103 protein-coding genes and 2 tRNA genes (1 of these 105 running past the window's edge) are annotated in these 114,227 nt (G+C 69.0%); 61 read left to right on the top strand and 44 right to left on the bottom strand.

What is annotated here, in order from left to right:
• Positions 1–292: 292 nt before the first annotated feature.
• Together ABFX81_RS10465 and ABFX81_RS10460 are read left to right on the top strand one after the other, a co-directional pair.
• A complete protein-coding gene (locus ABFX81_RS10465; RefSeq protein ID WP_346137943.1) occupies positions 293–1,828 on the top strand; it encodes a metallophosphoesterase family protein in 1,536 nt (511 codons plus the stop codon).
• Positions 1,829–2,004: 176 nt separating this feature from the next.
• Positions 2,005–2,538, top strand: coding sequence for an NUDIX domain-containing protein (locus tag ABFX81_RS10460; protein WP_086851081.1), 534 nt, complete (start codon positions 2,005–2,007; stop codon positions 2,536–2,538).
• On the opposite strand, the gene ABFX81_RS10455 is transcribed toward ABFX81_RS10460, so the two are convergent.
• On the bottom strand, positions 2,516–3,856 hold the full coding sequence (locus tag ABFX81_RS10455) for an NsdA family TPR-like regulatory protein (protein WP_086851079.1): 1,341 nt from the start codon (positions 3,854–3,856) through the stop codon (positions 2,516–2,518). The genes ABFX81_RS10460 and ABFX81_RS10455 overlap by 23 nt on opposite strands.
• A gap of 113 nt (positions 3,857–3,969) precedes the next feature.
• Here ABFX81_RS10455 and ABFX81_RS10450 point away from each other — a divergent pair, with 113 nt between their 5' ends.
• The 3 genes from ABFX81_RS10450 to ABFX81_RS10440 all read left to right on the top strand — a co-directional run bounded on the left by ABFX81_RS10450 (position 3,970) and on the right by ABFX81_RS10440 (position 5,775).
• Positions 3,970–4,212 carry a hypothetical protein gene (locus tag ABFX81_RS10450; RefSeq protein ID WP_086851077.1) on the top strand — a complete coding sequence of 81 codons (243 nt, stop codon included), beginning with the start codon at positions 3,970–3,972 and terminating at the stop codon, positions 4,210–4,212.
• A gap of 205 nt (positions 4,213–4,417) precedes the next feature.
• Positions 4,418–4,861, top strand: a complete 444-nt coding sequence (locus ABFX81_RS10445) for a glycine-rich domain-containing protein (RefSeq protein WP_086851075.1) — start codon at positions 4,418–4,420, stop codon at positions 4,859–4,861.
• Positions 4,862–4,932: 71 nt separating this feature from the next.
• Positions 4,933–5,775, top strand: a complete 843-nt coding sequence (locus ABFX81_RS10440; protein WP_086851073.1) for a protein kinase domain-containing protein — start codon at positions 4,933–4,935, stop codon at positions 5,773–5,775.
• Positions 5,776–6,668: 893 nt separating this feature from the next.
• On the opposite strand, the gene ABFX81_RS10435 is transcribed toward ABFX81_RS10440, so the two are convergent.
• Entirely contained in the window at positions 6,669–7,154 is a 486-nt protein-coding gene (locus ABFX81_RS10435; RefSeq protein WP_086851071.1) for a GntR family transcriptional regulator, read from the bottom strand.
• A gap of 169 nt (positions 7,155–7,323) precedes the next feature.
• Between ABFX81_RS10435 and ABFX81_RS10430 the strand changes: the two genes are divergently transcribed.
• The 10 genes from ABFX81_RS10430 (at position 7,324) to ABFX81_RS10385 (ending at position 15,924) form a co-directional block, all read left to right on the top strand.
• Positions 7,324–7,674 carry an SCO3933 family regulatory protein gene (locus tag ABFX81_RS10430; protein ID WP_086851069.1) on the top strand — a complete coding sequence of 117 codons (351 nt, stop codon included), beginning with the start codon at positions 7,324–7,326 and terminating at the stop codon, positions 7,672–7,674.
• Positions 7,671–7,883: a hypothetical protein gene (locus tag ABFX81_RS10425; RefSeq protein ID WP_086851067.1), complete on the top strand. Its 213-nt coding sequence runs from the start codon at positions 7,671–7,673 to the stop codon at positions 7,881–7,883. The genes ABFX81_RS10430 and ABFX81_RS10425 overlap by 4 nt, the downstream gene beginning before the upstream one ends.
• A complete protein-coding gene (locus ABFX81_RS10420; protein WP_346137942.1) occupies positions 7,880–9,301 on the top strand; it encodes a cell division protein FtsK in 1,422 nt (473 codons plus the stop codon). The genes ABFX81_RS10425 and ABFX81_RS10420 overlap by 4 nt, the downstream gene beginning before the upstream one ends.
• A gap of 47 nt (positions 9,302–9,348) precedes the next feature.
• Positions 9,349–10,065 (top strand): DUF2637 domain-containing protein, encoded by a 717-nt coding sequence (locus ABFX81_RS10415; RefSeq protein ID WP_086851093.1) that lies wholly within the window; start codon positions 9,349–9,351, stop codon positions 10,063–10,065.
• Between the two features lie 148 nt (positions 10,066–10,213).
• Positions 10,214–11,674 carry a replication initiator gene (locus tag ABFX81_RS10410; RefSeq protein WP_346137941.1) on the top strand — a complete coding sequence of 487 codons (1,461 nt, stop codon included), beginning with the start codon at positions 10,214–10,216 and terminating at the stop codon, positions 11,672–11,674.
• Positions 11,671–11,877, top strand: a complete 207-nt coding sequence (locus tag ABFX81_RS10405; RefSeq protein ID WP_086841554.1) for a helix-turn-helix domain-containing protein — start codon at positions 11,671–11,673, stop codon at positions 11,875–11,877. Before ABFX81_RS10410 ends, ABFX81_RS10405 begins: the two co-directional genes overlap by 4 nt.
• Positions 11,871–13,265: a site-specific integrase gene (locus tag ABFX81_RS10400; RefSeq protein WP_086841556.1), complete on the top strand. Its 1,395-nt coding sequence runs from the start codon at positions 11,871–11,873 to the stop codon at positions 13,263–13,265. Before ABFX81_RS10405 ends, ABFX81_RS10400 begins: the two co-directional genes overlap by 7 nt.
• A 1,497-nt stretch (positions 13,266–14,762) precedes the next feature.
• Positions 14,763–15,101: a hypothetical protein gene (locus ABFX81_RS10395; protein ID WP_086855662.1), complete on the top strand. Its 339-nt coding sequence runs from the start codon at positions 14,763–14,765 to the stop codon at positions 15,099–15,101.
• Positions 15,102–15,266: 165 nt separating this feature from the next.
• Positions 15,267–15,542 carry a hypothetical protein gene (locus tag ABFX81_RS10390; RefSeq protein WP_086855663.1) on the top strand — a complete coding sequence of 92 codons (276 nt, stop codon included), beginning with the start codon at positions 15,267–15,269 and terminating at the stop codon, positions 15,540–15,542.
• 55 nt (positions 15,543–15,597) lie between these two features.
• Entirely contained in the window at positions 15,598–15,924 is a 327-nt protein-coding gene (locus ABFX81_RS10385) for a hypothetical protein (RefSeq protein ID WP_346137940.1), read from the top strand.
• Positions 15,925–16,266: 342 nt separating this feature from the next.
• On the opposite strand, the gene ABFX81_RS10380 is transcribed toward ABFX81_RS10385, so the two are convergent.
• Together ABFX81_RS10380 and ABFX81_RS10375 are read right to left on the bottom strand one after the other, a co-directional pair.
• A tRNA-Ser gene (locus ABFX81_RS10380) sits at positions 16,267–16,353 on the bottom strand.
• A gap of 63 nt (positions 16,354–16,416) precedes the next feature.
• Positions 16,417–17,868, bottom strand: a complete 1,452-nt coding sequence (locus tag ABFX81_RS10375) for a S1C family serine protease (protein ID WP_346137939.1) — start codon at positions 17,866–17,868, stop codon at positions 16,417–16,419.
• Positions 17,869–18,154: 286 nt separating this feature from the next.
• Here ABFX81_RS10375 and ABFX81_RS10370 point away from each other — a divergent pair, with 286 nt between their 5' ends.
• From ABFX81_RS10370 to ABFX81_RS10360, 3 genes are all read left to right on the top strand, one after another.
• Entirely contained in the window at positions 18,155–18,982 is an 828-nt protein-coding gene (locus ABFX81_RS10370) for a glycerophosphodiester phosphodiesterase (protein ID WP_346137938.1), read from the top strand.
• A 167-nt stretch (positions 18,983–19,149) separates the two neighbouring features.
• Entirely contained in the window at positions 19,150–19,788 is a 639-nt protein-coding gene (locus ABFX81_RS10365) for an ATP-binding protein (protein ID WP_346137937.1), read from the top strand.
• A 187-nt stretch (positions 19,789–19,975) separates the two neighbouring features.
• Entirely contained in the window at positions 19,976–20,941 is a 966-nt protein-coding gene (locus ABFX81_RS10360) for a DUF5926 family protein (protein WP_086849332.1), read from the top strand.
• A 246-nt stretch (positions 20,942–21,187) separates the two neighbouring features.
• On the opposite strand, the gene ABFX81_RS10355 is transcribed toward ABFX81_RS10360, so the two are convergent.
• Together ABFX81_RS10355 and ABFX81_RS10350 are read right to left on the bottom strand one after the other, a co-directional pair.
• On the bottom strand, positions 21,188–21,823 hold the full coding sequence (locus tag ABFX81_RS10355) for a hypothetical protein (protein WP_346137936.1): 636 nt from the start codon (positions 21,821–21,823) through the stop codon (positions 21,188–21,190).
• Between the two features lie 55 nt (positions 21,824–21,878).
• Entirely contained in the window at positions 21,879–22,544 is a 666-nt protein-coding gene (locus ABFX81_RS10350) for a bifunctional DNA primase/polymerase (RefSeq protein ID WP_346137935.1), read from the bottom strand.
• Between the two features lie 502 nt (positions 22,545–23,046).
• Here ABFX81_RS10350 and ABFX81_RS10345 point away from each other — a divergent pair.
• From ABFX81_RS10345 to ABFX81_RS10335, 3 genes are all read left to right on the top strand, one after another.
• The gene (locus tag ABFX81_RS10345; RefSeq protein ID WP_346137934.1) at positions 23,047–24,561 is read left to right on the top strand and encodes a PP2C family protein-serine/threonine phosphatase; all 1,515 of its coding nucleotides are present in this window, start codon (positions 23,047–23,049) and stop codon (positions 24,559–24,561) included.
• Positions 24,562–24,637: 76 nt separating this feature from the next.
• Positions 24,638–26,104, top strand: coding sequence for an aminopeptidase P family protein (locus ABFX81_RS10340; protein WP_428837156.1), 1,467 nt, complete (start codon positions 24,638–24,640; stop codon positions 26,102–26,104).
• 142 nt (positions 26,105–26,246) lie between these two features.
• Complete coding sequence (locus ABFX81_RS10335) at positions 26,247–29,240, top strand: glycine--tRNA ligase (protein WP_346137932.1); 2,994 nt, start codon at positions 26,247–26,249, stop codon at positions 29,238–29,240.
• A gap of 54 nt (positions 29,241–29,294) precedes the next feature.
• Here ABFX81_RS10335 and ABFX81_RS10330 read toward each other — a convergent pair whose 3' ends face one another.
• Entirely contained in the window at positions 29,295–29,765 is a 471-nt protein-coding gene (locus ABFX81_RS10330; RefSeq protein WP_346137931.1) for an ATP-binding protein, read from the bottom strand.
• Positions 29,766–29,990: 225 nt separating this feature from the next.
• Between ABFX81_RS10330 and ABFX81_RS10325 the strand changes: the two genes are divergently transcribed.
• The 9 genes from ABFX81_RS10325 (at position 29,991) to ABFX81_RS10285 (ending at position 39,846) form a co-directional block, all read left to right on the top strand.
• Positions 29,991–30,806 carry a hypothetical protein gene (locus ABFX81_RS10325; RefSeq protein ID WP_346137929.1) on the top strand — a complete coding sequence of 272 codons (816 nt, stop codon included), beginning with the start codon at positions 29,991–29,993 and terminating at the stop codon, positions 30,804–30,806.
• Between the two features lie 135 nt (positions 30,807–30,941).
• Positions 30,942–31,679 (top strand): YcnI family copper-binding membrane protein, encoded by a 738-nt coding sequence (locus ABFX81_RS10320; RefSeq protein WP_346137928.1) that lies wholly within the window; start codon positions 30,942–30,944, stop codon positions 31,677–31,679.
• A gap of 95 nt (positions 31,680–31,774) precedes the next feature.
• On the top strand, positions 31,775–32,428 hold the full coding sequence (locus tag ABFX81_RS10315; RefSeq protein ID WP_346137927.1) for an SCO family protein: 654 nt from the start codon (positions 31,775–31,777) through the stop codon (positions 32,426–32,428).
• Positions 32,425–32,907 (top strand): copper chaperone PCu(A)C, encoded by a 483-nt coding sequence (locus ABFX81_RS10310; RefSeq protein WP_346137926.1) that lies wholly within the window; start codon positions 32,425–32,427, stop codon positions 32,905–32,907. Before ABFX81_RS10315 ends, ABFX81_RS10310 begins: the two co-directional genes overlap by 4 nt.
• A 13-nt stretch (positions 32,908–32,920) precedes the next feature.
• A complete protein-coding gene (locus ABFX81_RS10305) occupies positions 32,921–34,936 on the top strand; it encodes a copper resistance CopC/CopD family protein (protein ID WP_346137925.1) in 2,016 nt (671 codons plus the stop codon).
• A gap of 6 nt (positions 34,937–34,942) precedes the next feature.
• Complete coding sequence (gene efeB, locus ABFX81_RS10300) at positions 34,943–36,232, top strand: iron uptake transporter deferrochelatase/peroxidase subunit (protein ID WP_086849099.1); 1,290 nt, start codon at positions 34,943–34,945, stop codon at positions 36,230–36,232.
• Positions 36,233–36,293: 61 nt separating this feature from the next.
• Entirely contained in the window at positions 36,294–37,226 is a 933-nt protein-coding gene (gene pheA / locus ABFX81_RS10295; RefSeq protein WP_086849101.1) for a prephenate dehydratase, read from the top strand.
• A gap of 542 nt (positions 37,227–37,768) precedes the next feature.
• On the top strand, positions 37,769–39,046 hold the full coding sequence (gene serS / locus ABFX81_RS10290; RefSeq protein WP_086849103.1) for a serine--tRNA ligase: 1,278 nt from the start codon (positions 37,769–37,771) through the stop codon (positions 39,044–39,046).
• Positions 39,043–39,846, top strand: a complete 804-nt coding sequence (locus ABFX81_RS10285) for a Cof-type HAD-IIB family hydrolase (protein WP_086849104.1) — start codon at positions 39,043–39,045, stop codon at positions 39,844–39,846. Before serS ends, ABFX81_RS10285 begins: the two co-directional genes overlap by 4 nt.
• 21 nt (positions 39,847–39,867) lie before the next feature.
• Here ABFX81_RS10285 and ABFX81_RS10280 read toward each other — a convergent pair.
• The 6 genes from ABFX81_RS10280 to ABFX81_RS10255 form a co-directional block, all read right to left on the bottom strand.
• Positions 39,868–39,972, bottom strand: a tRNA-OTHER gene (locus ABFX81_RS10280).
• Positions 39,973–40,247: 275 nt separating this feature from the next.
• The gene (locus ABFX81_RS10275; RefSeq protein ID WP_086849105.1) at positions 40,248–40,502 is read right to left on the bottom strand and encodes an SGM_3592 family protein; all 255 of its coding nucleotides are present in this window, start codon (positions 40,500–40,502) and stop codon (positions 40,248–40,250) included.
• A gap of 101 nt (positions 40,503–40,603) precedes the next feature.
• Entirely contained in the window at positions 40,604–41,323 is a 720-nt protein-coding gene (locus ABFX81_RS10270) for an ABC transporter permease subunit (RefSeq protein ID WP_086849106.1), read from the bottom strand.
• Between the two features lie 9 nt (positions 41,324–41,332).
• The gene (locus ABFX81_RS10265; protein ID WP_086849107.1) at positions 41,333–42,244 is read right to left on the bottom strand and encodes an ATP-binding cassette domain-containing protein; all 912 of its coding nucleotides are present in this window, start codon (positions 42,242–42,244) and stop codon (positions 41,333–41,335) included.
• Positions 42,241–43,158, bottom strand: coding sequence for a hypothetical protein (locus ABFX81_RS10260; RefSeq protein WP_086849108.1), 918 nt, complete (start codon positions 43,156–43,158; stop codon positions 42,241–42,243). The genes ABFX81_RS10265 and ABFX81_RS10260 overlap by 4 nt, the downstream gene beginning before the upstream one ends.
• The gene (locus tag ABFX81_RS10255) at positions 43,148–44,116 is read right to left on the bottom strand and encodes an ATP-binding cassette domain-containing protein (protein ID WP_086849109.1); all 969 of its coding nucleotides are present in this window, start codon (positions 44,114–44,116) and stop codon (positions 43,148–43,150) included. The genes ABFX81_RS10260 and ABFX81_RS10255 overlap by 11 nt, the downstream gene beginning before the upstream one ends.
• Positions 44,117–44,319: 203 nt before the next feature.
• Here ABFX81_RS10255 and ABFX81_RS10250 point away from each other — a divergent pair, with 203 nt between their 5' ends.
• From ABFX81_RS10250 to ABFX81_RS10235, 4 genes are all read left to right on the top strand, one after another.
• Positions 44,320–46,077, top strand: a complete 1,758-nt coding sequence (locus ABFX81_RS10250) for an SDR family oxidoreductase (RefSeq protein WP_086849110.1) — start codon at positions 44,320–44,322, stop codon at positions 46,075–46,077.
• Between the two features lie 137 nt (positions 46,078–46,214).
• Positions 46,215–46,763, top strand: a complete 549-nt coding sequence (locus ABFX81_RS10245; RefSeq protein ID WP_086849111.1) for an RNA 2'-phosphotransferase — start codon at positions 46,215–46,217, stop codon at positions 46,761–46,763.
• An 83-nt stretch (positions 46,764–46,846) separates the two neighbouring features.
• A complete protein-coding gene (locus ABFX81_RS10240) occupies positions 46,847–47,749 on the top strand; it encodes an LLM class flavin-dependent oxidoreductase (protein WP_086849112.1) in 903 nt (300 codons plus the stop codon).
• A gap of 72 nt (positions 47,750–47,821) precedes the next feature.
• Positions 47,822–48,709, top strand: coding sequence for a Cof-type HAD-IIB family hydrolase (locus tag ABFX81_RS10235; RefSeq protein WP_346137924.1), 888 nt, complete (start codon positions 47,822–47,824; stop codon positions 48,707–48,709).
• A gap of 52 nt (positions 48,710–48,761) precedes the next feature.
• On the opposite strand, the gene ABFX81_RS10230 is transcribed toward ABFX81_RS10235, so the two are convergent.
• The 5 genes from ABFX81_RS10230 to hisC form a co-directional block, all read right to left on the bottom strand.
• A complete protein-coding gene (locus ABFX81_RS10230; RefSeq protein WP_086849115.1) occupies positions 48,762–49,820 on the bottom strand; it encodes a peptidoglycan DD-metalloendopeptidase family protein in 1,059 nt (352 codons plus the stop codon).
• Between the two features lie 104 nt (positions 49,821–49,924).
• Positions 49,925–53,461, bottom strand: coding sequence for a thiol reductant ABC exporter subunit CydD (gene cydD / locus ABFX81_RS10225; RefSeq protein ID WP_086849117.1), 3,537 nt, complete (start codon positions 53,459–53,461; stop codon positions 49,925–49,927).
• Between the two features lie 12 nt (positions 53,462–53,473).
• Entirely contained in the window at positions 53,474–54,478 is a 1,005-nt protein-coding gene (gene cydB, locus ABFX81_RS10220) for a cytochrome d ubiquinol oxidase subunit II (protein ID WP_086849119.1), read from the bottom strand.
• Between the two features lie 20 nt (positions 54,479–54,498).
• Positions 54,499–56,004, bottom strand: a complete 1,506-nt coding sequence (locus ABFX81_RS10215) for a cytochrome ubiquinol oxidase subunit I (protein WP_086849121.1) — start codon at positions 56,002–56,004, stop codon at positions 54,499–54,501.
• A gap of 290 nt (positions 56,005–56,294) precedes the next feature.
• A complete protein-coding gene (hisC, locus tag ABFX81_RS10210; protein ID WP_086849123.1) occupies positions 56,295–57,374 on the bottom strand; it encodes a histidinol-phosphate transaminase in 1,080 nt (359 codons plus the stop codon).
• A gap of 431 nt (positions 57,375–57,805) precedes the next feature.
• Between hisC and ABFX81_RS10205 the strand changes: the two genes are divergently transcribed.
• The 3 genes from ABFX81_RS10205 (at position 57,806) to ABFX81_RS10195 (ending at position 61,340) form a co-directional block, all read left to right on the top strand.
• Positions 57,806–58,918 carry a substrate-binding domain-containing protein gene (locus ABFX81_RS10205; protein ID WP_086849124.1) on the top strand — a complete coding sequence of 371 codons (1,113 nt, stop codon included), beginning with the start codon at positions 57,806–57,808 and terminating at the stop codon, positions 58,916–58,918.
• A gap of 280 nt (positions 58,919–59,198) precedes the next feature.
• Complete coding sequence (locus tag ABFX81_RS10200) at positions 59,199–60,290, top strand: metallophosphoesterase (protein ID WP_086849126.1); 1,092 nt, start codon at positions 59,199–59,201, stop codon at positions 60,288–60,290.
• Between the two features lie 183 nt (positions 60,291–60,473).
• Positions 60,474–61,340, top strand: a complete 867-nt coding sequence (locus tag ABFX81_RS10195; protein WP_086849128.1) for a hypothetical protein — start codon at positions 60,474–60,476, stop codon at positions 61,338–61,340.
• A gap of 91 nt (positions 61,341–61,431) precedes the next feature.
• Here ABFX81_RS10195 and thiC read toward each other — a convergent pair whose 3' ends face one another.
• Positions 61,432–63,216 (bottom strand): phosphomethylpyrimidine synthase ThiC, encoded by a 1,785-nt coding sequence (gene thiC, locus ABFX81_RS10190; protein WP_346137923.1) that lies wholly within the window; start codon positions 63,214–63,216, stop codon positions 61,432–61,434.
• 254 nt (positions 63,217–63,470) lie between these two features.
• Here thiC and ABFX81_RS10185 point away from each other — a divergent pair, with 254 nt between their 5' ends.
• Positions 63,471–65,228 carry a YibE/F family protein gene (locus ABFX81_RS10185; protein WP_086847950.1) on the top strand — a complete coding sequence of 586 codons (1,758 nt, stop codon included), beginning with the start codon at positions 63,471–63,473 and terminating at the stop codon, positions 65,226–65,228.
• A 107-nt stretch (positions 65,229–65,335) separates the two neighbouring features.
• Here the strand turns inward: ABFX81_RS10185 and ABFX81_RS10180 are convergent, their stop codons facing one another.
• From ABFX81_RS10180 to ABFX81_RS10165, 4 genes are all read right to left on the bottom strand, one after another.
• Entirely contained in the window at positions 65,336–65,770 is a 435-nt protein-coding gene (locus tag ABFX81_RS10180; RefSeq protein WP_031115219.1) for an SsgA family sporulation/cell division regulator, read from the bottom strand.
• A 98-nt stretch (positions 65,771–65,868) separates the two neighbouring features.
• Positions 65,869–66,717: an IclR family transcriptional regulator gene (locus ABFX81_RS10175; RefSeq protein WP_381041688.1), complete on the bottom strand. Its 849-nt coding sequence runs from the start codon at positions 66,715–66,717 to the stop codon at positions 65,869–65,871.
• 206 nt (positions 66,718–66,923) lie between these two features.
• Positions 66,924–67,136 (bottom strand): DUF5326 family protein, encoded by a 213-nt coding sequence (locus ABFX81_RS10170; protein ID WP_020271174.1) that lies wholly within the window; start codon positions 67,134–67,136, stop codon positions 66,924–66,926.
• Positions 67,137–67,300: 164 nt separating this feature from the next.
• A complete protein-coding gene (locus ABFX81_RS10165) occupies positions 67,301–67,618 on the bottom strand; it encodes a cupin domain-containing protein (RefSeq protein ID WP_010032823.1) in 318 nt (105 codons plus the stop codon).
• Positions 67,619–67,678: 60 nt separating this feature from the next.
• Here ABFX81_RS10165 and ABFX81_RS10160 point away from each other — a divergent pair, with 60 nt between their 5' ends.
• The 5 genes from ABFX81_RS10160 (at position 67,679) to ABFX81_RS10140 (ending at position 71,496) form a co-directional block, all read left to right on the top strand.
• Entirely contained in the window at positions 67,679–68,056 is a 378-nt protein-coding gene (locus tag ABFX81_RS10160) for a phage holin family protein (protein ID WP_086847953.1), read from the top strand.
• A gap of 6 nt (positions 68,057–68,062) precedes the next feature.
• Positions 68,063–68,554, top strand: coding sequence for an arsenate reductase/protein-tyrosine-phosphatase family protein (locus tag ABFX81_RS10155; RefSeq protein ID WP_086847955.1), 492 nt, complete (start codon positions 68,063–68,065; stop codon positions 68,552–68,554).
• Positions 68,551–69,777 (top strand): cystathionine gamma-lyase, encoded by a 1,227-nt coding sequence (locus ABFX81_RS10150; protein ID WP_428837155.1) that lies wholly within the window; start codon positions 68,551–68,553, stop codon positions 69,775–69,777. The genes ABFX81_RS10155 and ABFX81_RS10150 overlap by 4 nt, the downstream gene beginning before the upstream one ends.
• A gap of 197 nt (positions 69,778–69,974) precedes the next feature.
• A complete protein-coding gene (locus ABFX81_RS10145; RefSeq protein WP_086847956.1) occupies positions 69,975–70,880 on the top strand; it encodes a LysR substrate-binding domain-containing protein in 906 nt (301 codons plus the stop codon).
• Positions 70,881–71,013: 133 nt separating this feature from the next.
• Positions 71,014–71,496 (top strand): NUDIX domain-containing protein, encoded by a 483-nt coding sequence (locus tag ABFX81_RS10140; RefSeq protein WP_086847958.1) that lies wholly within the window; start codon positions 71,014–71,016, stop codon positions 71,494–71,496.
• Positions 71,497–71,509: 13 nt separating this feature from the next.
• Here the strand turns inward: ABFX81_RS10140 and ABFX81_RS10135 are convergent, their stop codons facing one another.
• Complete coding sequence (locus ABFX81_RS10135; RefSeq protein WP_428837154.1) at positions 71,510–73,078, bottom strand: globin domain-containing protein; 1,569 nt, start codon at positions 73,076–73,078, stop codon at positions 71,510–71,512.
• A gap of 551 nt (positions 73,079–73,629) precedes the next feature.
• On the opposite strand from ABFX81_RS10135, the gene ABFX81_RS10130 reads away from it, so the two are divergent.
• The gene (locus tag ABFX81_RS10130; RefSeq protein WP_086847963.1) at positions 73,630–74,496 is read left to right on the top strand and encodes a GNAT family N-acetyltransferase; all 867 of its coding nucleotides are present in this window, start codon (positions 73,630–73,632) and stop codon (positions 74,494–74,496) included.
• 71 nt (positions 74,497–74,567) lie between these two features.
• Here the strand turns inward: ABFX81_RS10130 and ABFX81_RS10125 are convergent, their stop codons facing one another.
• Positions 74,568–74,990 carry a heme-binding protein gene (locus tag ABFX81_RS10125; RefSeq protein ID WP_086847965.1) on the bottom strand — a complete coding sequence of 141 codons (423 nt, stop codon included), beginning with the start codon at positions 74,988–74,990 and terminating at the stop codon, positions 74,568–74,570.
• Between the two features lie 78 nt (positions 74,991–75,068).
• On the bottom strand, positions 75,069–76,277 hold the full coding sequence (locus tag ABFX81_RS10120; RefSeq protein ID WP_086847968.1) for an MFS transporter: 1,209 nt from the start codon (positions 76,275–76,277) through the stop codon (positions 75,069–75,071).
• Between the two features lie 143 nt (positions 76,278–76,420).
• On the opposite strand from ABFX81_RS10120, the gene ABFX81_RS10115 reads away from it, so the two are divergent.
• Positions 76,421–76,885 carry a MarR family winged helix-turn-helix transcriptional regulator gene (locus ABFX81_RS10115; protein WP_086847970.1) on the top strand — a complete coding sequence of 155 codons (465 nt, stop codon included), beginning with the start codon at positions 76,421–76,423 and terminating at the stop codon, positions 76,883–76,885.
• Positions 76,886–76,966: 81 nt separating this feature from the next.
• Positions 76,967–77,419, top strand: coding sequence for a GNAT family N-acetyltransferase (locus tag ABFX81_RS10110; protein WP_086847972.1), 453 nt, complete (start codon positions 76,967–76,969; stop codon positions 77,417–77,419).
• A gap of 59 nt (positions 77,420–77,478) precedes the next feature.
• On the opposite strand, the gene ABFX81_RS10105 is transcribed toward ABFX81_RS10110, so the two are convergent.
• Together ABFX81_RS10105 and dnaB are read right to left on the bottom strand one after the other, a co-directional pair.
• Positions 77,479–78,864, bottom strand: a complete 1,386-nt coding sequence (locus ABFX81_RS10105; RefSeq protein WP_086847974.1) for a serine hydrolase — start codon at positions 78,862–78,864, stop codon at positions 77,479–77,481.
• 98 nt (positions 78,865–78,962) lie between these two features.
• On the bottom strand, positions 78,963–80,444 hold the full coding sequence (gene dnaB / locus ABFX81_RS10100; RefSeq protein WP_086847976.1) for a replicative DNA helicase: 1,482 nt from the start codon (positions 80,442–80,444) through the stop codon (positions 78,963–78,965).
• Positions 80,445–80,895: 451 nt separating this feature from the next.
• Here dnaB and ABFX81_RS10095 point away from each other — a divergent pair, with 451 nt between their 5' ends.
• Complete coding sequence (locus tag ABFX81_RS10095; protein WP_086847978.1) at positions 80,896–82,242, top strand: MATE family efflux transporter; 1,347 nt, start codon at positions 80,896–80,898, stop codon at positions 82,240–82,242.
• Positions 82,243–82,375: 133 nt separating this feature from the next.
• On the opposite strand, the gene rplI is transcribed toward ABFX81_RS10095, so the two are convergent.
• The 4 genes from rplI to rpsF all read right to left on the bottom strand — a co-directional run bounded on the left by rplI (position 82,376) and on the right by rpsF (position 84,073).
• Entirely contained in the window at positions 82,376–82,822 is a 447-nt protein-coding gene (gene rplI / locus ABFX81_RS10090) for a 50S ribosomal protein L9 (RefSeq protein ID WP_086599149.1), read from the bottom strand.
• Positions 82,823–82,840: 18 nt separating this feature from the next.
• Positions 82,841–83,077, bottom strand: coding sequence for a 30S ribosomal protein S18 (rpsR, locus tag ABFX81_RS10085; RefSeq protein WP_003949403.1), 237 nt, complete (start codon positions 83,075–83,077; stop codon positions 82,841–82,843).
• Positions 83,078–83,121: 44 nt separating this feature from the next.
• Entirely contained in the window at positions 83,122–83,712 is a 591-nt protein-coding gene (locus ABFX81_RS10080; RefSeq protein WP_346137922.1) for a single-stranded DNA-binding protein, read from the bottom strand.
• Positions 83,713–83,782: 70 nt separating this feature from the next.
• A complete protein-coding gene (gene rpsF, locus ABFX81_RS10075; protein ID WP_086846508.1) occupies positions 83,783–84,073 on the bottom strand; it encodes a 30S ribosomal protein S6 in 291 nt (96 codons plus the stop codon).
• Positions 84,074–84,337: 264 nt separating this feature from the next.
• On the opposite strand from rpsF, the gene ABFX81_RS10070 reads away from it, so the two are divergent.
• The 3 genes from ABFX81_RS10070 to ABFX81_RS10060 all read left to right on the top strand — a co-directional run bounded on the left by ABFX81_RS10070 (position 84,338) and on the right by ABFX81_RS10060 (position 87,040).
• The gene (locus ABFX81_RS10070; protein ID WP_086846506.1) at positions 84,338–84,655 is read left to right on the top strand and encodes a hypothetical protein; all 318 of its coding nucleotides are present in this window, start codon (positions 84,338–84,340) and stop codon (positions 84,653–84,655) included.
• A gap of 166 nt (positions 84,656–84,821) precedes the next feature.
• Positions 84,822–85,943, top strand: a complete 1,122-nt coding sequence (gene femX / locus ABFX81_RS10065; RefSeq protein ID WP_086846504.1) for a peptidoglycan bridge formation glycyltransferase FemX — start codon at positions 84,822–84,824, stop codon at positions 85,941–85,943.
• Between the two features lie 65 nt (positions 85,944–86,008).
• On the top strand, positions 86,009–87,040 hold the full coding sequence (locus ABFX81_RS10060) for an alanine racemase (protein WP_086846502.1): 1,032 nt from the start codon (positions 86,009–86,011) through the stop codon (positions 87,038–87,040).
• A gap of 96 nt (positions 87,041–87,136) precedes the next feature.
• On the opposite strand, the gene ABFX81_RS10055 is transcribed toward ABFX81_RS10060, so the two are convergent.
• On the bottom strand, positions 87,137–88,648 hold the full coding sequence (locus tag ABFX81_RS10055; protein WP_086846500.1) for a glycosyltransferase 87 family protein: 1,512 nt from the start codon (positions 88,646–88,648) through the stop codon (positions 87,137–87,139).
• Between the two features lie 121 nt (positions 88,649–88,769).
• Entirely contained in the window at positions 88,770–91,415 is a 2,646-nt protein-coding gene (locus ABFX81_RS10050) for a transglycosylase domain-containing protein (protein ID WP_346137921.1), read from the bottom strand.
• A 443-nt stretch (positions 91,416–91,858) separates the two neighbouring features.
• Here ABFX81_RS10050 and ABFX81_RS10045 point away from each other — a divergent pair, with 443 nt between their 5' ends.
• The 4 genes from ABFX81_RS10045 to ABFX81_RS10030 all read left to right on the top strand — a co-directional run bounded on the left by ABFX81_RS10045 (position 91,859) and on the right by ABFX81_RS10030 (position 95,647).
• A complete protein-coding gene (locus ABFX81_RS10045; protein WP_086846496.1) occupies positions 91,859–92,533 on the top strand; it encodes a helix-turn-helix transcriptional regulator in 675 nt (224 codons plus the stop codon).
• 45 nt (positions 92,534–92,578) lie between these two features.
• Positions 92,579–93,661: an inositol-3-phosphate synthase gene (locus ABFX81_RS10040; protein WP_086846495.1), complete on the top strand. Its 1,083-nt coding sequence runs from the start codon at positions 92,579–92,581 to the stop codon at positions 93,659–93,661.
• An 89-nt stretch (positions 93,662–93,750) separates the two neighbouring features.
• Positions 93,751–95,013 carry an MFS transporter gene (locus ABFX81_RS10035; protein WP_086846493.1) on the top strand — a complete coding sequence of 421 codons (1,263 nt, stop codon included), beginning with the start codon at positions 93,751–93,753 and terminating at the stop codon, positions 95,011–95,013.
• A 124-nt stretch (positions 95,014–95,137) separates the two neighbouring features.
• Positions 95,138–95,647, top strand: a complete 510-nt coding sequence (locus ABFX81_RS10030; protein WP_086846491.1) for a DUF1720 domain-containing protein — start codon at positions 95,138–95,140, stop codon at positions 95,645–95,647.
• Positions 95,648–95,746: 99 nt separating this feature from the next.
• On the opposite strand, the gene ABFX81_RS10025 is transcribed toward ABFX81_RS10030, so the two are convergent.
• Entirely contained in the window at positions 95,747–97,216 is a 1,470-nt protein-coding gene (locus ABFX81_RS10025; protein ID WP_086846489.1) for a CCA tRNA nucleotidyltransferase, read from the bottom strand.
• Positions 97,217–97,472: 256 nt separating this feature from the next.
• Between ABFX81_RS10025 and ABFX81_RS10020 the strand changes: the two genes are divergently transcribed.
• The 7 genes from ABFX81_RS10020 (at position 97,473) to trxA (ending at position 107,270) form a co-directional block, all read left to right on the top strand.
• Positions 97,473–99,869, top strand: a complete 2,397-nt coding sequence (locus ABFX81_RS10020; protein ID WP_086846486.1) for a DUF6049 family protein — start codon at positions 97,473–97,475, stop codon at positions 99,867–99,869.
• Positions 99,870–99,912: 43 nt separating this feature from the next.
• Entirely contained in the window at positions 99,913–102,225 is a 2,313-nt protein-coding gene (murJ, locus tag ABFX81_RS10015) for a murein biosynthesis integral membrane protein MurJ (protein ID WP_086846484.1), read from the top strand.
• Between the two features lie 141 nt (positions 102,226–102,366).
• Positions 102,367–104,085 carry a protein kinase family protein gene (locus tag ABFX81_RS10010; RefSeq protein WP_086846482.1) on the top strand — a complete coding sequence of 573 codons (1,719 nt, stop codon included), beginning with the start codon at positions 102,367–102,369 and terminating at the stop codon, positions 104,083–104,085.
• 25 nt (positions 104,086–104,110) lie between these two features.
• Positions 104,111–104,836, top strand: a complete 726-nt coding sequence (gene sigM / locus ABFX81_RS10005) for an RNA polymerase sigma factor SigM (RefSeq protein WP_086846480.1) — start codon at positions 104,111–104,113, stop codon at positions 104,834–104,836.
• Positions 104,833–105,756, top strand: a complete 924-nt coding sequence (locus ABFX81_RS10000; protein ID WP_086846478.1) for an anti-sigma factor — start codon at positions 104,833–104,835, stop codon at positions 105,754–105,756. Before sigM ends, ABFX81_RS10000 begins: the two co-directional genes overlap by 4 nt.
• A gap of 167 nt (positions 105,757–105,923) precedes the next feature.
• A complete protein-coding gene (gene trxB, locus ABFX81_RS09995) occupies positions 105,924–106,892 on the top strand; it encodes a thioredoxin-disulfide reductase (RefSeq protein WP_086846476.1) in 969 nt (322 codons plus the stop codon).
• 45 nt (positions 106,893–106,937) lie between these two features.
• Positions 106,938–107,270 (top strand): thioredoxin, encoded by a 333-nt coding sequence (trxA, locus tag ABFX81_RS09990; RefSeq protein ID WP_030847066.1) that lies wholly within the window; start codon positions 106,938–106,940, stop codon positions 107,268–107,270.
• A 93-nt stretch (positions 107,271–107,363) separates the two neighbouring features.
• Here trxA and ABFX81_RS09985 read toward each other — a convergent pair whose 3' ends face one another.
• The 9 genes from ABFX81_RS09985 to rpmH all read right to left on the bottom strand — a co-directional run.
• A complete protein-coding gene (locus tag ABFX81_RS09985) occupies positions 107,364–107,981 on the bottom strand; it encodes a GNAT family N-acetyltransferase (protein ID WP_086850629.1) in 618 nt (205 codons plus the stop codon).
• Between the two features lie 318 nt (positions 107,982–108,299).
• Positions 108,300–109,400: a ParB/RepB/Spo0J family partition protein gene (locus ABFX81_RS09980; RefSeq protein WP_086850631.1), complete on the bottom strand. Its 1,101-nt coding sequence runs from the start codon at positions 109,398–109,400 to the stop codon at positions 108,300–108,302.
• Positions 109,397–110,473 (bottom strand): AAA family ATPase, encoded by a 1,077-nt coding sequence (locus tag ABFX81_RS09975; protein WP_086850633.1) that lies wholly within the window; start codon positions 110,471–110,473, stop codon positions 109,397–109,399. Before ABFX81_RS09975 ends, ABFX81_RS09980 begins: the two co-directional genes overlap by 4 nt.
• A 302-nt stretch (positions 110,474–110,775) precedes the next feature.
• The gene (rsmG, locus tag ABFX81_RS09970) at positions 110,776–111,492 is read right to left on the bottom strand and encodes a 16S rRNA (guanine(527)-N(7))-methyltransferase RsmG (protein ID WP_059414784.1); all 717 of its coding nucleotides are present in this window, start codon (positions 111,490–111,492) and stop codon (positions 110,776–110,778) included.
• 124 nt (positions 111,493–111,616) lie between these two features.
• A complete protein-coding gene (locus ABFX81_RS09965; RefSeq protein ID WP_086850635.1) occupies positions 111,617–112,129 on the bottom strand; it encodes a R3H domain-containing nucleic acid-binding protein in 513 nt (170 codons plus the stop codon).
• 15 nt (positions 112,130–112,144) lie between these two features.
• Entirely contained in the window at positions 112,145–113,419 is a 1,275-nt protein-coding gene (yidC, locus tag ABFX81_RS09960; protein ID WP_086850637.1) for a membrane protein insertase YidC, read from the bottom strand.
• Positions 113,420–113,422: 3 nt separating this feature from the next.
• Entirely contained in the window at positions 113,423–113,797 is a 375-nt protein-coding gene (yidD, locus tag ABFX81_RS09955) for a membrane protein insertion efficiency factor YidD (RefSeq protein ID WP_086850639.1), read from the bottom strand.
• Positions 113,794–114,165 (bottom strand): ribonuclease P protein component, encoded by a 372-nt coding sequence (rnpA, locus tag ABFX81_RS09950; protein ID WP_082319883.1) that lies wholly within the window; start codon positions 114,163–114,165, stop codon positions 113,794–113,796. The genes yidD and rnpA overlap by 4 nt, the downstream gene beginning before the upstream one ends.
• 21 nt (positions 114,166–114,186) lie before the next feature.
• Positions 114,187–114,227: the 3' end of a 50S ribosomal protein L34 gene (gene rpmH / locus ABFX81_RS09945; RefSeq protein WP_005482975.1), read on the bottom strand. 97 nt of this gene lie beyond the right edge of the window; the window shows 41 of its 138 coding nt (coding positions 98–138); its start codon lies beyond the right edge, outside the window; the stop codon is at positions 114,187–114,189.

The following is a 114,227-nucleotide window of genomic DNA, read 5'->3' as shown; positions in this document are numbered from 1 at the left end:
CGGCAAGTAGGTTTCCTGGCGGTGCAGACACGGGTTCAAACCACAGGCGCAAGTGACAGCGTTGCTCAACTCACAGCGGATTCCCCGACGTGCCACCCTTCGCTATGTAGGCGTTCCTTCCAGCCGACGCGCCACTACGCCCATTAAACGCCGCTGCTTGCGAGTAAGAATTTTCCATTTCAACGGAGCTGAATGGCGGTTTGTGGCGTCCAGCCGTACCGTTGAAGTACGGCACACACACGCAAGGTTGGGCGCCTGCGTTGGAGGCAACGCGATGAGTACACGGTTCAACTTGGAGCAAGCCAACATAATTTCCTATCTCATGTCACGCGCTGCACCGCCTCCTCATCTCACATATAAGGCGTTGGACGAGTTCCTATCCGCCTTGGGTCAGATGGAAGAGGGATATTGGATACTTCCGTCGACAGAATTGGGTGACACAATAAGCAACTGGGCTAACAAAATTCGACGGAAAACCTCCGGCCCACAGGACAAGGCGGTAAAAGAAGCCGACCTTCAATGCATCTTCACCCCCACATTTCCCATGCTCGGCGAGCTAGACATTTGCGCATCTCTAGTAGGTACATCAAAAAATAGTGATGCAGCCAAAGATGCGATCAATAAGGCCGTGAGTGGCCACCCTTACCGGATTTTGACCCTCCTTCCTGGACCACCAGAGCCTAACGAAGTAATTCATATGGCAGACCCGGATAACGGGTTTCAATCAGCACTTGACAGGCGAGACTTGTGGCCAGGCGTGGTTATATCAACCCCGACGGGTCGATCAACTTTCCTTCCCCTAGAGGAAGCTAGTACAAGAATCCAACACCTCTGGACAACCCGCGGTTACGGGGACTTCGAAGACCCCGACCGTTGGGAGGAGCGAACAAGCGCCCTTACCGCTCTTACTCAACCGAGCAGTACTGTTGAGCGCAGAGTTAACCGACGATTGCTGCACCTGAGCGACCTACATTTTGGCACAAAAGAAGCAGCCGCAAAGCAAGGATACTTGGCGGCTTGTGTGGCGCGTGAACTAAGAGGTGAAGTCGATCAAATAGTCATCACGGGCGATCTTTTCAACCACCCAATCGAGAGGTATGCGCGACGCTACAAAGCCTTCTCACACAGCCTGCACCTTCTTTCCGGGCGACAACCGATAGAGGTGCCAGGGAACCATGATCAACGCTTTTTCGGCAACGCTCTGTCCATTTTTGGAAGAAGGATGGACATGTTGGCCGACTTTGATCTGCGGCCACGTGTCCAGGTTGATCACGAAGCGCGGATCATCTTCTTCTGTTTCGACTCTAATAGAATTGGCAGCTGGGCCAAAGGCCGCGTAAGCGACGAGCAGCTACTGAGCATGGCCAGGGATTTTCAAGCCATGAACAGGAACGGCAGACTCAAGGGGTACCGTCGCGTTGCTCTCGTCCACCACCACCCATACCCGTACCCATCTCAGGCCGACGAAAGAATCGTTAATCCCTTGGTTTGGAGGGGGCATGAGAAATTTGTCGCCCTTGAGGGAGCAGCGCAATTCCTAGAATGGTGTGCAAGTCGACACATCTCACTCATTCTGCACGGACATAAACATATTCCCAGACTGATAGTGGATGCAGTCGAAATTGATGGGGGCAACGGCGGACGTCAGAGGATTATCACCGCAGGATGCGGAAGCTCGATGGCTATTCATAGTAGACAGATGTCATTCAATGTGATCGACTGGAACCCGGAGCTGAATACCTGGAGCGTCAAGTTCAGGATTGACATGGATGGCCGCGGGTTTCAAACGGCTCGAATGTCGACGCTGCCTCCCGAGCGCATTCCATAGAACGACCTGTCGCGTGCCGTAGAGGCATCCGTCATCACACGCACGCGAGTCCCTGGCAGGCAGAGTGCAGGCCAACCGTCAGGCCATCTCGTCAGGATGACGCGAAAAGGACCGAACCTGCGTCCGGCTCCGCTTCGGTCTGAGATCCTGGAGATCGAGCGAGAGGGGCCGCAGGTATGGAGTGGAAGACCCACGGTGAACGCCAGATCTACACCAACAAGTGGGTGAATCTGTGTCTGGTCGACGTGCAGCAGCCTGACGGGCGCAGATGGGAGTACCACGTCGTTCGTCTCCGGCACTTGGCCGTGGCCGCCGTGGTCAACAGCCGTCAAGAGGTCCTGATGATGTGGCGACACCGCTTCATCACGGACTCGTGGGCCTGGGAGCTGCCCATGGGCCTGGTCGAGGAGGGTGAGACTCCTGAGGAGGCGGCGGCCCGCGAAGTCCTAGAGGAGACGGGTTGGCGCCCTGGCCCCATCAAGCCTCTGGTCTACGGCGAGCCGGCCAACGGCATCACCGACTCACAGCACCATGTCTTCCGCGTAGACGGCGCGACCTATGCCGGGCCGCCCACGGAGAAGAACGAATCCGACCGCATCGAGTGGATTCCCCTCTCGGAGGTGCGGGGCATGATCGACCGCCGCGAGATCGTGAGCAGCGGATCACTGGTGGGACTCCTGTACCTGCTCATGGACGAAACGATCCGCTGACCGGAGGTAGGAGTTCCCGTAGCCGTGCCTCGAAGGCCAGTGCTACGGGCTCCTGCCTGTGCGGAGCCAACTGCCCGTAGAACTCTCTAAGATGGCCAGACACCCGCTCAGAGGCCACGGCCGACGCGGGTTCCAGCGCCTGCGTGGCCGTGTGGCATGCATGGTCAAGCTTGCCTTGGTCCAGCTGCGTTCGTGCCAGCCAAAACGAGTGAAAGGCGCGGCCTCGCTGGTTGGTGTGGCTCTCTCGCCGCAGGGCATCCGCGATCAAGGGCTCGGCGGTCGCTGCTTCCCCGAGTTGGCCGTGGGCAATGCCCGTGTCCACGATGAGCTTCGGCTCATCGAAGTAGGCCACCCATGAAGGGTCGGGATCGCTCGATCCGATCTGCTCGAAATGCCGGTAAGCTTCCCCGATCGCCCGGTGTGTGTCGGTCTGGTTCCTGAGCGTGGCATGGGCGAACGCTTCCCGCATGGACAGCATCGACAGGACACGTGGGGTGGTGCCCAGTGCTGAGCGGGCTTGGTCCTGAGCGGCGGTCACGAGTGCCAGGGAGTCCGCGGGCTTGTCCTGGTAGGTCGCCTGCAGGCTCATACAGGCAAGGACGTTGGCCATGAACTGGCGGTCATCGATCTCCTTCGCCAGTTGCAGAGCTTCGGTGAAGTACGCGCGGGCCTGGTTGTACTGGCGGGCGTCGAAATAGGTCCAGCCGGTGAGGCGTGCCAACTCGGCCGCGATGCCGTACAAGCCGTTCTGAATGGACGGCGGCCGGTTCTCCTTCAAGAGTCCGACGACGTACCGGAGCTGGCCCACGATGGCCGGCCTCAACGCCTCGCCCCCGTGCTGGTCGTCCTGTCGCCAGTAGTCCTCGATGGAGGAGCGGAAGGCTTCAAGCGTCGCCGCGTTCAGGCTCGTTCGAGTGGTCAGTGCCAAGATGCTGTCCACATCGGGACCTGGCAAAGATGCGGGGGCAAGCTGCTCGGCTTCCGATATCTGAGGCGCCTCGCGCTCGTCGACCACCAGGGCCTGGGGCGTCTCCCAGGCTCGGCGGGCAAGCCCGAGCATGTCTCCTGGGATGCGCAAGCCGTCTGAGATTCGCTCGATGACGTCCATGTGCTGCAAGTGGCGTCGGCCTGCGATGACTTCGCCCACGCGGCTCGGCGTCAGGTCACAACGCCGGGCGATCATCGACGGGTAGATCCCCGCCCTGACCTTCACCAGCCGGAAGACTCTGGCGAAGTCCCGGACCCGACACGCATCGATCATCTCGGGATCGGTGAGCAGCCTGGCCGGCAGTTCCTGCGGCCGGTCCGGGTCGGGCATCGGCAAGCTCCCACACTGCGAGGGCTACGCAACGTCGCTGGTTATCTACTTCCCGCGATATTACCCAAGTTGGGTAATCAGCCTGACCTTTTAGCGACGGCCCTCCGATCGCGATGCTCCCTTGCATGGCGAGCAACCAGCAGACCAGACCAGGCATCGGTGAACTGGCGAAGGACACCGCCAAGGGACGTATCGGCATCGTTATGGGTGAGCTCGGCGGTCGAGTGCAGATACGGCCCATCGGCGGCGGCCGGGAGTGGGATGCCATGCCGGACAAGGTGGTGCAGCCGAGTGCTCGGGAGGAACTGAGCGCACGCCTGGCCATCAAGAACGGCAACAGCAGGGACGGCCTGTGATGCGCGCCATCGGCCGATACGCCGGAGTCCTCTTCATCATCATGATCAGCGGGTCGTGCGGCCTGGTGATCGGCATGGCTCTCGCTGTCGGCCAGTAGACCGGCCGCCCCGGGCGGGTGCTCATTCCCTGGTTCCCCCACGCCCGTTCGAGGCGGCTCCCAACCCTGAAAGTGCCACGCTCCACTACCCAAAAGGGAGTACTCGCATGACGGCAACGGCGAACGCCCAGAGGACCGGCCGCGCGGTGGCTGGCGAGGAGCTGTTCCAGAGCCTCGCCCACTTCGTGGTCGTCCACAACGGGCAGTCACCCGAGCGTGCCGAGCAGATCGCGGACCAGGCGCTGGCCTTCGTGGTCACCGCAGCCACCGCGATCGTCCCCATGGTCCCGTCGGACGACGTGGACCTGGGCCTGCACGCGCTCATCCTGCACACGAAGGAGTACGCCGAGGTGTGCGAGCGGTACGCGGGCCGCTTCCTGCACCACAACCCGAAGCCCGGTGGTGGCGCCCGTGATCCGAAGCAGGTCGCCGCTTCGGCACGGGCCATGAAGACTGCGGGCTTCATGGTCTTCGACGACCTGTGGACCGTGGACGGCACGAACCTTGCCCAGTGCGACTCCGACTGCGGCCGCCCGTACGGCCAGGCGTAGCAACACGACAGCAGCGGCGCGGCCGGCCTCGACTCGTGGTCGGCCGCGTTCGCTCGGAAGGAGAACAGACGTTGTCCGGCTCACTCTCTGAACTGCCGATCGTGGTGCTCGACGCCCTCATGCCCACGTCTCAGCGCCTCGTCCTGAACCGCCGGGGCTCCATGGTCTGGGAGGTGCAGGGCCATCGAGGTCACTACGCCGTCAAGGTCGGCTATCCGATCGAGGCTACGGCCGACTGGCCCGCCCAGCCCTGGACCGCCCTCGCGCCCGCACGCGAGGGTGCCGTGCTGCATCGCCTCGGATTCGACGACTTCGCGTACGGAGAATGGGAGCACGGGACGTGGAACTTCCAGCCGTGGCATGAAGGGCCGGACCTGTACCGACTGTGGGAGCCCTGCCGTAGCGAAGACTCGTCCGTCGCACCGCACTCCAGCGTGGCGCTGGGCTGTGTCGAAGCTCTGGCCGAACTGCACGCCAAGGGCTGGGCCCACGGCGACGTACAGCCCGCCCACTTCATCGTCGGGCCGGAGCGGACGCATCTCATCGATCTGGCTCTAGCCCGAGGTGGGCACGTCCCCGAGGGGTACGACTTCCCGTTCCGCGGCTGCCTCGTCCACTACGAAGCACCGGAGATTGCGCGCAGCGTGCTCGCCACAGGGGAAGCCGAGCCTACGCCGGAAGCCGACATCTACGCCCTCGGCGCCTCCCTGCTCATCTCGGCCACCGGTTGGCGGGCCATCGAGTACTCGGACGACGCTCCACGCCCCGTCCAGAGAGAAGCCGTGGCCAACGGCAGACGCCGCCCCGTCAAGGCGCCTGGCGAACTGGGCGAGTTGATCGAGGCGATGCTCAGCCATGCTCCCGAAGACCGGCCGACCATCTACGAGGTGGGTAAGGCCCTGAGCTGCCTTTAGAGCCCGGTTCGCCCGGCGGCGCTCGCATAACCAAGACCAACAACAAGAGACCGGACCACCCCTCAGCCTGGACAGCATTCCGGGTGGTCCGGTCGCGGAAGCCCTGATCAGGACCCCGGTGCCGATGGTAGCCGGGGCAGTTGGCGTGCTCGGATGCGGGTGCGGCCCCTCGGCTTCATGTTGTCCAACGAGGAAGGGCCTTGACCTGAGCCACCGAAAGTCAGCCATGACGGCGGGCGAGCCGAACGAACACCCGCCACGTGTGCTTCGAGCAACCACTCGCCGGCCTCAACCACGCTTCTTCCAAACGTCATGGCCTGGCCCCCGATCTTGCATGAGCGTTGCCGACATGCCATGCGACTCCATCGGCCGTGCGGATGTGAACTGTGTGCGGTCTGGTGGCTCGGTCGAGGTTGACGCGTCCCGGCCTGGTCCTGGTGCTCGGAGTGGGCGCGTTGCTTCCTGGTCTGGTTGTCCGCCCTGGCGGTTGTGCGCGCTGAGCGGCGGGGGGCCGCCGGAGCGGTGGCGGAGACAAGGAGCGGCGGCGGCCCCGGGCCGCCAGCGCGCGCGGCCCGCCGTAGGCGGGCCGCCTTGATCCAGTAAAGAAACTCTGAACAGCTCCGCAGGGCAGGGCGATGGCAGATCAGCAAAAGAGCCGCTCAACGCCGTGGGGACGGTCAGCGGCTGTGAGGAAGCGCGGAAGCGCGATACGCATCGACGGCACGGGCGGCAAGCGGGAGACATGGCCGAGCACATAGCGGACTACGAGATGGGGTTGACCAGCATTCACGTCGAAGACGCGGATCAAGTGGCCGCGCTGATCCAAGAGATGCGGGCAATGGTCGGTCGTCTCAGCATGGAGACCAGAGCACTGCGTGAGGAAGTGGCTCAGCTCAGGGCTGCGACTTCGATTGCTGAGACTTCAGCTCCTCGACCTCACGCCGCAGTTCCTGATGATCAGCGCTGAGGGCACGGAGCTCGTCACGTAGCGCAGTGAGCATTTCAGTGAGGGTGGCCCCGGTGGCTTCGGAGCCGTCGGGGCTTCCCTCCGTCTGTTCTGCCTGAGGGGGCGTCTTGTCCCTGTTGGCGAGATACCAGGCTGGCGGGGTGTAGCCCACCGAGAACTCGCCGGCGGCGCCATGGTCAGCTACGAAGCTGCCTCGCCCGTGGATCGTGTAGATCAAGCCTTCGTCGCGCAGCACGTTGAGTGCGCCCCTCGCGGTCATGTTGGCCACGCCGAAGCGTTCCTGTAGCTCGCGAATGGACGGCATCTGCTCGCCCGGCTTGATCCGTCCCTGCAAGATGTCGCGCCGAAGCTCGTCGGCAGCGTGCTGATACGGCGGCCGACGGTCCTGCTTGCTCTCTGGCGCGGGGCTCATGGCCCAAGAGTAGCGATCTTAGCACCCCTAGCACACCCCACTGACATAGGTGGGCTACGTCAGCTGACACCTAGCTCACCACACACACTTGACAGTGCTAGGTCAGCTATGTTCAATGGTGATCACGCCCCGCCGCCTGGCGGAGCGCAACCGAAAGGAAGCAACTCCCATGGCACGCATCCGTGTTGGCCTGCTCCCCACCTCGTCGTTCATGGTCGGAACCCTGCCGGTGCCGAAGTACGCGGACCAGGAGAAGACGCAGTTCGCCACCGACCGTGAGACAGGCGCGAAGCTCTACACGATCACCCTCTTCTTCATGGAGGAGGGCCGCGCCGAGGCACTGAAGATCACTGTCCCGGAGACCGGTCTTCCTGACGGCCTCAAGCCCGGTCTCCCGGTCATGCCGGTGGAGCTGTTCGCCACCCCGTGGGCGCGAATCTTCAATGGCTCGCTCTCGGACGGCATCGCCTACCGCGCGGACCGGCTGGACCTGGTGGCCCCGGCCGCTGAAGCGGCGTGAGCGGCACGGCTCTCCGGTTCGGCGCTGAGCGCAGCTACCCGTTGCCTCACGCCGGGCCGGATGCCCGGTTCACCGAATCCCTCGTGACCTCGGTGGCGGGCGTGCTCGTCGGCTACGGCTATCCCCGCCTCGACGCCTCGGCCGACCGGGCGGCCCTCGAAGAGGCCCTCGCGGCCTTCCTCTACAACCCTCTGGAGCTCGACATATGAACGGTCCGAACGACCCGACAGAAGGGGTCATCCCTTACGGCTCCCTGGTGGTCGACATGGCACTGGTGGTGCTCGTCGGCTGGGCGGTGTGGTGGGTGGTCCGCTATCTGCGCGCCGACGCCATGACCCGGCAGTCCATCCGGCAAGCGGTTCGGGTGCGTTGGGGCTGGAAGCGGCTCGCGCCGATGCTCAAGCTGGCGGCCACGGACAAGACTCCGACCGCGCTCGCGGCGCTGGCGAACACCGACGGTAAGCCGATCAAGCCTCGCGTCCTCATCCCAACCCTCAAAGTCACGTATGACGCGTACGGCGTGATCGCGCGGGCGAGCTGCCTGCCCGGCGTGGGACTGGAGCAGTTCCAGAAGGCGGCCCCGCATCTGGCCGACGCCTGGAAATGCACGCGGGTCGCGATCACGCAGGACAAGCCCGGGCAGGTCGTCATCCGGGGCGTGCGGCTCGACCCGCTGAAGCTCCCCACTGAACACCAGCCCACGGGTGACGTGCCGGACGAGACGGCCCGGTGGGACTTGGGCTTGGACGAGTACGCACAGCCGGTCTCGGTAGACCTCACGCAGGTGCCCGGAGTGACCGTGGCCGGCCTTCCCGGCTTCGGCAAGACGAGCCTGATCAACCGGCTTCTCTCGGACTGGGCGCCTTCTCCCTGCGTGCAGTTCGCCTGCGCGGACGGCAAGGTGTCCGCCGCACATGAAGGTGACTATGCCGACTGGGTACAGCGCATGTTCGCCTTCGTCGGGGATGACTTGGAAGAGGCCAACAAGCTGTTCAGGGACCTGGTGGAGCTGCGGCGCCTCCGGTCGGCCTGGGCTCGTAAGGCGCTCGGCGTGAAGTCCATGTGGGATGTGGGTCCATCAGAGAACTGGCCGCTGGTCGTGCTGGTCATCGACGAAGCACACACGTACTTCCGCGACCACAAGGGCAGCGACCCGAAGACCAAGAAGCTCGCCGCTCTCGCTGCCGAGAACGCCCGGCTCGTCGAGGACCTGGTCAAGAAGGGCCGCTCGGTGGGGATGCTCGTCATCCTCGCCACCCAGAAGTCCACCGGCGATGCGATCCCGACCTTCATCCGTGACGTGTGCCCCGTGGGCTTGAGCTTCGCGCAGAAGACCGCTGAGGCCGCCGTCGCCGCTCTGGGCGAGGAGATCCGGGAGTGGCCCGACGCCAACCCGATCAACCTCCAGGACCCGACCTATGTCGGCGTCGCCTCGATGAACCACCAGTCGCAGCCCGGCTTCACCCGCATCCGCACTCCGTACGTCTCCGACGCCGACGCCGCCCACATCGCCGACAGCACCGCCCACCTGACCGCCGACCCCTCCGCGCTCCTGGAAGCCTTCCTGGGCCCGCGCATGTGGGACAGGGACGTCGACCTGAAGAAAGCCGACGCCGACGCCGCCTGACCCTCGATCCCCGCCCCGTGACACAGCAGTGAAGGGAGGTGAACTCCTTGACAGAGGACCGGATCACTCAGCGCACCATCACCGCCGTGATGATCGTCATTGCCGTGCTGGCATTCGTCTTCTCCTTCGGCAACGTCTGGTCTCTCGCCCTTCGCTTGGGCGTCCCCTCACCGATCGCACCGCTCATCGCTCCGATGGTGGACCTTTCCGTGGTCGGCCTGCTGGTCGCCCTGCGCTACCTCTCCGTGCGCGGTCTGCCCGCCGAACAGATGACGGCCGCCACCCGGCTGATGCACTTCTCCGGGCTGCTGACGCTGGCCCTCAACGTCGCCGAACCCATCGCCGCCGGACACTACGGCCGGGCAGCCGTGGACGCCGTGGCTCCCCTGCTACTGCTCGGCTGGGGCATGGTCGGGCCGCAACTCCTGCGCGCCTTCCACACCGTCACCCGCCCCACCGACCCTGCCCCCGAAGCGGAAGAGACCGAACCAGAGCCCGAGAAGGCCCTCACCTCGGCCCCCGGTGGCGCACCGCTCGCAGCTCCGGCCCCGCCCGTCGCGCCGGGCCTAGTCCCGCACCCGGCCCAGGTGACTCCGAGTACCGCCCCGCCTGCGCCCAAGGTGCCTGAGCCGCTGCTGACCGAAGCGCGCTCCATCGCCGCGTCCCACCACGCCGAGCACGGAGAAGCGATCACTCCGGCCCAGCTGAAGACGCGACTCGGCATCGGCCTGCCCATGGCCACTGCCCTCCACGCCGCCCTGTAGGGCCGCACTCTCCGCCGGCCTCTCCGGCTCCCCCGCCCCGCCCGCCCCTGGGCTCGCCCCGTCATGCCTGCGGGCAGCAGCCCGAGCGCACTGAATCGCTGCTGCCCGCGGGCCCCACCTTGATGCCAGAAAGGACACCCCGCCACTCATGCGCCGCCCCCTCGACCTGCGGCACGTCGTCAGCCCCGGCCTGCGGGACCTGATCGAGCTGGCCAACACCCACGACTTCAACCGCGTCACCGAACAGGTCCGCGACCTGCGCGGCTGCACAAGCCCCGTCAACCTCCACGGCTGGACGATCACCACCGACTCGGCGACCAAGGAAGTAGTCCGCTCCTACCGCTCCGAAGACGAGCCCTCCGGACGCCTCCTGACCACCTGCGGCAACCGCCGTGCCTCCCGCTGCCCCGCCTGCTCCCGCGTCTACGCCGCCGACACCTACCACCTGATCAAGGCCGGGCTGTCCGGCGGCAAGAACGTCGCCGAAACCGTCCGCGACCACCCCCGCGCCTTCGTCACCCTCACTGCCCCGTCCTTCGGTCCCGTCCACAACCGCAAGACCGACAGCACGGGCAAGACTCGCCCCTGCGGCTGCGGCAGCCACCACACCGAGGACGACCCCGCCTTGGGCACTCCGCTGGATCCGGCCACCTACGACTACACCGGCGCCGTGCTCTGGAACGCCCATGCCGGGCAGCTGTGGGGGCGCTTCACCATCTACCTGCGCCGCGCCCTGGCTGGACACCTCGGCATGACGCAGAAGGCACTGAACTCCGCTCTCCGCGTCTCCTTCGCCAAGGTCGCCGAGTACCAGAAGCGCGGCCTGGTCCACTTCCACGCTGTGATCCGTTTCGACGGACCCGACGGCCACACCACACCACCCCCGTCCTGGGCCACCTTCGACGCCCTCCAGGTCGCGGTGGGCCTGGCGGTCGAGCGGGCCCGGCTCACCGTCGAGTCCGACGCCATCGGCGAGCGCGTGATCAAGTGGGGCGACCGGTTCAAGGTCGACCAGATCTCCGCCTTGGGCGACGGCGAGCTCACCGACGCCAAGGTCGCCGGATACGTCGCCAAGTACGCCACCAAGAACGCCGAAGGCGCTGGCACCGTAGACCGCACCCTCATGTGCCGTCCCTGCCAGGGACGCGGTTACGTACGAGGTCCCGACGGTTTCCGCGACCTGTGCGACGACTGCGAAGGTACCGGGCAGGCCGAACCCATTAAGGCCCTACCGGTGCAACGGCACGTGCGGCAGATGATCCGCACCGCCTGGGACCTCGGGAACCTACCGGAGTTCGCCGAACTCAAGCTCTGGAAGTGGGCCCACATGCTCGGCTTCCGAGGCCACTTCTCCAGCAAGTCCCGCGCCTACTCCACCACCCTCGGCGCACTCCGCGACGTACGCCGTGCTTGGCGCCTCACCCAGGCAGAAGCCGCACGTGCCCGCGCCGGCCTTCCCACCACTGACGAGACCACCCTCGTCACCGCCTCCTCATGGACCTACCTCAGCAGCGGCTACCGCCCTGGCGAGGAACTCCTCGCCGCCCAGGCCCGCCATGACATCGCAGACACAGAACGACGCAAGAGCGAAGGAGACCCCTGGCTGTGACCACCCCGACCAAGGCCGACAAGCAGACGCTGAAGCTTGTGGAAGCGCTGGCTGAGATCGGGGTCTCCCGCGCCGCCTTCTACCGCATGCGCGCTCGGGGCCAGGCGCCCCCGCACTTGAAGCTCCCTAACGGCCAGATCCGCATACGCCGGACCGACCTCGACGCTTGGTTCGACGCCTGCGAGGTGCAGGAGGCGTGTTGACCTACGACGTGCAGATTTGGGGCATCCGCAAGCGGCCCTCCCGTGCGGCGGCCTATCAGCTCCGGTGGCGGGTCGGCCCCCGTCCCTTCTCCAAGAGCTACAAGATCAAGGCTCAGGCCGATGGTCGTCGCTCGGAGCTGTTGACCGCCCTGCGCAACCGCGAGCAGTTCGACACGGAGACCGGTCTGCCAGCCTCGGAGGTGCAGGCGCTCAACTCCACCACCTGGTACGCCCACGCGCGCGCGTACGCCGAGATGAAGTGGCCTGGCGCCTCGGCCAAGCACCGGGCAAGCATCGCTGACACGCTGGCCACCATCACGCCGAAACTGGTCAAGGACAACCGTGGGGCTCCGCCTCCCAAGGTTCTCCGGATCGCGCTCTACTCGTGGGTCTACCGGTTCGTTCTCGGCGAGGACGGGATACTGAGGCCCCGCCTCGACATCGAGGAGCCGCCGACCGACATCGTGGCCGCGCTGGACTGGGTCAGCCGCAAGTCCGTGGACATCGCTGATCTCAATACGCCTTCGGTGGTGCGTACGGCGCTCGACGCCCTGAAACTGAAGCAGGACGGCACAGCCGCTGCCGAGAACACCGTGAACCGCAAGCGGACGGTCTTCAGCAACTGTCTCCGGTACGCGGTCGAGCGGGAGTTGCTGACGACCCTGCCACTCGACAAGGTCGACTGGACCCCGCCCGAGACCGACGACGAGATCGATTTCCGGTTCGTCCCTGGGCCCAAGCTGGCGAAGGCGCTGATCAGCGCTGTCGGTGACCAGGGCCTACGCGGACGACACCTGATGGCCTTCTTCGGCTGCCTCTACTATGCGGCCAACCGCCCTGGTGAGGCGGCCAGTCTGCGTAAGGACGACTTCACGCTTCCCGAGACAGGTTGGGGTGAAGTCCTGCTCTCCACGAGCATGCCGCGAGTCGGCTCCGGATGGACCGACACGGGCGAGTCGTTCGACACGCGCGGTCTGAAGAAGCGGGCCCGTAAGGCTACCCGGCCGGTCCCGATTCCGCCGGTTCTCGTGCGCCTGGTCCGCGAGCACATCAAAGATTTCGGCACCGCCGAGGACGGCCGACTCTTTCGAGCGGCCCAAGGTGGCCACCTCCTATCCAAGGAGTACGGGAAGGTGTGGAAAGCGGCCCGGCTCACAGTGCTGACGGAGTCCGAGGCGGCCTCGCCGCTGGCTGATGTGCCGTACTCCCTGCGGCATGCGGGTGTCTCGCTCTGGCTTGAGTCCGGCGTCTCCGCAGCCGAAGTGGCGAGGCGAGCTGGTCACAGCATTGCAGTGCTGTTCCGCTTCTACGCCAAGGCAATTCACGGAAACCAGCAACGTTCGAACGAGCAAATCGAGCGGGTGCTCGACGCTGCCGACGAGAGGTAGGCCAAGACCTCTCCGACTACAAGGGCTGCCACCTCTGACTTTCTGGCGAGGTGGCGCTCTCATGGTCTGCGACGGCTTTCGGCGACCCCAGGTGCGGCTCAGCCAGGCGCATCGGCGGTCCTGTGCTCACACGTGAACTACCTTCGCTGACCCTCGTGCGGAAGGGTCACCACCGCGACAGCCGCCGCATGGGCTGCCCCGCCGACCGGGTGCTCCATGACCAAGGAGACGGTCAAGATTCCGACGAGCATCAGCGGTAATCAGCCTTGATTGACGGCTTCTGAAACCCTTCGTGGCATCTCGCAGTTGCGTGCGTGGGCAGCATGGCAGCCGTCGGCTACTGCACCCCTGGGTCCCTTGGCCTCGAAGTTCTCGTCGGGGCGATGGGGCTCCGTAACTACCGTTCGGTTGGCAACGCCCTCACCAGAGTGCTGCACAGGATCGAAGGCGACACGAAGCTGTCGCGGCTTTCGTCGTCGAGCAGGCGGCGCACTTCAAGAGCTCAGGGGATCCCTGCCGGAAGCAGACCAGGCCGGCGTCGCCGACTCCGGCAGCTAGTACGAAAACTCGCTGGCGGCGCGAAAAGGGGGCTGGCGAACAAGGGCGTCAAATTCGCCAATCGGACCTGTGTCGCGTGCACCGAGCCTCCTTCCCCTGACCCCGCACCTATCCGTGAGCCGTTGCGTGCGCTCTATCCATACGTAACAGGCGCCATGCCTCTTTGCGGATTACCGAGCCCCCATTGGCGGCTCTCACCACGCACCTGAAGTCGCAATCTTGGGTCGACTGACGACACTCCCGCCCCCACAGGCTGGGGACGGGAATACCCGCTGGTCAAGCCCGCTATCTCGTGCGGGGTGGCCAGGTACCCACATGGCCGTCTCGCGGGCCACCCACCGCGGGAAGCCAAACTATCCCCAGGCGTATGGAGGTTGCATGCACCCTGTGGACAACCAGATTCGGCTCGGGTCGAGAGCGTGCCACTATCAGCAAGTCGAGCGACTGAAATGACCTTCTTGGCAGTGCGGTGACGATGAGCATGTTTCACGTGAAACAAGCGCGCGGACGCAACTTGCCTCTATGAAAACGGAGCTGTGCCTCTCATTTGTCAGGTGCGTGCCGTAGAAACGACCTGCCAGACAAGACGTACGGCCCCAGCTGACCCGCTTCGTGTCAGTGCCGTGCCACAGAATGTTTCTCGGTGGCCTTTGGTGCCGCCGCCAACACGGCGGCGGCCCCCTGTTGCGAGCAGGAGGCCACCGACTTCGACAGCAAGAACCGACGACCTGAGGAGGTCACGATTCCCACCGTGAACGAGCCTACGGGCTCCCACCGACAAGACAAGCCTGACGATCACCTTGAGGGGCCCCCTCTCGGCGAGAAGCCGCAGCCCAGGCGTATGAGCCTCGCCCGGATCCGGGCGCGTCGGCTGCTGGACACCGCGAGCGACGAACTCGTGCGCCTCGTCATGCAAGCGTCCGCGACCGGCGTGTATCTGTGGTTTGTCCACTGGCTCGAGCGACGCTGAACCGGGCCGCCTGGGAGTGCCCCCAGGTACTCCCAGGCGGCCCGCCGTGTACCGGCATCGCCTGGTCAGACCGCGTCCTGCCGGAGATCGACGTCATCGCACAAGACGTCGAGTCCCTCGTCGAGATCCTCAACGTCAAGGGCGACTACGAGGAGGACGACTTCATGAACAGGAAGCCGGCAGACATGGGCGTCGCCGAGTTCGGCAAGCGAATCAAGTACGTCGACCGCCAGGACGAGAACGGACACCTCACCCAAGCACACAGGTGCGAGATAGGAGTCGCGTGCGTCCTCGTCACCTCCGACTAGGCGCGCGACAACCTCACGTTCCAGAAGGAGACGGGAGGACCACCGCTGGCTTCGAGGGCCAGACCATGAAGGTGGCTCACCCCCACGTCAGCTACCACCAGGACAACGAATATCCGCCGTGCCGAGGAGATCCCGGCGGCGAGTCCATCTGGCGACCGGGCCTCCATGGACGTGCCGAAGTTCTACGCCCTGAAGTACTTGCAGGAGAACAACGAGGAGCGCGTCGGTACATGGCCGCGAATACGCAGGTCACCAGACCTGTCCGAGATCAGCGGCGAAGCAACGGAGTGGTTCATGGGCAACATGTTCTGCACCGTCCCTGTAGCCGACGTAAACGGGCAGACCACCGCCCTGGCTCGTATTTACGCAGGTCAGTGCACCAATGCCAATAGACGCGCCATGTACGAGCGACTCCAGCCGGTCAGCGCCACCACCACGTAGGTCGGGGCGCTGAGCTCTCCGCCGTTGTCAGCACGACCCCACACAATGGTCCCCGGTGGCCTTTGGTGCCGCCGCCAACACGGCGGCGGCCCCCTGTTGCGAGCAGGAGGCCACCGACTTCGACAGCAAGAACCGACGACCTGAGGAGGTCACGATTCCCACCGTGAACGAGCCTACGGGCTCCCACCGACAAGACAAGCCTGACGATCACCTTGAGGGGCCCCCTCTCGGCGAGAAGCCGCAGCCCAGGCGTATGAGCCTCGCCCGGATCCGGGCGCGTCGGCTGCTGGACACCGCGAGCGACGAACTCGTGCGCCTCGTCATGCAAGCGTCCGCGACCGGCGTGTATCTGTGGTTTGTCCACTGGCTCGAGCGACGCTGAACCGGGCCGCCTGGGAGTGCCCCCAGGTACTCCCAGGCGGCCCGCCCTGCCAAGGAAGCTAAAGATGGGGTACATCGCCGACGACGACGCCGACAATGTTCTTGCGAAGTTCAGGTCGGATGACTCGCGTCGCGTTGTCGGGGAGGGCGGGCCACCAGACGATGCCCAAGCCGCCTGGCCTGCCATTTCTTCCCGCGGTGGTTCCCTCAGTGGTCCACGCCTGGTCCACACGCACTGATCGATTCTGGGACAGAGGCGAATCAAGGTGAGACAGACCCCATGCAGAAGGGGTGCTCCTCAGCGAGAGGCACCCCTTCTGACCTGCAACATCTATGACCTGCGCGGAGGCGGTGGGATTTGAACCCACGGTGACATCGCTGCCACGACGGTTTTCAAGACCGTTCCCTTCGGCCGCTCGGGCACGCCTCCCCGCGCCGGCCGTGATCGGCGGCGCGGGGACAAGGGTAACGGGTCCGTGCGGGCAGGTGCGGGTCAGTTGTCGCCGACGCGGGAGCCCAGGGTGAGGTCGACGGTGTGCTCCTTGCCGCCGCGCTCGTAGGTGATCGTGACCTTGTCGCCGGGCTTGTGGGTCCAGATCTCGCCGATCAGGGTGGGGCCGGAGTCGATCACCCGGTCGTCGAGCTTGGTGATGACGTCGCCGGGCTTGAGGCCGGCCTTGGCGGCCGGGCCGCCCGGCTCGACCGGTGTCGTGCCCTGGTCGGTGATCTGCGCGCCGGAGGAGCTGTCGTCCAGGGAGACGGACGCGCCGATCTTCGCGTACACCGGCTTGCCGGTCTTGATCAGCTCCTGGGCGACGTACTCGGCCTGGTTGATCGGGATGGCGAAGCCCAGGCCGATGGAGCCGGACTGGCCGGTGCCGAAGCCGCCGTTGCCGGTGGACTGGATGGCGGAGTTGATGCCGATGACGTTGCCCTGCGCGTCCAGCAGCGGTCCGCCGGAGTTGCCCGGGTTGATCGAGGCGTCGGTCTGGAGGGCGCTCATGTACGACGCCTGGCTGCCGGTGCCGTCGCTGGAGGCGACCGGGCGGTTCTTGGCGCTGATGATGCCCGTGGTCACCGTGTCGGACAGGCCGAAGGGGGCACCGATCGCGATGGTCGCGTCACCGACGGCCACCTTGTCCGAGTCGCCGAGGGTGAGCGGCTTCAGGTCGTCCGGGGCGTTCTTGAGCTTGATGACCGCCACGTCGTAGCCCTGCGCGTGCCCGACCACCTCGGCGTCGTACTTCTTGCCGCTCGGGAACGTCGCGGTGAGCTTGCCGCCGTCCACCGCGCCGGCCACGACGTGGTTGTTGGTGACGATGTGGCCCTGCTTGTCGAAGACGAAGCCCGTGCCGGTGCCGCCCTCGCCGCTGTTGCTCTCGGCCTCGATCGTGACCGTGCTCGGCAGCGCCTTGGCGGCCGTGCCCGCGACCGTGCCCGGGTCGCGCTTGACATCGCCGCCGCTGGTGGAGGCGGAGACCGTCGTCGAGCCGGTGTTCTCGTCGTTGTTCTTCGCCAGCGTGTAGCCGAGACCGCCGCCCAGGCCGCCCGCCGCCAGCGCGGCCACCAGGATCGCGGCGACCAGACCACCGCGGCCACGGCCGGACTTCGGCGCCGGCTGCTGGTACGAGGACCCCCAGCCGCCGGAACCCGAACCACCGTCACCGTACGACGGGGAGGCCGGCGGCGGGGGCGGCGGCCAGGAGGGGTCGGGGGCTGAGGAGGAGACGCCGTGCTGCGCGGCGTCGCCGGAAGCGCCCTGGCCGTGGGCGGACTGCCCCGGGGCGTCCTGTCCGTACGGTCCCGGTCCCTGAGGTGCGTGCCCCTGGGGCGCCTGTCCCTGCGGCGGCTGTCCCTGGGGGGCCGGAGCAGCGGGAGCGTCCACCGGCACGGGGGGTGCGGACGGGGCGGGGGGTACCGCGGTGCCCTCGTTCTCGGTGCTCACAGCTTCTCTCCTCGATCCACGGCTGTCTTCTGGGTCGCACTCGGTCACGCTCTTTCACGCCGGCGACGGTCCTGCGCGATACAGCTGTGCTTGTCCCTTTGTATGCCGTCAGCTTTTCCCACTGGCCGTCAGAGCACCATAAGCGGTGGCTGTGGGTCCGGGGCCATTCTTTATATAGGTCATTACTGACGAAAAGGATGCAATTCCAGTGCCTCCGTCCGGACCTGCCCATCCGTCGAGTCCGTCCGACCGGACGCGTACCCGCGCACGGTGGCACCATGACGCGGTGACCCACGCACGGCAGCATGTGATTCAAGTCGTCGCCCACCGCGGTGCCTCCGAGGACGCCCCGGAACACACCCTGGCCGCGTACACCAAGGCGATCGAGGACGGCGCGGACGCCCTCGAGTGCGATGTGCGCCTCACGGCCGACGGCCACCTGGTGTGCGTCCACGACCGCCGGATCAACCGTACGTCCAACGGCCGCGGCGCGGTCTCCGCCCTGGAGCTCGCCGACCTCGCCGCCCTGGACTTCGGCTCCTGGAAGACGGGCGAGGCCTACAAGGGGCGTGACGAGGACCCCGACTGGGAGCACCGCCCGGAGGACCGCGAGGCGACGTCCGTCCTCACCCTGGAGCGGCTGCTCGGACTCGTCTCCGACGCCGGACGCCGGGTGGAACTGGCCATCGAGACCAAACACCCCACGCGCTGGGCGGGGCAGGTCGAGGAGCGGCTGCTGGTCCTGCTGAAGCGGTTCGGTCTCGACGCCCCGGCCACCGCCGAGGAGTCCCAGGTGCGCGTCATGAGCTTCTCGGCCCGCTCGCTGCACCGCGTGCGTGCCGCCTCGCCGACACTGCCGACGGTCCACCTGGCGCAGTTCGTCTCGCCCCGGCTGCGCGACGGACGCCTGCCCCCGGGCGTGCGGATCGCGGGCCCGTCCATCCGGATCGCGCGCAACCACCCCCTCTACGTGGAGCGCCTGAAGCAAGCCGGCCACCAGGTGCACGTGTGGACCGTCAACGAGCCCGAGGACGTGGATCTCTGCGTCGGCCTCGGTGTCGACGCCATCATCACCAACCGCCCGCGCGCGGTGCTCGACCAGCTCGGCCGCTGAAGGTACCGAGCCGGCGCCAACCACATGAATCACACCAGACTCATGCACCCCTCTTGACCTCGCCGGTCGACGGGCGGGATCCTCGCGTCTCGGCCACACCGACGAAATCCAGCCACATGATTACAGGGAGTGCTCCGGCGCGTTCGATCCGTATTCGATCGTGGTGAATGCGTCACAGGACGTGGATTGGCCGGTTTCCGGTACAGGCCAATGGGGCATCCACACCGTGGCGTGGGGCGAAGGAGGTCTCGGGGGTGGCGTTGGTGGTGGCACAGGACGTGCCCACGTCGTCGAGCATGGCCGTACCCCATGGCCCTGCGGGCGTGGGGGAAGCGAGACACCGGATGCGCGCGCAGTTGCGCAGAGGTGGCGTAGCGGAATCGGTCATCGACGACGCCGTACTTGTCCTTTCCGAACTTCTGAGCAACGCGTGCAAACACGGCAGGCCCCTGGGCGACGCGCTCTCCGGCGACGGTGATGTCCGTGCCGCGTGGCGCGTGGACCCGTCCGGCCGGCTCATCGTCGAGGTCACGGACGGCGGCGGCCCGACCCGCCCCGCCCCGGCGACCCCGTCGGTCACGGCGCACGGCGGCCGCGGGCTGAACATCATCACCGCGCTGGCCGACGACTGGGGTGTCCGGGACGACATCCGCGGCGAGGTCACCGTGTGGGTCGTCGTCCACGCCGACGTGTACGACCCGGACGCCGGCCACCGCCGCGACGACTTCGCGACACGCGTCACCGCTCCGGCGGTGTCCCAGATACCCGGGCTGGACTTCGCGGACGCCTTCGAGGACATGGACTGACCCGGCGCCGGGCCACCCCGCTCTCCACGGGCCGTGTTGTTAACGGAGAACGACGTCGTCCATTGATGTTGTCCACGGGAACGTCGTTGTCCACAGGACCCGTGTTGTCCACAGGTTCCCGTCGCCCGGGGCGCGAACGGCTAGGCTCGCGACCGTACGAGACGAGCCGTAACCGGGAGACCCATCGATGGCCAAGAAGCGACCCCAGACGAAGGCCAAGCGCCCGCAGATCACGGACGGAGAGATCCCGGTCGTCGGCGCTCGTGAGCCGTGCCCCTGCGGCAGCGGCCGACGCTACAAGGCCTGTCACGGCCGGGCCGCGGCCCACGCCGCGACCGAGCTGGTGCACCGCCCCTTCGAGGGCCTGCCCGGCGAGTGCGACTGGGTGGCCCTGCGCGAGCTGGTCCCGGCGGCCACGGTCGGGCTGACGCTCAAGGACGGCCTCCCCGAAGGCGTCCCGGCGGTCACGCTGGCCACGGTCCTGCCCATGGCCTGGCCCGCCCTGCGCCGCGACGACGGCTCGGTCATGCTCGGCCTCCAGAACGACACCTCGTCGGGCGACATCAGCCGCGACCTCGCCGACATCCTCCAGCGCGCCCTGGAAGCCGAGCCCGGCACACCGGTACAGGGCCGCCGCGCCCCGGCCGACGGTCCGCGGCTCCAGGATCTGCTCGACCCGAAGGGTGCCTTCGAGCCAGAGGTGCACAGCGGATTCGAGTTCTGGGTGCCGGACCCGGAGAACGCCACGCCCGAGGTCACCGCCTCCCTGGAGCGGGCCAACGCCGCGGCCATCCCGACCGTCAAGCTCCAGGGCGTGGACGCCGCCTACTGGTGCGAGACACCCGAGAAGAACCATTTGCGGTGGGTCATGCCCCACCCCGAGGAGCAGCTTCTGGACGCTCTCGCGCGGCTGCACGCCGCGGGCCGGTCGAGCCTGGGCGAGGGCACCCGCCTGGTCGGCTCCTTCCGCGCTCACGGACTCACCGTGCCGGTCTGGGACCTGCCGAGCGGTGTCACGGCCGAGGACGTGGAGAAGCCGGCGGCGGAGTTCGCCGAGCGCCTCGCCGCCGCCTTGACCACGGACGCGCCGCTCACGGCGGACGAGCGCCGCGCGCGGGGCGGCCTCACCAACCGGCAGGTCACGCTCAGCTGACGGCCCCGTCGCAGGGACCGGCGGGCTGCTCGATCGGCCGGCCGGTCCCTCCCTTCTCCGGACAGGTGAACTCCCTTCACAACTCCCGGCCGGGACAAGCCAGTCGGTGACTGGAAAGGGCGAGATCGAATTTGCGAACCGCCGATCTCTTGTTACCGTTCCTGTAGCCCGGTTGCTGGTGCATCCCCCGTCGCCAGCAACCGGGTCTTTCTCTGCTCGCGACCGTTCACTGAACGCAGTGGTGCGTCAACTGCCCGCTTGCGTAGGCGAGTTGCTCCCGGAGCGCAGCAGCAGCGGCCCCTGGCCGGCCCGCCGGCCGAACTCCGCGACCGCCGTGTACGCCGCCAGGTCCCCGCGCGCGGGTTCGCGGGGCGTCTCACATGTCCCCGGCTCGTCCTCGGCCCCCACCGCACAGGTGATGCGCACGGTCCGTTCCCCGGGCCCCATGAGGCTCAGTACGGCGTCCAGCGCCTTGCCGGTCGCATTCCGGTAGTAGGTCCGCGCCCAGACGTCCGCCGCCTGCGTCACGACACAGGTCTGGGCCTCGATGCCGTCGGGGGAGGAGAGTTCGGGACCGCAGCGCGCGGCGGTCGACAGGCCCGGGCCGAGCGCGGGGAGACCGGTCGCGGCGGAAGACGCCTGACCGTCCGCGGACGGCCGGGAGGGACGTGCGCCGCCCTGTCCGGAACCGGACACGGAACCGCCGCGTACGCCGGCACGGTCCGCCGAGCCCCCGGAGTGTGTCGTGTCCCCCGCATCCGGGGAACCCGCGGACGGCACCGCCAGCGGCAGTGCGACCGCGCACGCCGCCACGACGCCTGCGAGGGCGAGCAGCCGGACCTTTCGGGGGTCCCGGGGGCGGCCCCGGGAATGACGAGGCATGGCCCCGGAACATAACGCGCCGGGGCGGAACCCGGGCTCGGCGCGCCCTACGGCCCTACAACTCGGGCGCGCTCACACCCGTACGAGTGAGGGCCTCGACCACGGCGTCCACCACGGCCTCCACATCGGGCACCCACGGCGACGCCGAGCCGGGCAGCGGCGCCCGCTCCCAGCGGATCTCGCCCTGGCCCGTCTCGGACGGCGGCAGCGCCAGGTAGCCGCCCTCGCCGTGGAAGCGGAGGGAGCCGGGTACGAAGTCCTTGGCGTAGAGCAATTCGCCGAGCTGCTCCATGGAGTAGGGCTTCACGAGGATCGCCCAGCGGGCGGGGGAGGCGACGACCGGGCCGAGCCGCATGCCCATGCTGTCGAGCGCGCCGAGGGCGCGGGCCGCCGGCAGGGCGGGCAGGGAGACGGCGCAGGGCGCCTTGCCGCCGGTGGCCAGGACGATCGGAGCCGTGGGCCGGTTGCCCCACCACCAGCGCACCATGCGCCCGTCCGTGGTGGCCGCGAGCAGGCCGGGGTCGAAGGGGTGCGCGCCGGGAACCGTGCACTCGGGGTCCGGGCAGCCGCAGCGGTTCCGCCCCTCGGGGTCCGCCGCCACGCCCGGGAGTACGGGCCACTGCCATTCCGTCGCGTAGGTCAGGGCCGCGCCGATCAGCTCAGGCCTCCCGTCGCTGCGCTTGGACAGGAGCCTGCGTCGCCTTCCGAGGATCTCGCGCATGAGCGCTCGTTCCTTTCCGTTGCACGCCGGCAACACCGTGGTCCACATCACATCATGTGTCGATCACTTCACTGTGCGTACCTGTTGGCGCATCACACCCCTGCCGTGCGCAAGGGGAACCCCTATGGGTCGAGCATTGACTGCCTCCGCGGCCGTCCCGCCCATACTGCGTCTATCAAAAGCACGGGCGTGGCGTAGGGGTGGCGAAGTATGGCGTTTGCCGTCGCGCGTATTTCTCTCCGCCTCCGCCACGGGAGGATGGGGCACGGTCGTCGGTGACTAAGACGCCCGGGTCCGTCACCAGGTTCCGGGTAGTTCGCAACCACCCCTGGCCTTCACCGAGTACGTACCCATCGCGACCGTTGTGACGCTCCGTCGAGCAAGCCCAGTCGACCGCAATAAGCCGTCCCTTGCGGCAGTTTTAAGCCAACTTCGCATTTACGCAAGAGGAAGGAGACTTGTTCCCTCAGACCTCACAGACACCAGTAATCCCGGCAGGACAATGCTGGACATCTCCTCACGAGTGCGTGTACATGTGGAGACACTGCTAGCGGCGCAGAATGACATGGGGGTTTGCGATGCTTTTGAGCAGTACGCGCTGGTCGGAAAGCCGGACGCCATGAACGCCCCGCACCCTCCGAAAGTGGCTGGAATCGATTCAACGGTTCCGGCACCCGCACACACTGTCACGCCCGTCGCGTCGGGTACCTCCCCGTCTGCCCCGGCAAACCCACCGGCCCCACCGGGCGCGGTACTCCAGGACCGTCTCGCCGGCTGGGTCTCCGACCTCACCACCCTCCACGAACTGACCGAACGCCTGAACCGCACCTCCGCGCTCGACGACGCGCTCCAGGAACTGCTGCGGGCCGGCGCCGCCCTGGTGGGCGCCCGCCGCGGACTCGTGGTTCTGGAACCCGGCGACGGCCTGGGCCCGGACACCACCGTCGGCCTGGGCCTGGCCCGCGCCGACCTCGGCCACATCGAGACCGTGCCCCGCAGCGCCCTGTCCTACGGACGGTTCCTCGACGGACCGCCCGGTGGCGAGGACGGCATCGCCGAGCCCGACCTGTTCGCCGAGGAAGGGCTCGATCCCCGCCACCGCGAGGTCGCGGCCCGCCTCGGCTACGCCGCCAGCTACGCCCTCCCCCTGACCACCGAGTCCGCCGGCCGTCTCGGGGCCGTCGTGTGGCTCTACGACGAACCCGCCGAACCGAACGAACGGCAGCGCCACCTCGTCGGCCTGTACGCCCGGTACGCCGCCGAACACCTCGCCCGGCTGCTCGAACTGGAGCGCACGCGCGCGTCCATGGCGACCATGTCGGACGAGCTGCTGCCCGCGCGGCTGCCGCGGGTGGCCGGTGTCCAGCTCGCCGCCCGGCACCGCACCGGCCCGCGCGGCGGCGGCGACTGGTACGACGCGCTGCCGCTGCCCGACGCCGCCCTCGGCCTCGCGGTCGGGTCCGTCACGGGTGCGGGGCCCAGCGCGGTCGCCGCGATGGGGCGGCTGCGGGCGTCCCTGCGCGCGTACGCCGTGATGGAGGGGGAGGACCCGGTCGCCGTCCTGTCCGACCTGGAGCTGCTGCTGCGGCTGACCGAACCGGCCCGCTCGGCCACCGCGCTGTTCGGCTACTGCGAACCGGCCGCCCGCAAGATCACGCTGGCCGGGGCCGGGCACAGCCCGCCGCTGCTGATCGGACAGCACCGCACCGAGTTCGTGGAGACGTCGGTCTCCGCCCCGCTGGGCATGCTCGCCTGCTGGGAGGCGCCGAGCGTGGAGATCCTCGCCGAGCCGGGGGAGACGGTTCTGCTGTACACCGACGGGCTGCTGCACCGCACCGGTGAGACCACCGACCGCGCCTTCGCCCGGCTGCACGCGGCGGCGGCCGGAGCGCCCCGGGCGCTGCGGCGGGACCCCGGCGCCATCGCCGACCACGTCCTGCGGAGCCTGCTGCCAAACGGCCTGGACGCGACCGACGGTGCGGAGGACATCGTCCTGCTGGCGGCGCGGTTCGAGTAACGCTCCTCGTCATAGCCCTGAGGCCGCTTCCGCGCCGCCGTACAGTGGAGGGCGGTCCAGCGCCGTATCGAGGAGGATGACCGCCGTGGCAGAAGAGCCTTCGGACACCCCGGAGACTGCCGAAGAAGAGCCGATCAAGCAGCGGAAGAACGGACTGTACCCGGGCGTGTCCGACGAGCTTGCCGAGAACATGAAGAGCGGCTGGGCGGACACCGAGCTGCGTGACCTCCGGCCCGTCCCCCAGGCCGCCGAGACCGCCGCCCGCCGGGCCGCGCTGTCCGCGCGCTTCCCGGGCGAGCGGCTGGTGATCCCCGCGGGCAACCTGAAGACCCGCTCGAACGACACCGAGTACGCCTTCCGCGCCTCCGTCGAGTACGCCTACCTCACCGGCAATCAGACCGAGGACGGCGTCCTGGTCCTGGAGCCCAAGGGCGAGGGCCACGAGGCGACGATCTACCTCCTGCCGCGTTCGGACCGGGAGAACGGCGAGTTCTGGCTGGACGGCCAGGGCGAGCTGTGGGTCGGCCGCCGCCACTCCCTCACCGAGGCGGAGAAGCTGTACGGCATCCCCGCCTCCGACGTGCGCGAGCTGGCCGGGGCGCTGCGTGAGGCCACCGGCCCGGTGCGGGTGGTGCGCGGGTACGACGCCGGCATCGAGGCCGCGCTGACCGACAAGGTCACCGCCGAGCGCGACGAGGAGCTGCGGGTCTTCCTCTCCGAGGCACGGCTGGTCAAGGACGAGTTCGAGATCGGCGAGCTCCAGAAGGCCGTCGATTCGACGGTGCGCGGCTTCGAGGACGTGGTGAAGGTCCTCGACAAGGCCGAGGCGACCTCCGAGCGGTACATCGAGGGCACGTTCTTCCTCCGCGCGCGGGTGGAGGGCAACGACGTCGGATACGGCACGATCGCCGCGGCCGGACCGCACGCCTGCACGCTGCACTGGGTGCGCAACGACGGGCCCGTGCGGTCGGGCGACCTGCTGCTGCTCGACGCGGGTGTGGAGACGCACACGTACTACACCGCCGACGTCACGCGGACGCTGCCGATCAACGGCCGGTTCAGCGAGGTCCAGCGGAAGATCTACGACGCCGTGTACGAGGCCCAGGAGGCCGGTATCGCCGCGGTGCAGCCCGGGGCGAAGTACCGGGACTTCCACGACGCCGCGCAGCGGGTGCTGGCCGAGAAGCTGGTCGAGTGGGGGCTGGTCGAGGGTCCGGTGGAGCGGGTGCTGGAGCTGGGGCTTCAGCGGCGGTGGACGTTGCACGGGACCGGGCACATGCTCGGGATGGACGTGCACGACTGCGCCGCCGCGCGGACCGAGACGTATGTCGACGGTGTGCTGGAGCCGGGGATGTGCCTGACCGTCGAGCCGGGGCTGTACTTCCAGGCCGATGACCTGACGGTGCCGGAGGAGTACCGGGGCATCGGTGTGCGGATCGAGGACGACATCCTCGTGACGGAGGACGGCAACAGGAATCTGAGTGCGGCGTTGCCCCGGCGTTCGGACGAGGTCGAAGCGTGGATGGCCTCGGTCAAGGGCTGAGGTCGGGCGCGGGTGCGCGGGGGCTGGTCGCGCAGTTCCCCGCGCCCCTGTAGGGCGCGAAAAAACCGCAGGTCAACGGTAGTTGGCGTGTGAGATCATGGCCGACCTTGCCGGTCCGACTCGGGGAACAGGCGCGATCACCATGAAGAACGTCCAGACGGCGCTGACCATGCAGGACGCCATCCTCACCCTGCAGAAGTACTGGAGCGACAACGGCTGCATGATCACGCAGCCGTTGAACACCGAGGTCGGAGCGGGCACGGCCAACCCCGCCACGGCGCTGCGGGTGCTCGGCCCCGAGCCGTGGAGCGTCGCCTACGTGGAGCCGAGCGTGCGGCCGGACGACTCCCGCTACGGCGAGAACCCCAACCGGCTCCAGACCCACACCCAGTTCCAGGTCATCCTCAAGCCCGACCCGGGCAACCCGCAGGAGCTGTACCTGGGCAGCCTGAAGGCGCTCGGTGTCGACCTGGGCGCGCACGACGTGCGGTTCGTCGAGGACAACTGGGCCTCGCCCGCGCTCGGCGCCTGGGGGCTGGGCTGGGAGGTCTGGCTGGACGGCATGGAGATCACCCAGTTCACCTACTTCCAGCAGGTCGGCGGTGTCGCCCTGGACCCGGTGTCGGTGGAGATCACGTACGGCCTGGAACGCATCCTGATGAACCTCCAGGGCGTGGACCACTTCAAGGACATCGTCTACGCGCCGGGCATCACGTACGGCGAGGTGTTCGGGCAGAACGAGTACGAGATGAGCCGCTACTACCTCGACGACGCCGACCTCGACACCAACCACCGGCTCTTCGAGGCGTACGCGGCCGAGGCCCGGCGCCTGCTCGACCTGGAGCTGCCGGTCCCGGCGTACACGTACGTGCTCAAGTGCAGCCACACCTTCAACGTGCTCGACGCGCGCGGCGCGATCAGCACCACCGAGCGGGCCAAGGCGTTCGCGCTGATGCGCGGCCTGACGCACGAGTCCGCCAAGCTGTGGGAGCGGCGGCGAGCCGCGTTGGAGCATCCGCTCGGGGTGGCGGACGCTCCGGCCCCGGCCCAGCGGGCCGCGCTGCCCAAGGTGCCCGGCGTCGAGACGCTGCTGTTCGAGATCGGCGTGGAGGAACTGCCGTACGCCGACGTCCCCGCCACCACCGAGGCGGTGCGCGAGTCGGTCACCGCCAAGCTGGCCGCGACCCGGCTCGGGCACGGCGCGATCAACGTGCTGGCCACGCCCCGCCGGATCGTGATCACGGTCGACGGTGTGCAGCCGCGTGAGCGGGACACCATGCGGACGGTGCGCGGCCCCAAGGTCGCCGCCGCCTTCAAGGACGGCGCCCCGACGCCTGCCCTGCTGGGCTTCGCCCGCAGTCAGGGGGCCGAGCCGACCGATGTGCGGATCGTCAACGTCAAGGGTGTCGAGTACGTGGCCGTCACCCGGCACGAGGAGGGCCGTCAGGCCGTCGAGGTGCTCAGCGATCTGCTGGCCGAGGTCGTGTCCGGGCTGCGCGCCGGGCGCAACATGCGGTGGAGCGACCCGGGTCTGTCGTTCTCACGGCCCGTGCGCTGGCTGCTCGCGCTGCTGGGCCGTACTCCCCTGCCCGTGGTGGTCTCCTCGCTCGCCGCGAGCGACACGACACGCGTGCAGCGCCAAGCCCCTTACCCGGAGGTGCGGGTGACCTCCGCCGAGGGCTACCCGCACTTCCTGCACATGCACGGCATCCTGCTCGACCGGGACGCCCGGCGCGGCGCGGTGGTCCGCGGTGCCCTGGAGGCGGCGGCCGAGGTGGGCGGACGGATCGACGTGGCGGGCCAGGCCGATCTGATCGACGAGATCACCGACATCCTGGAGTTCCCGTACGCCGTGCGGGGGTCGTTCGACGAGCGCTATCTGGAACTGCCCGCGAGCGTCCTGACCACCGTGATGCGCAAGCACCAGCGATATCTGCCGGTGCTGGACGGCGAGCGGCTGATGCCGCACTTCGTCACCTTCGCCAACGCCCTGTGCGACGACGACGTGGTGCGGGCGGGCAACGAGGCGGTGCTGCGGGCCCGTTACGAGGACGCCGCGTTCTTCTGGCGGGCGGATCTGAAGGTGGCGCCGGCGGAGTTCCGGCGCCGGCTGGACAAGCTGACCTTCGAGGACCGGCTCGGTACGGTCGCCGACCGCGCCGACCGCATCGCCTCCCTCGCCCTCGACCTGGCCGGACGCGCCGGGCTGCCCGAGGAGGCCATGGCCGTCGTCCGGCGCGCGGGTGCGCTGGCGAAGTTCGACCTGGCGTCGCAGATGGTGATCGAGTTCTCCGGACTGGCCGGGGTGATGGCCGAGGAGTACGCCCGCCGGGCCGGCGAGTCCGCCGAGGTCGCCCGGGCGCTGGCGGAGATGGAGCTGCCGCGCTCCGCCGGCGGTGCCCTGCCGGCCCGGGACGCGGGTGCGGTGCTGTCGCTCGCCGACCGGTTCGACCTGGTGACGGGCATGTTCGTGATCGGGGCCGCGCCGACCGGGAGTTCCGATCCGTACGGGGTGCGCCGGGCCGCGATCGGGCTGCTCAACGTGCTGCGGAGCCTGCCCGCCGTGGCCGGGGTGCGGGTGAGCGAAGGGTTGCGCGCGGCGGCCGTGCGGTACGCCGCGCAGGGCGTCGAGGTGCCCGCCGAGCGGGTCGCCGAGGCCGCCGAGCTGGTCACCCGGCGCTACGAGCAGCAGCTCACGGACGCCGGGCACGAGCATCGGCTCGTCCAGGCCGTCCTGGTGTGGGCCGACCGGCCCTCCCACGGCGACCGCACCCTGGCCACGCTGGAGCGGCACATCGGCACGGAGGCGTTCGAGGAACTCGCTGCCGCGTTCCAGCGGGTGATGCGCATCCTTCCCGAGGGCGGCGTCGAGGCGGCGGATCCGTCCCTGCTGACGGCGTCCGCCGAGCTGCGTCTCGCCGAGAGCGCCGACGCCGTACGCCAGGCCCTGCACGGTCGCGAGGACGACCTCGGCGCGCTGATCGAGGTCTCCGCCCCGCTGGTCGAAGCGATCAGCGCCTTCTTCGACGAGGTGCTGGTGATGGACCCCGACCCGGCGGTCCGCGCGGCCCGGCTGGCGCTGCTCAGTCAGGTGGCGGGGTTGGCGCGTACGACGCTGGACTGGGGCGCGCTGTAGGGGGCGGATGTTTCACGTGAAACACCACCCTGGCCGATCGGGCGTCGGCAGAGGTCAGACCGCCATCAGGGGCGCTACGTCCTTGCGCCACTTGAGGACCTTGTCGAAGCTCACCACTGCCCCGCCCCGGCCCGGCTTGTTGCCGATGTGGACATGGTCGGCGAGCTGCTCGATGAGGCACAGCCCTCTGCCGTTCTCCGCGTCGGAGTGTGCGGGCCTGATCGGCGGGCGGGAGCGGCCGGCGGACGCCGCGGGGAACCCCGGGCCCGCGTCGGCGACCTCGATCCGGCACTTCTCACCGTCGAGGTACGCCGTGACCCGGTACGCCTCAGAACCGGGGCCGCCGCACGCGGTGTCCCCGCCGTGCTCCACGGCGTTCGCGCAGGCCTCACTGAGGGCGACGGAAAGGTCGTAGGAGATATCGGGATCGACGCCCGCGGTCTCCATCGTGCCGATCAGAAGGCGCCTGGCGAGCGGCACGCTCGCAGCTTCGCGCCGCAGATGGAGTGACCACCAGATGCTCATGCTCCAGCCTCCTGGCCGCGGCTCGACATACCGTTACGTATTGCCCTGTGTCTCCGCTTGTAAGCGTGAAGTTGACGTGATGCCGCCCATACGGCGGATGCGCCCTAGCCCTGATCGGTGTATGTAGGGGGGCAGGCGGGGCCAGAGAGTGACGTTCCCGGTCGTACGGCATCTTGCGGACCTGCCGCACGAGGCCTGGGTGGCCAGTGCGATGATGACCCCGCCATGACTGCCCCCCACGCGTGCGCGACGCGCTCCGGACTCACGCTCCGGATCCTGCGGGCCGCGGTGTTCGCCGCGGTCTGTGTCGTGCTGGCCGGGGCAGGTCACGCGCTCGCCTCGTGTGACGGCATTCCGCTGTGGACGCTGGGCGCCGGGTTCCTCGGAGTGGCCGCGGTGGCGGCACCTTTGGCCGGGCGTGTGCGCTCGCTGCCCGGGATCACGGCACTGCTCGCGGCCGGTCAGACGCTGTTGCACACGCTGTTCGGACTCGGTCAGCACGGTACGGCCGCCGCCACGTCGTCGGTGCCGGCAGGCGCGAGCGACGCCGCGCTGGTCCAGCAGGCCGCGCGGCTCGTGTGCGGCACGACGGCGGCGGCGATCAGCCCGGCTCAGGCCCAGAAGATCCTCACCGACGCCCGGATCCAGCCCCCCACGGGGGCACACACGCATCTCCCGGCTGACGCCGGGGCATCGGCCTCGCTGTGGCCGTCCCTGCCGATGCTGCTCGGTCACGTCCTCGCTGCGATCGCCGCCGGCTGGCTGCTGCGCCACGGCGACCTGGCTCTGCTGCGGCTCACCGAACTGTCGGCGCAGGGAGTCACGGAAGGGGCGCTCGTGCGTTCCCTGCGGGTCGCGCTCGCGCTGGTTCGCGCCCTGCGCGCCGGGCTGCCGGGAGCGCCGGGGGCATGTCCGCGCCCCGTGCGCGCCGTGCGGCCCGCGCCTGCGAAGCCGCACATGACCGCACTTCAGCACACGGTGATCCGGCGCGGCCCGCCGGCCGCCACGGCTCGCGCATCCGCACTCGCCCTCGCCGCCTGACGCGACGGACCACCACTCCGCTTTTCGTACGATTCGGATGATTCGGACGACTTGGAGGAGGGCCGCCGTCGTGCGGCACGCGCGCGTGCGCGTATCCCTCTTCCACGACCCGACTCACAGCGGAGTTCTGCTTCCATGAAGGCTTCCCGTATCGCCGCGGCCGGTGCCGCCGCCGGCGTCACCGTTCTCGCCCTGTCCGCCCCCGCCTTCGCGCACGTCAGCGTGCAGCCCGAGGGTGCCGCCGCCAAGGGCGGTTACGCGGTCGTCGACTTCAAGGTCCCCAACGAGCGGGACGACGCCTCGACCACCAAGCTCGAGATCAACTTCCCCACCGATCACCCGCTGGCCTCGGTGATGCCGGAGCCGATGCCCGGCTGGAAGATCGACGTCACCAAGTCCAAGCTGGACAAGCCGCTGGAGATGCACGGCGAGAAGATCTCCGAGGCCGTCACCAAGGTCACCTGGACCGCCGACGGCAAGGGCATCGAGCCCGGCTACTTCGAGAAGTTCCCGCTCTCGATCGGCCAACTGCCCGAGGACGCCGACCAGCTGGTCTTCAAGGCCCTCCAGACGTACTCCAACAAGGAGGTCGTCCGCTGGATCGAGGTGCCGCAGAAGGGCCAGGAGGAGCCCGACAACCCGGCCCCCGTGCTGGAGCTGTCCGCCGCCGAGGACGGGCACCACGCCTCCTCGGGCGACACCGCCTCCGACGCCGGGTCGGCCGAGAAGGCCTCCGCCGAAACCGCCGCCGACACCGCCTCCTCCGGCAGCACCGACACCACCGCCCGCGTCCTGGGCGTCGTCGGCATCGTGGTCGGCGCGGCGGGCGTCGCCTACGGCGTGCTGGCCGGGCGTCGGCGCACCACCGCCTGAGGTTGCTTCCGTTGCACGGCGCGCGCCGGACTCCCGCCCTCGGGCGGCGGGACCCCCGGTGCGCGCCGGATCACCGACATCTGGGACATTTTTCTATGCGCACCAAGACCTTCGCCGCGGCCGCCCTGCTCGCCGCGGCCTCCCTGACCCTCACCGCCTGCGGCAGCGGCAACGACAGCGACAAGCCCGTCGCCGTCGTGTCGGAGCAGGCCGGTACCGAGAAGGCCGCCACCATCCTCGACAAGCCGTTCGAGAAGCCGGACCTTGTCCTCACCGACACGCAGGGCAAGAAGTACGACCTCCGCAAGGAGACCGAGGGCAAGCCCACGCTCATCTACTTCGGCTACACCCACTGCCCCGACGTCTGCCCGTCGACGATGAGCAACATCGCCGTGGCCAAGAAGCAGCTGCCCAAGGCCGAGCAGGACGAGCTGCGCGTCGTGTTCGTCACCACCGACCCGAACCGCGACAAGCCCGCGGAGCTCGGCAAGTGGCTCAAGGGCATCGACCCGCAGTTCATCGGCCTCACCGGCGACTTCCCGACCATCCAGGCCGGCGCCCGCACCCTCGGCATCTCCATCGACGCGCCGCGCAAGGACAAGAACGGCAAGATCATCTCCGAGCACGGCACCCAGGTCATCGCCTTCTCCCCGAAGACCGACGGCGGCTACGTGCTCTACGGCGAGGACGCCACCGTCGACGACTACACCAAGGACCTCCCCGAGATCGCCAAGGGGGAGAACCCGTGAGGCGGCGACTCGGCCCGGCGGCCCTCGTCATAGCCGGAGCACTGGCCCTGGCGGGCTGCGGCGGCTCCGACTCGGAATCCGGGGACTCCGGTTCCGGGAGCGGCAAGGCGGAGCTCTCCGTGGGCTCCGCGTACATGCCGCAGCCCGTCTCCGACGAGATGGCGGCCGGTTTCCTCACCGTCACCAACAAGGGCGGTGCCGCCGACGAACTGACCTCGGTCACCAGCGACGTCGCGGGGCAGGTCACCGTGCACGAGACCGTCGGCTCGGCCATGCAGGAGGTCAAGAGCCTGAAGGTCCCCGCCCACGGCGAACTCGTGCTGAAGAGCGGCGGCAACCACCTGATGTTCGAGCAGCTGAAGCGCAAGCCGAAGGAAGGCCAGACGGTCTCCGTCGAGCTGCACTTCGCCCACTCCGGCCCGGTCGAGGTCGAGATGCCGGTGAAGCCGGCGACCTACCGCCCCAACACCGGACACTGAGGGAGGGACCCCTGTGACGCAGACCATCGCCCCCCGCGTCCGGACCGTGGTGCTGCTGCTCCTGGCCGCGGCCTGCGCACTCCTCGCCGGCGCCGCTCCGGCGTCCGCGCACGCCGCGGTGACCGGCAGCGACCCCGCACAGGGGGCGGTGGTCGACAAGGCCCCGGCCCGGATCTCGCTCACCTTCTCCGAGCAGGTCGCGATGTCCGGCGACTCGCTGCGCGTGCTCGACCCCGAGGGCAAGCGCGTCGACGCGGGCGAGCCGTCCAGCGTCAGCGGCACGACGTACGCCGTGCGGCTCCATTCCGGCCTGCCCGACGGCACCTACACGGTCGCCTACCAGGTGGTGTCCGCGGACAGCCACCCCGTCGCCGGTGCCTACACCTTCTCCATCGGCGCCCCGTCCAAGACATCCGTGACGGTCTCCGATCAGGCGACCGACGACGGCGTGGTCGGCTGGCTGTACGGCTTCGGACGGTACGTCTCCTACGCCGGGTTCATCGTGATGGCCGGCGGCGCCGCCTTCGTCCTCGCCTGCTGGCCGCGCGGCTCCGGAGTGCGGCCCGTGCAGCGGTTCGTCGTCTCCGGGTGGCTCACGCTCACCGCCGCGACCCTCGCCCTGCTGCTCCTGCGCGGCTCCTTCACCGGCTCCGGGAAGGTCGCCGACATCTTCGACCTGTCCCTGCTCGGGCAGGTGCTCCAGACCAAGACCGGCGCGGCCCTGGTGTCCCGGCTGCTGCTGCTCGCCGCGGCGGCGCTGTTCATCGCCGTGCTGTTCGGTGCGTACGACAAGCGCGAGGACCCCCAGGAGAAGCGGGACCTGACCTTCGGGCTCGCGATCGGCGGCGTCGTCGTGGCGGCCGGGCTCGCCGCGAGCTGGGCGATGTCCGAGCACGCCTCGGTCGGACTCCAGGCGGGCATCGCCATGCCGGTCGACGTCGTCCATCTGCTCGCCGTCGCCGCGTGGCTCGGCGGGCTGGGCGCGCTGCTGGTCGCCCTGTACCGGGCACCCGCCGACGCGCCCGTCGACGCGTCGGCCGTACGCCGCTTCTCCCGCGTCGCCTTCGGCAGCGTCCTCGCGCTGATCGCCACCGGGACGTACCAGTCCTGGCGCCAGCTCGGCTCCTGGTCGGCCTTCACCGACACCCGCTACGGACAGCTGCTCCTCGCCAAGATCGCCCTCGTGGCCGTTCTGGTCGGCGTCGCGTGGATCTCACGCCGGTGGACGGGGCGGCTGGCGGAGACGGTGCCGGCCTCCGCCGAGCGGGAGAAGGCACGGGTCGGAGCAGGGGCTGAGGCCTCCGCTGACGCGGAGCCCGAGGTGACCGGTGATGACCGGACCGACACGGACGCCGAGGCCGACGCCGACGCCGGCGAGCAGCCCGCTTCCGGACCCGTCGGCACTGACGCCGGCGAGCAGCCCGACTCCGGAGCCGCCGACACCGAGCGGGCCGCACAGCTCGCCCGGCAGCGGGCCGCCCGGGACGCCGCCCTTCAGAAGCGGCTGCGGGACGCCGACCCGAACCGCTTCGGCCTGCGCCGCTCCGTGCTCGCCGAGGCCGGTGTCGCGGTCGTCCTGCTCGCCGTCACCACCGTCCTCACGCAGACCGAGCCGGGACGCACGGAACAGGACGCCAGGGCCGCCACCTCGTCCTCCGCGTCCACATCGCCCGACACGGGCGCCTCCGGGGCTCTGACCCTGAACATGCCCTTCGACACCGGCGGCGAGAACGGCAAGGGCATCGTCACCGTCGACCTCGACCCCGCACGCGTGGGCGGCAACGAGATGCACGTCTATGTCGAGCGACCCGACGGCCAGGCCTTCGACATCCCCGAGATCAAGGTCGACTTCACCCTGAAAGCCAAGGACATCGGGCCGCTGCCCGTCGTCCCGGACCACATCGCAACCGGACACTGGTCGGCGAACGGAGTGCAGATCCCCATGGCCGGCGACTGGAAGGTCGACGTGACCGTGCGGACCTCCGACATCGACGAGGTGACCGTCTCCAAGAACGCGCAGATCGGCTGAACCACCATGGCTGACCAGTCCATTCCGGAAGCCCGCACTCACCGCACCGCCGCGGTGGAGACCGAGGCGGGCCCGGCCGACGAGGGCATCTCACGGCGACGTCTGCTCGGCACCGCCGGTGCCACCGGGCTCGTACTCGGCACGGCAGGCGCGGCCCTCGGCTACGCCGCCGCCCCCACCGAGGCCGCCGCCCCCCTCACCTCGCTCGGCGCCGACCGGGCGATGTTTCACGGGAAACATCAGCCCGGCATCACCGACGGCCTCCAGGCCCGCGGCCACCTCGTCGCCTTCGACCTGGCGGCGGGCGCCGGCCGCAAGGAAGCCGCCGCCCTGCTGCGCCGCTGGTCGGAGACGGCCCGGCGGCTGATGGCGGGCGATCCGAGCGCCCATGACGACACCGACGTGGCACGCGACGCCGGCCCCTCGTCACTGACGATCACCTTCGGCTTCGGCCACAGCTTCTTCGGCAGGACCGGCCTGGAGAAGCAGCGCCCGACCGCCCTGGACCCGCTGCCCGAGTTCTCCTCCGACCACCTCGACAAGAAGCGCAGCAACGGCGACCTGTGGGTGCAGATCGGCGCCAACGACGCCCTCGTGGCCTTCCACGCCCTGCGCGCGATCCAGAAGGACGCGGGCTCGGCGGCCCGGGTCCGCTGGCAGATGAACGGCTTCAACCGCTCGCCGGGCGCCACCGCCCACCCCATGACGGCCCGAAACCTGATGGGCCAGATCGACGGCACCCGCAATCCGAAGCCGAGCGAGGCCGACTTCGACCAGCGGATCTTCGTACCGGAGAAGGGCGAACCGGCCTGGATGGCGAACGGCTCCTACGCCGTCGTACGCCGGATCCGCATGCTCCTCGACGACTGGGAGAAGCTCTCCGTCAAGGCACAGGAGGACGTGATCGGCCGCCGCAAGTCCGACGGGGCGGCGCTGTCCGGCGGCACCGAGACGACCGCGATGGACCTGGAGAAGACGGACGCCAAGGGCAACCTCGTCGTCCCGATCAACGCCCACGCCCGGATCACGCGGCCCGACCAGAACGGCGGCGCCGCGATGCTCCGCCGCCCGTTCTCCTTCCACGACGGCATCGACCCCGACGGCGTCCCCGACGCGGGCCTGCTCTTCATCTGCTGGCAGGCCGATCCGCTGCGCGGCTTCGTGCCGGTGCAGCGCAAGCTGGACCGCGGCGATGCCCTGTCCCCGTTCATACGGCACGAGTCGAGCGGCCTGTTCGCGGTGCCCGGTGGGGCCGCCGAGGGCGAGTATGTGGGACAGGAATTGCTGGAGGGGTGAGAATCGGTCTCTGAGTGGGTTGTCGGGGATAGCGCTTCCGCGAGCCCATTAGGGTGAGGTCATGCCAGCGAGCTATGCGTATCTCGGTCCCGAGGGCACCTTCACCGAAGTCGCCCTGCGCACGCTTCCCGAGGCCGCCACCCGGGAGCTCATCCCCTACGTGTCCGTCCAGTCCGCGCTCGACGCGGTACGAACCGGGGAGGCCGAGGCCGCGTTCGTGCCGATCGAGAACTCCGTCGAGGGCGGCATCACCACCACCCTCGACGAGCTGGTCGCCGGCGCGCCGCTGATGATCTACCGCGAGGTGCTGCTGTCGATCACCTTCGCGCTGCTGGTCCGCCCGGGCACGAAGCTGTCCGACATCAAGACGGTCTCCGCCCATCCGGCCGCCCAGCCGCAGGTGCGCAACTGGCTGAAGAAGCACCTCCCGGACGCCCACTGGGAGTCGGCCGCCTCGAACGCGGACGCCGCCCGGCTGGTCCAGGAGGGCCAGTACGACGCCGCCTTCGCCGGCGAGTTCGCGGCCGCCCGCTACGGCCTCGAAGCCCTGGAGACCGGGATCCACGACGCGGAGAACGCCCAGACACGGTTCGTGCTGGTCGGCCGGCCCGCCCGGCCCGCCGCGCCGACCGGCGCGGACAAGACCTCCGTCGTGCTGTGGCAGCGCGACGACCACCCCGGCGGCCTGCGCGACCTGCTGGGCGAGTTCGCCACCCGCGGCATCAACCTGATGCTGCTCCAGTCCCGGCCCACCGGAGCGGGCATCGGCAACTACTGCTTCTGCGTCGACGCGGAGGGCCATATCTCCGACCGCCGGGTGGCCGAGGCCCTGATGGGCCTCAAGCGGATCTGCCTCCAGGTGCGCTACCTCGGTTCCTACCCGCGCGCGGACATGCAGCCCGGGGATGTCCGGCCGCCGCGGCCGGGTACGTCGGACGACGAGTTCGTGGCGGCGGCGGACTGGGTGGCGCGGTGCCAGGACGGCCGGTTCTAGAACCGGTTCCCGGCGGGCTTCAGGCCGGTCGTACCTGGTGATTGTCGTTATCCACAGAAGTTATCCACAGGTCCGCTTCTCGACCTGGGGACAAGTCGACAACGAAGCGTGGGTCAGTCGACAAATCGCCCTACAGGTCCCTGATGCGTCCATCGGCGGGCAGGTCACCCTTCGTCCACCGTTTTCCCTTGCGTAACTCTTTGGAGTGACCCATTTCCACTCGAAAGTGAGGGTGGAGCAGGTTTGTATCGGGAATTCTTTGGTGCGGACGGGCCTTTCGGAGTGATCAATTCCGAAGTCCACAGATCTTCCACACAGCCTGTGGATAACTCTTCGGCGAGTGTGAACCCCTGTGGACAACCGGGCCCCAAGTCCCGCTCCCCGCAAGGGATTCGAGTCAATGCAGTGCCCTGCGGATGCCTCGTTCCGGGGAGAGGTGGTCGATTTATTGACACTCGGCGCAATTACCCCATAACGGTACGTAAGCCGCAGCCGGAATAGTGAGTCGTGGGCGGTCATCCCGCACCGGTAGCCTTGACCGCGTGATTGACCTTCGCCTGCTCCGTGAGGACCCCGACCGTGTGCGCGCGTCGCAGCGCGCCCGTGGAGAGGACGTCGCGCTCGTCGACTCCCTCCTGTCTGCCGACGAGCGGCGCAGGTCGTCCGGCGTCCGCTTCGATGAGCTGCGCGCCGAGCAGAAGGCGCTCGGCAAGCTCATCCCCAAGGCCTCCGGAGACGAGAAGGCCGAGCTGCTGAAGAAGGCGGGCCAGCTCGCCGCCGACGTCAAGGCCGCCGACGCGGAGCGCGACGCCGCAGCCTCCGAGACCCAGGAGCTGCTCCAGAAGCTCGGCAACCTCGTCCACCCGGACGTGCCCGTGGGCGGCGAGGAGGACTTCGTCACCCTGGAGACGCACGGCACCATCCGCGACTTCACCGCCGAGGGCTTCGAGCCCAGGGACCACCTGGAGCTCGGCCAGATCCTCGGCGCGATCGACGTCGAGCGCGGCGCCAAGGTCTCCGGCTCGCGCTTCTACTTCCTGACGGGCGTGGGCGCCCTGCTGGAGCTCGCCCTGGTGAACGCGGCGATGGCCCAGGCCACCGCGGCCGGCTTCACTCCGATGCTGACCCCGGCCCTGGTCCGCCCCCAGTCCATGGCGGGCACCGGCTTCCTCGGCCAGGCCGCCCAGGACGTCTACCACCTCGCCGACGACGACCTCTACCTGGTCGGCACGTCCGAGGTGCCGCTCGCGGCGTACCACATGGACGAGATCCTCGACGCCGAGAAGCTGCCGCTGCGCTACGCGGGCTTCTCGCCCTGCTTCCGCCGCGAGGCCGGCTCGCACGGCAAGGACACCCGGGGCATCTTCCGGGTGCACCAGTTCGACAAGGTCGAGATGTTCTCCTACGTCGCCCCGGAGGACTCGCAGGCCGAGCACCAGCGGCTGCTGGAGTGGGAGAAGCAGTGGCTGACCTCGCTGGAGCTGCCGTACCGCGTGATCGACGTGGCGAGCGCCGACCTGGGCGCCTCGGCGTCCCGCAAGTTCGACTGCGAGGCGTGGATCCCGACCCAGGGCAAGTACCGCGAGCTGACCTCGACCTCGGACTGCACCGAGTTCCAGTCCCGCCGCCTGTCGATCCGCGTCCGTGAGGGCAAGCAGGTCCGTCCGCTGGCCACGCTCAACGGCACGCTGTGCGCCGTGCCGCGCACGATCGTGGCGATCCTGGAGAACCACCAGCAGGCCGACGGCTCGGTGCGGGTGCCCGAGGTGCTGCGTCCGTACCTGGGCGGCCGGGAGGTCCTGGAGCCGGTGGCCAAGTGACCACCGGTTTCCCGTACCAGCTGATCGCCACCGATCTCGACGGGACGCTGCTGCGTTCCGACGAGTCGGTGTCGGCGCGCACTCGTGACGCGCTCGCCGCGGCCACCGCGGCGGGCGCCGCGCACATCGTCGTCACCGGCCGCGCGGTCCCGTGGACCCGGCACATCCTCGACGACCTCGGCTACCAGGGGCTGGCCGTCTGCGGTCAGGGCGCGCAGGTGTACGACGCCGGCGCCCACCGGCTGCTGACGTCGGTGACGCTGGACCGGCAGCTGGCCGGGGTGGCGCTGGCCAAGATCGAGGCGGAGGTCGGCCCGCTGTACCTGGCGGCGAGCCGCGACGGCCTGGACGGCGAGGTGCTGGTGGGTCCCGGCTACGCGGCCCACGGCAACCTGCCCGCTACCCCGTTCACGGACGCGTCGGACCTGTGGACCGCGCCCCTGAACAAGCTGTACATCCAGCACCCGACGCTCTCGGACGACGAGCTGTGCGAGGCGGCCACGCGCACCGCCGGCGGTTTCGTCACCGTCGTCATGGCGGGCGAGGGCATCGTCGAACTGCTGCCCCTGGGCCTGTCCAAGGCGACCGGCCTGTCCCTGGCGGCGCGCCGGCTCAAGGTGAAGGCGGCCGACACGATCGCCTTCGGCGACATGCCCAACGACATACCGATGTTCGCCTGGTCCTCCTACGGTGTCGCGATGGCGGACGCCCATGAGGAACTGAAGGCGGTCGCCGACGAGGTGACGTCCTCGAACGAGGAGGACGGTATCGCGGTGGTGCTGGAGCGGTTGCTGGGCTGAGCCTTCGTGTCGCGTGTGCGGCGGAGGATGCACGGATCGAACGTGCGCGGGCTTTCCAGCCCGACCATGACTCGCTTTTCATCGAACACAGCGCAAGCCAGTGCCTTACCACTCGGCCAATCCTCCGGGTGGGCGGCCTCACGCGACGTGCGATTCGCGTGCTCGAAGCGGCCGCCCCGGGCAGCTCCCCGTGCGGGGCGGGCTCTACGGAGGGGTAGCGATTACTCCGGAACCCGCCGCGGGCTGCCCTGACGGGAGCTGGACGTACTGCCGTGCATGGACATCGTCCGGCTCCTCTCCCAGAACGTGAAGCCGGACTCCTCGTCCGGCAGGAACACGACCACTCTGCCTGCCGGGCGAAAAGGACGCCACCGATTAAACCGGCGGTCGGACGGGGCCGGTCAGCGCTTGCGCCACCTGCGCCGCCGGGCCTTGCTGAAGAACCAGCCAGCGGGCGGCTCGTCGGAGCGCCAGGGCTGTGGCTCCGGTTCGTCGCGCCGCCAGCGGGCGGCGAGCATCCGGGCGCGGGCGGACGGCTCGGAGGTCTCGGCGGAGCGTATGAAGTCGTCGTCCAGGACGAGGTCGTCCCAGGCGTCGTCCCCGGACCCGGATCCCGACTGCCCGTGGTCGTCGTACTGAGCCCTCTCGCCCGCCATCCCCGCCCCTCCGAGCCGTCCGACTTCCGTGCGATATCCCTACATACCGTTCGCCCAGTGTGCCCTGACGGGGGTGAGGCCCCCGTCAAGGCCGGGGCACGTCACTCCTCGCCGGCGAGTGTCAGCGAACGCAGCTTCTGACCGGCGTACCAGGTGGCCAGCACCGTGACGGCCACGAGCAGGACCGTCGCCGTGGTGAGGCCGACGTCCGAGGTCACCATGTCGGCGCCGGACACCTTCTGGGCCACGGCCAGCGCCCACTGCTGGACGCTCAGCGTGCGCGCGCCCTGCACCAGGGAGCCGAACAGGGCCTCCCAGACCAGCGCGTAGACGAGCCCGAACACCACCGCGTGCCGGGAGACCGTGCCGAGCAGCAGGAACAGGGCCGCGTACGCGATGGACCCGACCAGCGCCGCCACCGTGTAGGCCACGGCGATCTGCTGGCCGTTGCCGTTCAGGATGAAGCCCGCGATGAGCGTCGGCACCGCGGAGAACACCATCGTCACGGCGATGGCGACGATCAGCTTGGTGAAGATGATGGTCGGCCGCTTGATCGGCTTGGACAGCAGGTACACCACCGAGCCGTCGTCGATCTCCGGTCCGATCGCGCCGGTCCCGGCGATGACGCCGATGATCGGCACCATCGTGGCGAGGGCGAGGCCGCCGAGCAGGTCCGCCGCCGTCTGGTCGTCCGCCCCGGCGAGGAAGCGCACCACCACCGAGATGGCGATGAGCAGCAGCGGCAGGGCGCCGAGGATGAGGGCCCGGCGTCGGCCGAGCAGGGCCCGGTAGGTGAGCCGGGCGACTGTGGGGTCGTACATCAGGGCCTCCTACGCCGCGACGAGGTACGAGAAGACGGACTCGAGGGACTCGTCGGACGGCGAGACCGTGAGCAGCCGGATGCCGTGGTCCCTGGCCACCCGCGGCAGCAGAGCCGTGAAGCGGCCGAAGTCGACGGCCTGGATGCGCAGCGCGCCCTCGGCGAGGTCGACCTCGATGCCGGACGTCGACGGATCCGCGATCAGCGCGGCCGCGAGGGCGCGGTCGTCGCTGGAACGCACCAGGTAGCGGTGCGGCCGGTCGGTCATCAGGCGTCGGATCTTGCGGAAGTCACCGCTGGCGGCGTGCCGGCCGGCGACGACGACCTCGATGTGCCAGGCGAGCTGCTCGACCTCTTCGAGGATGTGGGACGAGAACAGCACCGTGCGGCCCTCGTCGCCCATGCGCCGCAGCAGGTCCATGAGCTGCATGCGCTGGCGCGGGTCCATGCCGTTGAAGGGCTCGTCCAGCAGGAGCAGGGACGGGTCGTGGACCAGGGCGGAGGCCATCTTCACGCGCTGGCGCATGCCCTTGGAGTACGTCTGGATCTTGCGGTCCTGCGCGTACTCCATCTCGACCGTGGCGAGCGCCTTCTGGGCCGCCTTGGCGCCCAGGCCGTGCAGCTCGGCGTTGGCGACGACGAACTCCTTGCCGGTGAGGAAGTCGTACATCGCCTCCCGCTCGGGGACGACGCCGATGTGCTTGTAGATCTGCTCGTTGCGCCACACCGGCTGGCCGTCGAGGGTGACCGTGCCGGTGGAGGGGGCCAGGAAGCCGCCCATCATGTTGATGAGGGTGGACTTTCCGGCGCCGTTGGGGCCGAGCAGGCCGGTGACGCCGGGGCCGACGGTCATGGTGATGTCGTTGACGGCGACCACGTTGCCGAACCAGCGGGAGACGTGGTCGATGGAGAGCGTGGTCACAGTCCCACCTTCTTGTAGCGGCGCATCAGGATGCCGTAGCTCGCCGCGATCAGGCCCAGGACGACGAGGACGTAGACGACGCCCTCGGCGTTGCTCGGGCCCACCCCGCTCGGGGATGCCGAGGTCGCGCCCAGGAACGCGGACTGCACGCCGTCGATGAGCGTGATCGGCGAGAACAGCCCGATCCACGGCACGGCGTCGCTGCTGCCCTGTGCGTCGGCGATGGCCTGGAGGGTGGAGACCGCGCCGTAGGTGATGGTCATCACGGCGATCACGGCCGCGATGCCGAAGCCGCGGCGCGGAGTGAAGGACGCGATGACCAGGCCGATGCCGGCGAACAACAGTGAGAGCAGTGCCACGGAAACCAGTCCTTGTGCGAATCCCTTGGTCTGGTCGGCGAAGTCGAGCTTGGCCAGCAGCGCGCCCACGTAGAGCACCAGCAGGGGACCGGCGGTGAGGATGAACAGCGCCGAGGCCAGCGCCGCGAACTTGGCGCGGACGTAGTCGGCGGTCTCGATCGGCCGGGAGAAGTACAGCGGCACGGTCTTGAAGCGCAGGTCGCGCGAGACGGACTGGGGCGCCTGCGAGGCGACGTACAGGCTGATGACCGCCTGCATGACGATCGCGTAGCGCGTGTAGTCCAGCGGCAGGGCGTTGGCCTTGGTGGCGACCGCGACGGCGACCATGATGGCCGCGGGCACGCACATCACCACGAACAGCAGCATGGGCAGCACCTTGGACTTGACCGAGCGGCCGAGGCCGTAGGAGCCGCGCAGGGACTGCGAGTACAGGGAGCGGCGGGCGTAGGCGCGGCCCAGCCGGGGGCCGTCGTAGCTGCGGTAGCCGATGTTGTGGATGCGGGTCTGGTCACCCGGCGCCGGGGCGGATGTCCCCGTGGAGTGCTCAACCGCCATGGCCGACCGCCTCCTTCCGCTGCTCGTGCTGGTCGCTGGTCGTGAAGACCTCGGAGATGTGGTGCCTGCGCTGCTCCATGCGCACCAGGCCGAGTCCGAGGTCCGCGATCACGTCCCGGACCAGGTCGTACGTCTCCTCGCCCTGGGCGGTGAGCAGCAGGATGTGGCCGGCGCCCGGCAGGCCGCTGCCGTCCTCGACGCTCACCCCGTGGGCGTGCAGCGCCTCGCGCACCGCGCGGGTGCCGTCCGGGTGCTCGTCGGTGTCGGTGACCTCGATCGCGAGGGTCGTCGTGGTCTGGGTGAAGTCGGTGGTGGAGCTGGAGCGCAGGAGCTTGCCGCCGTCGACGACGACGACGTGGTCGCAGGTGCGCTCCAGTTCACCCAGCAGGTGCGAGGTGACCAGGACCGAGATGCCGAAGTCGGTGTGGATCCGGCGGATCAGGCCGAGCATCTCGTCGCGGCCGACCGGGTCGAGGCCGTTGGTCGGCTCGTCGAGGAAGACCAGCTGCGGGTCGTGGACGAGGGCCTGGGCGAGCTTGACGCGCTGCTTCATGCCGGTCGAGTAGCCGCCGATGGGGCGGTAGCGCTCCTCGTACAGGCCGACGTGGCGCAGGGTGTCGGCGGTGCGCTCTCGGGCGGCGGTGGGCGGCAGGCCGGACATGCGCGCCATGTGGACGACGAACTCGGTGGCCGAGACGTCCGGCGGCAGACAGTCGTGCTCGGGCATGTAGCCGACCCGCTCGCGGATGTCGGCGCCCTTGGTGGCGACGTCGAGGCCGAGCACTTCGGCGCGGCCCTCGGTGGCGGGGGACAGACCCAGAAGGATCTTGATCAGTGTGGACTTGCCGGCTCCGTTGGCTCCGACGAGTCCGGTCACACCGGGCCCGACGTCCACGGAGAGCCGGTCAAGCGCGGTCACCCTGGGGAACCGCTTGCTCAGGCTTTCGGTCGCGATCACAGTCACGCTTCGAAGGTAGGGGCCGCGAGCGTGGCGGTCGTCACTCCGCAGAGCTGCTTTCGAGTCAGCCTGGAGTAGTACGGGCCCTTAGGGGACCTGGTTCTTGAGAGTTACCACGCCGGGGAGCACACCCGGGAGCGCGCCGGGACCACGCTATGGAGCGCCCTATTGACGATGTCTCTAACAACTGCCAGATTCGCCGGATGACGTTGCTCACGGGCGCGCGGGAGCGCTGGGTGCGGACCGGCGGAGTCGAGCTGTGCGTGGCGGAGGTGGGTGATCCGCGGCGGCCGACGGTCGTCCTGGTGCACGGCTACCCCGACAGCAAAGAGGTGTGGTCCGAGGTCGCCGCGCGTCTCGCCGAGCACTTCCACGTGGTGGCGTACGACGTCCGCGGTCACGGACGGTCGACGGCGCCGCGGCCGCTGCGGGGCGGGTTCACGCTGGAGAAGCTGACGGACGACTTCCTGGCCGTCGCGGACGCGGTCAGCCCGGACCGGCCGGTGCACCTGGTCGGGCACGACTGGGGCTCGGTGCAGGCCTGGGAGTTCACCACCGTCCGGCGCACCGAGGGCCGCATCGCCTCGTTCACCTCCATGTCCGGGCCGTCCCTGGACCACTTCGGCCACTGGATCAACAGCCGTGTGAGGCGGCCCACCCCGCGCCGGGTCGGCCAGCTCCTCGGGCAGGGCGCCAGGTCCTGGTACGTGTACCTGTTGCAGACGCCGGTGCTGCCCGAGCTGGCCTGGCGCGGCCCGCTCGGCAAGCGCTGGCCCCGGGTGCTGGAGCGTGTCGAGAAGGTGCCCCGGGGCGACTACCCGACCTCGTCCCTGCCGTCGGACGCGGCACACGGGGCCTGGCTGTACCGGGACAACGTACGGCCCCGGCTGCGCAGGCCGCGCACGGACGCGTACGCCCACGCGCCCGTGCAGGTCGTGACGCCCCTGGAGGACCGGTTCCTGTCGGAGCGGCTCCACGACGGACTGGAGCAGTGGGTTCCGCAGCTGACCCGCAGGACCGTTCAGGCGGGGCACTGGATCCCACGCACCCGTCCGGATCAGCTGGCTTCGTGGATCGAGGAGTTCGTGAGGTCCGTCGAGAGCGGCCGGTCCCCGGTGGTGGCGAGCGGCAGGCACGCCGAGCGGTTCGGCGGGCAGCTCGTGCTGGTCACCGGGGCGGGCAGCGGCATCGGACGGGCGACGGCGCTGGCGTTCGCCGAGGCCGGCGCGCGCGTGGTGGCCGTAGACCGGAACGCGGAGGCGGCGGCCCGCACCGCCGAGTCGTCCCGCCTGGCAGGCGCTCCCGAGGCCTGGGCGGAGACGGTCGACGTCTCCGACGAGCAGGCCATGGAGAAATTCGCCGAGAGGGTCACCACCGAGTACGGGGTGGTGGACGTCCTGGTGAACAACGCCGGGATCGGACTGTCCGGTTCCTTCTTCGACACCACGCCGGAGAACTGGAAGAAGGTCCTCGACGTCAACCTGTGGGGTGTGATCCACGGCTGCCGGCTCTTCGGCCGGCGGATGGCCGAGCGCGGGCAGGGCGGCCACATCGTGAACGTGGCGTCGGCGGCGGCCTACCAGCCGTCCCGGGCACTGCCCGCCTACAGCACCTCCAAGGCGGCCGTGCTGATGCTCAGCGAGTGCCTGCGCGCGGAACTCGCCGGGCGGGGGATCGGTGTGACGGCGGTCTGCCCCGGCTTCGTCAACACCGCCATCACGTCCACGGCGCACTTCGCCGGGGTCGACGCCGACGAGGAGAAGCGGCTTCAGCAGCGGGCCGCCCGCCTGTACGGGCTGAGGAACTACCCGCCGGAGAAGGTCGCCGCCGCGATCGTGCGGGCAGTGGTACGCAATGACGCGGTGGTCCCGGTCACACCGGAGGCGCGGGGCGCGCGCTGGCTCTCGCGGTTCGCGCCGGGGGTACTGCGGAGGATCGCGCGCGTGAGACCGCCGATGTGACCCCAAGGCGCTTGATACGAAGGCCAGTTGTCCACAGAATCGCCAATTCCGCTGTGGATAACACCACTTGGCTGTGGATCAAACCTCAAAGGGAAAACTCGATCGCGTGATTCAGGTCTCTCCCGCACCCTGAGGGAATGGACGAAAGACGCACCGTGAAGGTGTCGAAGTACCTCTCGAAGCATCTGCGCCATCAGCCGGCGGGGATCGGGCTGGCACTGGACGAAGCCGGCTGGGTCGAGATCGACACGCTGATCGCCGCAGCCGCCGCACATGGCTTTCCCTTCACCCGCGCCGAACTGGACCACGTCGTCGCCACCAACGACAAACGGCGTTTCGCCGTCGAGGGCACCCGGATCCGCGCCAGCCAGGGCCACAGTGTCGAGGTCGACCTCGGGCTGCCGACGCAGACCCCGCCCGCGTACCTCTTCCACGGCACCGTCGCCCGCAACCTGGACGCGATCCGGGCCGAGGGACTCAGGCCGATGAACCGACACGCCGTGCATCTCTCACCCGACCGGGAGACGGCGACCCGCGTCGGCGCCCGCCGTGGCCGCCCTGTCGTGCTGACCGTGGACGCGGCCGCCATGCACCGCGACGGCCATGTCTTCCAGGTGAGCGCGAACGGCGTGTGGCTGACCCAGGCTGTACCGGCACGGTATCTGCGCCTTCCCGGGCCTCGCTGACGTGCTGTGCGGGGCGAGCCGCCCATGGTGAATGTTTCACGTGAAACACGGGCCACCCACAGCGCTCCCTTAGGCTCGATGCCATGAGTCTGCGTCTGAGCACCGTGATCCTCCCCTACCGCCGCTGGCAGGAAGGCGGCCGTACGGCATGGACCCGTGCCGAGCAACTCGGCTTCCACACCGCGTACACCTACGACCACCTGTCCTGGCGCAGCTTCCGGGACGGCCCCTGGTTCGGCGCCGTACCGACCCTCACCGCCGCCGCGACCGTCACCGACCGGCTGCGGCTGGGCACATTGGTCACCTCGCCGAACTTCCGGCACCCGGTGACCCTCGCCAAGGAGCTGATCTCCCTCGACGACATCTCCGGCGGGCGGGTCACTCTCGGCATAGGGGCGGGCGGCTCGGGCTTCGACGCCACCGCGCTCGGCCAGGAGCCGTGGACCCCGCGCGAGCGCGCCGATCGCTTCGCCGAGTTCGTCCCGCTGCTCGACCGGCTGCTCAGCGAGGACGCGGTGTCGTACGAGGGCGACTTCTACTCGGCCCACGAGGCACGGAACATCCCCGGCTGTGTGCAGCGCCCCAGGCTGCCGTTCGCGGTGGCCGCGACCGGCCCACGCGGGATGCGGCTCGCCGCCCGGTACGGGCAGGCGTGGGTGACCACCGGCGACCCCAAGCTCTACGAGAACGGCACTCCTGAACAGTCGGTTCAGGCCATCCGCGGGCAGGCGGAGAAGCTCGCCGACATCTGTGCCGAGATCGGCCGGGACATGACCGATCTCGACAAGGTCCTGCTCACCGGATTCACGCCGGAGCGCGGCGGTCCGCTCCAGTCCCTGGACGCCTTCGTCGACTTCGCCGGCCGGCACAAGGAACTGGGCTTCACGGAGATCGTGATCCACTGGCCCATCCCCGACTCGCCCTTCGCGACGGACGAGAAGGCGTTCGAGCAGATCACCATGGAAGCGCCGGCGCAGTTGCGGTGATGCCTTCGAGACGTTCCTGGTGAGGGCGGTATCCACTCACCTGTGCGGACTCCCGCACGCCCGTGCAGGCATATGCGGGACAATGGCCGGGTGACCTCAGCGACCCGACAGCCCGAGACCGCGGCCGGTACCCTTCCCCCGCGACTGATCGCCACCGACCTCGACGGCACCCTGCTGCGCGACGACAAGTCGGTGTCCCCGCGCACGGTGGCCGCGCTGGCCGCCGCCGAAGAGGCGGGCATCGAGGTCTTCTTCGTCACGGGCCGCCCGGCCCGCTGGATGGACGTCGTCAGCGACCACGTGCACGGCCACGGCCTGGCGATCTGCGGCAACGGCGCCGCCGTGGTCGACCTGCACGGTGGCCCCGGCTCCCACCGGTTCGTGAAGGTACGGGAGCTGGAGCGGGCGAACGCGCTGGACGCCGTACGCCTGCTGCGTGATGCGGCTCCGGGCACGGTGTACGCGGTGGAACAGACGTACGGCTTCTACCAGGAGCCGGCCTATCCGAAGCTGCACATGGAGACCCCCGACAGCCTCGCCCCGGCGGAGGAACTGCTGTCGCCGGACCACCGCGCGGCCGGGGAGCCGGTGCTGAAGATCCTGGCCTACCACCCCGAGATGGATCCCGACGCCTTCCTGACCCTGGCCCGGCTCGCCATCGGCGACCGCGCCAACGTGACCCGATCCAGCCCCAGCGCCCTGCTGGAGATCAGCGGCCCCGGTGTGTCGAAGGCCAGCACGCTCGCCCTGTGCTGCGCCGAGCGCGGCATCTCGCACGAGCAGGTCGTCGCCTTCGGTGACATGCCGAACGACGTCGAGATGCTGACCTGGGCGGGCCGGTCCTACGCGATGGGCAACGCCCACCCGGACGTGGTCGCCGCGGCCTCGGGACGGACGGTCGCGAACAACGAGGACGGGGTGGCGGTCGTGATCGAGCGGCTGCTCACGGAACTGCCGTAGCCGTCGCGGCGGCTCCGGCCTGCGGCTCGGCTGTGTGCGGCTCTCCCCGGGGTCAGAGCGACACCCCTCGTGCCGCCAGCCATGACACCGGGTTGACGGACGAGCCCATCTCCGGCGTGACCCTGGCCTCGAAGTGCAGGTGTGGTCCGGTGGAGTTGCCCGTGCTGCCCGACTGGCCGATCCACTGGCCGGGGCTGACGTGCTCCCCCTGGTCGACCGCGACGGACGCGAGATGGGCGTACTGCGTGTAGTAGCCGCCCGCGTGCCTGAGCACGATCTCGATGCCGAAGGGCCCTCCGCAGGACACCTTCTCCACCCGGCCCTCGCCCACGGCCCGCACCGGCGTGCCGATCGGCACCGCGAAGTCCTGCCCGGTGTGCCTGCTGGACCACCGCGCACCGCCGCTGCCGTAGGAGGCGGACAGCTCGTACGTCTCCACGGGCGCGACCCAGGCGCTCGGGAAGGCCGTCTCCGGCTGGTCGAGCCGCACGGCCCCGCGGCACGCCCCGGCTGCGACCGAGGCGTCCGCCTGCCCCTGGAGCTGCGAGCGTGCCGTTTCCAGCTTCTGCTCGATGTCGGCCTTGAGGCCGGCGAGTTGCGCGTTCCGCTTCTCCAGCGCCTGCCAGTGGGCCGCGGCCTTGGCCTCGTCCGCGGCGAGCCGTGCCTCGGCCCGGCGGCTCTTGGAGATCGCGTTGTTCACGGCCAGATTCGTCTGTGAGAAAGCGTGCTGACCTCGCATCAGATCATCGGGACCGTCGGCGAGGATCATCTGCGCGGCCACCGGCAGGCCACCGCTGGATCGGTACTGGGCGCGGGCGATCCTGCCCAGGTCCTCGTGCAGGGCGGCGATGTGCCGCCGCTGACCGTCCAGGAGTTCCTCGGCCCGCTGGGCTCGGGCCCGTTGCTCCTCCGCCTCCTCCCGCCCGGCCTCGTACTGCTGCGTCGCCACCGCGGCCTCCTCGTACAGCCGCGCCACTTCGGCGCTGAGGCCCGAGTCCCCGCCGGTGCCGCTCCCGGACTCCTTGTGCGCCGCCGTCGGCCGGGCCGCGAGGACCGCCAGGGCGCACAAGAGAACCGGAACGAGCAGCCGGTGGCGGCGATATGAGCGCATGTCAGTGATCGTCGCCCAGACCGGCCGGCCCGGCCCTGTTCACGTCGTACGGCTGGGGGACCGGTTACCCCGAACGGCTCAGTGCGGTGCCGGTCGTGACCCCGCTAAGGCACGGCCACCAAGGACTCCGAAGCCGCCTCCCGCTCGGCCATCTCCCGCAACGGCCCGTCCACGGCCACCAGCTCGGCGTAGGTCCCGCGCTGCACGACACGTCCCTGGTCCAGCACGATCACCTCGTCGACCGCCTCCAGACCCGCCAGCCGGTGCGTGATGAGCAGCGTCGTGCGGCCCTCGGTGGCGGCCAGCAGGTCGGCGGTGAGCGCGTCCGCGGTCGGCAGGTCCAGGTGTTCGGCGGGCTCGTCGAGCACCAGGACGGGGAAGTCGGCGAGCAGTGCCCGGGCCAGTGCGAGGCGCTGTCGCTGCCCTCCCGACAGCCGCGCCCCGTGCTCGCCGACCAGAGTGTCGAGTCCGCCGGGCAGGCCGGCGGCCCAGTCCAGCAGCCGGGCCCGGCCGAGCGCGGCACGCAGTTCGTCCTCGGTGGCGTCCTTCTTGGCGAGCAGCAGGTTCTCGCGCAGCGAGCTGTCGAAGAGGTGCGCGTCCTGCGCACACAGCCCGACGAGCTGTCGCACGTCGTCGCCGTGCAGCGCGTAGGCGTCCACGCCCGCCAGCGTGTAGGAACCCGCGTCCGCGTCGAGGAAGCGCAGCAGCACCTGCGCCAGCGTCGTCTTGCCGGAGCCGGAGGGTCCGACCACGGCGACCCGGCGGCCCTCCTCGAGGGTCAGATCCAGCCCGGCGAGCGCGTCCCGGTCCTGCCCCGCGTGCCGCGCGGCCAGCCCCTTGACGGCGACCGGGAACGGCGACGCGGGCATCCGCCGGGGCTGCTCGGGCTCCGCCACGGGCTCCGGGGCGTCCAGCACCTCGTACACCCGCTCGGCGCTCCGGCGTACCCGCTGCCGGTACTGCACGGCGAGCGGCAGCCCGAGCACGGCCTCGAAGGCGGCCAGCGGGGTGAGGACGACGACGGCCATGGTCACGCCGTCCAGCCGTCCGACCGCGACCGCCTGCGCGCCGACCAGGGCGGCGGCCGTGACGGTCAGGCCGGAGATCAGCGCGGTGAGCCCGTCGCCGAGTGCCGTGGCGGTGGCGCCGCGCGAGGCGATCCGGGTGAGCACCCCGTCGGCCTCGCGTGCCTGGGCGGTCCGCGCGGGGAGGGCACCCGCGACGGTCAGTTCCGCGGTTCCGGTGAGCAGATCGGCCACCCGCGTCGCGAGCACGCCGCGGGCGGGCGCCAGCCGGTGCTCGGCCCGCCGCGCGACAGCACCCGTGACGAGTGGCACGCCCGCTCCCGCCGCCAGCAGCCCGGCCGCGAGCACGGCTCCGGCCTCGGGCAGCAGCCACGCCGTGAAGCCGACGGACACGGCCGACACGACGACGGCCGCCCCGGCCGGCAGCAGCCACCGCAGCCAGTAGTCCTGCAACGCGTCCACGTCCGCGACCAGCCGGGACAGCAGATCGCCCCGGCGGGTCCGGCGCAGTCCGGCGGGCGCCAGCCGCTCCAGCCTGCGGAACACCGCGACCCTGGTGTCCGCCAGCATCCGCAGCACGGCGTCGTGCGAGACCAGCCGCTCGGCGTACCGGAACACGGCCCGCCCGATCCCGAAGGCCCGCGTCGCCGTCACAGCCACCATCAGGTACAGCACGGGCGGCTGCTGCGAGGCCCGCGAGATCAGCCACCCGGAGGTGGCCATGAGCCCTACGGCACTCCCGAGCGCGAGACTCCCGAGCAGCAGCGCGAGTCCCAGCCGCCCCCGCCGGGCACCGGACATGGCACGAACGCGCGCGAGGACCCCGCCCGAAGCAGGCCGACCGCCGGGCTCGGCCGGAGAGGCCGCGGCGGGCAACTCGACCTCGGCGGATACCATTCCGGGGTTCCGGACCGCGGAGGATGTGACGGGCACAGGGGAAGGCACGACAGACACCGCGGAGGACGCGCCAGGAACCAGGGCGGTCTCGGGTTCCGCCAGCCGCACCACCCGGTCGGCCACGCCCAGCAGCGCCGGCCGGTGCACCACCAGCAGCACCGTCCGCCCGGCCGCCAGCCGCCGTACCGCCCTCACGACCTCGGCCTCGGTGGCCCCGTCCAGCGCGGCCGTCGGCTCGTCGAGCAGCAGCACGGGCCGGTCCGCGAGGAACGCCCGGGCCAGCGCGAGCCGCTGTCGCTGCCCGGCTGACAGCCCGGCCCCGTCCTCGCCGAGCACGGTGTCCGCACCCTCGGGCAGCGCGTCCACGAACTCCAGCGCCCCGGCGTCCCGCAGCGCCCGCCGTACGGCGTCGTCGTCGGCTTCGGGCCGCGCCAGCCGTACGTTCTCGGCGATCGTCCCGGCGTACAGATGCGGCCGCTGCGGCACCCAAGCGATCCGGGACCGCCACTGCTCCGGGTCCACGTCGGCGAGGTCGACTCCCCCGACCCGCACCCGCCCCTCGGCCGGTGACACGAACCCGAGCAGGACGTGCAGCAGCGTCGACTTGCCGGCACCGCTCGGCCCGACCAGCGCGACCGTCTCACCGGGCTCGACGGTGAAGGACACGTCCGACACGGCGTCCGCCGACCGCCCCGGGTAGCGGACGGTCACCCCCTCGAAAGCCAGCGCACCCGCCGGCACAGCCCCGGAACCGGACGCCGGAACGGGCGTCTCCAGAACCTCGAAGATCTCCTCCGCCGCGGCGAGTCCCTCCGCCGCCGCGTGGTACTGCGCCCCGACCTGCCGCAACGGCAGATACGCCTCCGGCGCCAGGATCAGGATGACCAGGCCGATGTACAGGTCCATCTCGCCGTGCACCAGCCGCATGCCGATCGTCACGGCGACCAGCGCCACCGAGATCGTCGCGAGCAGTTCCAGCGCGAAGGAGGAGATGAAGGCGATCCGCAGCGTCCGCATGGTCGCCTGCCGGTACGCGCCGGTGATCCGCCGGATCGACTCGGCCTGCGCCTTGGCCCGCCCGAAGACCTTCAGCGTCGGCAGCCCCGCGACGACGTCCAGGAAGTGCCCGGACAACCGCGACAGCAGCTGCCACTGACGGTCCATCCTCGACTGGGTGGCCCAGCCGATCAGCACCATGAAGACCGGGATGAGCGGCAGGGTGCCCACGATGATGGCCGCGGAGACCCAGTCCTCGGTGACGATCCGCGCCAGCACCGCCACCGGCACGACCACCGCGAGGCCCAACTGCGGCAGATACCGCGAGAAGTAGTCATCGAGGGCGTCGACACCCCGGGTGGCCAGAGCGACCAGCGAACCGGTCCGCCGTCCGCTCAGCCAGCCCGGCCCCAGCTGAGCGGCACGCTCCAGCAACCGTCCCCGCAGTTCGGACTTCACCGCCGCACTCGCCCGGTGCGCGGCGAGCTCGGTGAGCCAGCCGACCAGCGCCCGGCCGGCCGCGACAGCAGTCAACAGCAACAGGGGAGTGGCGAGTTCGGACACGGCCATGCGGTGCTGGAACGCGCCGACCACCATCTCGGCGATGAGCATCGCCTGCGCGATGACCAGCCCCGCCCCGATCGCCCCCAGGGCGATGACCGCCACCAGGAAGACCCGGGTGGCACGGGCGTACCGGAGGAGACGCGGATCGATTGGTTTCACGTGAAACACACCTCAGTGCACGGTCTCGGCGATGTGCTGCGTACCGATGCGCTTGCGGAACACCCAGTACGTCCAGCCCTGGTAGACCATCACGACCGGAGTGGCGATCGCCGCGCACCAGGTCATGATCTTCAGCGTGTACGGGCTGGACGAGGCGTTGGTGACCGTCAGGCTCCAGTCCGGGTTCAGCGTCGACGGCATGACGTTCGGGAACAGCGTCAGGAAGAGCATGGCCACCGTGGCCACGATGGTGAGTCCCGACAGGGCGAACGCCCAGCCCTCACGCCTCGCCCGCGCCGCGATCAGCGCCACGACGAGCGACGCCACGGCCGCGACCAGCGCGACGAGCGACGCCCCGTCGCCTCGGTCGGACTGCGTCCACAGCAGGAAGGCGAGGGCCAGCAGGGCGGTCACCGGACCGACGCGCAGCGCCAGTTTCCGCGCCCGCTCCCGGATCTCCCCGACAGTCTTGAGCCCGACGAACACCGTTCCGTGGAAGGTGAACAGCGCCAGCGTGACGAGACCGCCCAGGAGCGCATACGGGTTGAGCAGGTCCAGGACGCCGCCGGCGTAGTTGAAGTCCTGGTCGATCTTCACACCGTGCACGATGTTGCCGAAGGCCACACCCCACAGGAACGCGGGGATCAGCGAGGTCCAGAAGATCGCCGTCTCCCAGTTGCGCTGCCAGTTCTCCTCGGGCCGCTTGACGCGGTACTCGAAGGCCACACCCCGGACGATGAGGCAGACCAGGATGAGCAGCAGCGGCAGGTAGAAGCCGGAGAAGAGCGTGGCGTACCACTCGGGGAAGGCGGCGAAGGTCGCGCCGCCCGCCGAGAGCAGCCACACCTCGTTGCCGTCCCAGACAGGGCCGATGGTGTTGATCAGCACCCGCTTCTCGGGCCGGTTGCGGGCGAGCAGCTTCGTGAGCACACCGACCCCGAAGTCGAAGCCCTCCAGGAAGAAGTAGCCGGTCCACAGGACGGCGATCAGGACGAACCAGACGTCGTGCAGTTCCATGACTGTGCAGCTCCCTCGGCCTAGTACGAGAAGGCCATCGGCTTGTCGGCGTCACGGGAGTCGCCGCCGATCTTCGTGGGCGGGTTGAGATCGGCCTCGGTGAGCTCCGGCGGGCCCGCCTTGACGTACTTGACCAGCAGCTTGACCTCGATGACGGCGAGGATGGCGTACAGCGTGGTGAAGACGATCAACGAGGTGATGACCTCGGCCTGGGAGACACCGGGGGAGACCGCGTCCCGCGTCTGGAACAAGCCGTAGACGACCCACGGCTGGCGGCCCATCTCGGTGAAGATCCAGCCCCAGGAGTTGGCGATCAGCGGGAAGGCCATCGTCCAGACCGCCACCAGCCAGTACAGGCGGGTGAGTCGCGGCTGGAGCGGCTTCCGGAACAGGACCAGATGCGGCACCTCGTCCTCCCCGGTCCGCCAGGCCGCCGGCAGCAGGAACTTCTTCCGGGTGAGCCACAGCCCCAGCAGGCCGATCGCCAACGACGCCATGCCGAAGCCGATCATCCAGCGGAAGCCCCAGTAGGCGACCGGGACGATGGGCTTGTAGTCACCGGGGCCGAACTTCTCCTGGAGGGCCTTGTTGGTGTCGTTGATGCCGGGCACGTACGACTCGAAGTCGCTGTGGGCCAGGAAGGAGAGCAGGCCGGGTACCTCCAGGGCGACCTTGTTGTGACCCTTGTCGACGTCCCCGTACGCGAACACCGAGAAGGGCGCCGGCTTCTCGCCGTCCCACAGCGCTTCGGCAGCGGCCATCTTCATCGGCTGCTGCTCGTACATGACCTTGCCCAGAGTGTCCCCGCTGACCGCGGTGAGCAGGCCGCCGACGGCGACGGTGACCAGGCCGAGCCGGAGGGAGGTCCGCATCACCGGGATGTGCTTCTTGCGCAGCAGGTGGAAGGCGGCGATCCCCACCATGAAGGCGCCGCCCGTCAGGAACGCCGCGGAGAAGCTGTGGAAGACCTGGTTGAGCGTGGTGTTCTGGGTCAGCACCAGCCAGAAGTCGGTGAGCTCGGCCCGGCCCTTCTCCTCGTTGATCCGGTAACCGACCGGGTGCTGCATCCACGAGTTCGCGGCAAGGATGAAGTAGGCGGACAGCAGCGTGCCGATCGAGACCATCCAGATGCAGGCCAGGTGGATCCTCTTGGGCAGCTTGTCCCAGCCGAAGATCCACAGGCCGATGAAGGTGGACTCGAAGAAGAAGGCGATCAGGGCCTCGAAGGCGAGCGGCGCGCCGAAGACGTCACCGACAAAGCGTGAGTAGTCGGACCAGTTCATGCCGAACTGGAACTCCTGCACGATGCCGGTGACCACACCCATCGCGATGTTGATCAGGAAGAGCTTGCCCCAGAACTTCGTCGCCCGGAGGTACTTCTCCTTCTCCGTCCGCACCCAGGCGGTCTGCAGTCCCGCAGTGAGGGCGGCCAGCGAGATCGTCAGGGGGACGAACAGAAAGTGGTAGACGGTGGTGATGCCGAACTGCCATCGCGCCAGGGTCTCCGGCGCCAAAGCGAGGTCCACGTCGCCGCTCCTTACATACGCTTGTGAAAGCGTTCACATTCACAAGCCATTATGCAGCACGCACTTTCGAGTCCTGGAGGGGGTCCCCTGTCTCCCCCGTCACATTTCGCCCCCTCGGCTCGGACTTCAACATATTGTTGAATCGACGGCATGCAGGCACCGACCAGTGTCGGTTTCACGTGAAACAGGCGCCAGGGAGGTCGTCGAGCCCGGCACCGTCGCCTTCTGGACCGACGGCGAAGCCCTCGCCCTCCCCTGGCTCCTGGACGCCTGAACTGGCTCGCGGAGCCCTACAGCTCCTTGCGGAACCCTTCCGCCACCTTCAGGAAGATGTCGTTCGCCTCGGCCTCCCCGACCGTGACCCGCACACCCTCACCCGGGAACGGCCGGATCACCACACCCGCCTGCTCGCACGCCTCCGCGAACGGGACCGTGCGCTCCCCCAGCCGCAGCCACACGAAGTTGGCCTGGGTCTCGGGCACCGTCCAGCCCTGGGCGCGCAGCCCGTCGACCACGCGGGTGCGCTCACACACCAGCGAGCCGACCCGGCCGAGCAGTTCGTCCTCGGCACGCAGCGAGGCGATCGCCGCTTCCTGCGCGAGCTGGCTCACCCCGAACGGGACTGCCGTCTTGCGCAGCGCCGCGGCCACCGGCTCGTGGGCGATGGCGAACCCGACGCGCAGGCCGGCGAGGCCGTACGCCTTGGAGAAGGTCCGCAGGACACAGACGTTGGGCCGGTCACGGTAGAGCCCGACACCGTCCGGCACCTCGGGATCGCGGATGAACTCGCGGTAGGCCTCGTCAAGCACCACCAGCACATCACCGGGCACCCGGTCGAGGAAGCGCTCCAGCTCCGCCCGCCGCACGACCGTGCCCGTCGGGTTGTTGGGGTTGCAGACGAAGATCAGCCGGGTCCGGTCGGTGATCGCGTCGGCCATCGCGTCGAGGTCGTGTACATCACCGGACGTCAGTGGCACCTGCACTGACGTGGCGCCGCTGATCTGCGTGATGATCGGGTACGCCTCGAAGGACCGCCAGGCGTAGATGACCTCGTCGCCGGGGCCGGAGGTGGCCTGGATCAGCTGCTGGGCGACACCGACCGACCCGGTGCCGGTGGCCAGGTGGGAGAGGGGCACGCCGAACCGCTCGGACAGCTCGTTCATCAGCCCGCTACAGGCCATGTCCGGGTAGCGGTTGAAGTTGCAGGCCGCCGCCGTCACCGTCTCCAGCACGCCCGGCAGCGGCGGGTAGGGGTTCTCGTTGGAGGACAGCTTGTAGGCCACCGGCCCGCCCGCCGCGGCCGGCTTGCCCGGCTTGTAGGTGGGGATCCCCTCCATCTCGGCGCGCAGCTTGGGGCTCGTCTCGCTCACCGCAGTCCTCCTCGCGAAGACCGGCGGCCCATGACCGCCGCCGACATCCAATACTCCTCACCTTATGAGGATTCGGCGCCGCTGCGTATAGCCACGACGGAGCGACGAACGCAGACCCCCTGGGTCCCACCGGCATCAGGGGCATCGCCGTACGAAGGCGTATGAATCCAGGGGCGCGCCGCACATATATCTACGCGCCGGTGGTGCACGCCGTGGCGCGCATCCCCCGTGCAGGTGAGTTGAGACCTCTTCGCAACATCAGCCACTTGGCAGGCCCGTGCGCGCCGACAAGACACCTACTGGCATGGAAGCGCCCAACGTCCTTGGTTTCCAAAGCAATTGATGTTAAATGATCATGCAGAAACGTGCCTGTCAACGTGCGCATATGCGTCCGCACTACCCCACCGCATGAGCCCTACTATCGGCTCGCCATGACAGCAGCAGGGAAGCACCAGGTGAGCCGCGCGGAAACCTCACGTCGAGGCAGTCGGCCGGGTCGGGCGGGTATCAGAGACGTGGCCGCCGCCGCCGGAGTGTCCATCACGACCGTCTCCGACGCCCTCAACGGCAAGGGCCGGCTCCCGGACGCCACCCGGCGCCATGTCCGCGAGGTCGCCGACCGGCTGGGCTACCGCCCCTCGGCCGCCGCCCGGACCCTCCGTACCGGCAAGTCGGGACTCATCGGCCTGACCGTGACGACGTACGGGGATGAACCTTTCACCTTCACCGAGTTCGCCTACTTCGCCGAGATGGCGCGGGCCGCCACCTCCGCCGCGCTCGCCCGCGGCTACGCCCTCGTGATCCTGCCCGCGACCTCCCGCCACGACGTGTGGTCGAACGTCGCCCTGGACGGCACGGTCGTCATCGACCCCTCCGACCAGGACCCGGTGGTCAGCGAACTCGTCCGGCAGGGTCTGCCGGTCGTCTCCGACGGCCGCCCGGCCGGCTCACTGCCGGTCACGGCCTGGGTCGACAACGACCACGAGGCCGCCGTCCTCGGCATCCTCGACCACCTGGCCGCCGCCGGCGCCCGCCGCATCGGCCTGCTGACCGGGACGACGACCGACACGTACACCCACCTGTCGACCACCGCCTACCTGCGCTGGTGCGAGCGCGTCGGCCAGGATCCGGTGTACGAGGCCTACCCGGCGCACGATCCGTGCGCGGGCGCGGTGGCCGCCGACCGGCTCCTGGCCCGTCCAGACCGGCCCGACGCGGTCTACGGACTGTTCGACCCGAACGGCACCGACCTGCTCGCCGCCGCCCGCCGCTACGGCCTGCGCGTACCGGACGACCTGCTGCTGGTCTGTTGCAGCGAGTCGACCGTGTACGCCAACACCGAGCCGCCCATCACCACGCTCTCCCTGAAACCGCGCCGCATCGGCACAGCGGTCGTGCAGCTCCTCATCGACGCCATCGAGGGGGCGGATTCGGACCGTCCGGTGGAGCAGGTGATACCGACGGAGCTGATCGTGCGCACGTCGTCCCAGCGGCGCTCGCCGCGCACGACGGTCAGCCCGCCCCGGTCACCCGAGGAGACGTAGACCGCTACACCCGGGTGAAGGGAAGTTCGCACTCCTGGGGAGAAACAGGGCCGGTCCCCCGGAGAGAAGGGATCGTTCTCGCGAAGAGAAGGAAAGCGAGGACGGTCACACGGTGGTCAAAGCCCGGCCCAATCGGGGCGAAAGCCGCGGTGAACTGGACTCTTGCTCTGATTCACCACCCCTGGGTCATCACATGGCGCGATCCGCATTCCTATGATGGGCCCACGACACCGACGGACCGCTACGACCAGGCAGTCCGATGCGGTGCAGATGCGGCGCGATGGTGGAGGGGTCGATGACTCAGGGGGCCGGTCAGGGACCCGAGGTGGAGCGGACGGCGACGTTGCGCGACTTCCGGGTGCCCGCGTACGTCCACGAGGCCGGTCCGTACGTCCACAGCGCCCACCCGGGCGAGGTCGCCCCGCCGCCCGGGGAGACCTACCCCGAGGGGTACACGCCGACCGAGCGCGATCTGCCCGTGATCAACCGGGGCGACACCGTCCAGGTGACCGTCGACCCCGAGGCCGCCGCAGCGCCACAGGCCGACACCGGGCAGGGCCCGCTGTACGTCGTGGGCGACGTGCACGGCTACCTCGACGAGCTGGTGGCCGCCCTTCAGGAGAAGGGCCTCCTCGACGCCGCCGGCAACTGGTGCGCGGGCACCGCCCGGCTGTGGTTCCTCGGCGACTTCACCGACCGCGGCCCGGACGGCATCGGCGTCATCGACCTGGTGATGCGGCTGTCCGCCGAGGCCGCCGCGGCGGGCGGCTACTGCAAGGCGCTCATGGGCAACCACGAGCTGCTGCTGCTCGGCGCCAAGCGGTTCGGCGACACCCCCGTGAACTCCGGCGCGGGCACCGCCACTTTCCAGGCGGCCTGGCTGCTCAACGGCGGCCAGAAGACGGACATGGACCGCCTCCAGGACCACCACCTGCAGTGGATGGCCCGTCTGGACGCCGTCGAGGAGGTCGACGGCCACCTGCTCGTTCACTCCGACACCACCGCCTACCTCGACTACGGCCGTTCCATCGAGGAGGTCAACGACACCGTCCGCGAGACGCTCACACGCAACGACGCGGACGAGGTCTGGGACCTGTTCCGCAAGTTCACCAAGCGGTTCTCCTTCCGCGACGAGGGCGGAGCGGACGCCGTGCGCTCCCTGCTCGATACGTACGGGGGCACCCGCATCGTTCACGGCCACAGCCCGATTCCCTATCTGCTGGGCGAGGTCGGCTCCGAGGAGGACGAGGACAACTCCGACCCCGTGGTCGAGGGACCGCACGTCTACGCCGACGGACTCGCCATCGCCATGGACGGCGGCGTGACCATGGCCGGAAAGCTGCTGGTCCAGCAACTGCCGCTGGGTACGTGAACGTTCACCGGACAGGCGTTTCCCGTCAGAGGACCGGACCGGTGAGGGGCCAATTTCGGTAAACCCCCTGTCACCGCCCACCTTCACGGCTCTACCATCGGCTTATCCGTAGCAGGCTCCCCTCCGTTTCTGCCCGACGGCTCGTCAGCATGCCGAGCCCCAAGCCCTACGGAGCATCGGGGGATGCACATGAACAGCGTTCCGCAGCACCTGCTGAGCGAGGACCGCCAGGAATACGAGCGGATCCTCGATGAGGCGCTGCGCTCCGCACCACACCGTCCGGAACTGGCCGCTGTCGGACAGCGGCTCAACCCCGAGCAACTGCGCACCATGGCGCTGAACGCCACCGCGCTCATCACGGCGGCCGCGTCGACCGAGTACCAGCACTACGTCAAGGTCCGTGAGGAAACGCGCCAGCCGGCGCCGTCCCACCAACCGGCCGTGCGCGCATCCGGCTCCTCCGAGCCGGACACGGGCGCGGCGGGTCTCGCCGCCACCATGGGCGAGGTCGCCGAGACCGCCGGCGCGGGCGCCGTCGCGGTCGTCGCCGTCCTCGCCCCCGTCCTGGCCGGAACCGCCGCGGCGATCTTCCTGCTCGTCGGCTACATCCTCCAGATGCTCAACCCCGAGCAGGCCTTCGCCCGGACCATGCTCACCACGGGCTGGGTGTTCGGTGCCGTGACAGCGGTCGCGATCCTCGTCGCCGCGGTGGGACTGCTGATCACCGCCCTGCGCAACAAGCCGACGGCCGAGGGCGGCCCGCACGGCGAACTGCACGGGGAGGTGGACCGGGCCAGGGAGGCCTGGCGCGAGGCCCTGCTGGAACGCGGCATCCTGCCCTTCCTCCGGGAGGCCCTCGTCGACCCGAGCTCCGCCGCCGCGCTGCACCATACGTCCCCGTCCACGCCGGTCAGCCGCATCCCGCACCTCGGCTACGACCGCCCGGGTTTCACCAGCCCGGAGGACGGCGACCGCGGCTCGCGGCCGAGCTTCAGCAGCCCGGACTACACCAGCCCGGACTTCGGAGGACCGGAACACCAGCCGGAGTAGCCATCGGGTCGGTGCCGCAGGCCGGTTCGCCCCCGCGGGCCAGGGGACCAGGGACCACCGGTCCCCGGCCCTCGGCCTGTGTGCGGACGGATCAGTCCGCGATGGGCAGGTACACGCGGTTCCCGCTCGCCGCGAACTCCTTCGACTTCTGGGCCATGCCGTCCTCGATCTCGGCCTGGGTGCCGCCGTGTTCACGGCGGATGTCCTGCGAGATCTTCATGCTGCAGAACTTGGGACCGCACATCGAGCAGAAGTGAGCCGTCTTCGCGGGCTCCGCCGGCAGGGTCTCGTCGTGGAACTCCCGTGCCGTGTCCGGGTCGAGGGCGAGGTTGAACTGGTCCTCCCACCGAAACTCGAAACGGGCGTCGGACAGCGCGTCGTCCCACTCCTGGGCACCCGGATGTCCCTTGGCGAGATCCGCTGCGTGGGCGGCGATCTTGTAGGTGATGACGCCGGTCTTGACGTCGTCACGGTTCGGCAGGCCCAGGTGCTCCTTGGGCGTGACGTAACACAGCATCGCCGTGCCCCACCAGGCGATCATCGCGGCACCGATGCCGGAGGTGATGTGGTCGTACGCCGGCGCGACGTCGGTGGTCAGCGGGCCGAGCGTATAGAACGGAGCTTCATCGCAGATCTCCTGCTGAAGGTCGATGTTCTCCTTGATCTTGTGCATCGGGACGTGGCCCGGGCCTTCGATCATGGTCTGTACGTTGAAACGCTTCGCGATCCGGTTGAGTTCCCCGAGGGTGCGCAGCTCCGCGAACTGCGCCTCGTCGTTGGCGTCCGCGATCGAGCCGGGCCGCAGGCCGTCGCCGAGGGAGTACGTGACGTCATACGCGGCGAGGATCTCGCAGAGCTCCTCGAAGTTCTCGTACAGGAACGATTCCTTGTGGTGCGCGAGGCACCAGGCGGCCATGATCGAGCCACCGCGCGAGACGATGCCGGTCTTGCGGTTGGCCGTCAGCGGCACGTACGCCAGGCGGACACCCGCGTGGACGGTCATGTAGTCCACGCCTTGCTCGGCCTGTTCGATCACCGTGTCCTTGTAGATGTCCCAGGTCAGCTCCTCGGCCCGGCCGTCGACCTTCTCCAGGGCCTGGTAGAGCGGCACGGTGCCGATGGGGACGGGGGAGTTGCGCAGCACCCACTCGCGCGTGGTGTGGATGTTACGGCCGGTGGACAGGTCCATGACCGTGTCGGCGCCCCAGCGGGTCGCCCAGGTCATCTTCTCGACCTCCTCCTCGATGGAGGACGTCACGGCCGAGTTGCCGATGTTGGCATTGACCTTCACCAGGAAACGCTTGCCGATGATCATCGGCTCGATCTCCGGGTGGTTGACGTTGGCCGGCAGCACCGCCCGGCCCGCCGCGATCTCGTCACGGACCACCTCGGGCGAAACGTTCTCCCGGATGGCCACGTACTCCATCTCGGGCGTGATCTCGCCGCGGCGGGCGTACGCGAGCTGCGTGACCGCCTCGCCGTCCCTCCCGCGGCGCGGCTGGCGCGGCCGTCCTGGGAAGACGGCGTCGAGGTTGCGCAGGCCGCCGCGCGGCGAGGTGTGCTTGATGCCGTCGTCCTCGGGACGGACGGGTCGGCCCGCGTACTCCTCGGTGTCGCCACGGGCGATGATCCAGTTCTCGCGCAGCGGCGGCAGGCCCCTGCGGACGTCGGTGTCGACGAGCGGATCGGTGTACGGGCCCGACGTGTCGTACAGCGTGACCGACTGCCCGTTGGTGAGATGCACCTGACGGACCGGCACGCGCAGGTCGGGGCGGGTGCCCTCGACGTACGCCTTGTGCCAGCCGATGGACTTCCCGGCCTCCTCGGACTGTTCGTCCTGAACGGAGGCAGGCGTGCGTGCGTCCTTGTTGGTCATGAGACCTACTCCCTACGCCGGCATTACCCGGTAACAGGTTCGGCGGTCGACGCAGCGGCTTCCGTCTGCCGACGTTCCGTGTGAAACATCACTCGACTTCGGTGATGTTTCATGTGAAACATCGCTGGGACGGAGGTCAGCGCCCTCTCAGCCCGGTGCTCCGAGCTCCCGCGTGTACAAAAGGTGCCTCCACGCTAGCGGCAATTCTGGCGCGGTGAACAGAGGGCCCCCCTCGTTCTTGCGATGATCGGTCGGTGACCACGATGCAGCGTCCTCCTTACCCACCGCCCGAACCGCCCCGCGGATCCGGCGCCGGCAACGGCAACGGCCGTGGGCACGAGCACGATTTCGCCGCCCAGGGCGGACTCGGTCCTGCCCGGGGACAAGCGCACGGGCACAGGACCGGTCCCGAGAACGGGCAGGGTGCCGGTCCTTCCGGCCCGTCCGGTGCCTCCGGTGCGTACGGTCCCGGCCCCGGAGGCTGGGACGGTCCCGGCCGCGGAGAGAGCGACAGGCCCGGCGGAGGCCAGGGGTCCGGCAGCGGTCACGGTCCCGGTGGTGGCGAGGGGCACGGCGAAGGCCGGGGGCCCAACGGAGGTCACGGGCCCGGTGGGGGCCACGGGCACGGCGGAGGTCACGGGCCCGGTGGGGGCGACGGGCATGGTCACGGAAACGACCCCGACCCCGCACCCGGCGGCGGCCACGGGCACTCGCACACTCACAGCCACGGTCCTGCCACGCCCGTCTCCATGCACCTGCGCAAGGTCATCGCGGCGATCCTGATCCCGTTCGCCGCCGCCGTGCTGATCGGTCTCGCCGTGCTGTGGCCGGGCGGCGCCCCGCCGCACGAGCGCACCGGCGTGGGCTTCGACCGGCAGACGCAGCAGGCCTCGGTCACCAAGGTCGTGGAGGTGAGCTGCAAGGAGGCCGGCGCCTCGGGCGTCCCGCCGACCGGCGACACGTCCACCGCCGAGGGCTCCTCCGCGGTGCAGCAGGAGAACGGCACCTGCAAGCGGGCGACGATCCGGGTCGACAGCGGCAAGGACAAGGGCCGCACCTTCACCGAGATCGTCCAGCCCGACCAGTCCCGCCAGCTGGAAGAGGGCCAGGAGGTCGTGGTCGCCTACGAGCCCTCCGCGCCGAAGGACCTCCAGTACTCCGTCACCGACATCAACCGCCGCCTGCCCATGGCGCTGCTCGCCGGCATCTTCGCCCTGGCCGTCGTGGTCGTCGGGCGACTGCGGGGTGTCATGGCCCTGGTCGCACTGGCCATCAGCTTCATGGTGCTGAACCTCTTCATCCTGCCCGCGATCCTCCAGGGCTCGAACCCGCTGCTCGTGGCGGTGGTGGGTGCGAGCGCCATCATGCTCATCGCCCTGTATCTGTGTCACGGCCTGTCGGCCCGGACATCCGTGGCGGTGCTCGGCACCCTCATCTCCCTGCTGCTGATCGGCGTTCTCGGCTCGCTGTTCATCGGCTGGGCGGCGCTCACCGGTAACACCGACGACAACACCGGTCTGATCCACGGCCTCTACCCGACGATCGACATGAGCGGTCTGCTGCTGGCCGGCGTCATCATCGGATCGCTGGGTGTGCTCGACGACGTGACGGTCACGCAGACGTCGGCGGTCTGGGAGCTGCACGAGGCCAATCCGTCCATGGGCTGGCGCGGCCTCTACCGCGCGGGGATCCGGATCGGCCGCGACCACATCGCCTCGGTCGTCAACACGCTCGTCCTCGCCTACGCGGGTGCCGCCCTGCCGCTGCTCCTGCTGTTCTCCATCGCGCAGAGCAGTGTCGGGACGGTCGCCAACAGCGAGCTGGTCGCGGAGGAGATCGTGCGCACGCTGATCGGTTCGATCGGGCTGGTCGCCTCGGTGCCGGTCACCACGGCCCTGGCCGCGCTGGTGGTCTCGGCCGACCGCCCGGGAGTGCAGCCCGCCGTGCAGCCCGCCGTGGAGGCCTCCGCGGCCCCGGCACGCGGGGGCAAGGGCCGACGCCGCAAGCGCTGACGGCTCTCGCACTCCGAAGCCATGTGTCCCACCCTACGGAGAAGCGTTCCTGCTCAGCTCGGCGGCATCCGGTGAAGCGTTACTCCACCATGCCGCCGACGGATGTCTCAGCCGGCGCCCTGTTCCGCCAGGATGCGGTCCAGGGCCTCGTCGAGATGGGCGTCGAAGTCGGCGAGCGAGCCCTCCTGGCCCAGCGGCACCAGCTTGTCGGTGCGGTCGAGGAAAGCGACCAGCGGTGCCGTCGACGACCTGAACAGCGCCTGGTCACTACCCACCTGAAGCCGGATCAGCACCTCGCCCAGCGCGTCCGGTTCGACGGGCGTGACCCGCACATCGCCCTCCCCGCACGGCCGGCCGACCCCGTCGATCAGCAGCTCCCGGCCGAAAGCCCACGTCACCGGGGCATCACCGGGCAGGTGGAAGGTCAGCCTGACGGCATAGGGATCACTGGTCTCATAGCGCAGCTCCACCGGAATGCGGAAGGAGAGCTCCTCGGACACGAGAAAGCTCATCATGACCTCTGCTTGTACGGACTCGCGCATCGCTAACCCCGTCATTCGCCGTGGACTGGCCGGGAACGAACCTCTGACACTTGTGGAATCTTGCTGAACGTACACAGCAGATCACAAGGAGTGAGTTTTCACATACTGATAGAGAGTGCGAGCGAGCCGAGCAGACTTCCGATCTCGCTCTGCAACTGCCGGGCCGCGGGGAGCAGTCGGTGCTCCTGGTGGGCGGGCAGGGAGATGGCCATCGTGGCGGCCGTGGTGCCGAGGGTGAGCGGAATAGCCGCGCAGACGGCGCCCAGGGCGTACTCCTGACGCTCGGTCACAGGTTCCATCCGCCGTACTCGCTCCAAACGGCGCAGCAGGCTGTGGTTGTCCCGCACGGTGTACGGCGTGAGCGCCTGCACCGGATAGCGGTCGAGGTGGTCCCGGCGGGCCTCCTCGTCCAGCTGGGACAGCAGGCACTGCCCGATGGCGTGCGCGTGCCCGGTCTCCCGGAAGTCGGCCCACTCCTCGACCGCGGGATTGGCCGGGGTGTCGGAGACGCACATGAGCTCGATCTCGCCCTCGCGGTACACCGCGTAGTACACGGGCACACCGAGCGTGTCCCGCCAGTGCGCGAGGGCGTCGACGACCGTGCTGCGACGTTTCTGCCGTGCCCCGCTGCTGCTCAGCCGCTCGGCGGCCTCGCCGAGGAAGAACAGGCCCTTGTCCCGGCACAGATAGCCCTCGTGCACGAGGGTGCGCAGCAGGTGGTAGGTGGTGGGCAGGGCCAGCCCGGTCTCCCGGGCCAGTTGCTTGGCGGGGGCGCCGTATTCGTGCGCCGCGACCGTCTCCAGCAGGCGCATCGCGCGCTGCACGGACCCGATGAGGGTCGCCGGAGGAGGCGGCGTGGCGGGAGGCGATTGCTCGGAGGGGGGCGCCGAGCGGGGTTGCGCGGGGACGGTGTGCAGGTGGACACGTGCGGTGTCAGCCGGGGCCAAGGGTCACTCCCGAAGCGCGAGGGGGTAGACCGTGCCGATGGACACGGGTGAGGGTGTACGCCGCTCGCGGGGATGTCCCCGCGTCGAGTTCCGGACTCTATTCGTCTGCCACCGCACGCAGACGCCCCGGAACGGAAACTTCCCCCGGCCGAGGGAACCGGTGACGCCGGGTGTTTCCCGCTACCCCCACCGGTTTCCCACCGGTCTCACCAGTCGCTGCGCGACGAGGAGCTCGACGTGAACTTCCGTACGACGTAGATCAGTCCACCGACCAGCGCCACGAAGACCAGCACCTTGAAGAGCAGTCCGATCACGAACCCGACCACGCTGGCGATCAGCCCGCCGAACACGACCAGGGCGATGACCGGCACCGCGATCCACTTCACCCACCACGGCAGTCCCGTGAAGATCTCTCGCATCGCCCTCGTCCTTGCCTCTCCGCCCGTTCGAGTGCCGGGTCCTGTCGGTCCTTCTGGATCTCTGATGTCCTGCACTCGATGCTAGGTCCGGGAGGGGCCCGGCGGGGGCCTCGCGCCCCTTGTCTCCCCCTGACCGAACCCCTAGGGAACCCGGAGACGGACCGTCAGCTCTCGGGCGGAGAGAAGACCACCAGCACCCTCAGGTCCTCGGTGATGTGATGGAACTTGTGCGCGACGCCGGCCGGTACGTAGATCACGCTGCCGCGTGCCACCTGCGTCGTCTCCAGGCCGACGGTGATCGCGGCACGGCCGCTCACAACGAAGTAGACCTCGTCCTGATTGTGCGGCTTCTGTGGATCCTGGTCGCCCGCATCGAGGGCGTACAGGCCGACCGACATGTTCTGCTCCCGCAGAAACTGCAGGTAGGCGCCCTCGTTGGCGGCGCGCTCCGCCTCCAGTTCGTCCAGCCGGAATGCCTTCATCGCCTTGTCCGCCCCTGCCTCTCGTGCCCATGTCCGATCAGGTCTGCCACGATCAGACACATGATGAATTTCCTAGTCAAGACGATCGCCAACGCGGGTGCCCTGGCGGTCGCCGTATGGCTGCTCGACAAAATCACCCTGACCGGTGACAGCACGGGCAAGAAGATCGGCACCCTGATCATCGTCGCGCTGCTCTTCGGTCTGGTGAACTTCCTGGTCAAGCCGGTCGTCAAGCTCCTCAGCCTCCCGCTGCTGATACTGACGCTCGGCCTGTTCACCCTGGTCGTCAACGCGCTGATGCTGTTGCTCACCTCGTGGCTGGCCGACCAGCTCGACCTCAGCTTCCACGTGGAGGGCTTCTGGACGGCCGTCCTGGGCGGCCTGATCATCTCCGTCGTCTCCTGGGCGCTGAACGTCGTCCTGCCCGACAAGGACTGAGCGAGCATGACGTACCGCGTCTGCTTCGTCTGCACGGGCAACATCTGCCGTTCCCCGATGGCCGAGATCGTCTTCCGCGCGCGCGTGGCGGAGGCCGGTCTCGGCGGTCTGGTCGAGGTCGACAGCGCCGGCACGGGCGGCTGGCACGAGGGCGACTGCGCCGACCCGCGCACGATGGCCGTCCTCGCGGAGAACGGCTACGCCACCGGGCACACGGCCCGCCAGTTCCAGCCGTCGTGGTTCTTCCGCCTCGACCTGGTCATCGCCCTCGACGCCGGCCACCTCAGGGCGCTGCGCCGCCTCGCACCCACGGAAGAGGACGCGCAGAAGGTGCGCCTGCTGCGATCGTACGACCCCGTCGCGGGCGACGACCTCGACGTGCCGGACCCCTACTACGGAGGCGCCGAGGGCTTCGAGGAGTGCCTTGAGATGGTGGAGGCGGCGAGCGCCGGTCTGCTCGCCGCGGTGCGTGAGGACGTGGAGGGACAGGCGGCATGAATGAATCCGCGACGGGCGACGCGCACGAGGTGAGGGGTGACGCCGGTCCGGCGGCCGGTGCCGCGGGCCGTGCGGGGCGCGAGATGGCCCCGGTGGCGGCGGGCGCCGGTGACGGCACACGCGCGGTGCGGGCCGGGCTGCCCGAGCCTGCCAAGTACGAGCCCACCCTGCCCGGGCCCGTGTTCGCCGCCCACTACCACCTACCGGGCGAGCCCACCGGCCCCTACACCTACGGCCGTGACGAGAACCCGACCTGGACGCTGCTGGAGCGCGCCGTCGGCGAGCTGGAGGCGCCCGGCCAGGACGGTATCGAGACCCTCGTGTTCGCCTCCGGCATGGCAGCGATCTCGGCCGTGCTCTTTTCCCAGCTGCGCGCCGGGGATGTGTGCGTCCTGCCCGACGACGGCTACCAGGCGCTGCCCCTGGTGCGCGCCCAGCTCGAGGCGTACGGCATCGAGGTGCGCACCGCCCCGACCGGCGGTGACGCCCAGCTCGACGTCCTCGACGGCGCGAAGCTGCTGTGGATCGAGACCCCGTCGAACCCCGGCCTCGACGTGTGCGACATCAGGCGGCTCGCGGAGGCGGCACACGCGCGTGGCGCCCTGGTGGCCGTCGACAACACCCTCGCCACACCGCTCGGCCAGCGCCCCCTGGAGCTCGGCGCCGACTTCGCGGTGGCCAGCGGCACCAAGCAGCTCACCGGTCACGGCGACATCCTCCTGGGTTACGTCGTCGGCCGGGACCCCGAAACCATGGCCGCCGTACGCCGCTGGCGCAAGATCGTCGGTGCGATTCCCGGGCCGATGGAGGCCTGGCTCGCGCACCGTTCGATCGCGACGCTCCAGATGCGGGTCGACCGGCAGAGCGCGACGGCCCTGGCGGTCGCTGAGGCGCTGCGCGAGCGGCCCGAAGTGACCGGGCTGCGCTACCCCGGACTTCCGGACGACCCCGCGCACAAGGTCGCCGCGCGGCAGATGCGGCGCTATGGGTGCGTGGTGTCGTTCACGCTGCCCACGCGCGCGCGTGCCGACCGATTTCTCGACGCCCTGCGGCTCGTGGACGACGCGACGAGTTTTGGCGGAGTGCGGTCCACGGCCGAACGGCGCGGGCGCTGGGGCGGCGACGCGGTTCCGGAAGGCTTCATCCGCCTGTCGGTGGGCGCCGAGGATCCAGAGGATCTGGTGGCGGATGTGCTGCGTGCGCTGGACGCGTCGGCAGCCTGACGATCCCCCCATGGACGGTCCGAGCCTCCCCCCTCGTGGCTCGGACCGTCCCCCGGTTCCGCGCGCAAGAACCGCGCGACCAAGGCTAGTTGACTCTCTGTCAGTGTCCAATCACAGTAGCGACAGAGACCTATCGACTTATTTATAGTTGAGCGCGGTCGGGGGGCCGGGAGCGGGACCGACGAGGGGAGAGCGGTGTGGATCTGGCCTTGCTGCGGACCTTCGTGACCGTGCACCGGGCCGGTTCCTTCACCCGCGCCGCCGCCCTGCTCGGCCTTTCCCAGCCGGCCGTCACCTCACAGATACGCACGCTGGAACGGCAGCTGGGCCGTCCCCTGTTCCTGCGGCAGGCCCGCGGCGTGACCCCGACGAGCATCGGCGACGAGCTCGCCCACAAGGCCGCACCGCATCTCGACGCCTTGGTGGAGATCGCCGAGACCGGCCTCGACGACGACTCCTCCTTACGGACCCTGCACCTCGCCGGACCACCGGAGTTCACCGCGGAACGAGCCCTGCCCGCCCTCACGGAGCTGACCGGCGAGGACGGTCAGGGCTTCGCCTTGCGCGCCTCCTTCGGGAACGCCGAGGAAACGCTGGAAGGGCTTTCCGCCGGGCATCATGATCTGGCCATCAGCACGGCCCGTCCGCGCGGTGCCCTGCTCACGGCGACTGCGCTCTGCGACGAGGAACACGTTCTGGTCGCCGCCCCGCGCTGGGCCGAACAGATCGGCGCCGGGCAGCCTGACCGCAAACCGGAACCGGCCCTGGAGCAGGTACCCGTGGTGGAGGTGCACGAGTCGCTGCCCTTCGTCTCCCGCTACTGGGCCTCCGTCTTCGACTCCCGCCCGGCCGCTCCGGGCACGGTCGTCGTCCCCGACCTGCGTGCGGTTCTGGCGTGCGCCGTCGCCGGCGCGGGACTGGCCGTGCTGCCCCGCTATCTGTGCGCGGCCGCGTTGGAGCGGGGTGACGTGGTCGCCCTTCACGAGCCGGCGGTGCCGCCGCTGCGCACGTACTTCCTGGTGGTGCGCACCGGGACGCTCGCGATGCCCCATATCGCGCGGGCCCACGAGTGGTTGCAGCGGGCGGCGGCCGACTGGTGCTGAGGAGGCGCCCGAGGGCGGATGCCGGGTTGCGCGGGCGCGAAGGGCGGCAGCCCGGACAGTGCCTCACTCTGGGAGCTCGGCCGGTGACGTTTCGCGATGTTTCACGTGGAACCAACCGGGCCACATTTCACCCATGACCGTCCGACCTGTGGTCAAGCGCACCGCCCGTGCCGTTCTGCTGGACGGTGACGACCTGATCCTGATCAAGCGCACCAAGCCGGGCATGGATCCCTACTGGCTCACTCCCGGCGGCGGAGTCGAACCCAGCGACCCGACCGTTGTCGATGCCTTGCACCGCGAGGTGTACGAGGAGCTCGGCGCGAAGGTCACCGACGTGGTGCCCTGCTTCGTGGACACCGTGGAGCACATCGGGGACGACGGCGGGGCGACCGGTGTGAAGGTGCAGCACTTCTTCGTCTGCCGCCTGGAGTCCATGGATCCCTCGCTCCGCCACGGCCCCGAGGTGGACGAGCCGGTCGGCGAGTACGAGATCGTCCGCGTGCCCTTCACCCGGGTCGGAATCGCCTCCGTCCATCTCGTTCCGCTGTCGCTGCGGCACTACCTGGACGGCAACATCGAGGGCGTACTCGCCATGCACGCCCCTGACCTGGGCTGACACCGGAGGAGGATCAGGACCCGGCCACGACCAGTTCTTCCACGGAGTCGTGCCGTATGCGCTCCGACGGGATGCCGATGTCCCGCAGGGCGTCCACACCGCTGCGGATCATCCCGGGCGGGCCCGACAAGTAGGCGTCGTACTCGTTCCACGGCCCATAGGCGCGTACCGCGTCCGGAAGCTGCTGGTGAGCCAGCTGGTCGATGATCGCGCGGACCGAGAGCCAGGGGTGGCTCTGCTGGAGGCGGAGCATGGTGTCGATGTCGTACAGGTCGTGGTCGGTGCGGGCACCGTAGAAGACCTCGACCGGCCGGCGTTCCCCGTGCTCGGCGACGTCCTCGACCAGCGCCTTGATGGGCGCTATGCCGGTGCCGCCGCCCAGACAGAGCAGCCCGCTGTCGGTGGTGTGGTCCACGGTCATGGAGCCGGCGGGCGGGCCGAGCCGGACGATGTCACCCGGCCGGGCGCGGTGCACCAGGGCGTTGGAGACCCAGCCCGCCGGGACGGCCTTCACGTGGAACGACAGCAGGCCGTCGGAGCGGGGTGCCGAGGCGAAGGAGTAGTGCCGCCATATCCGGGGCCACCAGGGAGTCTCCAGGCTCGTGTACTGCCCGGCGAGGAAGGGGTAGGGCTGGTCGGGGCGGACGGTGATGACGGCGACGTCCGGGGTCCTGAGGTCGTGTGTGACGATCTCGGCGTACCACCAGGCCGGGGCACGCAGTTCGTCGGCGGCCGCCGCGTCGATCATGATCTGGGAGATCGTGGTGTACGTCCGTATCCAGGCCGCCTCCATCTCCTCGTCCCAGACCCCGGCGGCGTACTTGCTGAGCGCGCCGATCAGGCATTCGCCGACGGCCGGGTAGTGCTCGGCCCGCGTCCCGTACTTCCGGTGGCCCCGGCCGAGGTTCCGCAGGTAGTCGACCAGGACATCGGTGTTGTCGATGTGCTCGGCGGCCGTGAGCAGCGCCCTGAGCAGCCGGTCCCGCTGGGTGTCCATCGCGGCCGGGAAGAGCGGGCGCAGGTCCGGGTGGCGGACGAAGAGCAGAGCGTAGAAGTACGAGGTGACCTTGTCGGCCACGGGTGACACCTCTGCCATCGCTCGGCGAACGAGGACGGCGTCCGGGGACGCTTCCCTGGCCGGGGCGGAGGCTGCCGGTCCCGGGGGCGACACCGGTCCGGGCCGCTGAGGGGGAACACGCGGCTCGTCGGGAGGACCTGTTGTGGAGGCGAACGGCACCGGGCCCGGTGTGACCGTCGTGGTCGCGGGTCGTGGTGACGACGGGGCGGAGGGCTCGGCCATGGGGCCGGGCACGGGTATAGCGTCCGGGGACTCGCGCTCCTGGTCCGGCGCACCGGTGCTCACGCTGGCTGTCGGCGCGGCGGGTGCAGCAGCTTTGCCGTCTGCCGGCGTTTCCGGAGCGGTCGTCTGCCGTCCCACCGGGCGTATCACAGCCGGGCGGCGGCCGTCCGGCGTCCCGGGCTCGTCTTCAGGTGTCGCCGTCGGCTTGGTGCGGGGCGTGAACCAGTCGCCCCCGCCGCCAGAAGTGCCGTTGTCGGCAGACGTGGTGGTCGGAGCGTCCATGGTGTGCCTCGCCTCGAGCATCTTTCGGTCGGTCTGCGCACTTCCCAGTCGGAAGGTGCCTGCTTTCCCCCGTGGACGGACTGCGTTCCCATCCGTGTCGCGGCCAATGCGGCCACATTCAACCCGTGTTCCGGCTCTCTACGGACAAGTAAGGCGAGAGTGTGACATTGGCCGCAGTAATCCCACCTGAGCATCCCACTCGCCTGGGAGGCTCAGTCGCATAACCGGAAACGCGGTCTTCGATCTCTCCATCCCGTTAGGCTGCATTGCCCTGTACGTGGCCCACACAGAACAGGTCGCCCGCCCCGAACGTGAACCGGAGTCGACCCTACCGGCCACCGCTGTGCACACAAGTCCCCCCTTGCCCCGTCACGAATGAGGGCACAGCGCGATCACCAACATGGTCAATACCCGGCGACTCACCTGTGTTTCACGTGAAACGTCTGGTGTCTGTCCGCGCTCTGTGCAGCCGGCTACAACTGGCCAAAATCTCGTACGGCTCTGGGGAAAGAGGTGGACGTCAGGGGCTCCGGTCGGACAGCCTGACCTGCGTGCCGACTCCTTCCCTTGCCTCTCTGCCCATCCGCCGTCTGACGCTCCGCGATCTCGCCGCCTGCGCCGACTTGTCCGAGGACCGGGGGTGGCTACGGGAGGAGCACAAGTGGGGCTTCCTCCTCACGGCCGGACAGGGCTATGGCATCGACGACCCGGACGGCGGCCTCGTGAGCGCCTGTGTCGTCACCGAGTACGGACCGCAGGAGCGCCCCGCCCTCGCGGCGATCGGCATGGTCCTCGTCGCCGAACGGCACGCCCGCCAGGGCGTGGGACGCCGACTGATGCGCCACGTCATCTCGGCGATGGGCACCACACCCCTCACCCTGCATGCCACGCCGTACGGCCGACCCCTCTACGAGGAACTCGGCTTCAAGCTCACCGGGCGGGCGGAGATGGTGGCCGGGCGTTTCACTCCCGGCGGGCCGCAGCCGACGGTCGCCACCCGTGCCGCGACCGCCGAGGATCTCGCTGCGATCCTCCGGCTCGACGAGCAGGCGTTCGGGACCGACCGCACCCACATCGTCACCCGACTGCCGGCCTTCGCCGACCAGTTGCGCGTGGCGGAGGAGGACGGGCGGATCATCGGCTACGCGGCCGCCTGGCCCAACATGGACACCCATGTCGTCGGTCCGCTCATCGCGCGTGACACGTCGGTGGCCCAAGCGCTCATCGCCTCCCTCGCCGCCCACACCGACCGTCCCCTGCGCACCGACATCGACGTCCGGCACACCGAGCTGCTCGCGTGGGTGAAGGACCGCGGTCTGGCGCCCGTCGCCTTCAACTCGGTGATGTCGTACGGGATCACCGAGCTGCCCGGCGACTGGAGCCGTCGGTTCGCCCCGGTCACGGTCGCGGCGGGCTGAAGGGCCCCTTTACGACAACGTCGGCTCCCGGGGGTATCAGGGAGCCGACGTCGTGTTGCTGAAGCGGCCCGTCAGGCGAGTGCCTCCACAGCCGCCGTGGCGAAGGCGTGGTCCTGCTCCGGCGCACCACCGCCGACACCGAGCGCGCCGATCAGGCGGCCGTCGCGACGCACCGGCACACCGCCTGCGATGAACAGCAGCGGCCGGTCGAGCGCGGTGGGCAGGCTGTGGAAGAGGCCTCCGGGCTGCACGGCGTCGACGAGGTCGGCAGTGGGCGCGTTCAGCTGGAGAGCCGTGTAGGCCTTGCGGGTGCTGGTCTCGCCGGAGATCAGCACGGCACGGTCGTCACGCCGGAAGGCGAGCAGATGGCCGCCGGCGTCCACGACGGTGACGCTGACCGTGACACCTGCGGCCTCGGCGGCACGCCGGGCGGCGGTGACGAGGATGTCGGCGTCCTGGGTGGTCAGCGGGGCGACTGCGGTGGTGGTGCTCATGAGGTGGTTCTCCTGGAATTCGCTGGATCGTGCTGATCCGGGCCGGAGGCAGGCGGTGTACCTGGTCGGCCCGGTGGCTCAGTGGTGGATGGCGGCCCGCTGCTCGGCCGACGCGGACCCCGTGACGACGGTGCTGGGAGCTCCGGCGCGGCGTTCGAGGGCGGACGAGACGAGGGCCAGGCCCAGGGCTCCCGCGGCCAGGACGGCACCGACCCAGTTGGGGGCGGTGTAGCCGAAGCCCGCCGCGATCACGAGGCCGCCGAGCCAAGCGGACAGAGCGTTGCCGAGGTTGAAGGCGCCGATGTTCACGGCGGAGGCCAGCGTCGGCGCGCCGTGCGCCTGGTCGAGGACCCGCTTCTGGAGCGGCGGGACGCTGGCGAAGCCCAGGGCGCCGATCAGGGTGATCGTGACGGCCGACAGCAGCTTGTTGTGCGCGGTGAGGGTGAACAGCGCCAGGACGACGGCCAGAGCGCCCAGGGAGACGTACAGCATGGGCATGAGGGCGCGGTCGGCGAACTTGCCGCCCACGAGGTTGCCGCCGACCATGCCGAGACCGAAGAGGACCAGCAGCCAGGTGACGGAGCCGTCGGCGAAGCCCGCGGTGTGGGTCATCATCGGGGCGATGTAAGTGATGGCCGCGAAGACGCCGCCGAAGCCGAGGACGGTCATCGCCATCGCGAGCAGCACCTGCACGTTCTTGAAGGCGGCGAGTTCGTGCCGCAGGCGCACCCCCTCCGGCTTGGGCATGTCGGGGACGAGCCGGGCGATGCCGGCCAGGCCGACGACGCCGAGGGCGGCGACGATGCCGAAGGTCACCCGCCAGCCGACGGACTGCCCGACGAGCGTGCCCAGTGGAACGCCGACGACGTTGGCGACGGTCAGGCCCGTGAACATCATCGCGATGGCTCCGGCCTTCTTGTCCGGGGCGACGAGGTCCGCCGCGACGACCGAGCCGATCCCGAAGAAGGCGCCGTGGGCCAGCGAGGCGACGATCCGGCCGATCAGCATGACGGCGAAGGCGGGAGCGAGTGCCGAGAGCAGGTTGCCGACGATGAACAGGCCCATCAGCAGCATCAGGATCCGCTTGCGGGAGACCTTGGTGCCCAGAACGGTCATCAGCGGGGCGCCGAACATGACACCGAGGGCGTAGCCGGTCACCAGGTAGCCGGCGGTGGGGATGGAAACCCCGTAGTCGCCCGCGACCTCGGGCAGCAACCCCATGATCACGAACTCGGTCGTGCCGATCCCGAAGGCCCCGATCGCGAGGGCCAGAAGCGCGAGAGGCATGGAGGGGTACACCTTCCCAGACGATTGCAGGAGCGCTTTGCGTGCGCTTACAATAGTTGCACACGCGGGCTAACTGCAAGCGCCGTCAATTGCAGGACTGCTCTATCCTGGGTGTCAGCCGCTCCGGGACGGAGGAAACGCCAATGACAGCGACGGACCCCGCGCTCACCGCTCTCGCCCAGAGCTGGTGCGCCCTCTCCCTGCTGCACGGGAGGATCGAGGCCCGCATCGAGCGCGCTCTCCAGGCCAAGCACGACCTCAGCGCGCGCGAGTACTCCCTGCTCGACGTGCTCAGCCGGCAGCACGACGGAGACGGTGGCCATCTCCAGATGAAGCAGGTCGCCGACGCGGTCGTCCTCAGCCAGAGCGCCACCACACGTCTGGTCACCCGACTCGAGGACCGCGGCCTCCTGGAGCGCTACCTGTGCCCCACCGACCGCCGGGGCATCTACACGAACGTCACCGAGGCAGGCCTCAAGCTGCTCGAAGAAGCCCGGCCGACCAACGACGCCGCCCTGCGCGCGGCCCTCGACGAGGCGGCGAAGAATCCGGAGCTGGCCCCGCTGGTCCGGGTCGTGGAGACGCTGAAGGCTCCGGTGCCCGCTTAGAGTCCGCTCGCACCGGCCGTCCCGCGCAGGATCCGGCCGTTGCTGCGCAGCGCCCGGTCGTTGCTGCGTAGGGTGCGGCCCATGGGAGATCTTGAGATACGCCCCGCGACCGCCGACGACCTACCCGCGATCGTCGGCATGCTCGCGGACGACCCGCTGGGCGCACAGCGCGAGTCACCCGACGACCTCACCCCGTATCTGGCCGCGCTGGAGCGGCTCAGCGCCGATCCGAACCAGCGCTTGGTCGTGGCGGTTCGGGAAGGCCGCGTCGTCGGCACGCTCCAGCTCACGATCATTCCCGGGCTCTCCCGACGCGGTGCCACCAGGTCGATCATCGAAGGCGTACGCGTCCATGCCGAAGAGCGCGGCAGCGGTCTGGGAACACAGCTCATCGAGTGGGCGATCGATGAATCCCGGCGTCAGGGCTGCCAATTGGTCCAGCTGACCTCCGACAACACACGAACCGACGCACATCGCTTCTACGAACGGCTCGGCTTCACGGCCTCCCACACGGGCTTCAAGCTCTCGTTGTGACCGACGTGGGGGGGGAGGGCCTGTTTCACGTGAAACAGGCCCTCCCTCCACGTCACCGTCTAACCGATCCCTCGCCAGCCCTCAGGGTCGACCCCGCCCGGCACAGGAGCCCCTTCGTCGTACGGCTGACGCGTGAACACGAACGAACCGAGGTCCAGATGGCTCACGGACCCGTCCGGCCGCCGTACGGCCTTCAGCAGCTCTCCCGCGTAGTAACCCTCCAGGCCGGTCCAGGTGCCGTCGCCGTTCGGTCGGAACCGCGAGCGTCGCCCGTTGCCGGACAACGGCTCCAATGAAGCGAGTCCGTCGGCCGTGAGCCGCAGGGCGAAGGCATACGTGCCCCAGTACCACTGCCCCGTCAGCTCCAGCCTCGACGGGTCGACGTCACTCAGTGGCCTCCATGGGGCGGGGATGCGCGGCTCCGCGTCGGCAACGATACGGACGAGATCGGCGGCGACGCCGGACACCAGCGGACCCGAGGTGCAGTTGGCCAGCACGACCGCCGCCACGTCGTCCTCCACGCTGATGCTCACATTCGCCAGGAAGCCCGGCAGGGATCCGCTGTGCCCTACGAGCAGCCGGCCGTGCCTGCGCTGAATCTGCATGCCGAGGCCGTAGGCGTCACCGGACATCACTTCCGCGGCTTCCGCCGGTGCCGCCGGGGTCCGCATCTCCCGCAGGGACTCGGCACTCAGCACCCTCTCGTCGCCCCTCACCAGGAAGGCCGCGAACCGGGCCAGATCTGCCGTGGTCGACCAGAGTTGACCGGCGGGTGCCATACGACCGAGGTCCTCGGCGGGCTCGGGCAGCAATACGTCGGCCCACGGGTGCACGGCCCAGCCACCCGCGTGCGGGGCCCGCGGTCGCACGCCCGTCCGGTCGAGCCCCAGTGGTTCGAGCACTTCACGCCGTAGTGCCTCGTCCCAGGAGCTCCCCCGCAGCTCCTCGACGAGCGCGCCCAGCAACGTGTAGCCAGGGTTCGAGTAGTGGTGCCGTCGGCCGACGGGGTGCAGAAGAGGCTGCTCACCGAGCACGTCGGACAGTCCGGGCCGCAGGGATCCGGGCGTGCGCTCCCACCACGGACCGGGCGACTCGGCCGCCAGCCCGCCCGTGTGCGCGAGCAGTTCGGCGATCGTGGCCTCCCCCGCGCCGGTGCCCGGCACGTACTTCTCCAGTGGATCCCCGAGCCCGAGCAGTCCCTCGTCCCGCAGGCGCATCACGAGAACGGCGGTGAAGGTCTTGGTGATCGAGCCGATGCGGTACTGGACGTGCTCGTCGGGCTCTTCCCCGTCGACCGATGTCCTGGCGCCGTGCCACACCGCCCGCCCGTCCCGGACAACGGCCGCGACCAGCGACGGGGCCCGCCCCTGTGTCTGTGCCACGGCGATCCGGTGCAGCAGCGCACGACTCGTTGCGGGAAGCAGTTCTTCCTTGGGTGTCGTCATGGCCCAAGTCCACCTGGCCCGGACCGGCGAGTCGACCTCATTTCGCCGCCGGTGCAGGGCCCCAAGGAGCGTGTCAGATGCGGCCACGGCCAACCGGCTCAGGTCTGCGCCATGTCCACGAACCGCGAGTAGTGGCCCTGGAAGGCGACCGTGATCGTCGCCGTCGGGCCGTTTCGGTGCTTGGCCACGATCAAGTCCGCCTCGCCCGCGCGCGGCGACTCCTTCTCGTAGGCGTCCTCGCGGTGCAGCAGGATGACCATGTCGGCATCCTGCTCGATGGAACCGGACTCACGCAGGTCGGAGACCATCGGCTTCTTGTCCGTGCGCTGCTCGGGACCACGGTTCAGCTGGGAGAGCGCGATGACCGGGATTTCCAGCTCCTTGGCCAGCAGCTTGAGGTTACGGGACATGTCCGAGACCTCCTGCTGACGGCTCTCAGCACGCTTGGAACCGCCGGACTGCATCAACTGGAGGTAGTCGATGACCACCAGCCGCAGGTCGTTCCGCTGCTTGAGGCGGCGGCACTTGGCGCGGATCTCCATCATCGACAGGTTCGGGGAGTCGTCGATGTAGAGCGGGGCCGCCGAGACGTCCGGCATCCGCCGGGCCAGGCGGGTCCAGTCCTCGTCCGTCATCGTGCCCGACCGCATGTGGTGCAGGGCGACCCGGGCTTCGGCGGACAGCAGACGCATCGCGATCTCGTTGCGCCCCATTTCGAGCGAGAAGATCACGCTCGGCAGATTGTTCTTGATCGAGGCGGCCCGCGCGAAGTCCAGCGCGAGCGTGGACTTCCCCATGGCGGGACGCGCGGCGATGACGATCATCTGGCCCGGGTGCAGCCCGTTCGTGAGCGAGTCGAAGTCCGTGAACCCCGTGGGCACACCGGTCATCTCACCGCTGCGCGAGCCGATCGCCTCGATCTCGTCGAGCGCGCCCTCCATGATGTCGCCGAGCGGCAGATAGTCCTCGCTGGTGCGCTGCTCGGTGACCGCGTAGACCTCCGCCTGGGCGCGGTTGACGATCTCGTCGACGTCGTCGTCGGCCGCGTATCCCATCTGCGTGATGCGTGTGCCCGCCTCGACCAGGCGACGCAGCACGGCCCGCTCATGGACGATCTCCGCGTAGTAGGCGGCGTTGGCGGCCGTGGGCACCGTCTGGACGAGGGTGTGCAGATAGGAGGCTCCGCCGACCTTGTTGATCTCACCGCGCTTGGTGAGCTCGGCGGCGATCGTGATGGGGTCGGCCGGCTCGCCCTTGGCGTAGACGTCGAGGACGGCCTGGTAGATCGTCTCGTGGGCCGGCTTGTAGAAGTCGTGGCCCTTGAGGATCTCGACGACGTCGGCGATGGCGTCCTTGGAGAGCAGCATGCCGCCGAGGACGGACTGCTCGGCCTCGATGTCCTGCGGCGGTACCCGCTCGAACGCCGGGGCGGCGCCCCCGTCCCATGCCCCGCTGTCCCTGCCCCGCTCATGCTGCTCGTCGCGGCCCCGGGCTCCATCGCCACGTCGGCGGGAGGCGGGCAGACGATCACTGGGACCGCTGTCGGCCCACGGGTCGTCCAAGGGCTCGGAAATGCTCACCGAGCCACCTCCTCCCGTCCGCCGCAGCAGACCTCGCCGTGCCCCTCTGTTCTACGGCACGGCACTGACAAATGAGACGCCCAACTCCGGTTAGCCAACGCCGGTTTTGTGACGCTTTGGAAACCGGCGGACGGAGCGGGCGCCGGACCACGTTAGGCCTGTCGGCACGCTCAGCCAATCTGGTTATCCACAGGCCATGTGGACGACGGCCCAGATGCTGTGGAGAACTCCTCAAAACCTGTGCACGACCCGGTGGACAGCCCTGTGAACAAGCACCGAGTCGTCTCCGGCGGACGTCTCTGACCTGCGCATTTGCCGTCCACCGGCTGTGCAGAAGAAAAACTTTCCCCACTGGCGCAAGATCGCTTCGAATGGTGCACAGCAGTGCGTACCGCTGGACGGAAGGTAAGGGGCGCAAAACCTTTGCATCTCTTACCTGTGGACGATTAGATTGGTGCACATGACACAGGCCCCCGCGCGTCACCGAACCGGCCGGAGACAGCACGACCGAGAGATCGTCTCGTTGGCCGTGCCGGCCTTCGGCTCTCTCGTCGCCGAGCCCCTCTTCCTCATGGCCGACACCGCGATCGTGGGCCATCTGGGCACGGCCCAACTCGCCGGCCTCGGCGTCGCCTCGGCCCTGCTGATGACCGCCGTCAGTGTCTTCGTCTTCCTCGCCTACGCCACGACAGCGGCGGTCGCCCGCCGCGTCGGCGCGGGCGACCTCCAGGCCGCCATCCGCCAGGGCATGGACGGCATCTGGCTGGCACTGCTCCTCGGCGCTGCCGTCGTCGCCATCGTCATACCGACGGCGTCCGGCGTCGTGGACCTTTTCGGCGCCTCGGACGCGGCGGCTCCCTACGCCACCACGTACCTGCGCATCTCGGCGCTCGGCATACCGGCCATGCTCGTCGTACTCGCCGCGACCGGTGTCCTGCGCGGCCTCCAGGACACCAAGACTCCTCTCTACGTCGCCATCGCCGGCTTCGTCGCCAACGGTGCTCTCAACGCAGGGCTCGTCTACGGCGCCGACCTGGGGATCGCCGGATCCGCCTGGGGCACCGTCATCGCCCAGTGGGGCATGGCCGTGGTCTATCTCGTGGTCGTTGTGCGCGGTGCGCGCAAGCACGGTGCCTCGCTCCGCCCGGACGCCGCCGGGATCAGGGCCTCTGCACAGGCCGGTGCGCCCCTGCTGGTTCGCACCCTCTCCCTGCGGGCAATCCTGATGATCGCCACGGCCGTCGCCGCCCGTCTCGGTGATGCCGACATCGCCGCACACCAGATCATCCTGTCCCTGTGGAGCCTGCTCGCCTTCGCCCTGGACGCCATCGCCATCGCGGGACAGGCCATCATCGGGCGCTACCTCGGAGCCGGTGACGCACAAGGCGCCCGCGAAGCATGCCGTCGCATGGTCGAGTGGGGGATCGCCGTCGGAGTCGTCCTCGGCATCCTCGTCGTCATCGCCCGCCCGGCATTCCTGCCCCTGTTCACCAGTGACTCCGCGGTCAAGGACGCGGCGCTGCCCGCCCTGCTCATCGTCGCCCTCTCACAGCCGATCTCCGGCATTGTCTTCGTCCTGGACGGAGTCCTGATGGGCGCCGGCGACGGCCCCTACCTGGCCTGGGCGATGCTGCTCACTCTCGCGGTCTTCGCCCCGGTCGCCCTGCTGGTGCCGGTACTGGGCGGCGGGCTCACCGCCCTGTGGGCCACCATGACGCTGATGATGACCGTCCGGATGGCGACGCTGTGGCTCCGAACCCGCTCGGGCCGCTGGATCGTGACGGGCGCGACCCGCTGACCGACGGGCTCCGCGTTGACTGTTTCACGTGAAACACCGTGTTTCACGTGAAACACGATGGCGCCGAAACGGCGATGGGGCCGCACCCCGAAGGGTGCGACCCCATCGCTCACTGCCTCAGCGAGCGCGACACTCAGGCCGCGACGACCTCGATGTTGACCTTGGCGGCAACCTCGGGGTGCAGACGCACGGACGTCTCGTGAGCGCCCAGCGTCTTGATCGGCGAGCCCAGCTCGATGCGGCGCTTGTCGACCTCGGGGCCACCGGAAGCCTTGATCGCGGAAGCGATGTCGGCCGGGGTGACGGAACCGAAGAGACGACCGGCGTCGCCGGAGCGGACGGCCAGACGAACCTTGACCGCCTCGAGCTGGCCCTTGATCTGGTTGGCCTGCTCGATGGTCTGGATCTCGTGGATCTTGCGAGCACGACGGATCTGCTCGACGTCCTTCTCGCCACCCTTGGTCCAGCGGATAGCGAAGTTCCGCGGGATCAGGTAGTTGCGAGCGTAACCGTCCTTGACGTCGACGACGTCGCCCGCGGCACCGAGGCCGGAGACCTCGTGGGTGAGGATGATCTTCATGTGTCGGTCACCCTTCCCTTATCGCGCGGTGGAGGTGTAGGGCAGCAGCGCCATCTCACGGCTGTTCTTCACGGCCGTGGCGACGTCACGCTGGTGCTGGGTGCAGTTGCCGGTCACGCGGCGGGCACGGATCTTGCCGCGGTCGGAAATGAACTTCCGCAGCATGTTCGTGTCCTTGTAGTCCACGTACGTGACCTTGTCCTTGCAGAAAGCGCAGACCTTCTTCTTCGGCTTGCGCACAGGCGGCTTCGCCATGGTGTATCTCCTGTGTGATCAAGAAGTTGGGGTGCGAACCCGCCCTAGAAGGGGGGTTCGTCCGAGTAGCCGCCGCCACCGCCGCTGCCGCCGGAGCCACCGCCCCAGCCGCCGCCACCGCCCTGGTTGCCACCGGCGGGAGCGCCGGTCGCCCACGGGTCGTCGGCGGGAGCGCCGCCGCCCTGCTGGCCGCCACCGGGGCCGCCGCCCCAGCCGCCGCCACCCTGGCCGCCGCCACCACCGCCGCCGTAGCCGCCCTGGCCACCGCGGCCGGTGGTCTTGGTGACCTTGGCCGTGGCGTTGCGCAGGCTGGCGCCGACTTCTTCGACGTCCAGCTCGTAGACCGTGCGCTTGACGCCCTCACGGTCCTCGTAGGACCGCTGCTTCAGCCGGCCCTGCACGATGACGCGCATGCCTCGCTGGAGCGACTCGGCGACGTTCTCCGCCGCCTGACGCCAGACCGAGCAGGTCAGGAACAGGCTCTCGCCGTCCTTCCACTCGTTCGTCTGGCGGTCGAAGGTGCGGGGAGTGGACGCGACACGGAACTTCGCGACGGCCGCACCGGAGGGGGTGAAGCGCAGCTCGGGGTCGTCGACAAGATTGCCGACCACCGTGATGACGGTCTCGCCTGCCATGGGGAACCTCTCGGCGGGTTTGCTCTGGCTGCTTGCTACTCGAATCCCGGGATCAGCTGAGCGTGGAAGCTCAGTGCATCTCGGGACGGAGGACCTTGGTCCGGAGGACCGACTCGTTCAGGTTCATCTGGCGGTCGAGCTCCTTGACGACCGCAGGCTCGGCCTGCAGGTCGATGACCGAGTAGATGCCCTCGGGCTTCTTCTTGATCTCGTACGCGAGACGACGACGGCCCCAAGTGTCGATCTTCTCGACCTTTCCGCCGCCGTCACGGACGACAGACAGGAAGTTCTCGATCAACGGAGAGACAGCGCGCTCCTCGACCTCGGGGTCGAGGATGACCATCACCTCGTAGTGACGCATGTGGAACCCACCTCCTTTGGACTCAGCGGCCACGGTCGTTCCGTGGCAGGAGGGTTGTGATGCGTAGGCAACGGTATCGGCCACCACTGACAATCGGGGGTTCTCTGGAGAAGCCCCTGCCGTGACATGGGCAGACACCGGTGCGGACGGTACAGACTACCCGCATAGCGGCTTGCGGTTGAAATCCGGCCGTCAGGGCAGCCAATCTGTACACATCGGGTGTGTATGGCGCTACGTTGCGCCGACTTTCGCAGGAGGTGCCCTATGGCACAGGCATTGCGACCCAACACCGCCGGCGGCCTCTTCGCCACGGACGGCAAGCCCCACCCCCTCCAGGACACCCTGCTCGCGGTGACCCTGGTGCTGGGCATCACGTCGTTCATCACGGCACTGGTCGACGAGGACCTGCATCTGCTGAGCTCCTGGACCGGCCTGGTGGGCATTCTCACCGGCGCGTACGGCCAGTGGGTCTCGGAGACGACCCGGGAGCGCTTCGGCCTGATCCTCGGCCTCGGTGCCGCGGGCGTCGGGTTCTTCCTGGGCATGGCGCACGGCGGTCTCTTCGGCGGTCTCCTCGACTGACGCCAGGGACACTCCTTCCGAACACTGAGTGCCGTCCCGGCCGTTCACGGGCCGGGGCGAAGGTTCCGTACGCCCAACCGGCGCGCATCCAAGGCGCAGTAGGCTTCGCGCGAGAGCCGGAGCCCCTGACCCTATGGGGACACACCAGCCCGAGGAGCGCCCCGAAATGAGCCTGACCCTGAGGACCATCAGTCGAGAGCAGCATCTGGCCTACATCCAGAGCCTGCCGTCGGCGAGCCACATGCAGGTCCCGGCCTGGGCTGACGTCAAGGCGGAGTGGCGCTCCGAGAACCTCGGGTGGTTCGACGACAGGACGGGCGAGCTGGTCGGTGCCGGCCTGGTCCTCTACCGGCAGCTCCCCAAGATCAAGCGCTACCTCGCCTACCTGCCCGAGGGCCCGGTCATCAACTGGTTCGCGCCGAATCTGCAGGAATGGCTCGAACCGATGCTGGCGCACCTGAAGCAGCAGGGCGCCTTCTCCGTGAAGATGGGCCCGCCGGTGATCATCCGGCGCTGGGAGGCCCCCTCCATCAAGGCGGGCATCCAGAACCCGGACGTCAAGCGCCTGCGTGACATCGAGGCCGACCACATCGAGCCGCGCGCCTTCGAGGTGGCCGACAAGCTGCGCCGCATGGGCTGGCAGCAGGGCGAGGACGGCGGCGCCGGCTTCGGCGACGTCCAGCCCCGCTACGTGTACCAGGTGCCGCTGGCGAACCGCTCCCTGGAAGAGGTCCACAAGAACTTCAACCAGCTGTGGCGCCGCAACATCAAGAAGGCCGAGAAGGCCGGCGTCGAGGTCGTCCAGGGCGGCTACCAGGACCTCGAGGAATGGCAGCGGCTGTACGAGATCACGGCCGTGCGCGACCACTTCCGGCCGCGCCCGCTGTCGTACTTCCAGCGCATGTGGACGGCCCTCAACAGCGAGGACCCCAACCGCATGCGGCTGTACTTCGCCCGGCACAACGGCGTGAACCTGTCGGCGGCGACGATGCTGATCGTCGGTGGGCACGTCTGGTACTCCTACGGCGCCTCCGACAACATCGGCCGCGAGGTCCGGCCCTCGAACGCGATGCAGTGGCGGATGCTGCGCGACGCCTACGCGCTCGGCGCCACCGTCTACGACCTGCGCGGTATCTCCGACTCGCTGGACGAGACCGACCACCTCTTCGGTCTGATCCAGTTCAAGGTGGGCACGGGCGGGCAGGCCGCCGAGTACCTCGGCGAGTGGGACTTCCCGCTGAACAAGCTGCTGCACAAGGCGCTCGACATCTACATGTCGCGCCGCTGATGTCACGTTCAGTGCTTCCATACCTCTGATACACGGCAACCACCAGAAAGGTTCCAGGTCCGGCCATGGCGCTCACGCTCTACGTCGACACCGCGCGCTGGCGGGCGCACCACAAGCACGTGCAGGAGCAGTTCCCCGGCCTCGTGCCGGTCTGCAAGGGCAACGGCTACGGCTTCGGGCACGAGCGGCTGGCTGAGGAGGCCACGCGGCTGGGCTCGGACGTCCTCGCCGTCGGCACGACGTACGAGGCCGCCCGGATCAAGGACTGGTTCGGCGGTGACCTGCTGGTGCTGACGCCGTACCGGCGCGGCGAGGAGCCCGTGCCCCTGCCGGACCGGGTCATCCGCTCGGTGTCGTCGATAGACGGCGTGTACGGCCTCGTCGGCGCCCGTGTGGTGATCGAGGTGATGTCCTCGATGAAGCGGCACGGCATCGGCGAGCAGGATCTGTCCCAGCTGCACGCCGCCATCGAGAACATCCGTCTGGAAGGCTTCGCGATCCACCTGCCGCTGGACCGCACCGACGGCTCGGACGCGGTCGAGGAGGTCATCGGCTGGATGGACCGGCTGCGCGCCGCCCGGCTGCCTCTGCACACCATGTTCGTCAGCCACCTCAAGGCCGAGGAACTCATCCGTCTCCAGCAGCAGTTCCCGCAGACGCGGTTCCGCGCCCGCATCGGCACGCGGCTGTGGCTGGGGGACCACGAGGCCACCGAGTACCGCGGCGCGGTCCTGGACGTCACGCGCGTGGCCAAGGGCGAGCGCTTCGGCTACCGGCAGCAGAAGGCGGCCTCCGACGGCTTCCTGGTGGTCGTGGCGGGCGGTACGTCGCACGGGGTGGGCCTGGAGGCCCCCAAGGCGCTGCACGGCGTCATGCCGCGCGCCAAGGGCGTCGCCCGGGCCGGCCTCGCGACGGTCAACCGGAACCTTTCTCCGTTCGTCTGGGGCGGCAAGCAGCGCTGGTTCGCCGAGCCGCCGCACATGCAGGTGTCGATCCTGTTCGTGCCCGCGGACGCCCCGGAGCCGAAGGTCGGCGAGGAGCTGGTGGCCCATCTGCGGCACACCACCACGCAGTTCGACCGGCTCATGGACCGCTGACCGGCGTTCGCACCGACGGGCCCGGCACAGCAAGCACAGTCGGCACAGCAAAAAGGCCGTACACGGTAACCGTGTACGGCCTTTCGCATCGTTCGCTCAGAGCGAACCGCCCGTGGCGCCCCGCCTGCCCCATTCGACCTGCGGCCCCTCGAACTGAGCGGCCGCGTGCCGGGCGGGTCGGGCCGCAGGGCCGAGTACGAAGACGTCCTGAGCGCCGTCGAGCACTCCGCCCGAGGGATCGTCGTCCCCGGACCGGCGCACCGGGTCCCGGTCCGGCATGAAGATGTCGCGCACGACCATGACGCACAGGTACAGCGTGCCCAGCAGGTGCAGGCCGATGGCCCAGTGGTACCCGTCGGTGGGCAGCCCCTTATGTGCGTCTCCGCTGGTCGTGTACGCGAGGTACATCCAGATCCCCAGGAAGTACGCCACCTCGCAGACCTGCCAGATCAGGAAGTCCCGCCACTTCGGCCGGGCCAGGGCGGCCAGGGGCACCAGCCACAGGACGTACTGCGGCGAGTAGACCTTGTTGGTGAGGATGAACGCCGCGACGATCAGGAAAGCGAGCTGGGCGAACCGCGGGCGGCGCGGAGCGGTCAGCGCGAGCACCGCGACACCCGCGCAGCACACCAGCATCAGCAGCGTGGCGAGCGTGTTGACGGTGTCGGTGCTGAGCGGGTCGTCCGAGTTCTGGGCCATGATCAGCCAGAAGGAGCCGAAGTCGACGCCCCGTTCCTGGCTGAACGTGTAGAACTTCGACCAGCCCTCGAACGCGAAGAGCATCACCGGCCCGTTCACGACGACCCAGGCGACGATCGCACCGCCCACAGCCGCCCCGAACTCACGCCACTTGCCCGCGCGCCAGCACAGCACCAGCAGCGGCCCGAGGATCAGGAAGGGATAGAGCTTGGCGGCCGTGGCGAGTCCCAGCAGGACGCCGAAGGCGAGGGAGCGGCCACGCGACCACATCAGCATCGCCGCGGCCGTGAGGGCCACCGCCAGCAGGTCCCAGTTGATGGTCGCCGTCAGCGCGGCGGCTGGCGCGAGGGCGACGAGCAGACCGTCCCAGGGACGCCGGGCATGCGTGCGGGTCACGCACACGGCGATGACCGCCGCGCACGCCATCAGCATTCCGGCGTTGACCATCCAGTACCACTGCTCCTGGTCCTGGATGGTGCCGCTGCCGGGCGTGAGCCAGGAGGCGACCTCCATGAAGACGCCGGTGAGCACCGGGTACTCCAGGTACTGCATGTCGCCGGGGAGCTTGTCGAAGTACGGCACGAGCCCGTCGGCGAAGCCACGCCCCTGGTAGAGGTGCGGGATGTCCGAGTAACACGCGTGCGTGTACTGGGAGCTGGCTCCGAAGAACCAGGCGCCGTTGTAGCAGGGCGCCTTCTGTACCAGGCCTAGGGCGAACATGCCGATCGCCACCAGCGCGATCACCCGCACGGGAGTCCACCAGGACGCCCCGAGCAGGGCACGCCGCCCGAGCGGGCCGCCGATCAGCTCGCTGCCGGCCGCGGCGACCTCGTCCTCGTGGGTCGGCCGCACCGGGTCCGGCTCGTGGACGCTCGCTTGCGTCGATTCTGCACTGGCCATGCCGCACATCCTGCCGTACGCGTCTGTCCATACGCCGAGGGCCGCCGCACCGGGTAGGTGCGGCGGCCCCTGTTTCACGTGAAACACCTTCGCGTTTCACGTGAAACACCCAAGCCGGGCGATCGGTCGGCTATCCCTCGGGGCCTCCGAAGAAGCCGCCGTTGCCGTTGCCCCTGGTGTTGCCGCCGTCCTGGCTAGTATCGCTCGGCGAGGGCGAGGGCGACACGTCTCCGCCTGTACCGCCGCCGTTCTCCGTACCGCCGTCGTCCTCGCAGCCGAAGAACCCACAGGTGTCACTCGGCGAGGGCGACGGAAGCGTCGGGGTCTCGCTGGGCGTCGCGCTCGGCGACGAGGACGGGGTTTCGCTGGGGGTGATGCTCGGGGTCGGGGTCGGCGACGGAGCACCCAATGCGTCCTGGATCTCGCCGATCTTCTCGGCCTCCGGGAAGCCGGGGTCGGGCTCGCCGTCCAGCGCGGCCTTCATGTACTCGGTCCACACCTCGGTGGGGGTGTCACCACCGTGGATGGACTTCTCACCCGCCGTGCCGTTCATGGAGAGCAGCTTGGCGCTCTTGGGATCCTCACGGAACATCGCGATCGAGGTCGACAGCTGCTTGGTGTAGCCGACGAACCAGGCGGACTTGTTCTCGTCCGTCGTACCGGTCTTGCCGGCCGCCGTACGGCCCAGGGCCAGGGCCTTCTTACCCGTACCGTTCTGGATGACGTTCTCCAGAGTGGCCGTGACGTTGTTCGCCACATTCTCGGGCATCGCCTGCGTGATGCGCGGCTTGTCGAAGCCTTCGACTTCCTGGCCATTGAACTTGACGCTGGTCACCGAGTACGGGGCGGCCTGCTTGCCGGCGGCGGCGAACGTCGCGTAGGCGTCGGCCATACGGATCGCGCTGGGAGTCGACGTACCGAGCGCGAACGACGGATTGAGCTCCTGCACCATGCTCTGGTCCAGGATCCCGGACCGCTTGGCGACCTCCCGCACCCGGGCCATGCCCACATCCACGCCGAGCTGCACGAACGGCGTGTTGACAGACTGCTCCATCGCCTTGCGCAAGGTGATGTAGCCCCACGGGTAGTCACTCTCGTTCTGCTGACGGAAAGTCGAGTTGTCCTTGCGCAGGTAATAGGAGCCGTCCGGCTTCCTGACCTTCAGGTCGTCGTTGCCGTTGTACTTGCTGAGCGGCGAGAGAGGACCGTCGCTCCGGTAGGTGCCGTGCTCCATGGCGGCGGCGAGTACGAACGGCTTCCACGTCGATCCGACGGGGACACCCGAGGTGTCCGCGTTGTTGTTGAAGTGGCCCTTCTCGTAACCCGCGCCACCGTAGAGCGCGACGATCGCGCCGTCCTTGGGCTTCACCGACGCCGCGCCGAACTGGACGTGCTTGTCCAGCTCACGATTCTCCGGGTCCAGTTTGTCCTGCTCGACCTTCTTCACGGCCTTGGCCAGGGCCTCGACCTTGCTCTTCTCGAAGGTCGTCTTGATCTGGTAGCCGCCCTGGTCGAACTGCTTCTCCGTGATGTCGGAGTTGTTCAGGACGTACTTCTTGGCCGTGTCCACCAGGTAGCTGATCTGGCCGCTCATGCCCTTGGTCGCCTTGCGGCCCTGGGGCATGGGGTACTCCTTGATCGCCTCCTGGTACTGGGCGTCCGTGAGCTTCTTGTCGTTGTGCATCTGCTGCAGGATCCAGCCCCAGCGCTCTTTGGACCGCTTGGTGTTGGCCTTTTTCGATGCTGCGGGGTCGAGGCTCGCGTTGCCCGCCGGGTCGTAGTACGTCGGGCCCTTGAGCAGCGCGGCGAGGAAGGCGCACTCGCTCGGCTCGAGTTTCTCCGCGTCCTTGCCGTAGTAGGTCTGAGCGGCGGCCTGGATGCCGTAGGCGCCACGGCCGTAGTACGAGGTGTTGAGGTACCCCCGGAGGATCTCGTCCTTGGTGAGCTTCGTGCCCACCTTGATCGAGATGAACATCTCCTTGAACTTACGGGTGACCGTCTGTTCCTGGCTCAGGTAGGTGTTCTTGACGAACTGCTGCGTGATCGTCGAGCCGCCCTGGGTGTCGCCGCCCCGGGCCATGTTCGCCAGGGCCCGGGCGATGCCCATCGGGTCGACGCCCGAGTCGTCGTAGAAGGTCTTGTTCTCGGCGGAGATCACCGCCTGCTGCATGGCCTTGGGGATCTTGTCGATCGTGACGTTCTGCCGGTTCTGGCCGCTGCCCGTCGCGACCATCTGCTTGCCGTTCGACCAGTAGTAGACGTTGTTCTGCGACAGGGCCGCCGCGTTCTCCTCGTTGGGGACGCCCACCATGGCGTACCCGATGCCCGCCACGGCCACCAGGCTGCCGAAGAAGCCGATACACAGACCGGAGACGAGCTTCCAGGACGGCATCCAGCGCTGCCAGCCGTACTTGCCGGCCCGCGGATAGTCGATCAGCCGCTTCTTGTCGGGGAAGGCAGCCGCACGGCCCCTGCCTCGCCCGGGCCCGGCCGGCCCGCCGGGAGCGGCGCGTCGGCCACCACGGCCCGGTTCGGCCGCTCTGCGGCGGCCGCCTCCGGTACTTCTCTGCGCCGCACGACGGGCCTCGGCACGGCCGCCGTACGCACGCTCCTCACCCCCCGCGTCATAGGAGCCCGACCCATAGGAGTCGGACGGAGACCCGGTGGCGCCTCGCGGGGCCGCGCGGCGGCCGGGGGACGAGCCGGACTGGCCGCGTCGGGCCGCGGCACGTCCGCCTCCCTGCGGCTGCGGCGGTTTGCGACGGTGCTCGCTCATCGAACGACTACTCCTCGGGCAGGCGCACCCTTGCGCGCCTGGAAACGGCGGCTGGTTTCCGGTCCCCCCGAAGTACGGATGCGGTCGGCCCCGCATTCATCGGTCCCGCATGCACCCGTACTACACCGAAGACGACGACGCTCTCAGGCGTCACTTGGTTCCCGGTGATGTGCATGGCGCACAGACTACGCACCGCCAAAACCTGCCGAGGACTGAACCTCACCTCAAATCAGGCACTCGCGTCCGATGAATCGGTGGTGTGATCCCGTTCACCTCACCCCCTCTTGTCGCATCCGGAAGGCCGTTCTATCGTCGTGATGTATCGAGTCGATACATCAGCGCGACACATCGGTCCGACACATCGGGTTGGCATACCAGTCCGAGACCCCCGGACCGAGACATCAGCCCGGGACATCGGGTACCGCGGCAGAGAGGAGGCGACGATGAGCCGGCGTTCCGGGATCCTCGAGTTCGCCGTACTCGGCCTGCTCCGCGAATCTCCGATGCACGGCTATGAGCTGCGCAAACGACTCAACACGTCACTGGGTGTGTTCCGTGCGTTCAGCTACGGGACGCTCTACCCCTGCCTCAAGACGCTGGTCGCCAACGGCTGGCTGATCGAGGAGCCGGGGAACGACGCCGAGGCCGCTCCCCTCACCGGCCGCCGCGCCAAGATCGTCTACCGGTTGACGGCGGAGGGCAAGGAGCACTTCGAGCAGCTGCTCTCACAGACCGGGCCCGACGCGTACGAGGACGAGACATTCGCCGCCCGTTTCGCTTTCTTCGGGCAAACCTCACGCGATGTGCGCATGCGCGTGCTGGAGGGCCGCCGCAGCCGGCTGGAGGAGCGTCTGGAGAAGATGCGCCTCTCCCTGGCCCGGACCCGGGAGCGCCTCGACGACTACACGCTTGAGCTCCAGCGCCACGGGATGGAGTCCGTGGAGCGCGAAGTGCGCTGGCTGAACGAGCTCATCGAGAGCGAGCGGGCGGGGCGGGACCTGAAAGGTCCGGCCTCCGGGGAGCCCGGTTCGCGTGACACCACATCTGGAGCGTCGGGCGGCCTGCCCCGGCCGGGGGACGACCCCCGTCCGGATACGCCTGACGACACCGCCACGTGAGAGCCCGTTGAAGGGCCTCACTCGTACACACAGGGAGCAACCGGAATGGGTTCGGTTCGCGTAGCCATCGTCGGTGTGGGCAACTGCGCCGCATCGCTGGTGCAGGGAGTCGAGTACTACAAGGACGCCGACCCGGCGTCCAAGGTGCCGGGCCTGATGCACGTCCAGTTCGGCGACTACCACGTCAGCGACGTCGAGTTCGTCGCCGCGTTCGACGTGGACGCCAAGAAGGTCGGTCTCGACCTGGCGGACGCCATCGGCGCCTCCGAGAACAACACCATCAAGATCTGCGACGTACCCAGCACCGGCGTGACGGTGCAGCGCGGCCACACCCTCGACGGCCTCGGCAAGTACTACCGCGAGACCATCGAGGAGTCCGCCGAGGAGCCGGTCGACGTCGTCCAGGTCCTCAAGGACAAGCAGGTCGACGTCCTCGTCTGCTACCTGCCCGTCGGCTCCGAGGACGCGGCGAAGTTCTACGCCCAGTGCGCCATCGACGCCAAGGTCGCCTTCGTCAACGCCCTGCCGGTCTTCATCGCCGGCACCAAGGAGTGGGCGGACAAGTTCACCGCGGCGGGCGTCCCGATCGTCGGCGACGACATCAAGTCCCAGGTCGGCGCCACCATCACGCACCGCGTCATGGCGAAACTGTTCGAGGACCGGGGCGTCGTCCTGGACCGCACGATGCAGCTGAACGTCGGCGGCAACATGGACTTCAAGAACATGCTGGAGCGCGACCGCCTGGAGTCCAAGAAGATCTCCAAGACGCAGGCCGTCACCTCCCAGATCCGCGACCGCGACATGGGCGCGGACAACGTCCACATCGGCCCGTCCGACTACGTGGCCTGGCTCGACGACCGCAAGTGGGCCTACGTCCGCCTGGAGGGCCGCGCGTTCGGTGACGTCCCGCTGAACCTGGAGTACAAGCTCGAGGTCTGGGACTCCCCGAACTCCGCCGGCGTCATCATCGACGCCCTGCGCGCCGCGAAGATCGCCAAGGACCGCGGCATCGGCGGCCCCGTGCTCTCCGCGTCGAGCTACTTCATGAAGTCCCCGCCCGTCCAGTACTACGACGACGAGGCCCGCGAGAACGTCGAGAAGTTCATCAAGGGTGAGGTCGAGCGCTGAGGCGCCGCAACCAGTCGCTCCTGCCAGGGCTGTGAGGGTCCCCGGGTCGTACGACCCGGGGACCCTCTCCGTATGTGAGGCTGTGCCCCATGGCCGTCGTCCGTGACCTGCGTGTCCTGTTGCGTTTCCAGGGCTTCAGGCGCCTGCTCGGCGTGCGCCTGCTCTCCCAGGGCGCTGACGGCGTCTACCAGGTCTCGCTCGCCGCGTACGTGGTCTTCTCCCCGGAGAAACAGACCTCGGCAGCCGCGGTCGCCTCCGCCATGGCGGTGCTGCTGCTCCCGTACTCCCTCGTCGGCCCCTTCGCCGGTGTCCTGCTGGACCGCTGGCGGCGCCGCCAGGTCCTGCTGTACGGCAGCCTGCTGCGCGCCCTGCTGGCTGCCGCCACGGCTCTGCTGATACTCAGTCCGGCTCCGGACTGGCTCTTCTACGTCTCCGCCCTGTGCGTCACCGCCGTCAACCGTTTCGTCCTCTCCGGCCTGTCCGCCGCGCTGCCCCGTGTGGTCGACGCCGAGCGCCTCGTCCTCGCCAACTCCCTGTCCCCGACTGCCGGGACGCTGGCGGCGACCGTGGGCGGCGGTGTCGCCTTCGCCGTTCGTCTGTTCGTGGCGGACTCCGATGCCGCCGTGGTGCTCGTGGGAGCCGGGCTGTATCTGTGCGCCGCCCTGGCGTCGCTCAGCATGGCGCGTGAACTCCTGGGCCCCGACCGGACCTTGGTGGGCGAGCGGATCGGTACGGCTCTCAGAGGCACCGCTCGCGACCTGGTGGCGGGGGTACGTCACCTGGCCGCGCCGCAGCGCCGGGAAGCGGCCTGGGCGCTCGTGGCGATGGCCCTGATGCGCTTCTGCTACGGCGCCCTGCTGGTGATGCTGCTGATGCTCTGCCGGTACGCGCTCACCACGACCACGGACGACGGACTCGCCCTGCTGGGGCTGGCGTTGGGTGTCTCCGGCGCCGGCTTCTTCGCGGCGGCCGTGGTGACGCCCTGGACCGCCGGCCGGCTCGGGCCGGGCCGCTGGATCGTCGTGTGCGCGGGGGCCGCCGCGCTCCTGGAGCCCGCTCTGGGACTGCCGTTCGCCACTGCCCCTCTGCTGGCCGCGGCCTTCGTCCTGGGTCTGATCACCCAGGGGGCGAAGATCTCCACGGACACGATCGTCCAGTCCTCCGTCGAGGACGGCTTCCGTGGCCGGATCTTCTCGGTCTACGACGTCCTTTTCAACGTCGCTTTCGTCGGAGCCGCCGCCGTCGCCGCCCTGATGTTGCCGCCGGACGGCCGATCCGTGCCTCTGGTGATCACGATCGCCGTTATCTACGCGGCAGTAGCTGTAGCTATGGGCCGGTTTGGCCGCCAGTAAGTGTCACATCAATGACACAGAGCCACATCTGACTACTGCGGTGTCAGTGGGGACCGATAACTTACGTGGGTCTTATCTCGCGACATGTTCGCGTCATTCACCCATGTTCAAGGGGGACACCCAAGTGACTACTCCGCCGCCCCAGGGCAACCCGTTCGCGCAGGGCCAGCCCGCGGGTCAGCCCCAGGCTCCGTACCCGCCGCAGGGGGGCTACCCCCAGCAGCCCGGCCAGCCTGGCTTCCCGCCCCAGGGAGCGGCTCCGTACGCGCCGGTTCCGCCGCAGCCGACCGGCCGCAAGCTCAGCTTCAAGACCATCAAGAACATCGCCATCGTCATCGCGGTGGCGAGCATCGCCATCGGCGGCTACATAGCCAGCCGGGACGACGCCAAGACGGCGGCCGTCGGCGACTGCATGCACCGCGGCAGCACCAACGACAACAACCCGGACCTCGAGGTCGTCGAGTGCAGCGACGCGAAGGCTCAGTTCGAGGTGCTGGCCAAGATCGAGGGCAAGTTCCTCACGGACACCCTGGCCTCCAGCAAGTGCGAGGCGGAAGCCAAGGGCTTCCAGTACGTGTACACCGAGAGCGGTGACGGCAAGGACTTCCTGCTCTGCCTGAAGGACAAGAAGTAAGGCAGACACAGCGAGGGGCGGTGTTTCACGTGAAACACCGCCCCTCGGCCCGTCCCTCGGGGTCATGTTTCACGTGAAACATGACCCCGTTTCACAGCCTCAGCCCTCCTGCCCGGCCCACCATTCCTTGAGCGCGGCCACCGCGGAGTCGTGCTCCATCGGCCCGTTCTCCAGCCGCAGTTCCAGCATGTGCTTGTACGCGCGGCCGATGGCCGGACCGGGACCGACACCGAGGATTTCCATGATCTGGTTACCGTCGAGGTCGGGGCGGATCGAGTCCAGCTCCTCCTGCTCCTGAAGCTTGGCGATCCGCTCCTCCAGACCGTCGTACGCACGCGACAGGGCAGCCGCCTTGCGCTTGTTGCGCGTGGTGCAGTCCGAGCGGGTCAGCTTGTGGAGGCGGTCGAGGAGCGGGCCGGCGTCACGGACGTAGCGGCGGACCGCCGAGTCCGTCCATTCGCCGGTGCCGTAGCCGTGGAAGCGCAGGTGGAGTTCGACCAGACGTGAGACGTCCTTCACCAGCTCGTTGGAGTACTTCAGCGCCGTCATGCGCTTCTTGGTCATCTTCGCCCCGACCACCTCGTGGTGATGGAACGAGACCCGGCCGTCCTTCTCAAAGCGACGTGTGCGGGGCTTGCCGATGTCATGCAGCAGGGCGGCCAGGCGGAGGGTCAGGTCGGGACCGTCGTCCTCCAGCGCCATCGCCTGCTCAAGGACGATCAGCGTGTGGTCGTAGACGTCCTTGTGCCGGTGGTGCTCGTCACGCTCCAGGCGCAGGGCCGGCAGCTCGGGCAGCACGCGGTCGGCGAGGCCCGTCTCGACGAGCAGCGACAGGCCCTTGCGCGGGTATGGCGACAGGATCAGCTTGTTCAGCTCGTCCCGCACCCGCTCGGCCGAGACGATCTCGATACGCCCGGACATCTCGCTCATCGCCGCGACCACCTCAGGGGCGACCTCAAAGTCGAGCTGAGCCGCGAAGCGGGCGGCCCGCATCATTCGGAGCGGGTCGTCCGAGAAGGACTCTTCCGGGGTGCCAGGAGTGCGCAGCACACGCGACGCGAGGTCTTCCAGCCCGCCGTACGGATCGATGAACTCCTTCTCCGGCAGCGCGACGGCCATCGCGTTCACCGTGAAGTCGCGGCGGACGAGGTCCTCCTCGATGGAGTCGCCGTACGACACCTCGGGCTTGCGCGAGGTCCGGTCGTACGCCTCCGACCGGTAGGTGGTCACCTCGATCTGAAACGGTCGATCAACGTCTCCGACGCGGGCGTTCTTCTGCGCCCCGACCGTGCCGAAGGCGATCCCGACCTCCCAGAGGGCGTCCGCCCACGGGCGCATGATCTTGAGTACGTCCTGAGGGCGGGCGTCGGTCGTGAAGTCCAGGTCATTGCCGAGCCGGCCCAGCAGCGCGTCCCGGACCGAGCCGCCGACCAGGGCAAGTGAGAACCCGGCCTCCTGGAAGCGGCGGGCAAGGTCGTCGGCGACAGGAGCGACCCGCAGCAGTTCACTCACCGCGCGGTTCTGCACCTGGCTCAGGGCACTGGGCGTTTCTTCGTTGGCGTTCGGCACAACAGAAGAGGGTACGTGGCCCGGGCGCCCCCGAGCTCCCCCTATTCGGCGTGCAGAAAGGTCCGTCATACACGCACAAGGGATGCCCTTGCCCTGTAGACAACCACTGTCCGCCATACGGCGACATTCCGGGCAACACGGCGTCGGGCAGCGATCTTGTGGAACGGACCGCGGCACTTCCCCTCAGCGCACATCGTTACCATGCGTGGACGCACATTCCGACGACCACTGACGACGACGAGGGACGGGCGAGCGCGTGGCCGAGGCGGCAGACTTCCAGGGGACCAGTGCCTCACCTGCCCGCCGGTGGCTGCGGCGCACCGGGGCACTGCTCGCCGGTGCGCCCCTACTGGCCGGACTCCTCCAGCTGCCCGCCGCGACGCCGGCGGACGCGTCCGGGCAGGAGTCCGCGCAGGCTGCCTCCGGCGCGGGCTCGGTATCCGTCGCTGTCGACTCCCTCACCCCCAGCGCCCCCACCGAGGGCGACACGGTGAGCGTGACGGGCACGGTGACCAACAACGGCAAGCAGCCGGTCACCGACGCCCACGTCGACCTGCGGGTGGGGCCCTCGCTCGACACTCGCTCCTCCATCGACGCCCTCGCCAAGAAGAGCGACGACGTGCAGGGCCCCACAGGCAAGGCCGTCGGCGGCAAGTACACCGAGAAGTTCTCCAATCTCACTCCCGGCGTCGCGGAGCCCTTCAACATCTCCGTGCCGGTGGATGAGCTGGACCTCGGCCAGGACGGTGTCTACCAACTGGCCGTCGCGCTCTCCGGTGAGACCGCCGCGCAGCCCTGGGACCAGGTTCTCGGCGTCCAGCGCACGTTCCTGCCGTGGCAGCCGGAGGAGGCCGGCACCAAGACGAAGACCACGTTCCTGTGGCCGCTCGTCTCCGACGTCCACATGACGGCCGAGACGGGGTCGAACGAGCAGCAGACGCCGGTCTTCAGCAACGACGACCTCGCCGAGGAGATCGCCCCGGGCGGCCGCCTCGACCAGATGGTGTCGCTGGGCAAGGGTCTCGACATCACCTGGGTGATCGACCCGGACCTGCTGGCGTCCGTCGACGCGATGACGAAGAACTACGAGGTCAGGGGCGAGGACGGTGTCACCACCTCCGGCCGGAGCCAGGCGGTCGCCAAGCAGTGGCTCTCCGAGCTCCAGCAGGCGGTGGCGGGCAAGGAGGTCGTCGCCCTGCCGTTCGGCGATCCGGACCTGGCCTCCCTCGCCCACAACGGCACGACCGTCACGGGCTCGCTGAGCCACCTCAAGGAGGCCACCGACGCCGTCGACAACACGGTGCCGACGATCCTCCACACGAAACCGTCCACGGACTTCGCGTGGCCCGTGGACGGCGCCGTCGACCCGTCGATCATGAAGGTCGCGACCTCCGCGGGCGCCGACAAGGTGATCGCCCGCAGTGACAGCCTCCAGGACGATCTGTCGTACACGCCGTCCGCGGCCCGGCCCATCGGCGGCGGCACCACGGCGGTCGTCGCGGACTCCAGGATGTCCACGGCGTTCCAGGGCAACCTGACGAGGGCCTCGGCGTCCACGCTCGCCGTGCAGCGCTTCCTGGCGCAGAGCCTGACGCTCGGCCTCCAGACCGGCAAGCAGCGCAGCGTCGTCGTCGCCCCGCAGCGCACTCCCTCCGTGAACCAGGCGCAGGCGATGGCCGAGGCGCTGGGGACCCTCCAGGGCGGGAACTGGTCCGAGTCGCAGGACCTCTCGGCCGCCGCCAAGGCCAAGCCGGACCCGGCGGCCAACAGGAAGGTGCCGCCCGCCTCGGCGTATCCCCCTTCGCTGCGCAAGCAGGAACTGCCGCGAGCCGCCTTCGAGCAGATCGCGAGGACGCGGGACGACCTCGACAACTTCAAGGTGATCCTCACCGACGAGTCCCGGGTGGTCACCCCCTTCGGGCGCGCCATGAACCGCGAGATGTCCACGTCGTGGCGTGGCCGGGGCGTCGCGGCGGTGGGATACCGCGACGCCGTCGAGTCCTACCTCGGCGGGCTGATCGATGGGGTCAAGCTGATCAAGAAGTCGGAGACCAAGCTCTCCGGCCGTAGCGCGATGATCCCGGTGACCGTCCAGAACAACCTGGTCCAGGGCGTCGAGCACCTGGAGCTGCGGCTCACGTCGAAGAACCCGACGCGACTCAAGATCGGCGGAAACGCCTACGAGGAGCAGCCGGTCGCCGTGAACGGCGGGCACAGCCAGTCGGTGAAGTTCACCACGTCCGCCAACGCGAACGGCCGGGCGAAGGTGGAGGCCCAGCTGTACACGGAGGACGGCCGGAAGTACGGCGAGCCCGTCACCTTCGACGTGAAGGTCACCGAGGTCACCCCCACCGTGATGCTGGTCATCGGCGGCGGCGTCCTGCTCCTGGTCCTCGCCGGCTTCCGAATGTACACCCAGCGCAAGCGCGCCGCCGCCCGCGAGGCCGCCGAGGACGCCGCCGGGGAGACGGACGACGACGGCGACAACCCGGTCGCCGCTCCGCAGAACCCGGAAGCCCCGGGCGACCGTCACAAGGACGAGTCCGAGGCCGGCTCGCGGGCAGACGCCCCGCAGCAGCCGAGTGACCCGGCCCCGGACACCGCAGCGGAAAGCGCCGACCCGTCCGGCACGGGTGAGAGAGTGGACCGTTGAGAAGTCGTGGCCGGTGGGCCCGGGACGATGAGGTGGGGTAACCATGAACGCGCCGTACGACGGTGACCACGGCCGTGGCGTGGGCAGCTCGGGCTACCCCGAGTCGGGCGGGCCCGAGGGCCCGCAGCCCGAGCACGGCCAGGTGCCGCCGCAGCCGCCCGCGGACATGTACCTCCAGGACGCCTACGCCCAGGATCCCTACCGGGCACAGGACCTCTCCGCCCAGGACCCGGTCGCCGAGGCGCACTACGACCGCGCCGCGCACCCCCCGCCCCCTCCGGGCACGTACGAGCCGCAGCAGCAGCTTTACGCCCAGCCGCCGCAGTCGCCCTACGCGCCCGACCCGCGGGTGTGGGCCCAGACGCCCCCGCCGGAGCCGGAGGGCCCGACGCGGCACCTGCCGTACGGCGACGACGCGCGGACCACCCAGTTCGTGGGCGTGGACGATCTCGTCTCCCAGGCGGGCGAGCCGCGCCAGGAACCGGACGCGTTCGCGCATCTCTTCCGGGACCAGCAGCAGGGCAGCGGCCACCCCTCCTACGAGTCGCCGCCGGTCCCCGGCCCGTCCCCGTCCCCGGCCCCGGGCCAGATGGCGCAGGGACAGTACGCGGCGCAGGGGCAGTACTCGGCGGGCCAGTACCCGGCTTCTGGCGAGACCGTGGCGACGCCGGCGGTGGAGGACACCCACGCGCCGGAGCCCGCGGCCTCGCCCGCTCCGAAGAAGGGCGGCCGTGCCGCGGGCCTGATGAAGTCCAGCGCTGTGATGGCGGCTGGCACGATGGTCTCCCGCCTCACCGGCTTCATCCGCTCCGCGCTGATCGTGTCGGCCATCGGCGTCGGTTTCCTCGGTGACACCTTCCAGATCGCCTATCAGCTGCCGACGATGCTCTACATCCTCACGGTCGGTGGCGGTCTCAACTCCGTCTTCGTCCCGCAGCTGGTCCGCGCCATGAAGGAGGACGAGGACGGCGGCGAGGCGTACGCCAACCGCCTGCTGACCCTCGTCATGGTGGCGCTCGGCGCACTCACCGCGCTGGGGATCTTCGGCGCGCCGCTCCTGATCCGCATGATGTCCCCCTCGATCGCGAGCGACCCCGCGGCGAACCAGGTCGCCATCACCTTCGCCCAGTACTTCCTGCCCTCGATCTTCTTCATGGGCGTCCACGTGGTGATGGGCCAGATCCTCAACGCCCGCGGGAAGTTCGGCGCGATGATGTGGACCCCGGTCCTGAACAACATCGTCATCATCGTGACGCTGGGCATGTTCATCTACGTCTACGGCACCGCCGCCGACTCGGGGATGAAGGTCACCACCATCCCGCCGGAGGGCCAGCGACTCCTCGGCATCGGCGTCCTGCTCGGCCTCGTGGTCCAGGCGCTGGCGATGATCCCCTACCTGCGCGAGACCGGCTTCCGGCTGCGGCTGCGCTTCGACTGGAAGGGGCAGGGCCTCGGCAAGGCCGTCACGCTCGCCAAGTGGACGGTCCTGTTCGTCCTGGCCAACCAGGCGGGCGCCATGGTCGTCGTCTGGCTGTCCACCGCGGCGGGCAAGGCCTCGCCCGTCGACGGCACCGGCTTCTCCGCCTACGCCAACGCACAGCTCATCTGGGGCCTGCCGCAGGCCATCATCACGGTCTCCCTCATGGCCGCCCTGCTGCCGCGTCTGTCGCGCTCGGCGGCCGAGGGCGACGGCGGCGCCGTGCGCGACGACATCTCCCAGGGCCTGCGCAACACGGCGGTCGCCATCGTGCCGATCGCGTTCGGCTTCCTCTCGCTCGGCATCCCCATGTGCACGCTGATGTTCGGCTCCTCGGGCACCAGCGAGGCCACCAACATGGGCTTCATGCTGATGGCGTTCGGTCTCGGTCTGATTCCGTACTCCGTGCAGTACGTCGTCCTGCGGGCCTTCTACGCCTACGAGGACACCCGAACTCCCTTCTACAACACGGTCATCGTGGCCGCGGTCAACGCGAGCGCCTCGGCGGTCTGCTACTTCGTCATCCCGTCGCGCTGGGCCGTGGTCGGCATGGCCGCCTCGTACGGCCTGGCCTACGCGATCGGCGTCGGCGTCGCCTGGCGTCGGCTGCGCAAGCGGCTGGGCGGGGACCTCGACGGCGCCCGTGTTCTGCGGACTTACGCCCGGCTGTGCATCGCGTCGATCCCGGCGGTCCTGCTCAGCGGCGCGGCCTGCTACGGCATCGGCCGCACGCTCGGCCAGGGCGTCGTGGGCTCGCTCGCCGCGGTGCTGGCGGGTGGTGCCGTGCTGCTCGTGATCTTCTTCGTCGCCGCTCGGCGCATGCGCATCGAGGAACTCAACTCGCTGGTCGGCATGGTCCGCGGACGGCTGGGACGCTGAGTCGAGGGGGTAGGCGCACAACCATCGTCAGCCACCGCGTGTCGTGCATAGCGGCGGACTGTGGGCACAATTGGTTTCGGCGTCGGACGGCGTACAACGGATGCCGGTCGGCGCGCAATGGATGGGGAGGCAGGAACGACGGTGGCGGAACGGAGTACGGCTGCCGTCGACGTGGCAGACAACAGCGACGAGGCGTCGCTGACCGCGCAGGCGGACCAGTCCACGGCCGACGGGGTGGCCAAGAACCGGGAGCGGGACACGGACAGCGACGAGGTACAGGAGAGCACCCGGACCGACGGTTCCGGGAAGTCCTCGCCGCCTGAACTGCACAGTGGTCACAAACTCGCCAGACGCTACCGCCTCGAGGAGTGCGTCACCCGTCTGGACGGTTTCAGCAGTTGGCGTGCCGTGGACGAGAAGCTCCGCCGTGCCGTCGGCGTGCACATTCTGCCCGCGGACCACTCACGGGCCCGGTCCGTCCTGGCCGCCGCCCGCTCCTCCGCCCTCTTGGGCGACCCGCGCTTCGTCCAGGTGCTGGACGCGGTGGAGGAGAACGACCTCGTCTACGTCGTCCACGAATGGCTTCCGGACGCGACGGAACTGACCACGCTCCTCGCCTCCGGTCCGCTGGAGCCGTACGACGCCTACCAGATGGTCAGCCAGGTCTCCTCCGCCATGGCCGCCGCCCATCGTGAGGGTCTGGCCCATCTGCGGCTGAACCCCAACGCCGTCCTGCGTGCCTCGACCGGCCAGTGGCGCATCCGCGGACTCGCGGTGAACGCCGCGCTGCGGGGCGTCGCGTCCGACACCCCCCAGCGCACGGACACCGAGGCCATCGGCGCCCTGCTGTACGCGGCGCTCACCCAGCGCTGGCCGTACGAGAGCGACGCCTACGGGCTGTCCGGCCTGCCGAAGGACATCGGCCTGATCGCGCCCGACCAGGTACGTGCCGGTGTGCACCGCGGTCTCTCCGAACTCTGCATGCGCGCGCTCGTCAACGACGGCGCCACCGCCTCCCGGCACGAGTCGCCGTGCACCACGCCGGAGGAGCTGGTGAAGGCCATCGGCGAGATGCCTCGCATCCGCCCGCCGGAGCCGGCGTTCACCGCCCCGCCCGAGTACCAGCGCACGTCGTACCAGCAGGGCACGTACGGCCGCCAGGCCTCGCACCACGGTGCCACCCAGCCGGTCACGACTCCGCCGCCCCCGTTGCAGAGCCGCACGGGCAAGGCCCTGAAGTGGGCCGTGTCCGCGCTCCTGATCGCCGCATTGGGCCTCGGCAGCTGGCAGCTCGCGGACGCGCTCATGGACCAGGGGGGCAAGAACGAGGACCCGGGCCAGACGCAGAACAACCAGGACGGCGACAAGAACAGGAATCGCCCGGCACCGAAGCCGATCTCCATCAAGGGCGCCGAGGAGTACGTCGCCAAGGGCGACGCCCAGCACCCCGCGGACGTGAACAAGACCTACGACGGCAACACATCCACGGGCTGGCGCACCAACAGCTACCTCGACGGCCCGAAGATGGTGATAAAGCCCGGTGTCGGCATCGTCTACGACCTCGGGTCCGAGCAGGACGTGTCGGCCGCGACCCTCTCCTTGCGGTACGGCAACGACCACACCACCATCGAGCTGTACGCGACCGACTCCCTCGGTTCGTCCACGCCACTGAGCTCCATGAAGAAGCTCGGTACCGCGACGACGAGCAGCACCTCAGCGAAGGTGACCGTCGACAAACCGGTGAAAAGCCGCTACCTCCTGGTCTGGCTGACCGCGCTGCCATACTCCGGTGACGACCCCGCCAACTTCAGCAACCCGGGTTATAAGCAGGCCATCACCGAAGTGAAGTTCACGGGCTGAGAACCGACAGAGGGCAGGGGGTTGGATGGCGGACCGCGCCGAGCACAGCAGTGCAAGTGATCAGGACCTCCTCGCCCGACATGTCGAGGGCGACCCCGACGCCTTCGGTGAGATCGTGCGGCGGCACCGCGATCGCCTCTGGGCCGTCGCCCTGCGGACGCTGGGAGACCGCGAGGAGGCCGCTGACGCGGTGCAGGACGCCCTCGTTTCCGCCTACCGGGCCGCCCACACCTTCCGGGGCCAGTCGGCCGTCACGACCTGGCTGCACAGGATCACGGTGAATGCCTGCCTGGACCGCGCCCGCAAGGTCGCCTCCCGGAAGACCTCTCCCGTCGACGACACCGAGCGCCTGGAGCAGCTGCTGGAGCCGCACGAGTCGGCTTCGGCGCCTGCCGAGCGCAACGATCTCCACCGGCAGCTCATCGAAGCCCTGGGGACCCTGCCGGCCGACCAGCGGGCGGCACTCGTCCTGGTGGACATGCAGGGCTACCCGGTCGCGGAGGCGGCACGCATCCTCGACGTGCCGACCGGCACGGTGAAGAGCCGATGTGCGCGCGGCAGAGCCAGACTCCAGCCGCTGCTCACCCATCTACGGCCGGACAGCAACGGTGAGAACAAGAAGCCGGGCGGGGAACGGAACCGGACGCAGGGGCCAGCCGTCCCACCCGCAGCGGGACCACACCAAGCGGAACCACCGGACACAGGACCGAGCGACCCAGCGGCAGTGAAGGGCGGAGGTGGACGAGCGTGACGTCGACGACAGACATGGCCGGACACCCGGACGTCGCGGAGATCTCCGACCTCGCCGAGGGACTCCTCCCGCCGTCCCGGAGCACGGACGTACGCCGGCACCTGGACGGGTGCGAGCTCTGCGCGGACGTCTACGCCTCCTTGGAGGAGATCCGCGGGCTGCTCGGTACGCTGCCGGGCCCACCCCGCATGCCCGCCGATGTCGCAGGCCGCATCGATGCCGCCCTCGCCGCCGAGGCGCTGCTGAACGCCACCGAGCCGGAGAGCTCAGAGAGCCACACGCCGGTAAGTACTCCCGGGTCCACTTCCGAGGACGACAGCGGTGCGCATGTTTCACGTGAAACATCGACGCCCGCCGACCGGCCCGCCGGGCGTCCCCGCTCTTCCACCACCGGCCCGGGCCGCAAGGCCCGCGCGCTGAACGGGCGCCGGAGGATCGCCGTACTGGGGACCGTCTTCACCGTCGCCGCGCTGGGACTGGGCTCCGTCCTGCTGTCGTCACTCGGAGACGGCAAGCCCCCGCAGGACACGGCGGGCGGACAGCAGACCGCCCCTGCGGACACCTTCTCCGAGGGGAAGCTGGAGAAGCAGGTCACCGACCTCCTGACGGAGAACCAGAGCAAGGAGGGCAGTTCCCGCACTCCCTTCGGCGCGGCGACAGCTCCCGGCACCAACCATCCCAAGGTCTTCAGGGCGCCCACAGTGCCCGGCTGCGTCCGCGACGGTATCGGGCGCGAAGACACGGCCCTCGCTGTCGAGAACGGCAGGTATCAGGGGAAGAAGGCCATGCTGGTGTTGCTCCCCGACGCCTCCGACGCCACGCGGGTCACTGCCTACATCGTCGACGCGACCTGTGTGGATCATTCCGCGGCGGCCGCCGCGGGCAAGGTCCTTCTTCAGCGCTCGTACCCGTCCGCCTGAGCCACGTCTTCGTCTGCATCCCGCCCGGTACCCGGTACAGGACCGCATCTCCGTGTGCCCGGACACAGCGGGAATGCGCGCCCCTTAGGATCCGTTGGGTGGGGTGAGAGCTCCGAGAGGAGCTCCCCCCGGTCGAACGACGCAGTCCAGAGACGAGGAATCAAGCCGTGAGCGACGTCCGTAACGTGATCATCATCGGCTCCGGGCCCGCCGGCTACACGGCGGCGCTCTACACCGCGCGCGCGTCGCTGAAGCCACTGGTGTTCGAGGGCGCCGTCACCGCAGGCGGCGCGCTCATGAACACCACCGACGTCGAGAACTTTCCTGGCTTCCAGGACGGCATCATGGGCCCCGAGCTCATGGACAACATGCGCGCCCAGGCGGAGCGCTTCGGCGCCGAGCTCGTCCCGGACGACATCGTCAACGCCGACCTGACCGGTGAGATCAAGACCGTCACGGACACGGCCGGTACCGTCCACCGGGCCAAGGCTGTCATCGTCGCCACCGGCTCGCAGCACCGCAAGCTCGGTCTGCCGAACGAGGACGCCCTCTCCGGCCGTGGGGTGTCCTGGTGCGCCACCTGTGACGGGTTCTTCTTCAAGGACCAGGACATCGCTGTGATCGGTGGCGGCGACACCGCCATGGAGGAGGCCACCTTCCTCTCGCGGTTCGCCAAGTCCGTGACCATCGTCCACCGCCGTGACACCCTGCGCGCCTCCAAGGCCATGCAGGAGCGCGCCTTCGCCGACCCGAAGATCACGTTCGTGTGGGACAGCGAGGTCGCCGAGATCCAGGGCGACCCGAAGCTCTCGGGCCTGAAGCTGCGCAACCTCAAGACCGGCGAGCTTTCGGACCTGCCGGTGACCGGTCTCTTCATCGCCATCGGCCACGACCCCCGCACCGAGCTCTTCAAGGGTCAGCTCGATCTGGACGACGAGGGCTACCTGAAGGTGGCCGCGCCGTCGACGCGCACCAACCTGACTGGTGTCTTCGGTGCGGGCGACGTGGTCGACCACACCTACCGTCAGGCGATCACGGCGGCCGGTACCGGCTGTGCCGCCGCTCTCGACGCCGAGCGCTACCTCGCCGCCCTCGCGGACGAGGAGCAGCCCGAGCCCGAGAAGACCGCTGTCTGACCTCTCCCTACCCGCCCCACGCACCAACCAGTTAAGGAGCCCGCCGTGGCCGGCACCCTGAAGAATGTGACCGACGACTCCTTCGAGCAGGACGTCCTCAAGAGCGACAAGCCCGTCCTGGTGGACTTCTGGGCCGCCTGGTGCGGTCCGTGCCGCCAGATCGCGCCGTCCCTCGAGGCGATCGCCTCCGAGTACGGTGACAAGATCGAGATCGTCAAGCTGAACATCGACGAGAACCCGGGTACGGCCGCCAAGTACGGCGTCATGTCCATCCCGACGCTGAACGTCTACCAGGGTGGCGAGGTCGCCAAGACCATCGTGGGTGCCAAGCCGAAGGCCGCGATCGTTCGCGACCTTGAGGAGTTCATCGCCGAGTGAACCGGCGGTGCCGTCTGAACGACGGTGCATGTTTCACGTGAAACACGAATGGGCCAACCCGGAAGGGTTGGCCCATTCGTTTGACTGCTTCCTCTACAACGGTCGCAACGCCGGCTCCTTCTGCACGGCTCCCAGGAGCCGGTCCAACGCCATCTCGACGTCTTCCTTCCAGGAAAGCGTCGACCGCAGTTCCAGCCTCAGCCGGGGATGCGTGGGGTGCTGCCGGACGGTCTTGAAGCCCACCGCCAGGAGATGATCGGCGGGCAGCACACAGGCCGGTTCCTTCCAGCGGGCATCTCCGAACGCCTCGATCGCTTTGAACCCGCGACGGAGCAGATCCTTGGCGACCGTCTGAACCATCACCCGGCCCAGTCCCTGCCCCTGGTACCCCGGCACGATGAACGACGTCATCAGCTGAACCGCGTCGGGGGAGACGGGACTCGTGGGGAACGCCGTGGAGCGCGGGACATAGGCAGGAGGGGCGTAGAGCACGAAGCCCACCGGTACGTCATCGACGTACACGACCCGACCGCAGGATCCCCAGTCCAGCAGGACGGCCGAGATCCAGGCTTCCTTCTCCAGAGCGGACTCGCCCGCCTTTACCGCGGCCTCACCGCTGACGGGGTCGAGCTCCCAGAAGACACACGAGCGACAGCGCTTGGGAAGGTCCTGAAGGTTGTCCAGCGTGAGCGGTACGAGCCGGCGCCCCATGAAGGCTGTTCCTCGCTTCCTTGGCCTGCCGCGTCGCGGGCGGCTGTCAGAGCGCTCCGTTCCCTGAGGAGGCTGCCGATGAACCCACCGACCGCCCCCAGCCCCAAACCGGCGCTCACCAGTCCAGTGCGGCTCATCGTTCGCATGGCCCCTGCCTTCCTCTCAGAGGTGGTGCCGGGTGGTTGCGCCGTATCCGAACGCATCGTATCCACGATGCGATTCCATCGATACCGCCAGAAAGGAAAGAGCGGGCCATGTTCCGGCACACACCGGACATGGCCCGCTCTGTCATCCACAACAGAGGCTCCTGCCGGAGGCTCAGGACTCGTCCTCCTCGGAGTCGCCCTCCAGGAGACTCTTCTGCAGAACCGGTCCCTCGCCCGGAGCGAGTGAGCCGAGGATCCGCTCAAGGTCCTCCATGGAGGCGAACTCGACAGTGATCTTGCCCTTCTTCTGGCCCAGGTCGACCTTCACCCGCGTCTCGAAGCGGTCCGAGAGCCGCGTGGCGAGTTCGGACAGCGCGGGAGAGACGCGAGCACCGGCACGCGGACCCTTGGGCCTCTGGGCCTTCTGGGGACGCGAGCCCATCAGGGTCACGATCTCCTCGACGGCCCGCACCGACAGCCCCTCGGCCACGATGCGGTGGGCCAGCCTGTCCTGCTCCTCCGAGTCCTCGACGGACAGCAGGGCCCGTGCATGGCCGGCGGAGAGCACTCCAGCGGCGACCCGGCGCTGTACCGCCGGCGAGAGCTTCAGCAGACGCAGGGTGTTCGAGACCTGCGGGCGCGATCGGCCGATGCGGTCCGCCAGCTGGTCGTGCGTGCAGTTGAAGTCCCGCAGCAACTGGTCGTAGGCAGCTGCCTCTTCCAGAGGGTTCAGCTGGGCGCGGTGCAGGTTCTCCAGCAGAGCGTCCAGGAGGAGCTTCTCGTCCTCCGTGGCCCGCACGATCGCCGGAATCGCCTCCAGCCCCGCCTCGCGGCAGGCCCGCCAGCGGCGCTCGCCCATGATGAGCTCGTAGTGGGCGGGACCCACCTGCCGTACGACGACCGGCTGGAGGAGCCCCACTTCCTTGATGGAGGTGATGAGCTCCGCGAGCGCGTCCTCGTCGAAGACCTCACGCGGCTGCCGCGGGTTCGGCGTGATCGAGTCGAGGGGGATCTCGGCGAAGTGCGCACCCACGGGCGCCGCAGGCGCGGCGGGAGCATGGGGCTGCGGCGGCTCCTCTGTTTCACGTGAAACAGTCGGCAGGGTCGCCACCTTCGCTGCGGCCACCCCGCGGTCGTTCGGCAGCACGGGCACTGCCGCGGGGGATGTGGACGCGGCGCCCCCCGCCGCAGCCTGGGCCACCGACTTCTCCGTCGGTGCGGCAGGGATCAGTGCGCCGAGACCACGGCCCAGCCCCCTCCGTCGCTCGCTCACTGGATGCCCTCCACCATGCTCGGGTCGTTCTGTTGTGCGCCGATGTGGGCGTGCGTGGCGTCATAGCTGATACCCACGCCCTTCAGCGCGATCTCTCGTGCCGCCTCAAGGTAAGAGAGGGCACCACTTGATCCAGGATCGTAGGTCAGGACCGTCTGCCCGTAACTCGGTGCCTCGGAGATACGGACGGACCTGGGGATACTCGTCCGCAGCACTTCCTCACCGAAGTGGGTGCGCACCTCTTCAGCGACCTGTGACGCAAGTCGCGTCCGGCCGTCGTACATGGTGAGCAGGATGGTCGACACATGCAGGGCGGGGTTGAGATGCCCCCGCACCAGGTCGACGTTACGCAACAACTGACCCAGACCTTCCAGCGCGTAGTACTCGCACTGAATCGGGATCAGAACCTCCTGACCCGCCACCAACGCGTTGACCGTCAGAAGGCCGAGCGAGGGCGGACAGTCGATGAGGATGTAGTCCAGCGGCTGCTCGTACGCCTGGATGGCGCGCTGCAACCGGCTCTCCCGTGCCACCAGGGACACCAGCTCGATCTCCGCACCGGCGAGATCGATCGTGGCAGGGGCACAGAAGAGGCCTTCGACATCGGGGACCGGCTGGACGACCTCGGAGAGCGGCTTGCTCTCCACCAACACGTCGTAGATGGACGGAACTTCGGCGTGATGGTCGATGCCCAGCGCTGTGGACGCATTGCCCTGTGGGTCGAGGTCGACCACCAGAACTCGGCCGCCGTGCAGGGCCAGTGACGCGGCAAGGTTGACGGTCGTCGTCGTCTTGCCCACACCGCCCTTCTGGTTGGCGACCACCATGATTCGGGTCTGCTCGGGCCGTGGCAGGCCCTCGCCGGCGCGGCCTAGAGCCTCCACCGCCAGTTGGGCAGCACGACCGATGGGAGTGTCGTCCATCGGAGGCGGTGTTTCACGTGAAACATCCGCCCCCATCGACTCGGTACGGGGACCGGGGACCGGATCGGTCATCGGTCCCGCGATGTTGGCGTCGGACCGCAAGGATTCACTCTCCTCGACTTCAGGCTCGCAATGAACAGAGCCTCCCATGTCTTCGGGGTCGTGAACCAGTGAGGCCTTCCGTTCTGTGGAGAATTCCACCTCTGTGGACAACTCAGGTCCCTCATCGAGTGACCCAAGAGGCTTACGGTCGCGGGGTTCGGCCGCAGCGCGGCCACGACTGATGATGCCGTGCAGCAGTGAGCGACGTTTCACGTGAAACACGATGCACAGCAGTCGTTGCCGGATTGTCGCGACACTCCGGCATGCATAGGTTTGGCAGCTTGTGTGGAGTACGTCTCGTCGTCAGGACGGATCAGCGCCGTCGGAAAGGATCAACGTCCCCAGCGGGGTCAGCGTCGTCGGCGGGCCCGTCCCGTGCGAGCCGCCTTGGCACGCTTCGCGGCGAAGCGCACACCGCCGGGGCTTTCCCCGACCTCGACCCGTACCACCGTGGACATCGGGTCCACCACGCCCTCACCGACATGCAGGATGGACGTCTCCACCGCACCGAGCTTGCTCAGGGCCGCTGACGCGCTCTTCAGCTCCTCCTCGGCGGCGTCGCCCTTGAGCGCGAGCATCTCCCCGTACGGACGCAGCAGAGGGATGCCCCACGTGGCGAGGCGGTCCAGGGGAGCGACGGCGCGGGCCGTCACGACGTGGACGGGCTGGATCTTCCCCATGACCTCCTCCGCCCGGCCGCGGACGACGGTCACATGATCGAGGCCGAGCAGCTCCACGACCTCGGAGAGGAAGTTGGTACGCCGCAGCAGCGGCTCCAGCAGCGTGATCTTCAAATCCTCGCGGACCAGCGCCAGGGGAATGCCGGGGAGGCCGGCGCCCGAGCCGACATCGCACACCGTCACACCCTCGGGCACGACTTCTGAGAGCACCGCGCAGTTCAGCAGGTGCCGCTCCCACAGGCGGGGCACTTCACGCGGGCCGATGAGACCGCGCTGCACGCCCGCCTCAGCAAGCAGCTCGGCATACCGCACCGCATCCGCGAAGCGATCACCGAACACCTCGCGCGCCTGCTCGGGCGCGGGGGGAAGCTCCGCTGCCTCCGTCACGGGGGACCGTCCTTCCGTACGCGTCAGCGCACCCAGCGCCGACACCAGAACCACCAGAACTATCAGGCTGACAAACTTCGGCCCCGCCTGCGCAACAGACGGGGCCGGGGAACGTAGGGGCCGATCAGGCGGGAAGCACGACGACGAAGCGCTGCGGCTCCTCGCCCTCGGACTCGCTCCGCAGCCCCGCCGCCTTGACCGCGTCGTGCACGACCTTGCGCTCGAACGGCGTCATCGGGTCCAGCTTCACGGCCTCACCGCTGCTCTTGGCCTCGGCCGCGGCCTTGGCGCCCAGCTCGGAAAGCTCGGAGCGCTTTTGGGCCCGGTATCCCGCGATGTCGAGCATCAGTCGGCTGCGGTCACCGGTTTCACGGTGCACGGCCAGTCGGGTGAGCTCCTGGAGCGCCTCCAGCACCTCACCGTCACGGCCGACCAGCTTCTGGAGGTCGCGGCTGCCCGTGTCGCTGATGATCGAGACAGAGGCACGGTCGGCCTCGACGTCCATGTCGATGTCGCCGTCGAGATCGGCGATGTCGAGCAGACCCTCCAGGTAGTCCGCCGCGATCTCGCCCTCCTGCTCCAGGCGAGTCAGGGTGTCTGCCCCCTCGGCAGCGGCGGAGGTGGTGCCTTCCGTCACGGGATGGACTCCTTCTTACTTCTTGGACGGGGACTTGGGCCGCTGCGGACCCTTGCGCTGTCCGGACTGGGCCTTGCTGCGGGTACCGCTGCCGGACTTCGCACCGGACTTCTTGGCAGCGGGGGCGGGCTTGGCGTCCTCGGGCTCGTCGGACTTCGTGAGCGACGTCTTCTGCCCGGACTCGTCGGCCGCCTTCGTGACACCGGACTGCCGCTGAGCCTTGGTCTGCCGCTTGGGCTGCTGCCGCTTGGGCGTGCCGGTGGTCGGCGTACCGTCCTCGGCTTCGACGGCGACGGCCGTGTCACTCTTGATCACGGTGCCGTCGGCCTGGGCGGCGAGGCCGGCCTTGTTCAGGCCGTTGATGAACTTGCGCTCGAACTCGTTGCGGTCGCGTCCCTTGGCGACGATCGCCTTGACGATGACCTTGTCACGACGCCGGCTGACCTTGCCGTGACTGGTGACGTGCTTGTGCAGCCGCTCCAGGTACGAGGCCTGGGCCTTGGAACCCGGCGTCGGGTTGTTGTGGATCACGTACATCTGCTGGCCCATGGTCCACACGTTGGTGGTCAGCCAGTAGACGAGGACACCGACCGGGAAGTTGATGCCGAAGACGGCGAACATGACGGGGAAGACGTACATCAGCATCTTCTGCTGCTGCATGAACGGCGTCTTCACCGTGGTGTCGATGTTCTTCGTCATCAGCTGACGCTGGGTGAAGAACTGCGACGCCGACATCAGCACGATCATGATGGCGGTGACCACGCGGACGTCGGTGAGGGAGGCACCGAGTGCTTCCACCTTCGAGGCGCTGTCGGTGAACTTCACCGCAAGCGGAGCACCGACGATGTGCGCCTTCTGGGCACTCTCCAGAAGGCTGGTGTTGATCACGCCGATGGTGTCGTTCGACGCGATGCTGTTCAGCACGTGGTACAGGGCGAAGAAGAACGGGGACTGCGCCAGGATGGGAAGGCACGAGGACAGCGGGTTGGTACCCGTGTCCTTGTACAGCTTCATCATCTCTTCGGACTGACGCTGCTTGTCGTTCTTGTAGCGCTCCTGGATCTTCTTCATCTCGGGCTGGAGCGTCTGCATGGCCCGGGTCGCCTTGATCTGCTTCACGAAGAGCGGGATCAGGCAGATACGGATCAGGATCACCAGGGACACGATCGACAGGCCCCAGGCCCAGCCGGTGTCAGGCCCGAAGAGGGCGCCGTACACCGAATGGAACTGGACGATGACCCAGGAGACGGGTGTGGTGATGAAGCTGAAGAGGCTGGCAATCGTGTCCACTAATCATGCTCCTTGGGCATGGGACGGTGTCTCTGCGGCCTGGCTCGAAGGACTGGACCGACTTGTGGGAGAAGTCTGTCCCTCGGTGGCCGGGACGGCGGCGGAGGGCCCGCCCTTGCGTGCACGCCACGCGTTACGCAGCATTTCGTGCCACCGCGGACGCTTGCGCGGCGGGACATGGTCCACACCGCCCAGCGACCACGGGTTGCACCGCAGGATGCGCCAGGCCGTGAGTGCCGTTCCCTTGATGGCACCGTGCCGGTCGATGGCCGTGAAACCGTAGTGGGAGCACGACGGGTAGTACTTGCAGACCGGCCCGAGCAGCGGACTGATCGTCCACTGGTAGAGCTTGATCAGAGCAAGCAGCGGGTACTTCATCGCGCGCCCCCTCCCAGCAGCCGCTGGAGGGCGGCATCCAGGTCTCGGGCCAGCTGTGCATGGTCGGCGTCGCCCGCACCGGGCAGCGCTCGTACGACTACCAGGCTACCGGGGGGCAGCTGGGCGACTCGGTCGCGCATCAGGTGGCGAAGCCTGCGCTTCACTTTGTTGCGTACGACCGCACCGCCCACGGCTTTGCTCACGACGAAACCCGCACGCGTCGGGGGAGCGCTCTCCCCAGGCGCATGCGGGTCCGTGGCACCGCTTCGAAGGTGGACGACGAGGTGCGGGCGTCCTGCCCGGCGTCCTCGCCGTACCGCGGTCGCGAAGTCCTCGCGCCGCCTCAGCCGGTTCTCGGTGGGCAGCACGACGTCATGACCTGATCGGAATCAGGCGGACAGGCTGGCGCGACCCTTGCTGCGACGGTTCG

Source organism: Streptomyces coeruleofuscus (assembly GCF_039532725.1).
Lineage (GTDB): Bacteria > Actinomycetota > Actinomycetes > Streptomycetales > Streptomycetaceae > Streptomyces > Streptomyces coeruleofuscus.
The sequence above is the reverse complement of the archived record's forward strand: the minus strand, read 5'-3'. Positions and strand labels throughout refer to the sequence as shown.

Excerpts from the sequence above, each read along its gene's own strand:
- ABFX81_RS10080 (WP_346137922.1), bottom strand. The coding sequence starts at position 83,712 with ATGGCAGGCGAGACCGTCATCACGGTGGTCGGCAATCTTGTCGACGAC.
- ABFX81_RS09975 (WP_086850633.1), bottom strand. The coding sequence starts at position 110,473 with ATGGGAGGCTCTGTTCATTGCGAGCCTGAAGTCGAGGAGAGTGAATCC.
- ABFX81_RS10070 (WP_086846506.1), top strand. The coding sequence starts at position 84,338 with ATGGCACAGGCATTGCGACCCAACACCGCCGGCGGCCTCTTCGCCACG.
- yidD (WP_086850639.1), bottom strand. The coding sequence starts at position 113,797 with ATGAAGTACCCGCTGCTTGCTCTGATCAAGCTCTACCAGTGGACGATC.
- ABFX81_RS10325 (WP_346137929.1), top strand. The coding sequence starts at position 29,991 with ATGACTGCCCCCCACGCGTGCGCGACGCGCTCCGGACTCACGCTCCGG.
- ABFX81_RS10180 (WP_031115219.1), bottom strand. The coding sequence starts at position 65,770 with ATGCGCGAGTCCGTACAAGCAGAGGTCATGATGAGCTTTCTCGTGTCC.
- thiC (WP_346137923.1), bottom strand. The coding sequence starts at position 63,216 with ATGACCAACAAGGACGCACGCACGCCTGCCTCCGTTCAGGACGAACAG.
- ABFX81_RS10315 (WP_346137927.1), top strand. The coding sequence starts at position 31,775 with ATGCGCACCAAGACCTTCGCCGCGGCCGCCCTGCTCGCCGCGGCCTCC.
- ABFX81_RS10275 (WP_086849105.1), bottom strand. The coding sequence starts at position 40,502 with ATGGCGGGCGAGAGGGCTCAGTACGACGACCACGGGCAGTCGGGATCC.
- ABFX81_RS10320 (WP_346137928.1), top strand. The coding sequence starts at position 30,942 with ATGAAGGCTTCCCGTATCGCCGCGGCCGGTGCCGCCGCCGGCGTCACC.
- ABFX81_RS10135 (WP_428837154.1), bottom strand. The coding sequence starts at position 73,078 with ATGGACGCTCCGACCACCACGTCTGCCGACAACGGCACTTCTGGCGGC.
- ABFX81_RS10055 (WP_086846500.1), bottom strand. The coding sequence starts at position 88,648 with ATGTGCGGCATGGCCAGTGCAGAATCGACGCAAGCGAGCGTCCACGAG.
- ABFX81_RS10060 (WP_086846502.1), top strand. The coding sequence starts at position 86,009 with ATGGCGCTCACGCTCTACGTCGACACCGCGCGCTGGCGGGCGCACCAC.
- ABFX81_RS10435 (WP_086851071.1), bottom strand. The coding sequence starts at position 7,154 with ATGAGCCCCGCGCCAGAGAGCAAGCAGGACCGTCGGCCGCCGTATCAG.
- ABFX81_RS10250 (WP_086849110.1), top strand. The coding sequence starts at position 44,320 with ATGACGTTGCTCACGGGCGCGCGGGAGCGCTGGGTGCGGACCGGCGGA.
- ABFX81_RS10365 (WP_346137937.1), top strand. The coding sequence starts at position 19,150 with ATGCGTCACAGGACGTGGATTGGCCGGTTTCCGGTACAGGCCAATGGG.
- murJ (WP_086846484.1), top strand. The coding sequence starts at position 99,913 with ATGAACGCGCCGTACGACGGTGACCACGGCCGTGGCGTGGGCAGCTCG.
- ABFX81_RS10050 (WP_346137921.1), bottom strand. The coding sequence starts at position 91,415 with ATGAGCGAGCACCGTCGCAAACCGCCGCAGCCGCAGGGAGGCGGACGT.
- ABFX81_RS10165 (WP_010032823.1), bottom strand. The coding sequence starts at position 67,618 with ATGAAGGCATTCCGGCTGGACGAACTGGAGGCGGAGCGCGCCGCCAAC.
- efeB (WP_086849099.1), top strand. The coding sequence starts at position 34,943 with ATGGCTGACCAGTCCATTCCGGAAGCCCGCACTCACCGCACCGCCGCG.
- rplI (WP_086599149.1), bottom strand. The coding sequence starts at position 82,822 with ATGAAGATCATCCTCACCCACGAGGTCTCCGGCCTCGGTGCCGCGGGC.
- rpsF (WP_086846508.1), bottom strand. The coding sequence starts at position 84,073 with ATGCGTCACTACGAGGTGATGGTCATCCTCGACCCCGAGGTCGAGGAG.
- ABFX81_RS10110 (WP_086847972.1), top strand. The coding sequence starts at position 76,967 with ATGGGAGATCTTGAGATACGCCCCGCGACCGCCGACGACCTACCCGCG.
- cydB (WP_086849119.1), bottom strand. The coding sequence starts at position 54,478 with ATGGAACTGCACGACGTCTGGTTCGTCCTGATCGCCGTCCTGTGGACC.
- ABFX81_RS10150 (WP_428837155.1), top strand. The coding sequence starts at position 68,551 with ATGAATGAATCCGCGACGGGCGACGCGCACGAGGTGAGGGGTGACGCC.
- ABFX81_RS10140 (WP_086847958.1), top strand. The coding sequence starts at position 71,014 with ATGACCGTCCGACCTGTGGTCAAGCGCACCGCCCGTGCCGTTCTGCTG.
- ABFX81_RS10120 (WP_086847968.1), bottom strand. The coding sequence starts at position 76,277 with ATGCCTCTCGCGCTTCTGGCCCTCGCGATCGGGGCCTTCGGGATCGGC.
- ABFX81_RS10155 (WP_086847955.1), top strand. The coding sequence starts at position 68,063 with ATGACGTACCGCGTCTGCTTCGTCTGCACGGGCAACATCTGCCGTTCC.
- ABFX81_RS10355 (WP_346137936.1), bottom strand. The coding sequence starts at position 21,823 with ATGCCTCGTCATTCCCGGGGCCGCCCCCGGGACCCCCGAAAGGTCCGG.
- ABFX81_RS10410 (WP_346137941.1), top strand. The coding sequence starts at position 10,214 with ATGCGCCGCCCCCTCGACCTGCGGCACGTCGTCAGCCCCGGCCTGCGG.
- ABFX81_RS10105 (WP_086847974.1), bottom strand. The coding sequence starts at position 78,864 with ATGACGACACCCAAGGAAGAACTGCTTCCCGCAACGAGTCGTGCGCTG.
- ABFX81_RS10045 (WP_086846496.1), top strand. The coding sequence starts at position 91,859 with ATGAGCCGGCGTTCCGGGATCCTCGAGTTCGCCGTACTCGGCCTGCTC.
- ABFX81_RS10035 (WP_086846493.1), top strand. The coding sequence starts at position 93,751 with ATGGCCGTCGTCCGTGACCTGCGTGTCCTGTTGCGTTTCCAGGGCTTC.
- ABFX81_RS10445 (WP_086851075.1), top strand. The coding sequence starts at position 4,418 with ATGACGGCAACGGCGAACGCCCAGAGGACCGGCCGCGCGGTGGCTGGC.
- ABFX81_RS10235 (WP_346137924.1), top strand. The coding sequence starts at position 47,822 with ATGCGGGACAATGGCCGGGTGACCTCAGCGACCCGACAGCCCGAGACC.
- sigM (WP_086846480.1), top strand. The coding sequence starts at position 104,111 with ATGGCGGACCGCGCCGAGCACAGCAGTGCAAGTGATCAGGACCTCCTC.
- ABFX81_RS10390 (WP_086855663.1), top strand. The coding sequence starts at position 15,267 with ATGGACGTGCCGAAGTTCTACGCCCTGAAGTACTTGCAGGAGAACAAC.
- ABFX81_RS10245 (WP_086849111.1), top strand. The coding sequence starts at position 46,215 with ATGGACGAAAGACGCACCGTGAAGGTGTCGAAGTACCTCTCGAAGCAT.
- ABFX81_RS10200 (WP_086849126.1), top strand. The coding sequence starts at position 59,199 with ATGGTGGAGGGGTCGATGACTCAGGGGGCCGGTCAGGGACCCGAGGTG.
- ABFX81_RS10335 (WP_346137932.1), top strand. The coding sequence starts at position 26,247 with ATGAAGAACGTCCAGACGGCGCTGACCATGCAGGACGCCATCCTCACC.
- ABFX81_RS10455 (WP_086851079.1), bottom strand. The coding sequence starts at position 3,856 with ATGCCCGACCCGGACCGGCCGCAGGAACTGCCGGCCAGGCTGCTCACC.
- ABFX81_RS10115 (WP_086847970.1), top strand. The coding sequence starts at position 76,421 with ATGACAGCGACGGACCCCGCGCTCACCGCTCTCGCCCAGAGCTGGTGC.
- ABFX81_RS10430 (WP_086851069.1), top strand. The coding sequence starts at position 7,324 with ATGGCACGCATCCGTGTTGGCCTGCTCCCCACCTCGTCGTTCATGGTC.
- ABFX81_RS10360 (WP_086849332.1), top strand. The coding sequence starts at position 19,976 with ATGGCCAAGAAGCGACCCCAGACGAAGGCCAAGCGCCCGCAGATCACG.
- ABFX81_RS10240 (WP_086849112.1), top strand. The coding sequence starts at position 46,847 with ATGAGTCTGCGTCTGAGCACCGTGATCCTCCCCTACCGCCGCTGGCAG.
- femX (WP_086846504.1), top strand. The coding sequence starts at position 84,822 with ATGAGCCTGACCCTGAGGACCATCAGTCGAGAGCAGCATCTGGCCTAC.
- ABFX81_RS10350 (WP_346137935.1), bottom strand. The coding sequence starts at position 22,544 with ATGCGCGAGATCCTCGGAAGGCGACGCAGGCTCCTGTCCAAGCGCAGC.
- ABFX81_RS09985 (WP_086850629.1), bottom strand. The coding sequence starts at position 107,981 with ATGGGGCGCCGGCTCGTACCGCTCACGCTGGACAACCTTCAGGACCTT.
- ABFX81_RS10330 (WP_346137931.1), bottom strand. The coding sequence starts at position 29,765 with ATGAGCATCTGGTGGTCACTCCATCTGCGGCGCGAAGCTGCGAGCGTG.
- ABFX81_RS10260 (WP_086849108.1), bottom strand. The coding sequence starts at position 43,158 with ATGGCGGTTGAGCACTCCACGGGGACATCCGCCCCGGCGCCGGGTGAC.
- pheA (WP_086849101.1), top strand. The coding sequence starts at position 36,294 with ATGCCAGCGAGCTATGCGTATCTCGGTCCCGAGGGCACCTTCACCGAA.
- ABFX81_RS10460 (WP_086851081.1), top strand. The coding sequence starts at position 2,005 with ATGGAGTGGAAGACCCACGGTGAACGCCAGATCTACACCAACAAGTGG.
- rpsR (WP_003949403.1), bottom strand. The coding sequence starts at position 83,077 with ATGGCGAAGCCGCCTGTGCGCAAGCCGAAGAAGAAGGTCTGCGCTTTC.
- ABFX81_RS10340 (WP_428837156.1), top strand. The coding sequence starts at position 24,638 with ATGACCGCCGTGGCAGAAGAGCCTTCGGACACCCCGGAGACTGCCGAA.
- ABFX81_RS10040 (WP_086846495.1), top strand. The coding sequence starts at position 92,579 with ATGGGTTCGGTTCGCGTAGCCATCGTCGGTGTGGGCAACTGCGCCGCA.
- ABFX81_RS10160 (WP_086847953.1), top strand. The coding sequence starts at position 67,679 with ATGATGAATTTCCTAGTCAAGACGATCGCCAACGCGGGTGCCCTGGCG.
- ABFX81_RS10345 (WP_346137934.1), top strand. The coding sequence starts at position 23,047 with ATGCTGGACATCTCCTCACGAGTGCGTGTACATGTGGAGACACTGCTA.
- ABFX81_RS10205 (WP_086849124.1), top strand. The coding sequence starts at position 57,806 with ATGACAGCAGCAGGGAAGCACCAGGTGAGCCGCGCGGAAACCTCACGT.
- ABFX81_RS10230 (WP_086849115.1), bottom strand. The coding sequence starts at position 49,820 with ATGCGCTCATATCGCCGCCACCGGCTGCTCGTTCCGGTTCTCTTGTGC.
- ABFX81_RS10195 (WP_086849128.1), top strand. The coding sequence starts at position 60,474 with ATGCACATGAACAGCGTTCCGCAGCACCTGCTGAGCGAGGACCGCCAG.
- ABFX81_RS10420 (WP_346137942.1), top strand. The coding sequence starts at position 7,880 with ATGAACGGTCCGAACGACCCGACAGAAGGGGTCATCCCTTACGGCTCC.
- ABFX81_RS10450 (WP_086851077.1), top strand. The coding sequence starts at position 3,970 with ATGCTCCCTTGCATGGCGAGCAACCAGCAGACCAGACCAGGCATCGGT.
- ABFX81_RS10270 (WP_086849106.1), bottom strand. The coding sequence starts at position 41,323 with ATGTACGACCCCACAGTCGCCCGGCTCACCTACCGGGCCCTGCTCGGC.
- ABFX81_RS10125 (WP_086847965.1), bottom strand. The coding sequence starts at position 74,990 with ATGAGCACCACCACCGCAGTCGCCCCGCTGACCACCCAGGACGCCGAC.
- ABFX81_RS10170 (WP_020271174.1), bottom strand. The coding sequence starts at position 67,136 with ATGCGAGAGATCTTCACGGGACTGCCGTGGTGGGTGAAGTGGATCGCG.